The following is a 114,669-nucleotide window of genomic DNA, read 5'->3' on the forward strand; positions in this document are numbered from 1 at the left end:
TTCATCCGACCTGTTGCCCGATCGGTTCGAGGAAAGTTCGCGCAGACCTCTGGACGGCCGGGCCCGTGCAGCGCTATACATCGGATCACCGCCAAAGGTCCGATGTTCTATCGGCGTCAGTCATGTTACGCAGGGAGTCACTGTTGAGATTGCGCCCGACCGTCACCGAGATCGAGGTCCATGACGTCCGGTTCCCCACCTCGGAAGAGCTTGACGGCTCGGACGCCATGAACCCCGACCCCGACTACTCGGCGGCGTACGTCGTGCTGCGCACCGATGCGCAGGACGAGACCGGCGGCGCCCCGGCCGAGGGACATGGCTTCGTCTTCACGATCGGCCGTGGCAACGATGTCACCGCGGCCGCGATCCGCTCGCTGCGCCCCCATGTCGTGGGCCGCCCCGCCCCGCTGACCGCGGCCGACCTGGGCGCGCTCTACCGGGATCTGACACACGATTCGCAGCTGCGCTGGCTCGGCCCCGAGAAGGGGGTCATGCATATGGCGGCCGGCGCGGTGGTGAACGCCGCCTGGGACCTGGCCGCCCGGCAGGCGGGCAAGCCGCTGTGGCAGTTCCTCGCCGACATGCCGCCGGAGGACCTGGTCCAACTGGTCGACTTCCGCTACCTCTCCGACGCCCTCACCCCCGAGGAGGCGCTGGAGATCCTGCGCGCCGCCGAGCCGGGCCGCGCCGAGCGCGCCGCGCAACTGCGCGAGCGAGGGTATCCGGCCTACACCACCTCCCCGGGGTGGCTCGGCTACTCCGACGAGAAGATGATCAAGCTCGCCCAGGAGGCCGTCGCCGACGGCTTCGGCCAGATCAAGCTCAAGGTCGGCGGCGACCTCGACGAGGACCTGCGCCGGATGCGCCTGGCGCGCGAGGCCGTCGGCCCCGAGGTGCGGATCGCGGTCGACGCCAACCAGCGCTGGGACGTCGCCGAGGCGCTGCGCTGGATGCGCGCCCTCGCCCCGTACGAGCCGCACTGGATCGAGGAGCCCACCAGCCCCGACGACGTCCTCGGGCACGCCGCCATCCGCAGCGGACAGCCCGTCAAGGTCGCCACCGGCGAGCATGTCGCCAACCGCGTGGTGTTCAAGCAGCTGCTCCAGGCCGGCGCCGTCGACTTCGTGCAGATCGACGCGGCACGGGTGGCCGGCGTCAACGAGAACCTGGCGATCCTGTTGCTCGCCGCCAAGTACGGGGTGCCGGTCTGCCCGCACGCCGGCGGCGTGGGCCTGTGCGAACTCGTCCAGCACCTGGCCATGTTCGACTTCGTCGCGGTCTCGGGCAGCTGGGAGGACCGGGTCATCGAGTACGTCGACCACCTCCACGAACACTTCGCCGACCCGGTCGTCATCGAGCGCGGCCGCTACCGCGCCCCGGCCGAGCCCGGCTTCTCCGCCCGGATGCACCCCGAGTCCATCGCCGCCTACCGCTATCCCGACGGGCCCGAATGGCAGGCCCGGAACGCCGCACAACAGGAGGGAACCTCGTGAACCAGGCCCACCCGACCGGCGACTTCGAGGGCATGGCCGCGCTCGTCACCGGCGGCGCCTCCGGTATCGGCGCCGCGATCGCCGCCCGGCTGCGCGACGGCGGCGCGCGGGTCGCGGTGCTCGACCGCGACCCGGCCGGCGCCCCGGCCGGCACCCTCCCGGTGAAGGCCGACGTCACCTCCGACGAGGCGATACGCAACGGGGTCGCCGAGGCCGTCGCCGAGTTCGGCGTGCTGCACACCGTCGTCGGGAACGCCGGGATCGGCGCCATCGGCACCGTCGAGGACAACTCCGACGAGGAGTGGCTGCGGGTGCTGGACGTCAACGTCCTGGGCCTGGTCCGTACCGCCCGGGCCGCGCTGCCCCATCTGCGCGCCGCCGCGGCCGAGCGGCCCGGCAGCGTCTCCATCACCCACACCTGCTCGATCGCGGCCACCGCGGGGCTGCCGCAGCGCGCCGCCTACAGCGCCAGCAAGGGCGCCGTGCTCTCGCTGACCCTGGCCATGGCCGCCGACCATGTGCGCGACGGCATCCGCGTCAACTGCGTCAACCCCGGCACCGTCGACACCCCCTGGGTCGGCCGGCTGCTCGGCCAGGCCGCCGACCCGGCCGCCGAGCGCGCCGCCCTGGAGGCCCGGCAGCCGACCGGACGGCTGGTGTCCGCCGACGAGGTGGCCGCGGCCGTCGCGTATCTGGCGAGCCCCGCCGCCGCGGCCGTCACCGGCACCGCGCTGGCCGTCGACGGGGGGATGCAGGGCCTGCGCCTGCGCCCCGCCACGTAACCGGCCCACGGCCGGCAGCCCACAGTCACCGGCCCAACCGCCGCACAGCGCCACCGCAGTCGCACCACCCCACAGCCCCGGAGCACAGAGCCGCACCATTCGATCAAGGACGGGACTCGATGAGGAGACTCCGCACGACCGGCACCGTCGCCTGTGCCGTGCTGCTCGCCGCCGCCGCACTCGCGGGCTGCAACCGCGAGAGCAACGGCGCCGGCGGGGGCAAGGTCGGTATCGACATGCCGCGCACGGACACGGACTTCTGGAACTCCTACCAGCAGTACCTCGAGAAGGGCATCGACGACGGCACGGTCAACGCGCTGCCGCTGTCCAACTCCCAGAACGACATCGCCAAGCTCGTCGCCAACGTCCAGGCCTTCACCGACCAGGGCGCCAAGGCGATCATCATGGCCCCGCAGGACACCGGCGCGATCTCCTCCACCCTCGACCAGCTGAAGGAGAAGAAGATCCCCGTCGTCAGCGTGGACACCCGCCCCGACGCGGGCGAGGTCTACATGGTCGTACGGGCCGACAACCGCGCCTACGGCACCAAGGCCTGCGAGTACCTGGGCAAGCAGCTGGGCGGCAAGGGCCGGGTCGCCGAACTCCAGGGCGATCTGAGCTCCATCAACGGCCGTGACCGGTCCGAGGCGTTCGCGTCGTGCATGAAGGACAAGTTCCCCGGCATCACGGTGCACGAGCTGCCCACCGACTGGAAGGGCGACGTCGCCTCCGCCAAGCTCCAGAGCCTGCTGGCCCAGCACAAGGACGTCGACGGCATCTACATGCAGGCCGGCGGCGCCTTCCTCCAGCCCACACTCGCGCTGCTCGAGCAGAAGAAGCTGCTCAAGCCCGCCGGTTCGGACGGGCACATCACGATCATCTCCAACGACGGCATCCCGGAGGAGCTGGACGCGATCCGCTCCGGGAAGATCGACGCCACCCTCTCCCAGCCCGCCGACCTCTACGCCAAGTACGCGCTGGAGTACGCCAAGGCGGCTCTGGACGGCAAGACGTTCAAACCCGGCAAGACCGACCACGGCTCCGAGATCGTCAAGATCAAGAACGGTCTGGAGGACCAGCTTCCGGCGCCGCTGGTCACCAAGGAGAACGTCGACGACAAGGCGCTGTGGGCCAACCAGCTCGAGAAGAAGTAGCCATGGCCGCCGCAGACCAGCCCGCCGCCACCGGGGCCGAGCCCACCGCCGTACGGGCGGAGCGCATCGTCAAACGGTTCGGGCCGACCCTGGCCCTGGACCGCGCGCAGCTGTCCGTACGGCCCGGGGAGGCCCATGCGCTGGTCGGGCGCAACGGCGCGGGCAAGTCCACGCTGGTGTCCGTGCTCACCGGCATGGAGCGCCCGGACGAGGGCACCGTCACCTTCTCCGACGAGCCCGCCCCCGGCTACGGCGACACCGCCGCCTGGCAGCGCAAGGTGGCCTGCGTCTACCAGAAGTCCATGGTGGTGCCCGATCTGACGGTCGCCGAGAACCTCTACCTGGGCCGCTTCCAGGGCACCGCGCGGATCCGCTGGCGCGCGCTGCGCGAGGACGCCCGCGCCCTGCTGGCCGAGTACGGGGTGGACGTCGACCCGCAGACCCGCGCCAAGGACCTCACCGTCGAGCAGGGGCAGTTCGTCGAGATCGCCAGGGCGCTGTCCTTCGGCGCCCGCCTGATCATCCTCGACGAGCCCACCGCCCAGCTCGACGCGGGCGGCATCGACCGGCTCTTCACCAAGCTGCTGGAGCTGCGCCGCCAGGGCGTGGCCTTCCTGTTCATCTCGCACCACCTCCAGGAGGTCTACGAGCTCTGCGACACCGTCACCGTCTTCCGTGACGCCCGGCACGTGGTGACCGCCCCGGTCGCCGAACTGCCCAAGGACGAGCTGGTCGCGGCGATGACCGGGGACGCCGAGGCCGGGCCGCCCGAGCGGGCGCGCGGAGCCGTGCCCGCGCCCCGCCCGGGCCGGGAGACCGGCCCGGGGGCGGAGCCGGTGCTGCGCACCGAAGGGCTCGCCCGCGCGGGCGAGTTCGACCCGCTGGACCTGGTGGTGCGGCCGGGCGAGGTGGTGGGCCTGGCCGGGGCCACGGCCAGCGGCAACACCGCGGTCGGCGAGACCCTCGTCGGGCTGCGCAAGCCGGACGGCGGGCGGGTGGCGGTGCGCGGCCGCGCCGTACGCCCCGGAAGCGTGCCGCACGCCATCGACGCGGGCATCGGCTACGTACCCGAGGACCGGCACCGCCAGGGCCTGGTCCTGGGCCGCAGCGTCGCCGAGAACGCCACGCTGACCGTGGCCGACCAGCTCGGGCCCTTCGGGACGGTGCTGCCCTCCCGGACCCGGGCCTTCGCCCAGCGCATGATCACCTCGCTCGACATCAAGACCTCGGGCCCCGGACAGCCCGTCTCCGGCCTCTCCGGCGGCAATCAGCAGAAGGTGGTCATCGCGCGGGCGCTCGCCCGCGAGCCGAGCGTCCTGGTGGCCATCCGCCCGACCGCCGGGGTGGACGTGAAGTCCAAGGACTCTCTGCTGGGCGTCGTACGGGAGGTGGCGGCGGCCGGCAGCGGCGCCGTGATCGTCTCCGACGAGCTGGACGACCTGCGGGTGTGCGACCGCGTGCTGGCGTTCTTCCACGGGCGGGTCGTCGCCGAGTTCGGCAGCGACTGGAGCGACCACGGGCTGGTCGCCGCGATGGAGGGGATGGCCGACCGGGAAACCGCGGCGTCCGCGGCGGTCGAAGCGGGGCACGGCGCGGAACAGGCAAGGGAAAACGCCGGAATTGAGGGGAAAGAGGGAAGCCAGTCATGACCGATACCGCACGGCAGCGCCCCGCCGAGGTGGTGGCGGCCGGCGACCCGGCGACGGCGGGACGGGCGCGGCCGAAGATCGACATCGCCCGCTGGCGGGATCTCTCCCTGGTCCCGGTGATCTTCGTCCTGGGCGTGATCGGCTTCATCGTCTCGCCCGCCTTCCTCACCCAGGACAATCTGATCGGCGTCGTCCAGCAATCCACCGAGCTGGGGCTGCTGGTGCTGGGCGAGGCGCTGATCCTGATCTGCGGGCGGATGGACCTCTCCCTGGAGTCCACCATCGCCGTCGCCCCCGTGATCGCCCTGTGGCTGGTGCTGCCCGCCCACGGCGCCCGGTTCGAGGGCCTGGGCCTGCTGCCCACCTGGACCGCGATCCCGCTGTGCCTGGCCGTCGGCGCCGCGATCGGGGCGGCCAACGGCTTCCTCATCCTCAAGCTCCGCGTCAACGGGTTCATCGCCACGCTCGGCATGCTCACCATGCTGCGCGGCCTCCAGGTGGGCGTCGCCGAGGGCCAGTCGATCATCAACGTCCCCGAGTCCTTCCGCTACCTGGGCAAGGCGAGCTGGATGGGCGCCCCCGCCGCCGTGTGGATCTGCCTGGGGCTGTACGCGGTCGGCGGCCTGGCGCTGGCCTATCTGCGCCACGGGCGCGCGCTGTACGCCATCGGCGGCAACCCGGAGGCCGCGCGCGCCGCCGGGATCCGGGTCGACCGGATCACCTGGATCGTGCTGTCCGTCGGCGGGCTGCTCGCCGCCTTCGCCGGCATCCTCTACACCGGCCACTACGGCTCGGTGGCGGCCACCCAGGGCAACGGCTGGATCTTCCAGGTGTTCGCCGCCGCGGTCATCGGAGGCATCAGCCTCAAGGGCGGGCGCGGCACGCTCTTCGGCGCGCTCACGGGTGTGCTTACGCTTCAGTTGGTGGTCAATGTGATGACGCTCGGCGGCGTTCCGCCGCTGTGGAACCAGTTCATCAACGGCTCGATCATCATCGTCGCGCTCATCATCTCCCGCTATGCCAGCGGCGAGAAGCAGGACTGACCGACAGCATGACCGGCGAGAAAGGCGAGTGACCCATGGCGCAGCCACCCGAGGGGCCGCGCGAGCTCAGACGCACGGGCGTACACGTACCGGCGCTCGGGCTCGGCTGCGCGACCCTGGGCAATCTGTACACCGCCATGCCCGACGAGCGCGCCCTGGCCACCGTCCAGGCCGCCTTCGAGGCCGGGTGCACCTATATGGACACCGCGCCGCACTACGGGGTCGGCCTCTCCGAGGAGCGCCTCGGGCGCGCGCTGGCGGGCCGCGACCGCGCCTCGTACACCCTCTCCACCAAGGTGGGGCGCGCCCTGCGGCCGCGCAGACCCGGGGAGCCGGTCGACGCCCAGGGGTTCGTGGCGACCCCGGACCGCGTCCGCGAGTGGGATCTGACCCGGGACGGGATCCGCGCCACCCTGGAGTCCTCCCTGGACCGCCTCGGCCTGGAGAGCGTCGACATCGTCTACCTCCACGATGTGGAAAACCACATCCCCGAGGTCTATGAGACCGCCTTCCCGGCCCTGGCCGAACTCCGCGACCAGAAGCGCGTACGCGCCATCGGCTTCGGCATGAACCACAGCGATGTGCTCGCCCGGTTCGTGGCCGACCTCGACGTCGACGTCGTGCTGTGCGCCGGCCGCTGGACCCTCCTGGAGCGCACCGCCCACGACGACCTGCTGCCCGTGTGCGAGCGGCGCGGCACCTCCGTGGTCGTCGGTGGCGTCTACAACTCCGGCCTGCTCGCCGACCCCGGCCCGAACGCGCACTACAACTACCAGCAGGCGCCCGCCGACATCCTGGAGCGCGCCCGGCGCCTGGCCGCGGTCTGCGCCGAGTTCGGCGTGCCGCTGCGGGCGGCGGCCCTGCGCTTCCCCTTCGGCCACCCGGCCGTGGCCGCGGCGGTCGTCGGCTGCGCCTCGCCGGAAGAAGTGCGCGACAACGCCGAGATGTTCGGATACGACATCCCGGACGAGCTGTGGCCGGCCCTGGTGGACCGCGGCCTGCTCGACGAGGACCTCCCCCTGCCGACGACGACCGCCCGCTGACGCCCCACTGCCTACCCGGAGGAGCGCACTCCCGTGCCGCGCATCGACGCCCACCACCATCTGTGGGACCTGGCCCGCCGCGACCAGCCCTGGATGGACGGCCCCTGGGCCGACCCGATCCACCGTACGTTCACCCTCGAGGACCTGGAGCCGCACCTCGGGGCGAACGGCGTCGACGCCACGGTCGTGGTGCAGTCCAGCTCCTCCCACGACGAGACGGTCGAACTCCTCGCCGTGGCCCACGCCTCGGCCCGCGTCGCGGGCGTCGTCGGCTGGGCCGATCTCACCGACCCCGCCCTGCCCGACGTCCTCGCGGCCCTGCGCGCCGCGCCCGGCGGGGACCGCCTGGTCGGCCTGCGCCACCAGGTGCAGGACGAGCCGGACCGGCACTGGCTGGCCCGCCCCGACGTCCGCCGCGGACTCACCCACCTCGCGGACGCGGACCTCGCCTACGACCTGCTGATCACCCCGCGCGAACTGCCCGCCGCCATCGACGCCGTCCGCGATCTGCCCGGCCTGCGCTTCGTCCTCGACCACGCGGCCAAGCCGCCCGTCGCGAGCGGCGCCCGCGACCCCTGGGACGGGGAACTGGCCGCGCTGGCGGCGCTGCCGAACGTCGTCTGCAAGCTCTCCGGTCTGGTGACCGAGGCCGCATGGGACTCCTGGCTCCCGGAGCACGTGCTGCCCTACGCGGAGCATGTGCTCGACACTTTCGGCCCCGACCGGGTGCTCTTCGGCTCCGACTGGCCCGTATGCACCCTCGCCGCGACCTACGACCAGGTGGTCGACCTGGCCGACCGCGCCACGCGGCGCCTCACGGAGGCGGAGCGGGCGGCGGTCTTCGGCACCTCGGCGACCCGCGCGTACGGCCTCGGCGCGTAGCGCCTGCGGCGGGCTTGCTCCCCTCCCCGCCCCTTCCCGCAGCATCGATATGCGGCTCCGCCGCGTGGGGGGCTCTGCCCACGGACCCCGGTCCTCAGTCGCCGGACGGGCTAGCCAGCCCGTCCGGCGACTGAGGACACGCCCGAAGGGCGTCCGGGGTCTGGGGGCTTGCCCCCAGGTTCGGGAAGGGGCGGGTAGGGGACAAGGCCCGCCGCAGGCGCGGGGCCCGGCCCGGCGGGCCGGGACTCACAGCGTGGACCGCAGCCACTGCTCCACGCTCGCGACATGCACCGTCGCCCAGGACCGCGCCGCCTCCACATCCCGATCCCGCAGCGCCCCCAAAATCGCCCGATGCTCATGCAGCGTGCGGCTGACCGCGTCCTCCTGGGTCAGCCCGCGCCAGACCCGGGCGCGCGTCGTCGGCCCGGACAGCCCGTCCAGCAGCGAGCACAGCACCGAGTTCCCGGAGGCCTGGACGATGCCCCGGTGGAAGTCCAGGTCGCATGCGACCAGTTCCTCCACCGAGGGCTCCGGCCCGAGCGCGTCCAGCTGCGCGCCCAGCGCGTCCAGCGTGGCGTCGCTGATCCGGGTGCAGGCCAGCGCCGTGGCCGCGGGCTCCAGGATGCGGCGGACCGCGAGGAACTCCAGCACGGTGTCGTCGCGGTGGAAGTCGACGACGAAGCTCAGCGCCTCCAGCAGCAACTGCGGGTCCAGGCTGGTGACATAGGTCCCGTCGCCCTGGCGCACGTCCAGGATGCGGATCAGCGACAGGGCGCGCACCGCCTCGCGCAGCGAGTTGCGGGACAGGCCGAGCTCGGCGGCGAGTTCGCTCTCCTTCGGGAGCCGGTCACCCGGGCGCAGCGCACCCGAGACGATCATGCCCTTGATCTTTTCGATCGCCTCGTCGGTGACCGCCATGATGGACCTCCCCGGTTCAGACATCCGATGTCTGCCCCCATTATGGCGCCTTCCGTCGCCCGCCCGCCGCTCACCCGAAGCGTTCGATACGGATGCGGTTCACCGGCTGTCCGCCGTCGACCAGGATCCGGGAGGCGTGTTCGGCGAAGCCGTTGCCGCCGCACACATACGCCTCCCAGTCCGCCGCCTGCTCGCCGCCCCGAAGATACGGGGACACATGGGCGGCGGACAGCCGCCCGGCGGTGCGGGTCAGTACGGCCGTGGTCTCCGCGCCGTACTCGTCGGCGTAGAGCAGGTCCTCGCGGGTACGGGCGCTGACGATCAGCCGCAGCGGCACACTCAGCCCACGGCGCCGGTGGTGGCGCACCATCGCCATCAGCGGCACCACCCCCGTGCCCGCGCCCAGCAGCAGCGCGGGCCGGTCGCCGGGCCAGGCGAAGAAGCCGCCGAGCGGGCCGCGCACCTCCACCGTGTCGCCGGGGCGGGCGGTGGTGTGCAGATGGCCGGACACCTCGCCGCCCGCCACATGGCCGACGGTGAGCTCGATGAAGCCCTCGTCCTCGGGCGGGGAGGCCACCGAGTAGTGGCGCGTCGCGGTGTAGCCGTCCGGCGCGGTCAGCCGCACCATGTAGTGCTGGCCCGGCGCATGCGGCGTCCAGTGGGACAGCGCGAGCCGGAAGGTGGTGGCGCGCGGGGTCTCCCGGCGGATCGCGGCGATGCGCGCGGGCTGCCAGCGGGCGGCGGCGCGGTTGCTGGGCACGATCCGGCCCGGGACCGCGAACGCGGTGTCGGGCACGAAGGGCGGGGGCACGGCGGGGGCGTCAGTCACCGGCGTAGCGCTCCTCCCGCCACGGGTTGCCGCGCCGGTGGTAGCCGTTCTGCTCCCAGAAGCCGGGCTCGTCGTGGTCGAGCAGCCTCAGCCCGGCGATCCACTTGGCGCTCTTCCAGAAGTACAGGTGCGGCACCAGCAGCCGGGCCGGGCCGCCGTGCTCGGGGGCCAGCGGCCGCCCGTCGTACTCGAAGGCGATCCAGGCCCGGCCGCCGGTCAGATCCGCCAGCTCCAGGTCGGTGGTGTAGCCGGTGTGCGAGTAGGCGATCGCGTGGGTGGCGCCGGCCGTGGGCCCCGCCTGCGCGAGGAGGTCGTCCAGACTGACCCCGGCGAACCGCACCCCGAACTTGGACCAGCCGGTCACACAGTGGATGTCGCCGCGGTACTCCGCGCGCGGCAGCTCCCGCAGCTCCTCGTGGCCCCAGGTGCGGGGCCGGGCCACCAGGCCGTCGATGCGGAAGGTCCAGTCGGCGGCGGCCAGCCGGGGCGTGACCTCGGAGGCGAGTACGGGGAAGGCGTCGCCCGCGTCGTACTGCCCGGGAGGCAGCCGCGGATCGGGGCCGGCGGTACGGGGGCGGCCGGTGAAGCCGCGGGTGGTGCTCATGACGCAAGGAGGCTAGCACCGGCCCGGGCCCGCCGCCCGGGCGTCTCGAAGTGTGGTTCGCGCAGCTCATGTACGGTGGCGCCACCCCCACACCACCCCTCCCGTACGTCCAGGAGCGTCACCCGTGAGCCAGGAACTGCGCGCCGTCGAGTGGGCCGAAGACGGCCTGTGGCTGATCGACCAGACCGCCTTGCCGGACCGGCTGGAGCGGCTCCGCGTCGACGACGTGGACGCCCTGGTGGACGCCATCCAGCGGCTGGTCGTGCGCGGCGCCCCGGCCATCGGCGCCGCCGGGGCGTACGGCGTGGTGGTGGCGCAGCGGCAGGCCGAGCGCGAGGGCTGGGACCGTACGGCGCTCCTGGCCGCCGTCTCGCGCATCCGCGAGGCCCGGCCCACCGCCGTGAACCTGGCCGTCTGCGTGGACCGGGTGCTGCCGCTGCTCGACCGGGGGAGGGACGCGGCGCTGACCGAGGCGCACGCCGTGCTGCGCGAGGACCAGCTGGCCAACCGCGCCATGGGCGCGTACGGCGCCGACTGGCTGGTGAAGCGGCTGGCCGCGGACCGGCCGCTGCGCCTGCTGACGCACTGCAACACCGGCGCCCTGGCCACCGCGGGCTGGGGCACCGCGCTCGGCGTGGTCCGGGAGCTGCACGCGCGCGGCCTGGTGGAGGTGGTGTACGCGGACGAGACCCGCCCGCTGCTCCAGGGGTCCCGGCTCACCGCCTGGGAGCTGGCCCACGAGGGCATCCCGCACTACGTCCAGGCCGACGGCGCGGCCGCGGGCACGATCCTGCGCGGGGAGGTGGACGCGGCCCTCGTGGGCGCGGACCGCATCGCCGCCAACGGGGACACCGCCAACAAGGTCGGCACCGTCGGCATCGCCCTGGCCTGCGCCGACGCGGGCATCCCGTTCCTGGTCGCGGCCCCGACGACCACCGTCGACCTGGCCACCGGCAGCGGCACGGACATCCACATCGAGCTGCGCGGCGAGCGGGAGGTCCTGGAGTGGGGCGGGGTGCGCACCGCCCCGGCGGCCTCGCGCGGCCACAACCCGGCCTTCGACGTCACCCCCGGACGGCTGGTCACCGCGCTGGTCACCGAGCGCGGTGTGCTGGAGGTGGCGGCGGGGCAACTGCCGGGCGAGCACCTGACCTGACGCCGAGCGGACCGGCGCCCCCTGCCGGGGGGACGCCGGTCCGCCGACGATCACATGGTGCCCGGACGCGCTGTACGCGATCAGAAGGTGAACGGACCCGGCGACTGAGCCGAGGTGGCGGTGCAGTTCACCGTGATGAGGCCGAAGATCACCAGCTTCAGCGACTTGGCCTCGAGGACGTCACCGGTGGCGACCGTGCCCTTGAGCGGGCCGGTGGTCACATCGGACCCGGTCGGAATGGCCGGGTTGGAGCTGCCGGTGAAGGTGGTGGTTCCGGAGCCGTTCTTCGACAGGGTCAGCGTCGAGTTGACCGAGCCGGCCGGAACATCGATCGGCGCCTTGATGGCGGCCGAGGACAGGGTGATGGTCGCGGACGTCCCGCTCTGCGTGGCCGTGAGCGTGGCCAGGCCGGAGCCATAGGTCCCGCAGTCGGCCGTCAGGGTCGCGGTGGTCGGGGTGACCGCGGTGGCGGTCGGCGCCAGTGCGAGCGCGCCCATGGCCATGCCCGCTGCTCCCAGTGCCGTGCCGATCCCGAGTTTCATGCGTCTCATGGGACTGCCTTCCGGTGTGGGGGAGGTGCCTGCCAGCCGCGTCCTTGGTGGAGCGGCGCACACGAGGCGCGGCGGGATCCCGGCGCGCCCGAGGGCGCGTCGCTGCGTACGTGTGCGCGGTGCGGGGGGTGAGATCGCGCGGGGCTGCGGCTCGGGCCTCGCACAGACCGCCACCGGCCCTGACTGACCGTCAGGCGGGGCGCTGTTATTGATGCGCGCGCCACCGAAGAACGCAAGAGCGATTCACTGATTTTTTACTGGCGAGTCAGTTCGCCGGGCCGGAGCGCGCGCGGCGCGCCCCGGCCCGAGCGCGGCGCCGGGCTACCGCCCGCCCGCCAGCTCCAGTTCCAGCAGCCACTCCACGACCTCCGTGTGGTGGCGCGCCTGCCGCGGATCCGCGCCCCATACGTACAGCCCGTGTCCGGCGACCACCACCGCCGGCATCCGCGGGTCGCGGGCCTCCTCCAGGCGGTCGCCGAGGACCCGCATGTCCTGGCTGTTGGCGATCACCGGCAGGGTGATCTCCTCGCCCTCCGCCGGGTGGCCCACGCCCTTGAGCATCTCCAGGTCCTTGAACACCAGCCCGCCGGGGTGGCGGCGGCCCAGGGCCACCGAGGCGACGGTGTGCACATGGACCACCGCGCCCGCACCCGTCAGCCGGGCCACACGGGCATGCAGCTCGGCCTCGGCCGAGGGCCTGCCCGGCGCGCGGCCGTCCGGCAGCGGCACCGCCGCGCCCGCCGCGTCCACCAGGACCACATCGGAGGGGGCCAGCTCGCCCTTGTCCCGGCCGCTCGCGGTGACGGCGAGGCGCAGCGGGTCGCGCGAGAGCACCATCGACAGATTGCCGGAGGTGCCGCGCATCCAGCCGAACGACGCGAAGCGCGCCGCCTCGGCCGCCAGCACGGCTCCGGCCCGCTCCAGGTCCTGGTCCGGTCCCTGCTCCAGGTCCGCGGTCTCCGTCACGGGGTGCTCCTTGTGAGAGTGATCTCGTCGAGGCCCGCGGCCTCGGGGTGGTCGCCGACGCCCTGCTCGAAGTACGGCTCGCCGGGGCGCCGTACGCCGACGGTGCGCCAGCCCGCCGCGCGGGCCGCGTCCAGCTCGCCCGGGCGGTCGGAGAGGAAGAGGGTGCCCGCCGGGTCGGTGCCGATGGCCGCGGTGATCGCGGCATAGGACCCGGGGGACTGCTTGGGGCCCGCGTTCTCCGTGTCGTAGAACCCGTCGAGCAGGGGGATCAGATCCCCCTCGGGCGTGTGGCCGAACCATGCGCGCTGCGCGGCCACCGACCCGGAGGAGTAGATGTGCAGCCGCAGCCCCGCCGCCTGCCAGTGGCGCAGCGCCGGGATGGTGTCGGGGTAGAAGTGCGAGACCAGCTCGCCGCGCGCGAACCCCTCCGACCAGATGATGCCCTGAAGCGTCTTCAGCGGCGTGGCCTTGCGGTCCTCGTCCAGCCACGACCCCAGGATCCGCTCGATCCGGGCGGCGTCGGCCTCCGGCTCGCCCGCCGCCGCGCGGACCTGCTCCGCCGCCCGTCGCACCGCCGGCTCCTGCGCCCGCTCGGCCAGCAGCGCGCCGAACCGCTCGCGCGAGTACGGGTAGAGCACCTCGACGACGAACCCGGTGGCGCTGGTGGTGCCCTCGATGTCGAGCACCACCGACTCGACGCCGGCGAAGGAGACGGCAGGGCTCACGCGGCGGTCCGCCCGGCCTTCAGCGCGTCGAAGTCGGGGAAGCGCAGGGCGATCTCGCTGCCGGTGAAGTTGCCGATCCAGCCGTCCTCCTCGTGGAAGAAGCGGATGGCGGTGAAGGACGGGGAGACGCCCATGTCGAACCAGTGGGTGGTGCCGCGCGGCACCCCGAGGAGGTCGCCCGCCTCGCACAGCACGGCGTGCACCTCGCCGCCCACGTGCAGATAGAAGACGCCCGCGCCCGCGACGAAGAAGCGGACCTCGTCGTCATCGTCGTGGGTGTGCTCCCTGAGGAACTTCTCGCGCGCCGCCCTGGCCTTCGCGGGCCACTCGGCGTCGTCGCCGGGGTGCAGGGCGACCACGTCGACGGTGGCGAAGGACTCCTCCCCGACCAGCTTGTCGATCTCGGCGCGGTACGCGGCGAAGACGGTGTCGCTGTCGGCGTCCTGGGGCACGTCCTCGCGGACGGGCCACCGCTCGTAGCGCACACCGATCGGGGCGAGCGCCGCGGCGATCTCGGCGGGGTCCTCGGTGCGGCGCACCACGGTGTCCGGGCCGGACTCCGGCCAGGTGGTCAGAAGGGTCATCAAGGACTCCAAGCCGGAAGAGGGGAGGGGTTGAAGCCGGATAGTAACCCGGGGCCGACATATCGCGAGGTGTGAGGAAGAACGCGTCTCAGGACGTGAGAAGGAACGCCCTGACCTTTGACGTATGGCTGAAACCGTTCTCATGATGTGGTCATGAAGACGCTGCTGCTCGTTCGGCGGCTGTACGTGGATCTCCATCGGACGACTACGGCCAGCTGTAGCTGACCCTTGCCGCCGTAGTCCTTCCCGTCCCACAACCCGGCACCCCCGTGCCGCCGCATCACCCGGAGATCCCCATGTCCCGCTCCAGACTGCCCCTCGCCGCGGCCTCCCTCGTCTCGCTCACCGCCCTGGTCGCCACCGGCTGCTCCCAGTCCTCCTCAGCCTCGGACACCGGACCCTCCGGGGACACCCCCGCCTCGGCGAAGGCCGCGACCGGCAAGAAGCCCGCGCCCTTCGACCAGGGGAAGGTCAAGGTCGCCCTGGTCCGGCAGAGCGGCGCGGGCGACTACTTCGAGCAGTGGGGCAACGGCGCCAAGGCGCAGGCCAAGGCGCTCGGCATCGACCTCACCGTCTACGACGCCCAGGCGGACAACGCCAAGCAGGCCACCGACCTGTCGGCCGCGATCAACTCCGGGGCTAAGGCGATCATCGTCGACCACGGCTTCCCCTCGACCATCCAGCCGGAGATCGACAAGGCGGTCAAGAAGGGCATCAAGGTCGTCGTCTACGACGTCGAGACCAAGAACCCCGAGGTCATCTCCACCAAGCAGGACGACGCCAGCATGGCCAACGCCGTCCTGGACGTGATGACCAAGGAGCTCGGCAAGAAGGCCGAGGTCGGCTACGTCAACGTCGCCGGATACGCCGCGCTCGACAAGCGCGACAGCGTCTGGAAGAAGCGACTCACCGACAACGGCTGGAAGCAGGCGTTCAAGGTCGGCAAGGTCACTGACTCCACCGCCACCGACAACGTCCCGCTGGTCAGCGCCGCCCTCACCCAGCACTCCGGCGTCGCGGGCATCTTCGCCCCGTACGACGAGCTGGCCAAGGGCACCGTCCTCGCGGTCCAGAACAAGAAGCTGGCGGGCAAGGTCAAGGTGTTCGGCGCCGATGTCTCCAACGCCGACATCCAGGTCATCACCGCCAAGAACAGCCCCTGGGCCGCCACGGCGGGCACCGACCCGTCCGCCGTCGGCGCCGCCGTGGTCCGCACCACCGCCCTGGAACTCGCCGGTCAGCTGACGACCAAGTCGGTCGAGTTCCCGGCCGTCGCGATCACCCGCGACTTCCTGGTGAGCAAGAAGATCCAGAACCTGAACCAGCTGCGCACCGCGCTCCCCGCCCTCAACCTCAGCAAGGTCAGCACGGCGGACTGGATCCCCAATGTCGCCCACTGAGCCGACGGCCGACGCCGACGCCGACGCCGACTCCGGAGACGGCTCCGCGGCCGGGGACGGCCCCGCGCCGGGCGCCCGCGCGGAGGTGCCCGCGGTCTCGCTGCGCGAGGTCAGCATGGCCTTCGGCGGCAAGCCCGTACTCACCTCGGTGTCCCTGGACATCACTCCCGGCAGCGTGGTCGCGCTGCTGGGAGCCAACGGGGCGGGCAAGTCCACCCTGATCAAGGTGCTCTCCGGGGTGCACGCGGGACACGGCGGCCGGGTGCTCGTCGGCGGCGAGCCCGCCGCCCTGCCCTCGCCCGCCGCCGCGCACGCCCTGGGCATCCGCACCGTGCACCAGCGGATCGGCGAGGGCGTGGTGCCCGGCCTGTCCGTCGCCGAGAACCTGGTCTTCGAGGAGCTGGCCCAGCGCGGCGGCAACCCCTTCCTGGGCACCCGTCAGGTCCTCGCCCGCGCCCGCGAGATCCAGGACACCCTCGGCCTCGGCTGGTCCACGGACCTGCTGCGCCGCGACGTCGCCGAGCTCGGCATCTCCGACCAGCAGCTGCTGATCCTCGCCCGCGCCCTGTCCACCCGCCCCCGGCTGCTGATCCTCGACGAGCCGACCTCGGCCCTGTCCTCGGCCGAGGCGACGCGGCTGTTCGCGATCGTGGAGCGGCTGCGGGCCGAGGGGATCGCGGTGCTCTATGTGTCCCACCGGCTCGGCGAGATCGACTCCCTCGCCGACCGGCTGGTCGTTCTGCGAGACGGCCGTCTCACCGAAGACCTCTCGCGGCCCTTCGACTGGGACCGCGCGCTGCGCGCCATGCTCGCCCAGCCGCAGGCCGCGACCACCGCCCGGCCGGCCGACGGCCGGCGCGGCGGGGCCGTCGCGCTCTCGCTGCGCGGCGTACCGCTGCTGCCCGGCCGGCTGCCCCAGGACCTCGATCTGCGCGAGGGCGAGGTCACCGGCGTCGTGGGGCTCCTCGGGGCGGGCAAGACCGAGCTGGCGCGCGGGGTGTTCGGCGCCGAGCCGTTCCGCGTGGGGGAGCTGGAACTGGACGGCGAGCCGTACCGGCCGCGCCGCCCCGCCGACGCCATCCGCCGCGGCGTCCACCTGGTGCCCGAGGACCGGCACGCGGACGCGCTGATCCCCGGCTGGTCCGTGGCGCGCAACATCTCACTGCCCTTCCTGTCCTCCCTCTCCCTCGCCGGACTGGTCCGGGGCGGCCAGGAGGCCGAGCTGGGCCGCCGCACCATCGCCGAACTCGGCGTCGTGGCCCGCGACGAGACCAGCCCCGTCGAGGAGCTCTCCGGCGGAAATCAGCAGAAGGTCGTGGTCGGGCGCTGGCTCGCCGAGCGCCCCCGCGTCCTGATACTGGACGAGCCGTTCCGAGGCGTGGACATCGGCGCCCGCCGCGACATCGGCCGCCGCGCCCGCGCCCTGGCCGCCGACGGTTCGGCCGTCGTCGTGCTCAGCGCCGACGTGGATGAGGTCCTGGAGGTCGCCGACCGCGTCGTCGTCCTCGCCGACGGGGAGATCCGCCTCGACGCGTACGGCGCCGACGCCGAGCGCGACCAGGTCATCCAGGCCATCTCGGCATCCGTGTGACGCCGCACCGGGGCACCCCGCGCGGCACCACCACAGACCAGCACCACAAGCAGCACGAGACGAAGGAAGAAGCAGGCCCTGCGATGACCCTCACCCCTTCCACCGCCCCACCGGTGACGGCCGGGAAGACGGCCGCGGCGGGCGCCGGTCAGCGCGTCCAGGGCGCCGTCATCAAATACGGCTTCATCTTCGTCACTGTCGCCCTCTTCGCGTTCTTCTCGCTCACCGAGCCCACCTTCCGCGACTCGGCGACGCTCCTGGACACCCTCCGCTATGTCTCCGTCGCCGCCATCCTCGGCCTCGGCGTCACCCTCACCATGGCCGTCGGCGGAATGGACATGTCGGTGGGGGCGGTGGCCGGACTCGGCGTGACCGTCGCCGCCAAGACGATGGTCGTCTACAACCAGGTCGGCACGGTCGCGGTGATCGCGGTGATCGTGGCGGGCGCGCTCGCCGGACTCGTCAACGCCTTGCTGATCGTGGTCCTCAAGGTCCCCGACATGCTGGCCACCCTCGGCACCATGTTCGTCATCCAGGGCCTGAAACTGATCCTCGTCGACGGCCAGTCGATCTCGCCCGGCATGACCCTGGACGACGGCACCACCGCGCCCGGCAAGTTCACCGAGGGCTTTCTGTCCATCGACCGGGGCACCGTCGCCGGGGTGCCCGTCTCGGTGGTCATCTTCGCCGGACTCACCCTCGTCGCCTGGGTCTTCCTCTCCCGCACCCGCTGGGGCCGGGTGCTGTACGCGATCGGGTCGAACCCGGAGGCGACCCGGCTCGCCGGCGTCCGCGTCGGCGCCTACCGCGCCCTCGCCTACGTCCTGTCGGGCGTCCTCGCCTCCATCGGCGGACTGATCCTGGCCTCCAGGATCGGCCAGGGCGATGTCTCCGCCGGCACCTCCCAGCTGCTGGAGGCGGTCGCCGTGGCGCTGGTCGGCACCTCCGTGCTCGGCCGCGGCAAGCCCAACGTCTGGGGGACCGCGCTCGGTGCCGTCCTCATCGGCGTCATCACCACCGGCCTGACCATCAAGGGCCTGCCGTACTACACACAGGACGTGGTCGAGGGCGCGGTGCTGATCCTCGCCCTGGTCTTCAGCTTCACACTGTCCCGAGGAAACCGCCGATGACGCACCCGCCGCACCCCGACACCCCGCCCGCCTACCGGGTCCTGGAGCCCGAGGACATCCCCGGCTATCTGCGGGGCCTGGGCCACTGGAACGGCGACGCCATCGAGGTCCACGAGGTCTCCGACGGCAACATGAACCGGGTGTTCATCGCCCGCACCCCCGACGGCACCCGCAGCCTCGCCGTCAAGCAGGCGCTGCCCTGGGTCCGCGTCGCCGGCCCCTCCTGGCCCATGAGCCCCGCCCGCGCCGACGCCGAGGCCCGCGCCTACCGGCAGGTCGCCGCCGTCGCCCCGGACACCATCCCGGCCATCCACGGCTACGACGCCGGCAACTACGCCCTCACCATGGAGGACATGTCCGATCTGCGGGTGCTGCGGACCCACCTCAACGAGGGCGGGGACTACGGCGAGGTGTCCCGCCACATCGGTGCCTTCGTCGCCGCGCTCTCCTTCGCCACCAGCGACTTCGGCATGGCCTCCGCCACCCGCAAGGAGCTGATCGCCACCTCGGTCAGCCCCGAGCTATGCAAGATCACCGAGGATGTGGTGCTCAGCGAGCCCTATCTCGACCACGAGCACAACCACTGGCACGACAGCCTCGACGACCTCGCCGCCGCCTTCCGCGCCGACCCCGCACTTCGCACCGAGGTCGCGGCCCTGCGGCATGTCTTCATGACCAGCGCCCAGGCGCTGCTGCACGGCGATCTGCACACCGGCAGCGTCATGGTGGGCACCCGTCAGGGCGCCGACGTGGTCCGGGTCTTCGACCCGGAGTTCTCCTTCGTCGGCCCGATCGGCTTCGACCTCGGCCTGTACTGGGGCAACGTCCTCGTCTCCGAGCTGCGCGCCCGGGCGCTCGGCACCCCGGGCGACCACGCCGACCAGCTCGCCCTCAGCTGGGACGCCTTCGAGGCGGAGCTGCGCCGGCTGTGGCCGACCCGGGTCGACACCTTCTTCGACGACGCCTACCTGGACCGCTTTCTGCGCCAGGTGTGGTCGGAGAGCCTGGGCTTCGCCGGTACGGAGATCATCCGCCGCGTCATCGGCTTCGCCCACCTCACCGACCTGACCACCCTGCCCGACCCCGGCCCCGCCTCCCGCCGCGCCCTGCTGCTCGGCCGCGAGCTCATCCTGGGCCGCGACCGCCTCCCGGACGCCGCCGGCGTCCGGGCGCTGGCCGAGCGGGTCGGCACTGCGCCGTAGCGGCCACCGGGGGACGCGGCGAAGGGGAGGCTCCGCAGCGGAGCCTCCCCTTCGGGCCTTATGGGGCCCGGGCCTTATAGGGCCTGTCAGGCCGCGCGGCGGTCCAGCAGCTCCTGGACCCGCGCCCGCACCTCCTCCGTGTCCAGCCCACGGATCGTCAACGTGGTGCGGCGGCGCAGCACATCGTCCGCGGTCTCCGCCCACTCGTGGTCACGGGCGTAGACGACCTGCGCCCAGATCTCCGGGGCGTCCGGGTGGATCCGCTCGCCGAGCGCCGGGTCCTCGTCGGCCAGCCGGGCGATGTCGAAGGAGAGCGAACCGTAGTGCGTCGCCAAGTGGCGCGCGGTGTCCCCGGCCATCCGCGGGCCGGGGGTGCCGCCGTCCACCAGCAGCCGGTGCGCGACCGCGTGCGGGCTGGCCAGGCCCGGCAGCGGCATGTGCTTGGGCAGCCGCGATATGGGCTCCATGTCCTCCGCCAGCGGGTGCCCCGGCAGCTGCGCGAGCTTGTTCATCACGGTGCGGCCTATGTGGCGGAAGGTGGTCCACTTGCCGCCCGCGATGGAGAGCATGCCGCCGCGGCCCTCGGTGACCACGGTCTCCCGCTTGGCCTTGGCGGTGTCCCCGGGGCCGCCGGGCAGCACCCGCAGCCCGGCGAACGAGTAGGTGATCAGGTCGCGGGACAGCTGCTGGTCCCGGATGGAGAAGGCGGCCTCGTCGAGGATCTGGGCGATGTCCTTCTCGTTCACCCGCACCTCGGCCGGGTCGCCCTCGTACGCCTCGTCGGTGGTGCCGAGCAGCAGCATGTCCTCCCAGGGGAGGGCGAAGGTGATGCGGTACTTGTCGATCGGCGTGGCCAGCGCGGCCCGCCACGGGGAGGTGCGCCCCAGCACCAGGTGCGCGCCCTTGGAGAGCCGGATGGACGGGGCCGCGTTCGGGTCCTCCATCGCGCGCAGGTGGTCCACCCACGGGCCCGTGGCGTTCAGCACCAGGCGGGCGTTCACCCCGAACTCGGTGCCGTCCAGGCGGTCCTTGAGCTCCGCTCCGGTGACGCGGCCGTCGGTCGTCCGCAGCCCCACCACCTCGGCGTGGTTGAGCACGGTCGCACCCGCCTCGACCGCCGCCCGCACCGTCATCAGGGCCATGCGGCTGTCGTTCATCTGGCCGTCGCCGTAGACCGCGACCGCCTTGAGGCCGTCGGTGCGCAGCTCGGGGACGTCCCGCACGGCCTTGTCGGGGCTGATGACATGGCCGACGCCGTCCCGGAAGGCGGAGAGCGCCGAGTAGGCGAACACGCCCGCGCCGAGCTTGGCCGCGCCGTGCGGGCCGCCCTTGTAGACCGGCAGATAGAAGGTGAGCGGGTTCGCCAGGTGGGGGGCGACGCTGCGGGAGACCGCGCGTCGCTCGAAGTGGTTCTCGGCGACCAGCTTGACCGCGCCGGTCTGGAGATAGCGCAGCCCGCCGTGGAGCAGCTTGGAGGAGGCCGAGGAGGTGGCGCCGGCGAAGTCGCCGGCGTCCACCATGGCCACCCGCAGTCCCGACTGCGCCGCGTGCCAGGCAGTGGTGATGCCCAGGATGCCGCCGCCGATCACCAGGAGGTCGTGCGTTGCCCTGGTCAGCCTCTCCCGGGTCTCGGCGCGGCTCGGCAGGGGGTGCCTCCCAGCGGCGGCTGGAAGGGAACCGGCAGCCGGGTGCGTCCCGAGTGCCGGGGCGCTCTGCGGGGTGGTCATTGCTTACTCCTCGTCTTCGATCCAGCCCATGGTCCGCTGCACGGCCTTGAGCCAGTTCTTGTACTCGCGGTCGCGGACTTCCGCGTCCATGCGGGGGGTCCACTCGGCGGCGCGGCGCCAGTTGGCGCGCAGCGCGTCGGTGTCCGGCCAGAAGCCGACGGCGAGACCGGCGGCGTAGGCGGCGCCGAGGCAGGTGGTCTCGGCGACCATCGGCCGCACCACGGGTGCGTCCAGGACGTCGGAGAGCGTCTGCATCAGCAGGTTGTTGGAGGTCATGCCGCCGTCGACCTTGAGCGCGGTGAGTTCGACGCCGGAGTCCTTGGTCATCGCGTCGACGATCTCGCGGGTCTGCCAGGCGGTGGCCTCGAGCACGGCGCGGGCGATGTGCGCCTTGGTGACATAGCGGGTCAGACCCGCGATGACGCCACGCGCGTCGTCACGCCAGTAGGGGGCGAACAGACCGGAGAAGGCGGGCACGAAGTAGGCGCCGCCGTTGTCCTCGACCGAGCTGGCCAGGGTCTCGATCTCGGCCGCGCTGTTGATCAGCCCCATCTGGTCGCGCATCCACTGCACCAGCGAGCCGGTGACGGCGATCGAGCCCTCGAGGGCGTAGACCGGCTTCTGGTCGCCGATGCGGTAGCCGACGGTGGTCAGCAGGCCGTTGTACGAGTTGACCGGCTTGGCGCCGGTGTTCATCAGCAGGAACGTTCCGGTGCCATAGGTCGACTTGGCCTCGCCCTCGGAGAAACAGGTCTGGCCGAAGAGGGCGGCCTGCTGGTCACCGAGCGCCGAGGCCACCGGCACGCCCGCCAGGACGCCCTCGGCGGTGGTCCCGTACACCTCGGCGGAGGAGCGGATCTCGGGCAGCACGGCCGCCGGGATCTCCATCGAGGACAGGATGCGCTCGTCCCAGTCGAGGGTCTGGAGGTTCATCAGCAGGGTGCGCGAGGCGTTGGTGACGTCGGTGACGTGCACGCCCCCGTCGGTGCCGCCGGTGAGGTTCCAGATCACCCAGGAGTCCATGGTGCCGAAGAGGATCTCGCCGGCCTCCGCGCGCTCGCGCAGCCCCTCGACGTTGTCGAGCAGCCAGCGGATCTTCGGGCCCGCGAAGTACGAGGCGAGCGGCAGGCCGGTCTCCCGGCGGAACCGGTCCTGGCCGACGTTGCGGCCGAGCTCCCTGCACAGGGCGTCGGTGCGGGTGTCCTGCCAGACGATGGCGTTGTGCACCGGCTCGCCGGTGTTCTTGTCCCACAGCAGCGTGGTCTCACGCTGGTTGGTGATGCCGATCGCCTTCACATCGGCGGAGGTGATGCCGGCCTTGCTGATGGCCCCGTCGACGACTTCCCGGACGTTCTCCCAGATCTCGGTCGCGTTGTGTTCGACCCAGCCGGGCTTGGGGAAGATCTGCTCGTGCTCCTTCTGATCGACCGAGACGATGCGGCCGTCCCGGTCGAAGACGATGCAACGGCTCGAGGTGGTGCCCTGGTCGATCGCTGCGATAAACGGGCCGGTGGAGTGGGTGTCGGTCATGGTGTGCGGCTCTCCTGCGCGTCAAGAGGGGGTGGGGTTTGAGAGTGGGGCTAGGCGAAGGCGATCTCGTAGATGCCGCCGGCGATGGCGCCGCCGATGAGCGGGCCGACGACGGGGATCCAGGCGTAGCCCCAGTCCGAGCCGCCCTTGTTGGGCAGCGGCAGGAGGGCGTGGGCGATGCGGGGCCCGAGGTCACGGGCGGGGTTGATGGCGTAGCCGGTCGGACCGCCGAGCGAGAGGCCGATGCCGACGACGACCAGCGAGGTGATCAGGACGCCGATGACGCCCAGGCCGTGGCCGTCCCCGTTCAGACCCTGGGTGAGGATGGCCAGCACCAGCACGGTCGTGGCGATGATCTCGGTGGCCAGGTTCTGCACCGTGTTGCGGATCTCGGGGCCGGTGGAGAAGACGCCGAGCACCGGGCCGGCGTCGGTCTTCGCCTGGGCCGCGGCCTTGGCCGTGTCCTGGGCGCCCGGGCCGCCGACGATCTCGCGGTCGGTCAGATGCGCCTGGAAGTGGCCCATGTAGGCGACCCACACCAAGGTGGCCCCGATGATGGCGCCGGTCATCTGACCGAGCACATAGATCGGCACATCGCTCCACTCCGTGCCGCCCTCGATCGCGAGGCCCAGCGTCACGGCGGGGTTCAGATGTGCCCCGGACAGGGGGGCCGAGATATACGCGCCGGTCAGCACGGCGAAACCCCACCCGAAGGTGATGGCCAGCCACCCCGCGCCGAACGCCTTGGAGCGCTTCAAGACAACGCCGGCGACGACACCACCGCCGAGCAGGATGAGAACGGCGGTACCGATGGTCTCGCCGATGAAGATGTCGGAGCTGGACACCCGCGACTCCTTTGTCCTTCGTCCAGATGGACACCGGGAAGCGCTGCACCACGGGGGTCAACCGGTGGCCCGCGCCCCTCGGTGAGGGGCTGGTCGGCCCGCGGCGAGTTACACCCTAGCGAATATTGTCGTCAGATGTTCGACAATGCCGACCGACGAACGGCAGTTTTCTGCACGGTGAAGGCTGAGGTCAAGGGTCGTGTGACTGAAAACTCGTACCGGGGTGAACGGGCGTGAACCGGCTGATACCGAGCGGTAACTCTCAGAAGCGGCTGGCGCCCAGATCGCGCGAGACGGCCCGCGCGCAGTCCCGTACCGCGGCGACCAGATCGGAGCGCAGCTCGCCCTCCTTGCAGACCCGCTCCACCGCGCCCGCGACGCCCACCGCGCCCACCGGCATCCGCCGCCGGTTGTGGATCGGGGCGGCGATCGACGCGACGCCCTCCCAGGTCTCCTCCACGTCCGAGCCCCAGCCGCGCGCCCGGGTCAGGTCCAGGACGGACTCGAAGCCGGTCATGGAGGTCACCGTGCGGGGGGTGAACGCCTCGCGCTCGGCCTCGACCGCCTCGCTGTGCGCCACCGGGTCGTACGCGGACAGCACCTTGCCCAGGGCCGTGGAGTGCAGCGGCTGCATCGCGCCGACCTCCAGCACCTGGCGGCTGTCGTCGGGGCGGAACACGTGGTGGACGATGAGCACGCCCTGCTGGTGCAGCACGCCCAGATACACGCTCTCCCCGCTGGAGCGGGCCAGGTCGTCGGTCCACACCAGGGCGCGGGCGCGCAGCTCGTGCACGTCCAGATAGCTGTTGCCCAGACGCAGCAGCTCGGCGCCGAGCTGATAGCGGCCCGACGCCTCGTCCTGCTCGACGAAGCCCTCCTGCTGGAGCGTGCGCAGGATGCCGTGCGCGGTGCCCTTGGCCAGCCCCAGCGAGGAGGCGATGTCGGACAGGCCCAGACGGCGCTCGCCCCCGGCGAGCAGCCGTAGCATCGCGGCAGCTCGCTCGAGCGACTGGATGGTCCGTGCCATCGCGCACCCCTCCTGACACTACGGTTCGACAATGCTGAACACTATCGGTCCATGTCGACCCCGCGGTACAGCGGGGAAAGGGTAAACGATCAAAAGGTGCCCCGTGGACGGCACCCCCTCGGCCCCTCACAAGATGTCCCGCCAGATGGAACAGCCCGCGCCGGAAGCCCCCCGGCGGCTACGCTGGCCTGGTGCGCCCTCCGGGAGGAGGGCGCAAAGCCGACAGCCGTCGCACCTCAGGGAGCTCACCCATGGCCTCGCACACGCCCACCTCCATCCCCACCGACTCCGCCGCCCGAGTCGGCGCCCTCCGCGAGGCCCTCGCCACCCGGGTGGTGGTCGCGGACGGCGCGATGGGCACCATGCTCCAGGCCCAGGACCCCACCCTCGAGGACTTCCAGCAGCTCGAGGGGTGCAACGAGATCCTCAACGTCACCCGCCCCGACATCGTCCGTTCGGTCCACTCGGCCTACTTCGAGGCCGGCGTCGACTGCGTGGAGACCAACACCTTCGGCGCAAACCACTCGGCGCTGGGCGAATACGAGATCTCGGACCGGGTGTACGAGCTGTCCGAAGCGGGCGCCCGGGTCGCCCGCGAGGTCGCCGACGGCTTCGCGGCCGACGGCCGCCCCCGCTGGGTGCTCGGCTCGATCGGCCCCGGCACCAAGCTGCCGACGCTGGGCCACGCCCCGTACACCGTGCTGCGCGACGCCTACCAGCGGAACGCCGAGGGCCTGATCGCCGGCGGCGCGGACGCCCTGCTGGTGGAGACCACCCAGGACCTGCTCCAGACCAAGGCGTCGGTCCTCGGCGCCCGCCGCGCCCTGGACGCCCTGGGCACCCACGTCCCGGTGATCTGCTCGGTGACGGTGGAGACCACCGGCACCATGCTGCTCGGCTCGGAGATCGGCGCGGCGCTCACCGCGCTGGAGCCGCTGGGCATCGACATGATCGGCCTGAACTGCGCGACCGGCCCGGCCGAGATGAGCGAGCACCTGCGCTATCTGGCCCGCCACTCCCGTATCCCGCTGTCCTGCATGCCGAACGCCGGCCTGCCGGTGCTGGGCAAGGACGGGGCGCACTACCCGCTCACCCCGGCCGAGCTGGCCGACGCCCAGGAGACGTTCGTGCGCGAGTACGGGCTGTCGCTGGTCGGCGGCTGCTGTGGCACCACGCCCGAGCATCTGCGCCAGGTCGTGGAGCGGGTCCGCGAGCTGACCCCCACCGAGCGCACGCCCCGCCCCGAGCCCGGCGCCGCCTCCCTCTACCAGACGGTGCCGTTCCGCCAGGACACCTCGTACCTGGCGATCGGCGAGCGGACCAACGCCAACGGCTCCAAGAAGTTCCGCGAGGCCATGCTGGAGGGCCGCTGGGACGACTGTGTGGAGATGGCCCGGGAGCAGATCCGCGAAGGCGCCCATCTCCTCGACCTGTGTGTGGACTACGTCGGCCGGGACGGCGTCGCCGACATGGAGGAGCTGGCCGGCCGCTTCGCCACCGCCTCCACCCTGCCCCTCGTGCTGGACTCCACCGAGGTCGACGTCATCCGCGCGGGCCTGGAGAAGCTGGGCGGCCGCGCGGTCATCAACTCCGTCAACTACGAGGACGGCGACGGCCCCGAGTCACGCTTCGCCAAGGTCACCCGTCTGGCCCAGGAGCACGGCGCCGCGCTGATCGCGCTCACCATCGACGAGGAGGGCCAGGCCCGCACCCCGGAGAAGAAGGTCGAGATCGCCGAGCGGCTGATCGCCGACCTGACCGGCAACTGGGGCATCCACGAGGCGGACATCCTCATCGACACCCTGACCTTCACCATCTGCACCGGCCAGGAGGAGTCCCGCAAGGACGGCATCGCCACCATCGAGGCGATCCGCGAGCTCAAGCGCCGCCACCCGGATGTGCAGACCACGCTGGGCCTGTCCAACATCTCCTTCGGCCTCAACCCCGCCGCCCGCATCCTGCTCAACTCCGTCTTCCTCGACGAGTGCGTCAAGGCGGGCCTCGACTCGGCGATCGTGCACGCGAGCAAGATTCTTCCGATCGCGCGCTTCGACGAGGAGCAGGTCACCACCGCCCTCGACCTGATCTACGACCGCCGCTCCGAGGGCTACGACCCGCTCCAGAAGCTGATGGCGCTGTTCGAGGGCGCCACCGCCAAGTCCCTGAAGGCCGGCAAGGCCGAGGAGCTGGCCGCCCTGCCGCTGGAGGAGCGCCTCAAGCGCCGCATCATCGACGGCGAGCGCAACGGCCTGGAGGCCGACCTGGACGAGGCCCTCCAGGAGCGGCCCGCCCTGGACATCGTCAACGAGACCCTGCTGGACGGCATGAAGGTCGTCGGCGACCTCTTCGGCTCCGGGCAGATGCAGCTGCCGTTCGTCCTCCAGTCCGCCGAGGTGATGAAGGCGGCGGTGGCGCACCTGGAGCCGCACATGGAGAAGGCCGAGGACGGCGAGGACGCGGGCAAGGGCACCATCGTGCTCGCCACGGTCCGCGGCGACGTCCATGACATCGGCAAGAACCTCGTCGACATCATCCTGTCCAACAACGGCTACAACGTGGTCAACCTGGGCATCAAGCAGCCGGTCTCGGCGATCCTGGACGCCGCCCAGGAGCACCGCGCCGATGTGATCGGCATGTCCGGGCTGCTGGTGAAGTCCACGGTGATCATGAAGGAGAACCTGGAGGAGCTCAACCAGCGCAAGCTCGCGGCCGAGTACCCCGTCATCCTCGGCGGGGCGGCGCTGACCCGGGCGTATGTCGAGCAGGACCTGCACGAGATCTACGAGGGCGAGGTCCGCTACGCCCGCGACGCCTTCGAGGGCCTGCGGCTGATGGACGCCCTGGTCGCCGTCAAGCGGGGCGTGCCGGGCGCGTCCCTGCCCGAGCTCAAGCAGCGCCGCGTGGCCAAGCGCGCGGCGGCGGTGGAGGTGGCGGAGCCCGAGCAGGGGCCGGTGCGCTCCGATGTGGCCACCGACAACCCGGTGCCCACCCCGCCCTTCTGGGGCAGCCGCGTGGTCAAGGGCATCCAGCAGGCGGACTACGCGTCCTGGCTGGACGAGGGCGCGCTGTTCAAGGGCCAGTGGGGCCTCAAGCAGGCCCGTACCGGCGACGGGCCGAGCTACGAGGAGCTGGCCGAGACCGAGGGGCGGCCGCGGCTGCGCGGCTGGCTCGACAAGCTGCACACCGAGAACCTGCTGGAGGCGGCCGTCGTCTACGGCTACTACCGGTGTGTGTCCAAGGGCGACGACCTGGTGCTGCTGCACGACGACGGCAGCGAGCTGACCCGCTTCACCTTCCCGCGCCAGCGGCGCGGCCGCCGCCTGTGCCTGGCGGACTTCTTCCGCCCGGAGGAGTCCGGCGAGACCGATGTGGTCGGGCTCCAGGTCGTCACCGTCGGATCGAAGATCGGCGAGGCCACCGCCGAGCTGTTCGCCGCCGACTCCTACCGCGACTACCTGGAGCTCCACGGGCTGTCCGTCCAGCTGGCGGAGGCGCTCGCCGAATACTGGCACGCACGGGTGCGCGCCGAGCTGGGCTTCGCGTCCGAGGACCCCGAGGACGTCACGGACATGTTCGACCTCAAGTACCGGGGCGCGCGCTTCTCGCTGGGCTACGGCGCCTGCCCGGACCTGGAGGACCGGGCGAAGATCGCCGACCTGCTGCGCCCGGAGCGGATCGGGGTCAAGCTCTCCGAGGAGTTCCAGCTGCACCCCGAGCAGTCCACCGACGCGATCGTCATCCACCACCCCGAGGCCAAGTACTTCAACGCGCGGTAACGCGCCCGGCGCGCTCCGCGACGCCCGCCGGGAAGCCGCCGGGCGTCGCGGAGCGCGCCGACGTACACTGGTCGATCCGGTAGAGGCCGGTCGTCTTCCGAATCGCGGAAACCGCGGATGACGACCGGCCTTCCTGCCCCTCGCCCGGAGGTGATCGGATGACCAGCAGCATCCCCGCCGTCGACACCCGTACGGCCGAAGGCTCCGCCCTGCAAGCCGTTCTGCTCGACATGGACGGCACCCTGGTGGACACCGAGGGCATCTGGTGGGACACGGAGGTCTCCATCTTCGCCGAGCTCGGCCACGCACTCGCCGAGGAGTACCGGCAGATCGTCGTGGGCGGGCCCATGACCCGCAGCGCCTCCTTCCTGATCGAGGCCACCGGCGCGGACATCGCGCTCGCCGAGCTGACCGGGCTGCTGAACAGCCGCTTCACCGAGCTGATCGACGGCACCGTGCCGCTGCTCCCGGGCGCCCGCCGGCTGCTCACCGAGCTGGCCGCGCACCAGGTGCCCACCGCGCTGGTCTCGGCCTCCCACCGGCGCGTGATGGAGTCCGTGCTGCGGTCGATCGGCCCGGAGCACTTCACGCTCACCGTCGCGGGCGACGACATCGGCCGGACCAAGCCGCACCCCGACCCGTATCTGCACGCCGCCGCGGGGCTGGGCGCGGACCCGGCGCGCTGTGTGGTGGTGGAGGACACGGTGACCGGGGTGACGGCGGCCGAGGCGGCGGGGTGCCGGGTGGTGGCCGTGCCGTCGCTGGTGCCGATCGAGCCCGCGGTGGGGCGCACGGTCGTCGGCTCGCTGGAAGAAGTCGACGTGCCATTTCTGCGCACTCTGATCACAGCAATGCGCTGAACGCGCACTGAGCGTATTTCCGTAAAGGGCGGGCCGGAAGCGGGTCGGGAGCGGGGCCGGAAGCTGGGTCGGGAAACTGAAAGCGCCAATTCCGCTTGCCCTCGCGAGGCCCTCCATAGACGTGATGTTTCTCACCATGCGGACCGTCGACAGGGCGCGCGCGCTCTGCTGCCGGTCCTCTCTGGGGCGATTTGCGTGGACCTATGTGTCCGGATTGATCACATCTCATGTGAAACATGACGGCGTCCGGATATCGGTGAACCGTTACACGTTATCGGGGCGTGATATTGCCTCAACTTCGTTGTGTTCCAGTAGGGCTGGCACCGCGGACTAATCTCTTCGGCGAGTAGTTGATCGATCCCAGGGAGACTCCCGAGAATGAATCGCAAGTCGCTGGTGCTGCCGGCCCTGGCGGGCCTCCTGACCTCCTCGCTCGCCGCGTGCGGCGGTGACGAGGGCGCAGGCTCGGACGGCGGCGCGATCATCGTGGGGAGCACCGACCGCATCGAGGCGTCGAAGGTGGGGAACGCGCCGCTGGACCCCGCCCAGGCATATGACTTCGCCTCCTGGAGCGTGCTGCACAGCACCTTCCAGACGCTGATGAGACTGCCCCGCTCCGGGACCGACCCCATACCCGACGCCGCCGAGCAGTGCGGCTTCCGGGACCGGCAGAGCGAGCAGTACTGGTGCAAGCTGCGCAAGGGGCTGAAGTTCTCCAACGGCCACGATCTGACCTCCGCCGATGTGAAGTTCTCCCTGGAGCGGGTGTTGCGGATCAAGGACCAGACCGGGGTGTGGTCCCTGCTCTCCAACGTGGACAAGGTGGAGACCCCCAACGACCGCGAGATCGTCATCCACCTCTCCAGCCCGGACGCGACCTTCCCCTCCAAGCTCACCACGCCGGCCGCCGCGATCCTCGACAGCGAGGTCTACCGCAAGGACGCGGTGCTCAAGGGCTTCGACATGGTGGGCTCCGGCCCGTACACCGCGAAGACCGAGGTGCGGAACAACCGGCTGACGAAGGTGGTCTTCACCAAGAACTCCGAGTACAAGGGAGACGTCGAACCGCGCAGCGACAAGGTCGAGATGCGCTTCTTCGACGACGCCAAGACCATGGAGGAGGCGCTGACCAAGGGCGATATCGACGTCGTCAACCGCGGCTTCTCGCCCGAGCAGATCGAGCGGCTGGACACCGGCGAGGTCAAGGGCGTCCGGCTCCAGGAGACCTCCGGCCAGGGCATCCGCTACCTCGTCTTCGACACCACGGCCCCGGCGGTGAAGAACAGGGCCGTGCGCCAGGCCATCGCCCACATCGTGGACCGCCAGGCGCTGGTGCGCGATGTGTACAAGCGCACCGCCGAGCCGCTGTACTCGATGGTCCCCAACAACATCTCCTCGCACACCAACTCGTTCCACAACGAGTACGGCGACCCGGACGTCACCGCCGCGCGCACACTGCTCCAGCAGGCCGGCGTGGAGACCCCGGTGGACCTGACGCTGACGTACACCACGGACCACTACGGCCCGGAGACGGCCCAGGAGTTCAAGAAGCTCCAGTCGCAGCTCAACTCCAGCGGCCTGTTCTCGGTGCGGATCGAGGGCTTCAAGTGGACCGAGTTCCGCCCGGCCGCCTCCAAGCGGGAGTACTCCGCCTACGGCATGGGCTGGCTCCCGGACTTCCCGGACCCGGACACCTACATCGCGCCGTTCCTCACCAAGGACAACTTCCTCAACTCGCCGTACCACAACAAGACCGTCCAGGACGATCTGATCCCCAAGACCCGGCAGGAGTCCCAGCGGGCCCTCGCGGTCAAGGACCTCCAGAAGATCCAGGACATCATCGCGGACGATGTTCCGTATCTGCCGCTGTGGCAGGGCAACCAGTACGTGGCCGCCCGCGACGGGATCGTGGGAACCGAGTACCTGCTCGACTCCTCGACCATGCTCCAGCTGTGGGAGATCGGCCGCACCACCGGGGACTGAGCCCGGCGGCGACAAGCAGTGACAAGGGCCGTACCCCGTGCCGCCAGGAGGCGGAGGGATACGGCCCTTGTCGCGTGCGCCGATAGCCGCGCGCCGATCTGCGCGGGCGCGCCCGGTGCGAAAGCGCGAGCAGAGGCGCTCGCGCGCTACTGCGCGCCGGGCCGCACCAGCCCGCTCTCATACGCATAGACCGCGGCCTGCACCCGGTCCCGCAGCCCCAGCTTCGTCAGCACATGCCCCACATGGGTCTTCACCGTCGTCTCACTGACGAACAGATCCGCCGCGATCTCCGCGTTGGACAGCCCCTTGGCGACCAGCTTCAGGACCTCCACCTCGCGCTCGGTGAGGGTGTGCAGGGTGTCCGGCACCGGCTCCTCGCCGGACGGCAGATGCCCCGCGTACTTGTCGAGCAGCCGCCGCGTGATGCTCGGCGCCAGCATCGCCTCGCCCGCCGCCACCACACGGATCGCCTGCACCAGCTCATGGGCCGGCGCGTCCTTCAGCAGAAAGCCGCTGGCCCCCGCGCGCAGCGCCTCCACCACATACTCGTCCAGATCGAAGGTGGTCAGCACCAGCACCTTGGCCGGACCGTCCCGGCCCGGGCCGGTGATCTGCCGGGTCGCCTCCACCCCGTCCATCCGCGGCATGCGGATGTCCATCAGCACCACGTCCGGCTGGAGCGCCCGCACCTGGTCCAGGGCCTGTAGTCCGTCTCCCGCCTCGCCGACGACCGCCAGATCCTGCTCGGCCTCGAGAATCATCCGGAAGCCGGTGCGCAGCAGCGGCTGGTCGTCGACCAGTAGGACGCGGATCGCCACGGGATCTCCTTCGGTGGACCGCTAGACCTGCCCCATTCTGCCGGACTGCGCGGGGACGATGGCCAGCGGATAAGGCGGGGGAGTCCCACCGAATTCCGGGCAATGCGCCTGGTGGTCGCACCATCCGCACAGCTTCGTCCGGCGCGGCAGGAAGACGCCGCCGGCCATCGCCTGCGCGATCGCCTCCCACAGGGCCCGCACCTTGCGCTCCACGGCCAGCAGATCGGACTCCTGCGGGTCGTACGTCAGCACATCACCGCTGCCCAGGTAGACCAGCTGGAGCCGGCGCGGCACCGCCCCCCGCAGCCGCCACAGCACCAGGGCGTAGAACTTCATCTGGAACAGCGCGTCCGCCGCGTACTGCGGGGCGGGCGCCTTGCCGGTCTTGTAGTCGACGATCCGCACCTCGCCACTCGGAGCGACGTCGACCCGGTCGATATAGCCGCGCAGCGTCAGCCCGGAGTCCAGCCGCGTCTCCACGTACAGCTCCCGCTCGGCGGGCTCCAGGCGCGTCGGGTCCTCCAGCGAGAACCACTGCTCGACCAGCCGCTCGGCATCCGCGAGCCATCGCTCCAGCCGCTCCGGGTCCTCCGTGCCGTCCTCCGCACGGAACAGCTCTCCCAGCTCCGGCCGGGCCTTCAGCAGCCGCTCCCACTCACCAGGCACCAACGCGCGGGCGCGCGGGGCGGTGCGCTCCACGGCCGGGGAATCGAATAGGCGCTCGAGCACCGCATGCACCACCGTGCCGCGGGTCGCGGCGGCGCTCGGCTTCTCCGGCAGTTTGTCGATCACCCGGAAGCGGTAGAGCAACGGACACTGCATGAAGTCCGCCGCGCGCGATGGCGACAACGACGGCGCGGACCGTGACAAGCTGCGCGCGGACGGCGGCACAGCGGACGGCCGCTCGGACTCCGGCGTCCGATCGGCCCGCTCGGCCTTCCCGGTGGAGGTTCCCATGGCGCAGACCCTACGGCCCGCCACCGACAGCCGGACGCATACCATCGACGTCCGAGGTCCTCGCACTGCATGATCGTGGGGACCATACCGAAGAAGCGGTGCGAACGACGCATCCGACGAGGGGACACCGTGGACAACAGCGGGCAGCGGCAGTCCGACAGCGGGGGATCGGACGGTACGACCGAGCCCGAGGGCGAAAAGCCGCAGCGCCCCCGTGAGGCGGGCGGCGGCTTCCTGATGGGCCGGCCGTTCGGTGTGCCCGTGTACGTCTCGCCCAGCTGGTTTCTGGTCGCCGCGCTCATCACCTGGGTCTTCGGCGGCCAGCTGGAGCGGGTGCTGCCCGAGCTGGGCGCCGCCCGCTACATCGTCTCGCTGTTCTTCGCGGTGGCCTTCTACGCCTCCGTGCTGGTCCACGAGCTCGCCCACACCATCGCGGCGCTGCGCTTCAAGCTCCCGGTGCGCCGGATCCAGCTCCAGTTCTTCGGCGGAGTCTCGGAGATCGAGAAGGAGTCCGAGACGCCCGGCCGCGAGTTCGTCCTGGCCTTCGTCGGCCCGCTGCTCTCCCTGATCCTCTCCGGCCTGTTCTACCTCGGCATGCTGGTCGTGGAGCCGGGCACGGTCCCCGGGGTGCTGCTCGCCGGGCTGATGATCTCCAACCTCATCGTGGCCATCTTCAACCTGCTGCCCGGCCTGCCCCTGGACGGCGGCCGCATGCTGCGCGCCGTCGTCTGGAAGATCAGCGGCAAGCCCATGACGGGCACGATCGCCGCCGCCTGGACCGGCCGGGCGCTCGCCGTCGCGGTCCTGGTGGGCCTGCCGCTGGCCACCCAGGCCGGCGGGCTCGGGGACGAGTCCGAGGGCTTCGGCAGCGTCGACTCGCTCACCGACGCGCTGCTCGCCGCCATACTGGCCGCAATCATCTGGACCGGCGCCGGAAACAGCCTGCGCATGGCCCGGCTGCGTGAACGCCTCCCGGACCTGCGGGCCCGCGCCCTCACCCGGCGTGCCGTGCCAGTCGCCGCCGACACCCCCCTCTCGGAGGCGCTGCGCCGCGCCAATGAGGCGGGGGCGCGAGCCCTCGTCGTGGTCGACGGCCAGGGCACGCCCACCGCCGTGGTCCGCGAGGCCGCCATCGTCGGGATCCCCGAGCACCGCCGCCCCTGGGTCGCGGTCAGCGGCCTGGCCCAGGACCTCAAGGACGGCATGCGGGTCTCCGCCGAGCTCACGGGCGAAGAACTGCTGGACACCCTGCGTGCCACCCCCGCCACCGAATACCTGGTGGTCGAGGAGACCGGGGAGATCTACGGCGTCCTGTCGACGGCCGACGTCGAGCGCGCCTTCGTGGCCGCCATGGCAAGAACACCCTCCTGACACCCACCGGGCGCTGAGGCTTGCCGGACCGCGGTCAGCGCGTCCCCGCAGGCCCGGTAGGCTGGCCACATGTCCGAACCGACCGGTGCCGCCCGCCGTCGCGGGCCCTTCCAGGTCGGGGACCAGGTCCAGCTCACCGATCCCAAGGGACGCCACTACACGTTCACGCTCGAGGCCGGGAAGAACTTCCACACCCACAAGGGTTCCTTCCCCCACGACGAGCTGATCGGCGCCCCCGAGGGAACCGTCGTGCGCACCACGGGAAACGTCGCGTACCTCGCGCTGCGCCCCCTGCTCCCCGACTATGTCCTGTCCATGCCACGCGGTGCCGCCGTGGTCTACCCCAAGGACGCGGGGCAGATCCTGGCGATGGCCGACATCTTCCCCGGCGCGCGCGTCGTCGAGGCGGGCGTCGGCTCGGGGTCGCTCAGCACCTTCCTGCTGCGCGCCATCGGCGACCAGGGCATGCTGCACTCCTACGAGCGCCGGGCCGACTTCGCCGAGATCGCCAAGCAGAACGTGGAGCGCTACTTCGGCTCCCCGCACCCCGCCTGGCAGCTCACCGTCGGCGACCTCCAGGACAACCTCTCCGACACCGACGTCGACCGCGTCATCCTGGACATGCTGGCCCCCTGGGAGTGCCTGGGGCCCGTCTCCAAGGCGCTCGTCCCCGGCGGCATCCTGTGCGCCTACGTCGCCACCACCACCCAGCTGGCCCGCACCGTCGAGGCCATCCGCGAGCACGGCACCTTCAACGAGCCCGCGGCCTGGGAAACCATGGTCCGCACCTGGCACGTCGAGGGGCTCGCGGTGCGCCCCGACCATCGGATGATCGGGCACACCGGCTTCCTGCTCACCGCCCGCCGCCTCGCCGACGGCGTGGAGCCCCCGCTGCGCCGCCGCAGGCCCGCCAAGGGCGCCTACGGCGAGGACTACGCGGGCTGGGGCAGCGGCGGGTCGGCCGGGGGCGCGGAGACCCCCGCGAACGGCTCCGCCGACCGAGGCTGACCCGGACCCGTACCGGCGCCCCGCGCCAACACCTGTACGCGGCCACCGACTTCCCCTGGAATTCCGCGGGGGAGGCGGTGGCCGCGCCGTGTGAGATGTGGCACGATGCGGGGCACCCCCTGACGCCACCGCTCTCACAGGAGTCACGCCGCGTGCAGCCCCTGGGCCCGGACCTCCCGCACACCCACCCCCGGCCGGTGCACTGGCTCGCGACAGCGACCGCCCTCGCCGCCGTCGTCGCCGGGGCGGCGGTGTTCCAGCCCTCCGACGCCAAGGCCACGACCGACACCCCCACGACAGCGGCCGCACCGGGCGCGGGCACCCCCGGCGCCCCGGGCGTCAAGGCCCCGGACCCCACCACCGCGGACTACCCGGTGGACTGCGGCCCGGAGACGGTGGACGTCACGGACCGCGCCTCGGGGGATCTCGACGGTGACGGCCGGCCCGAGACCGTGGCCGTGGTGCGCTGCCACTCCGCGACGGGCACCCCGCCCAGCGGCATGTATGTGCTGGCCCAGCCGGATGGCAAGGGGAAGGGTGAGGCGGGGCGGCCGAGGATCGTGGCCACCTTCCTCGACCCCAAGGAACGCATGAGCGTCACGGATTTCGCGCTGCGCGGAACCAAGGTTTCGGCCACTCTGCTCGGATACTCCTCGCAGCAGGTGCCGCGCTGCTGCCCGGACCTCCAGCGCAAGGTCAACTGGCAGTGGGAGGACGGCAAGTTCGTACTCAAGGCGCTGCCGGTCGCCGGCAGTGTCTGACCCGTCACGCCACGTACCGCGCCGGCCCGGCGCGCCGTCAGTCGGCGTCCGGGCCGTACACCTCGACCTGGTCGGATACCCGCCGTACATGGATGCAGTCGCCGGGACACTCCTTGGCGGAGTCCGCGACATCCTTGAGCAGGGGCAGCGGCACCCGTGTCGTCGCCCCCTTGTCCTGCAACAATTCGTCGTCGGCGCTCTTGACGTAAGCTAGACCGTCGATGTCGAGTTCGAAGATCTCGGGTGCGTACTGGGCACAGATGCCGTCGCCCGTGCACAGATCCTGATCGATCCAGACTTCAAGATCACCGAGCTCCTCGTTCCGCACCGTCACGATCTGCCGTCCCCTAATACATGTTTCAACATTGACTAAATAGCGCCAGCCTTGGCGGGTGTTGACCATCTCGACGATACAACCGGTCGCTTTCCGATGTTGTTGGGTGGGTATTCACCTGGCGTGAGGGAGTGCGCAAGGGTGAAGATCGGACACACGCCGACCGGGTTTGTGATCTAGGGGTTTCAACCCGCACCGGCCCAGGTAGGGTCAGGAAGCGTCCAGCTCCCCTTGGAGGAGGTGAGGACCGTGGCAGCCCACGACGACGACATCAACCGCGGCATCCGGCCGGGGCGGGGGTCTGATGACCCAGCCGGCCAGGTTGCCTATCTCGAGCAGGAAATCGCCGTCCTGCGACGTAAGCTCGCCGACTCTCCGCGGCACACGAGGATTCTCGAAGAGCGGATCGTCGAGTTGCAGACCAACCTGGCGGGCGTGTCCGCACAGAACGAGCGGCTCGCCAACACGCTCCGTGAGGCCCGCGACCAGATCGTGGCCCTCAAAGAGGAGGTCGACCGGCTCGCGCAGCCCCCGGCCGGCTTCGGAGTGTTCCTACAGGCCAACGAGGACGGCACGGCCGACATCTTCACCGGAGGCCGGAAACTCCGGGTGAACGTCAGCCCGAGCGTCGACCTCGAGGACCTCAGGCGCGGCCAGGAGGTCATGCTCAACGAGGCGCTCAACGTGGTCGAGGCCATGGAGTACGAGCGCGCCGGGGACATCGTCACCCTCAAGGAGGTCCTTGAGGACGGCGAGCGCGCCCTGGTGATCGGGCACACCGACGAGGAGCGCGTGGTGCGGCTCGCCGAGCCGCTGCTGGCCACCACCATCCGCTCCGGTGACGCCCTGCTGCTCGAGCCCCGCTCCGGCTACGTCTACGAGGTCGTGCCCAAGAGCGAGGTCGAAGAGCTCGTCCTCGAAGAGGTCCCGGACATCGACTACACCAAGATCGGCGGCCTGGGCAACCAGATCGAGCTGATCAGGGACGCGGTCGAGCTCCCGTACCTCTACCCCGACCTGTTCAAGGAGCACGAACTGCGGCCGCCCAAGGGTGTGCTGCTGTACGGCCCGCCCGGCTGCGGCAAGACCCTGATCGCCAAGGCCGTGGCCAACTCCCTTGCCAAGAAGGTCGCCGAGGTGACCGGGAAGTCCGCGGGGAAGAGCTTCTTCCTCAACATCAAGGGCCCCGAGCTGCTGAACAAGTACGTCGGCGAGACGGAGCGGCACATCCGGCTCGTCTTCCAGCGGGCGCGGGAGAAGGCCAGCGAGGGCACGCCGGTCATCGTCTTCTTCGACGAGATGGACTCCCTCTTCCGGACCCGCGGCTCCGGCGTCAGCTCGGACGTGGAGAACACCATCGTCCCCCAGCTGCTCTCCGAGATCGACGGTGTCGAGGGCCTGGAAAATGTGATCGTCATCGGCGCCTCCAACCGCGAGGACATGATCGACCCCGCGATCCTGCGCCCCGGCCGCCTCGATGTGAAGATCAAGATCGAGCGTCCGGACGCCGAGGCCGCCAAGGACATCTTCTCGAAGTACCTGACACAGACCCTGCCCATCCACTCGGACGACCTCGCCGAGCACGGCGGCTCCCCGAAGGCAGCGGTCGGCGGCATGATCCAGTCGGTCGTCGAGCAGATGTACACCGAGTCCGAGGAGAACCGCTTCCTCGAGGTCACCTACGCCAACGGCGACAAGGAAGTCCTCTACTTCAAGGACTTCAACTCCGGCGCCATGATCCAGAACATCGTGGACCGGGCCAAGAAGATGGCCATCAAGGACTTCCTCGACCACAACCAGAAGGGCCTCCGCGTCTCCCACCTGCTCGCCGCCTGCGTGGACGAGTTCAAGGAGAACGAGGACCTGCCGAACACCACGAACCCCGACGACTGGGCCCGCATCTCCGGCAAGAAGGGCGAGCGGATCGTCTACATCCGCACCCTGGTCACCGGAAAGCAGGGCGCGGACACGGGACGCTCCATCGACACGGTGGCGAACACCGGTCAGTACCTGTAACACCGCTGTCCGGCTGCGGATGTCCTGGACGGGGCATCCGCAGCCGGATGCGCTTTTCGGACCGCGAATTCGGACGCGTATGACGGACCTGTCAGCACAGCGAGCGGGCACCTACGAGCCGGACCGGAGCAATGACTGAAATGATCGCCTCAGAGCCGCGTGGCGGTTCTAGGCTCTGCGGTACCGCGGCAGCGCGGTGCGGGGGATCGGGGGCCGCGCACGGACCGGAAGCACCGCGGTACTTGAGCGCCGACCCCGCCCAGGGGCGGCGCCGGGCAAGGAGGGCCGCATGACCGTACGGCGAGTAATGGGGATCGAGACGGAGTACGGGATCTCCGTCCCGGGCCACCCGAACGCCAATGCCATGCTCACCTCATCCCAGGTCGTCAACGCGTACGCCGCGGCGATGCACCGGGCGCGCCGCGCCCGCTGGGACTTCGAGGAGGAGAACCCGCTGCGGGACGCCCGCGGCTTCGACCTCGCGCGCGAGTCCGCCGACGCCAGCCAGCTCACGGACGAGGACATCGGCCTGGCCAATGTCATCCTCACCAACGGCGCGCGGCTCTACGTCGACCACGCACACCCCGAGTACTCCGCCCCCGAGGTGACCAACCCCAGGGACGCGGTGCTCTGGGACAAGGCCGGCGAGCGCATCATGGCCGAGGCCGCCCTGCGCGCCGGCCAGCTGCCCGGAGCCCAGCCGATCCTCCTCTACAAGAACAACACCGACAACAAGGGCGCCTCCTACGGCACGCACGAGAACTACCTGATGAAGCGGGAGACCGCCTTCTCGGACATCGTGCGCCACCTGACCCCCTTCTTCGTCTCCCGGCAGGTCGTCACCGGCGCCGGCCGCGTCGGCCTGGGCCAGGACGGCCACGAACACGGCTTCCAGATCAGTCAGCGGGCCGACTACTTCGAGGTCGAGGTGGGCCTCGAGACCACCCTCAAGCGCCCCATCATCAACACCCGCGACGAGCCGCACGCCGACGCCGAGAAATACCGGCGGCTGCATGTGATCATCGGCGACGCCAACCTCTCCGAGATCTCGACCTACCTCAAACTCGGCACCACCTCCCTGGTGCTCTCGATGATCGAGGACGGCTTCATCGCCGTGGACCTCGCCGTGGACCAGCCCGTGCGCACCCTGCACCAGGTCTCCCACGACCCGACGCTGCGCCGCCTGGTCACGCTGCGCAGCGGCCGCACACTCACCGCGGTCCAGCTCCAGATGGAGTACTTCGAGCTGGCCCGCAAGTACGTCGAGGACCGCTTCGGCGCGGACGCCGACGACCAGACCCGGGATGTGCTCACCCGCTGGGAGGACGTCCTGAACCGCCTGGAGCGGGATCCGATGAGCCTGTCCGGCGAGCTGGACTGGGTCGCCAAGCGCGAACTCATGGAGGGCTACCGGCGCCGTGACGGCCTGGAGTGGGACGCGGCCCGGCTGCACCTGGTGGACCTCCAGTACGCCGACGTGCGCGCCGAGAAGGGCCTGTACAACCGTCTGGTGGCCCGCGGCAAGATGAAGCGACTGCTGGACGAGTCCGATGTGTCCCGGGCCCGCAGCAAGCCGCCGGAGGACACCAGGGCCTACTTCCGTGGCCGCTGTCTGGAGCAGTACGCCGACGACGTGGCCGCGGCCTCCTGGGACTCGGTGATCTTCGACCTGCCGGGCCGTGACTCCCTGCAACGGGTCCCCACCCTGGAGCCGCTGCGCGGCACCAGGAACCACGTCAAGGAGCTGCTGGACCGCTGCCGCACGGCCGAAGACCTGGTCCGGGTGCTCTCGGGGGGCTGAAATGGGCCGCGGCCGGGAATCATCGTGATGGCCTCGGAGCGTTGTAACAACTGCGAGGCCGATGTCGGACCCGGCTTGTAGGGTCTGATCTTGACCGATCCAATCAAGCTGGGGCGAAAAGAGCGGGGTGAGGGATATGGCGACAAAGGACACCGGCGGCGGACAGCAGAAGGCGTCGCGCACGACCGAGGAGGTCGAGGAGCAGGCGCAGGACGCGCAGGCGGCCGAAGACCTCAAGGAACGGCACGAGAAGCTGTCGGATGACGTGGACGACGTTCTGGACGAGATCGACGATGTACTCGAGGCTAACGCCGAGGACTTCGTTCGAAGCTTCGTTCAGAAAGGCGGCGAGTAGCCTTCGAATCGAAGGCAAGGGGGAGCTGGGGTTGGCAAGCGAAGAGACTGTGAAGCGCTGCTCGCGGTGTAAGCAACACAAGCCGCGAGCAGCGTTCGCGCGGAACAAGTCGATACTTGACGGCTTACAGGCCTACTGCCGGGAGTGTGCGGCCGCCTACCACCAGCAGCGGCAGCTAGCCAAGGGGCGCAACATCCGCCCTAGGGTGGATGTGCCCAGCGGACACAAGTACTGCCGTATCTGCGGTGAGATCAAGCGGCACAACGAGTGGCATCGCAACGCCGCTGCGTCTGACGGCTTGGCAACCCTCTGCAAGGCGTGCAAGGCGATAAAGGGGCGAGCAGGACATCTGAAGCGCCAGTACGGCATCACCGAAGCCGAGCGTGACGAGATGGTCGCCTCTCAGATGGGGCTTTGCGTGATCTGTCTGAAGGCTCCGGCTGCACATGTGGATCACTGCCACAAGACGGGTAAGGTCCGTGGCGTACTGTGCTTTAACTGCAACTCGGCCATCGGCAAGTTGGGAGACGATCCCGACATTGGTCGTCGAGCTGTCGCCTACCTGGAAGGAATCGCGTGGAAGCCAACACTCGTAGCACCGGGCGTCTACCAGCTGCCTTCCTGACGCCTGGTTCCTCGTCCTTCATGGACTTCCTCGGTGCCCACTCGCCCGAGCTGCTCCCGGGGAACCGTCCGCTCCCCCCGGTGCAGGGCGCGATCGAGGCCCCCCACGGCACGACGATCGTCGCGGCCACCTTCCCCGGCGGGGTGGTGCTCGCCGGCGACCGCCGCGCGACGATGGGCAACCTCATCTCCCAGCGCGACGTCGAGAAGGTCTTCCCCGCCGACGAGTACTCGGCCGTCGGCATCGCGGGCACGCTCGGCTTCGCCGTGGAGATGGTCAAGCTCTTCCAGCTGGAGCTGGAGCACTTCGAGAAGGTCGAAGGCACCATCCTCTCCCTGGAGGGCAAGGCAAACCGGCTGTCGACCATGATCCGCGGCAATCTCGGCATGGCCATGCAGGGCCTGGCCGTCGTCCCCGTCTTCGCGGGCTGGGACGTCGACCGCCAGAAGGGCCGCATCTTCTCCTACGACGTGACCGGCGGGCGCTCCGAGGAGTTCGGCTTCGCCGCCACCGGTTCCGGCTCGCTGTTCGCCCGTGGCGCGCTCAAGAAGCTGTACCGCGAGGACCTGACCGAATCCCAGACGGCCACCGCCGTCGTCCAGGCGCTGTACGACGCCGCCGACGAGGACTCCGCGACCGGCGGTCCCGACCTCGCCCGGCGCATCTACCCCATCATCACGGTGATCACCGAGGACGGCTTCAAGAGGCTCGCCGAGGCGGAGGTGTCCGAGATCGCCCGTGCCATCCACGAGCGGCGGCTCGAGGAGCCGGACGGCCCGCGGGCCTCGCTGCTCTGAGGGACGGTCGACCCGGAATGCATTCGCCAATGACAGAAAGGGACGGATAGCCGGTGACTACGCCGTTCTATGTATCGCCTCAGCAGGCCATGGCCGACCGCGCCGAGTACGCCCGCAAGGGCATCGCGCGCGGCCGCAGCGTGGTCGTGTTGCAGTATGCCGACGGCATCCTGTTCGTCGCGGAGAACCCGTCCCGCGCGCTGCACAAGGTCAGTGAGATCTACGACCGGATCGCCTTCGCGGCGGTCGGGAAGTACAACGAGTTCGAGAATCTGCGCATCGGTGGTGTCCGCTACGCCGATCTGCGCGGTTACACCTACGACCGCGACGATGTGACCGCCCGCGGCCTCGCCAATGTCTACGCCCAGACCCTCGGCACCATCTTCTCCAGCGCGGCGGAGAAGCCTTATGAGGTCGAGCTGATCGTCGCCGAGGTCGGGGACGGCCCCGAGGACGACCAGATCTACCGGCTGCCGCACGACGGTTCCATTGTCGACGAGCACGGCTCGGTCGCGGTGGGCGGTAACGCCGACCAGATCAGCAGCTACCTCGACCAGCGCCACCAGGACGGCATGACCCTGGCCGAGGCGCTCAAGCTGGCTGTCGAGTCCCTCGCCCGGGACAGCAACGGCGGAGAGCGCAGTCTCACCGCCGAGCAGCTCGAGGTCGCGGTGCTGGACCGGACGCGGCCCCAGCAGCGGAAGTTCAAGCGGGTGATGGGCGGTCAGCTGGCCCGCCTCCTGGGGGCGGAGAGCGCCGCCGCAGAGTCGGATTCGGAGTCCGAGTCCCCGGCCGAGGACACCTCCGAGACCGAGGACTGACCTCACCACCTCACAACGCGCGGCGCGCCCTGGCCCCGGCCGGGGCGCGCCGCGCGTTTTTGTCTCCGCGCCCGCTGCGCGGGAGGGCATCCGTCGCCGGACGGGGCCTAGCGCGGCGGCGGGCCGCTGGACCCCCGGGGGACGAGCTCGACCGGCAGTGTCGTGTCGCCGTGCGCCGTCTCGCCGTCCAGCACCGCCATCAGCGCCCGCATCCCGGCTGCGCCGACCGCCTCGGCGGGCAGTCGTACCGTGGTCAGTTCCGGGTCGACCGCTGTGGCCAGTGCCAGGTCGTCGAAGCCGGTGACGGAGACGTCGTCCGGTACTCGCAGTCCGAGCCGGCGGGCGGCCTTGCAGGCGCCCGCCGCCAGGATGTCGTCGTCGCATACGAGCGCCGTGGGGCGGGGGCCGGGCCGGGTGAGTGCCCGTTCGGCCGCGCGCTGCCCCTCGTCGACCGTCAGCGGGGCGGTCTCGGTGTGCACGGTGGCGCCCGGGACCGTGCCCATCGTGGCTGTCAGGGCCCGCGCGCGTACCCGGAAGGTCCAGGTGTCCACGCCGGCCGCCACATGGGCGATGCGGCGGTGTCCAAGGCCCAGGAGGTGTTCCGCGGTCTGGCGCATCCCGTCGGCGATGTCGAGGTTGACGGTGGCCGCGGCGACTTTGTCGTCGGGTGCGCTGTCGAGCATCACCAGCGGTAGCCCGCCGCCGCGTACCGCGGCCAGCGCGTCGGCCGCCATCGAGGAGGCGATCACGCCGTCGAGCGAGGCGCGGGCGGAGTCGAAGGGGTCGCGTGCCGGGCCGACCCCTTCCGGTGACGGGTAGAGCACCACGCCGAAGCCGCCTTCGGCGGCCACGCGTGCCGCGCCGGTGTAGACGCGGGCGAAGAATTCCGTGGTCAGTGCGGGGACGACGAGCAGCGCGGTCCTGGTCCGGCCGAGGCGGAGGCTGCGCGCCGCGAGGTTCGGGCGGTATCCGAGTTCGCGCGCGGCGGTGCGTACGGCTTCCACGGTGCGCGGTGAGACCCGCCCTGTCCACTTGTCGCCCAGGACCAGCGACACGGTCGCCTGCGACACACCGGCGTGGCGTGCCACATCCCGGCTGGTTGCTCGCGCCCCCGGTCCGCCGGGAGCGCGCGCTCCCGGCGTGCGGTCTCCTTGCACGCTCGCCACTTCGCCCTCCCCTCGTCGTGGTCATCTCGGTCGCCCACCGTGAGGTGGACCCGGGTCGCCAGCCATGATACGTATAACGGCGGACGTTATACGTAAAACTTCACCCGGACGCGCCCGGGGGAGAACAGGAAACGAAGGGGCAGAGCATGGCGGCTGGCTACGGGGATCTGCTGCGCACCAAGCACGCGACCCGGCTTCTCGTCGGCACGCTCGTCGGCCGGCTGCCGAATGCCACCGCCGCCCTCGCCGTCGTGCTCTTCACCCGCGCCGAGGGCGGCAGCTACGCCCTGGCGGGCGCGCTCTCCGCCGTCTACGGCGTGGGCAACGCCCTGGGGCAGCCGCTGCTCGGCCGGGCCGTTGACCGCCACGGACAGCCGCGGGTGATGCTGCCCGCGGCCGTGCTCTCCGCGCTCGCCATGGCCGTGTTCGCCGTGGTCGGGCTCGACCCGCTGCCCGTCGCGTACGCCGCGATGCTCGCCGCGGGTCTGTTCACCCCGCCCCTGGAGGGCGGGCTGCGGGCGCTGTGGCCCGGGGTGCTCGGCCGGGAGGACCGGGTGCACGCGGCGTACGCCCTGGACGCCGTCGCGCAGGAGGTGATCTTCTCCGTCGGTCCGCTGCTGGTGACCGCCCTGGTCGCCTTCTGGTCGGAGGCGGCCGCGCTGCTGGTCATCAACGCCATCGGGGTCGCGGGCGCGCTGTCGGTCGTGCTGTCGCCGCCCTCCCGGCGCTGGCGCTCGGCCCCGCGCGAGGCGCACTGGCTGGGCGCGCTGCGCTCGCGGGGCCTGCTGGTGCTCCTCGGCACCTTCTTCTTCGTGGGTGTCGCCCTCGGTTCGATCGGTGTGGCGGCCGTCGGATACGCGGACGAGCACGGCGGCGGGATGGTGTCCAGCTATCTGCTCTCCGCGCTCGGGGTCGGCGCGCTGGTCGGCGGCCTGGCGTACGGCGCCCGGCCCTGGGCCGGCCCGCCGGAGCGGCGGCTGCGGGTCCTGGTGGCCGCTCTGGCGCTCGGCTACCTGCCGCTGGTCCTGGTGCCCGGGGTGGTCGCGATGACGGCGCTGGCGGGCCTGTCAGGTGTCTTCCTGGCCCCCGCGCTCGCCTGTGTCTTCGTGGTCGTCGACCGGCACGCCCCGCGCGGTACCGTCACCGAGGCGTTCTCCTGGCTGGTGACCACGTTCGTGGTCGGCAACGCCGCGGGAACGGCCGCCGCGGGGCCGGTGATGGAGCTCGGCGGGGTCGCGGCGGGCTTCGCGGTGCCGGGGGCGGCCGGGCTGGTGGCCCTGGTCGTGCTGCTGGCCACGGCGCGCTTCCTCACCGGCGCGCCGGGCGGGGCACCGGGCGACCCGGATGTGTCTCGGGCGGAAAATGATCGCAACCGTGCCGTCGAACCCGGTTTCAGAGCAGGCCGTCAGGCGTAATGTTCAGGCATGGACCGCCGCATTTTCGGGCTGGAGAACGAGTACGGCGTCACGTGCACTTTCAGGGGACAGCGCCGGTTGTCTCCTGACGAAGTGGCGCGCTACCTCTTCCGCCGTGTCGTCTCCTGGGGCCGCAGCAGCAATGTCTTCCTGCGCAACGGCGCCCGCCTCTATCTCGACGTGGGTTCGCACCCGGAATACGCAACTCCCGAGTGCGACAACGTGACCGAGCTGGTCACCCACGACAAGGCAGGCGAGCGCATTCTCGAAGGTCTGCTCGTGGACGCCGAGCGCCGCCTGCACGAGGAGGGAATCGCGGGCGACGTCTATCTCTTCAAGAACAACACCGACTCCGCCGGGAACTCGTACGGCTGCCACGAGAACTATCTGGTGGCCCGGCATGGTGAGTTCTCCCGTCTCGCCGACATTCTCATCCCGTTCCTGGTGACCCGGCAGCTGCTGTGCGGGGCGGGCAAGGTGCTACAGACGCCGCGCGGCGCGGTCTACTGCGTCAGCCAGCGTGCCGAGCACATCTGGGAGGGCGTCAGCTCCGCGACCACGCGCTCCCGGCCGATCATCAACACCCGTGACGAGCCGCACGCCGACGCCGAGCGTTACCGCCGGCTGCATGTCATCGTGGGCGACTCCAACATGTCCGAGACGACCATGCTGCTCAAGGTCGGCGCCACCGACCTGGTGCTGCGCATGATCGAGGCGGGCACGGTGATGCGTGATCTGACGCTGGAGAACCCCATCCGGGCCATCCGCGAGGTCAGCCACGACATCACCGGGCAGCGCAAGGTGCGCCTGGCCAGCGGGCGTGAGGCGTCGGCCCTCGAAGTGCAGCAGGAGTACTACGAAAAGGCGCTCGACTTCTGCGAGCGGCGGGGCATCCGCACGGGCACCGTCGAGCGCGTCCTGGAACTGTGGGGCCGCACGCTGGAGGCGATCCGCACCGAGGAGCTCGACCGGATCGACACCGAGATCGACTGGGTGATGAAATACCGGCTGATCGAGCGGTACCGGGCCAAGAACAACATCACCATGTCGCATCCGCGGATCGCCCAGATAGACCTCGCCTACCACGACATCCACCGCCGCCGGGGGCTGTACTACCTTCTGGAGAAGCGCGGTCAGGCGGCCCGGGTGTGCAACGACTTGAAGATTTTCGAAGGCAAGTCGGTGCCCCCGCAGACGACCCGCGCACGGCTGCGCGGCGACTTCATCCGCCGTGCCCAGGAACAGCGCCGCGACTTCACCGTCGACTGGGTGCACCTCAAACTCAATGATCAGGCGCAGCGCACGGTGCTGTGCAAGGACCCGTTCCGCTCGGTGGACGACCGGGTGGAGAAGCTCATCGCCGGAATGTGACCGCGGCGCCCGGACGGCCCATGTCCGGCGCGGGGCCCCGTACGTTTCGCGTACGGGGCCCGCGGCACGTCGTAGAGTGGCGCGCGTTGCCCCCCGCAGGCTCTACCGACGAGGACTTCCGTGCGCCGACGCTCCGTACTTCTTGCCGTGCCCGCAGGCCTGCTCACCGCCGCGGGCTGCGGCAGTGAGAAAGCAGGATCCGAGAAGTCCTCCAAGACCTCGCCCTCGCCGGAGGCCGGCAGCCCTTCGGCGGAGCCGACGGGCAAGATTGTGAGCGGGCCGGTGCCGGCCATCACGGGTGGCACGAAGTTCGGCGAGAAGCCCGAGGTCGCGAAGGGCTCGGGGCAGCCGTCCTCGTCGCTGGCGGTCAAGACGGTCATCAAGGGCGACGGGGCCAAGGTGGCCAAGGGTGACTACCTCCAGGTGGACTATCTCGGTCAGATCTGGAACACCGCGAAGGTCTTCGACAACTCCTACGACCGGGGGAAGCCGGCCGTCTTCCAGATCGGCGTCGGCCAGGTCATCCCGGGCTGGGACCAGGGGCTGGTGGACAAGAAGGTCGGCAGCCGTGTGGAGCTGGCCATTCCGCCGGCCTTGGGATACGGCAAGCAGGGCCAGCCGCAGGCCGGGATCAAGGGCACCGACACCATGGTGTTTGTCGTCGACATCGTGAACGCCTTCAACGGCAAGAGTTCGGCCAAGGGCCGCGTGGTGGCGCAGACCAACGCCGACCTGCCCAAGGTGGGCACTGAGACCGACGGCAAGGCGCCCGCCATCGAGGTCCCGAAGAAGGCCGCGCCGAAGAAGCTCGTCTCGGCCTATGTCATCGAGGGCGACGGGCCGAAGGTGAAGGCCACTGACACCGTGCTCGTCCAGTACAAGGGCGTGCTGTGGGACGGCGGCAAGGAGTTCGACTCCACGTACAAGAAGGGCCAGCTGGCGCAGTTCTCGCTTCAGCAGGTCGTCCAGGGCTGGGCGGAGGGGCTGACCGGCAAGAAGGCCGGCAGCCGTGTGCTGATCGTCATCCCGCCGGACCTCGGCTACGGGAAGAAGGCCCAGCAGGGCATCCCGGCCAACTCCACGCTGGTCTTCTCGGTCGACATCCTGGCGGTTCTGTAAGACTGGGCAGGTTGCCCACCACGTAAGAGGAGCAATTTCGTGAGCATCGACAAGCCCGAGGTCGACTTCCCGGGCGGCGAGCCGCCGAAGGACCTGGAGATCAAGGACATCTGGGAGGGCGACGGTCCCGTCGCCAAGGCCGGAGCCACCGTCAAGGTCCACTACGTCGGCGTCGCCTTCAGCACCGGCGAGGAGTTCGACGCGAGCTGGAACCGCGGCACCCCGCTGGAGTTCCAGCTCGGGGCCGGCCAGGTCATTTCCGGCTGGGACCAGGGTCTCCAGGGCATGAAGGTCGGCGGCCGCCGCCAGCTGACCATTCCGCCGCACCGGGCCTACGGGGACCGTGGCGCCGGCGGCGGCAAGATCAAGCCGGGTGAGACGCTGATCTTCGTGTGCGACCTGGTCGCTGTCTGAGGTCTGCCTCGTCGACGGCCGGAGGGTGAGCCTCCGGGCCGTGGCCGAAGCGTCCGTCGAGGGCCCCTGCCGCCCGGCAGGGGCCCTCGGCTTTTGTCCCGCGTCCCCGTAGCGGTACGGTCACGGTCGTAAGGTCACGAGGAAAGGGCGTCGATGGCGATTGCCAAGGCTGAGCGGCTGATGAACCTGGCGCTGTGCCTGCTGGGGACCCGGCGCCCGTTGACCAAGCGTGAACTGCGGGAGTCCATAGAGGCATACATCGAGGCTTCCGCGGCTTCGGCGACTTCGGCTTCCGCGTCGGCGGCCGGCGCGGGCTCCGGCTCCGGCGGGAGCGACGATGCCTTCAACCGCATGTTCGAGCGGGACAAGGACGATCTGCGCGAGTTGGGCCTGGTCATCGAGACCGTGGAGAGCGTCGACGGCGAGATCGGCTACCTGGCCCGCCGCGACAGCAACCGCCTCCCCCCGATCACCCTGGACGCCGAGGAGGCCGCGGCCCTAGGCCTGGCCGCGAAGGTCTGGCAGCAGGCCCGGCTCGCGGGCGCCGCCAGCGGCGCGCTCCAGAAGCTGCGTGCCGCCGGGATGCCGCTGGCCGAGGACCCGTACGACACCCAGCCGGCCGGCGCCCTGGAGCCGCGGATCCCGGTGCACGAGGCGGCCTTCGAGCCTCTGATGGTCGCCTGCCGTGACCGCCGCCCCGTCCTGTTCGACTATCGCAAGGCGAACGCCGCCCAGCCCGGGCAGCGCCAGGTGGAGCCGTGGGCTCTGGAGTGCTGGCGCGGCCACTGGTATCTGGCGGGATGGGACCGCGAACGGGCGGCCGAGCGCGTCTTCCGGCTCTCCAGGATCACCGGCAAGGTGCGTCTGCGGGCCGGCGCGTACACCGCCGAGGTGCCCGATCATGTCACCGTGCGCGAGACGGTGGAGCGCTGGTCGGGGGAGACCGCCACCGGCACCGCCCGGATCAGACTGCGCTCCGGCCACGGTTACCCGCTGCGGGCCAGGGCGCTGCGGACCAGCCCGCTGGGCGACGGCTGGGACGAGCTGGAGATCCCGTACGGACACGGGCTCGACGCCTGGCTGGTGGAGTTCGGCCCGGACGTGGTCGTGCTGGCGCCCGATGAGCTGCGGGCCGATGTCGTCGAGCGGCTGCGCGCCGTCGCCAAGGGCTGAGGGGGGCCGCAACGCATGGCCGGAAACGCGATTGACCAGACCCGCCGGATGCTGTCGCTGGTGACGTATCTGCGCGAGCGCCCCGGCGCCCGTGTGGCCGATGTCGCCCGCGCCTTCGGTATCAGCGAGGACGAGCTGATCTCGGACCTGGATGTGCTGCCGCTGTGCGGCACCAGCTTCCGCGGCGGCGACCTGCTGGACATCGACACCGACGGCGAGTGCATCTGGTGGCACAACCCGGACGATGTCGCCGAGCCGCTGCGGCTCGCCGCCGACGAGGCCACCGCGCTGCTGGTCGCCGCCCGCGCCGTCGCCACGCTCCCCGGGCTGCGCGAGGGCGACCGGGACGCGCTGCTGCGCGCCACGGCCAAGCTGGAGGCCGCGGCCGGTGAGGCGGCAGGTGCCAGTTCCCGACTGTCGGTCACCTTCGAGTCCGAGGGCGGGGTGTTCGCCGACGTCGACCGTGCCATCGCCGAGCGTCGCCGCCTGTGGCTGCGCTACTACTCGCCCGCGCGGGACGAGCTCACCGAGCGCGAGGTGGACCCGATCCGGCTGTTCGCCGTCGGCCACACCTATATGGAGGCGTGGTGCCGGCTCTCCGAGGCGCGGCGCACCTTCCGTCTTGACCGGGTCGCGGAGATCAAGCTGCTCGACGCGCCCGCCGACCCGCCGCCGATCGAGCTGCGCGATCTGTCGGACCTGTCGGCCGGGCTGGTGCAAACCGGTGCCGAGGACCCCGAGGTGGTCGTCGAGGTCGGCCCCGGCGGGCGCTGGGTCGCCGAGTACTACCCGCACGACAGCGCGGAGGAGCTGCCCGACGGCGGCCTCAGGATCACGCTGCGCACCCCCGACCCCGGCTCGCTGCGCCGCCTGGCGCTGCGGCTGGGCAGGGACGGCAGGATCGTCTCGCCGCAGGGGCTGGCGGACAGCGCGCGGGACGCGGCGCAGCGGGCGCTCGCGGCCTATGGTGAGTGAAGGGACACGCACAGTGACCGCTGGGGGGAATCCCACCTCGGTGATCTTCAAGGCAGCCTGTCCGGACTGCCGCGGCCGATTCGAACTGGCGGCCACCGCCCTGCGGCTGGCGATCGGGGGGAGTGACCGCACCACGTTCTACTCCTTCACCTGCCCCGACTGCGGGTCGGCGGTGCGCAAACCGGCGGGGGAGCGGATCGTGGAGCTGCTCACGGGCGGCGGGGTGAGAACCCTGCGGCTGCACTCCAAGGTCTGAGCCCACAGGGCTTGGGCGCGCCCCGACGGGTGGAGTTCGAAGCCGAGGGGTGAGGATCGGCGGCCCGGGCCCCCGATAGGCTCTGGTCCATGTTCTGGCCGATGCTCGCCCTCGCTCTCGCCTTCACCGGGATCGCCGTTCTCGCCGTGCTCGCCGTACGGGTCTTCGTCGAAGTGCGCGGGCTGGCGCGGCAGGTGGGGGAGAGCTCGCGGCAGATCACCCGGGCCGCCGAGGACCTGGAGCGGGCCACGGCCCCGCTCGGCGGCCAGGTGGACGCGCTGCGCCGGGGGCCGCACACCGGGCTTTCGTCGGACCCGGCGGCCGACTGAAGCCAGGGACTGACGGACAGGTCGGCGGGGTAGGCTGCTTGGCGCAGTCGTGACCGCGGCGGTGTGGTCGCAATAGGGAGTATGCACGGGGATTGCCCAGGGTTTACCCCAGCGGGTTACGATCGCTGCCAGCACTAGCACGCCAGTCCGATACCCAAACGGCAGGCATGAAAGTTACGCCGCCCCGGCGAGAAGGTAGTCGCACATGCTCGGCAATCTCAGGCCCACCGAGATCATTCTCATTCTCGTTGTCATCCTGCTGCTCTTCGGTGCCAAGAAGCTTCCGGACATGGCTCGGTCCCTCGGCAAGTCGGCCCGCATCCTCAAGAGCGAGGCCAAGGCCATGAAGAAGGACGACGAAGCGGCGAAGACCACCGAGGCCGCCCAGGCGGCGCCTGCCGACCCGGCCGCGCAGCAGCCCGCGCCGCGGACCATCCAGGCGGCTCCCGGCGATGTGACCAGCTCCCGCCCGGTCACCGAGCCGAACCGCACCGCCCAGGGCTGACGGAGCCGACGCAAGCCGAGAGTGCCGCCGTGGCTCGCTGAGCCGACGACGGCCTTCGCACGAGACGAGGACGTGGGTTGCTCAAGTCTGCCCGCAAACAGCAGAGGGATCCCGAGGGGCGGATGCCGCTCGCGGAGCATCTGCGAGAGCTGCGCAACCGACTGCTGAAGGCGGTCGTCGCGATCATCGTGGTCACGGTCGTCGCGCTGATCTACTACAAGCAGATCGCGGAGTTCCTGACCGGACCGGTGATCGACAGCGTCGGCTGCAAGAAGGGCGAGGGCATCGGCGGCGGGCATCCCGAGCCCTGTGCGCAGATCACCGCCAACGGCCTTCTCGCCCCCTTCACGATCATGCTGAAGGTGGGCCTGATGACGGGCGTCGTCGTCTCCAGCCCGATCTGGCTCTATCAGCTCTGGGCGTTCCTCGCGCCCGGCCTGCACAACCACGAGAAGAAGTACGCGCTCGGCTTCGTGGCCGCCGGTGTGCCGCTGTTCCTGGCCGGCGCCTGGCTCGCGTACGCCGTGCTGCCGACCACCGCCGGGGCGCTGGTCGGCCTCACCCCCTCGGACTGGGACAACCTGTTCCCCGCGGACGAGTTCTTCGACATCGTCACGCGCATGGTGATCGTCTTCGGCCTCGCCTTCGAACTCCCGCTCCTGCTGGTGCTGCTGAACTTCGGCGGGGTGATCACCGGTCGGCGGATGCTGGGCTGGTGGCGGGGCATGGTCGTCGGCATCACCGTCTTCGCCGCGGTCGCCACCCCCACCGGCGACCCGCTGACCATGTCGCTGCTCGCGGCGCCCATCGTGGTGCTGTACTTCGGCGCCACCGGCATCTGCCTCTTCAACGACCGCCGGCGCCGGCGCGGCAACCCGGACGCGGGGCTCGACGACGACGAGGCCTCCGACCTCGACCTGACTCCCGCGCCCGTCGGCGACGTCGAGCCGGTGTCCCGCCCCGACGATCCGGAGGACCCGGGCCCGACCCGGCGGAACGGCTACGACGACGTCACCTGACCCGAGTCGGCCGGGCCGGTGACCTGAACCGGCCCGGCCGATAGGGTCCGCGCGTGACCTGCGACATCACCCTCTTCGTCAACCCGACGGCGGGCCGCGGGCGCGGCGCCCGCGCCGCCCGGCCCGCGGCCCGGGCCCTGCGGGACGCCGGATTCGGCGTCCGGACCGTGGTGGGCGCCGACGCCGCCGAGGCCCTGGGGCGGGCCCGTGAGGCGGTGGCCGGCGGCACCGGGGCGCTGGTGGCCGTCGGGGGCGACGGCATGGTCTCGCTCGCCCTCCAGGCGGTCGCCGGGACCGGCACCCCGCTCGGGGTGATCGCCGTCGGTGGCGGCGACGACTTCGCCCGGGCCACCGGGCTGCCGATACACGACCCGGTGGCCGCGGCCCGCTCCATCGCCGCCTCGCTCAAGGGCGACGGCGGCCGCGCGGTCGACCTGGGGCGGGCGGGAGACGTCTGGTTCGGCACCGTCCTCGCCTCCGGGTTCGACTCCCGGGTCAACGAGCGCGGCAACCGGATGCGCCGGCCGAGCGGCCGGCTCCGCTACGACCTGGCCATGCTCGCCGAGCTGGCTGCCCTGCGGCCCGTCCGCTACCGGATGAGCCTGGACGGCGGGCCGGAGCGGGAGGTGGAGGCCACCTTGATAGCCGTCGGCAACGCCGCCTCGTACGGCGGTGGCATGCGGATCTGCGCGGACGCGGTCCTCGACGACGGGCTCTTCGACATCACGGTCGTCGGCCCGTGCAGCCGCACCACGCTGCTGACGGTCTTCCCGCGCGTCTACCGCGGCACCCACCTCGGCCACCGGGTGGTCACCAGCCACCGGGCCGCCTCGGTGTCCCTGGCCGCCGAGGGCCTGACCGCGTACGCGGACGGGGAGCGGCTGGGACCGCTGCCGCTCACCGCCGCCACCGTGCCCGGCGCCCTGCGCCTGCTGGGAGCGCCGGGGCGGCTCGCGGGCCCCTGATCCCGGCCGCGTCCCCCGCTCCGTCCCGAGGGGCGAGAAAGATCGCGTGCGTTGTCGGAGGCGGCCGGTAGTCTCGTACGTACGATGACCGACGAGCTGACTCCCGCCGAGCGCTACACCGCGGCCCGTCTGCGGGCGGCCGAGGAGGCCACCGCGCTGGCCCCCTTCCGCGAGATGTACGACTTCGAACTGGACCCGTTCCAGATCGAGGCGTGCAAGGCCCTGGAGACCGGGAAGGGCGTGCTGGTCGCCGCCCCCACCGGCTCGGGCAAGACCATCGTGGGCGAGTTCGCCGTCCACCTGGCACTCACCCAGGGCCGCAAGTGTTTCTACACCACGCCCATCAAGGCGCTGTCGAACCAGAAGTACACCGACCTCGTCAAGCGCTACGGCGCCGACCGGGTCGGTCTGCTCACCGGTGACAACAGCATCAACTCCGACGCCCCGGTGGTCGTGATGACCACCGAGGTGCTGCGCAACATGCTGTACGCGGGCTCCCAGTCGCTGCTGGGGCTCGGCTATGTGGTGATGGACGAAGTCCACTACCTCTCCGACCGGTTCCGCGGCGCCGTCTGGGAAGAGGTCATCATCCACCTCCCCGACTCGGTGACGCTGGTGTCCCTGTCCGCGACCGTCTCCAACGCGGAGGAGTTCGGCGACTGGCTCGACACCGTCCGCGGCGACACCGAGGTGATCGTCTCCGAGCACCGCCCCGTCCCGCTGTGGCAGCACGTGCTGGCCGGGCGGCGGATGTACGACCTCTTCGAGGAGAAGAGCACACCGGGGGACGGCCAGAGCGGCCGCCGGGAGGTCAACCCCGACCTGGTCCGGGTGGCCCGCATGGAGAGCACCCGGCCGAGCTTCGGCCGCGACAAGCGCCGCGGCCGGAACAACATGCGCGAGGCCGACCGCGAGCGCGAGCGCCGTCAGCGCAGCCGGATCTGGACCCCCGGCAGGCCCGAGGTCATCGAGCGGCTCGACGCCGAGGGGCTGCTGCCCGCGATCACCTTCATCTTCAGCCGGGCCGGCTGCGAGGCGGCCGTACAGCAGTGCCTGTACGCCGGGTTGCGGCTCAACGACGAGGCGGCGCGCGCCCGGGTGCGCTCCCTGGTCGAGGAGCGCACGGCCGGCATTCCCGACGAAGACCTGCATGTGCTGGGCTACTTCGAGTGGCTGGAAGGCCTGGAGCGGGGCATCGCCGCCCACCACGCCGGAATGCTGCCGACGTTCAAGGAGGTGGTGGAGGAGCTGTTCGTCCGCGGGCTGGTCAAGGCGGTGTTCGCCACCGAGACCCTGGCGCTCGGCATCAACATGCCCGCGCGTTCCGTGGTGTTGGAGAAGCTCGTCAAGTGGAACGGCGAGCAGCACGCCGACATCACCCCCGGCGAGTACACCCAGCTGACCGGCCGGGCGGGCCGGCGCGGCATCGACGTCGAGGGCCACGCCGTGGTGCTGTGGCAGCGCGCGATGGACCCGGGCGCCCTCGCCGGCCTGGCCGGCACGCGCACGTACCCGCTGCGCTCGTCCTTCAAGCCCTCGTACAACATGGCGGTCAATCTGGTCTCGCAGTTCGGGCGACACCGCTCCCGCGAGCTGCTGGAGACCTCCTTCGCGCAGTTCCAGGCCGACAAGGCGGTCGTCGGCATCTCCCGGCAGGTGCAGCGCAACGAGGAGGGCCTGCGCGGCTACCGCGCCTCCATGACCTGCCACCTCGGCGACTTCGACGAGTACGCGCTGCTGCGCCGCGAGTTGAAGGACCGCGAGACCGAGCTGGCCCGGCAGGGCGTGGCGCAGCGGCGCGCGGCCGCGGCGGACGCGCTGGAGAAGCTCCGCCCCGGCGATGTCATCCACGTCCCGACCGGGAAGTACGCCGGGCTCGCGCTGGTGCTCGACCCCGGGCTGCCGGCCGGGCGTACGGGCGGCCACCGCGGCCTGGAGTACCACGACGGGCCGCGCCCGCTCGTGCTCACCGCCGAGCGCCAGGTCAAGCGGCTGGCCGCGATCGACTTCCCGGTGCCGGTGGAGCCGCTGGAGCGGATGCGGATCCCCAAGTCCTTCAATCCGCGCAGCCCGCAGTCCCGCCGGGACCTGGCGTCCGCGCTGCGCAGCAAGGCGGGCCACCACGATGTGCACCGCCATCGCAAGCAGCGCTCGGCCGCGGCGGACGACACCGAGATCGCCCGGCTGCGCGCCGCCATCCGGGCCCACCCCTGCCACGGCTGCGACGAGCGCGAGGACCACGCCCGCTGGGCCGAGCGGTACCACCGGCTGCTGCGCGACACCCGCCAGTTGGAGCGGCGCATCGAGGGGCGCACGAACACCATCGCGCGCACCTTCGACCGGATCTGCGCCCTGCTGAGCGAGCTGGGCTATCTCAGCGGCGAGGAGGTCACCGACGACGGCAAGCGGCTCGCCCGGCTCTATGGCGAGCTGGACCTGCTCGCCAGCGAGTGTCTGCGCGACGGCGTCTGGGAGGGGCTGAAGCCCGAGGAGCTCGCGGCCTGCGCCTCGGCGCTGGTCTACGAGGCGCGGGCGGCGGACGACGCGCTGCCGCCCAAGCTGCCCGCGGGCCGGGTCAAGGAGGCGCTGGGCGAGATGGTCCGGATCTGGGGCCGGCTGGACGCCCTGGAGGACGACCACAAGATCAAGCAGGCGGAGGGGGTCGGTCAGCGCGAGCCCGACCTGGGCTTCGCCTGGGCCGCGTACCGCTGGGCCTCCGGACACGGGCTGGACGAGTTGCTGCGCGAGATCGAGATGCCGGCGGGCGACTTCGTGCGCTGGTGCAAGCAGGTGATCGATGTGCTGGGCCAGATCGCCGTGGCCGCCCCGCCGGACGGCACGGTGGCGCGCAGCGCCCGCCGGGCGGTCGACGGGCTGCTGCGCGGCGTGGTGGCGTACTCCTCGGTGGGCTGACTCCACCGCGCGGCGTTCTTCACGGGCCGGGTCCGGCCGGGGCGAGTTCCCGGCCGGACCCGGCCCGTTTCGTATGCCGCTTCCCGCTGTCCGTGCGTGGCCGTGGAGTCGGCGCAATCGCGATACATCGCGGTTGACGCCTCTGCCGAGTCGCGATATGTTCGGCGACGGATATACGGGGGCGAGGTGATGACGGTGTCGGCGAAGCGGCGCAAGCTGAGCAACCCCTTGGCGCTCGCGGTGATGGCGCTCCTGAGCGAGCGGCCGATGCATCCGTACGAGATCGCGCAGGTGCTCCGGCGACGGGGCAAGGAACACAGCATCAAGATCAACTACGGGTCGCTCTACACCGTCGTCCAGAACCTGGAGAAGCACGGCTTCGTCGAGGTCGCCGGTACCCAGCGGCAGGGGCTCCGCCCCGAGCGCACGGTGTACGGACTGACCGAGGACGGCCGCCGCGAACTGCACGAGTGGCTGGCGGAGCTGGTGTCCGTCCCCGCCCGGGAGTACCCCGCCTTCTCGGCCGCGCTCTCGCTGATCCTGGTGCTGCCCATCGACGAGGCCGATCGGCTGCTGCGGCAGCGGGCCGAGACGCTGGAGGCCCGGGCCGAGGCCCTCGACGGCTCGATCGACGCGCTGGAAAAGGACCTGCCGAGGGTGTTCCTGCTGGAGACGGAGTACGAACTGCACATGATCCGCGCCGAGATGGAGTGGGTCCGGTCCCTGCGCGCGGAGCTCGCGGCGGGCAGCCTCACCGGAGCGGCCGCATGGCGGACGCTGAGCCGGACCGGCGAGATGCCGGCGGAATGGGTCGAGATAGAGGAGAGAACCAACCCGGAGAAGTGAAACCGGAGCAGTGAAGAAGGCCCCGGCGCGCGCTGCGCCAACAGCGCACGCCAGGGCCCTGACCCCGGACCGGACCTGCGGCGATGGCAGGCCAGGCGATCGAGGTGCGGCACACCCAGGATAGCCCGGCTCTCCACCCGCGGATCGGTACGGCGGATTTCGCACGCGACGAATCGACGTCGTACGACAGATCAGAGTGGAGACACGCCGCCATGGCGCCAACAACCGGGGGACGCACCCCGCATCACACGCGCACCCGCGCGCTCGCAGTGGAAACCGACCAACTGGTCAAGACCTACCCCGGCGGGGTGAAGGCCCTGGACGGCATGGAGCTGGCCGTCGAGGCGGGCATCGTCTTCGGCCTGCTCGGACCCAACGGGGCCGGGAAGTCCACCACCGTCAAGATCCTCACCACCCTGGCCCGCCCCGACGCGGGCACCGCGGCGGTCGCCGGACACGATGTGCTCCGCCACCCCGGCCGGGTGCGCGCCGCCATCGGCGTCGTGGCCCAGAAGTCCGGCGCCGACCCGGTGGCCACCGGGCGGGAGAACCTGCTGCTCCAGGGGAGGCTGTACGGGCTGCGGGGCACCGCCGCCGCCCGCCGCGCCGACGAACTCCTGGACCGCTTCGACCTCGCCGACGCCGCGAACCGCCCGGTCAAGGGCTACTCCGGCGGCATGCGCCGCAGGCTCGACGTCGCGCTCGGGCTCGTACACCGCCCCGAGGTGCTCTTCCTCGACGAGCCCACGACCGGGCTCGACCCCGAGGCCCGCGCCGCCATGTGGGACGAGATCGCCCGGCTCGCGGGCGAGGAGGGGCTGACGATCCTGCTCACCACGCACTACCTCGAAGAGGCCGACCGCCTCGCCGAGCGCATCGCCATCGTCGACCGCGGCCGGGTCGTGGTCGAGGGCACCCCGGACGAGCTCAAGGGCGAACTCCGCGGCGACGCCGTCCACCTGGAGCTGCGCGAGACCGTCGCGGACGGCGCCGAGCCCCCGCTGCGCGACGCGCTCACCGCGCTGCCGGGCGTGCACGAGGCGGCCGTGGACGGACGGCGGGTCAGCGTCCGCGCCGACGACGGCGCCGCCGCCGTGCCCACGCTGCTGGCCGCCCTGGAGCGGTCGGGCGCCGCCGTGGCGACCGCGACCGTCGCCCGCCCCTCCCTCGACGACGTCTATCTGCGCTACGCGGGCCGCAGCTTCACCGAGGCGGAGGCCGCGGCCGGGGCGCCCGTGCCGGCCGGTGCCGCCGGAGGTGCCCGATGAGCGCGGCCCTCGCCCAGACCTGGTACATGACGCAGCGCCAGCTGATGGCCTACTGGCGCCAGCCCGTCTTTCTGCTGATCAATCTGGTCCAGCCGGTCATCTGGCTGTTCCTCTTCGGCTCCCTCTTCCGCAAGGTCACCGACCTCGGCGGCTTCGGCACCGGCTCGTACCTGGACTACCTGGTCCCGGGCATCGTGGTGATGAGCGCCCTGTCCTCCAACATGTGGGCGGGCATGGGAACCCTGGAGGAGATCGAGCGGGGCACCCTCAACCGCTTCCTGACCACGCCGGTCTCCCGCGGCGCGCTGATGAACGGCAATGTGGTCTCCCAGGGACTCAGCACCGCCGTGCAGTCCGTCATCATCGTGGCGCTCGGCAAGCTCGGCGGCGCCGACTACCCGGGCGGCATCACCGGGACGGCCCTGCTGATCGTGGCGTCCGTGCTGCTCGGCACGGTCTTCGGCGCGCTCTCCAACGCCCTGGGCATGCTGGTCCGGGAGCGGGAGTCGATCATCGGCATCAACACCTTCCTGCTGCTGCCGCTGACCTTCCTCTCCGAGGCCTTCATGGCGCCCTCCCTGATGCCGGGGTGGATGCGGCACATCGCCGACTTCAACCCGGTCAACTGGGCGCTGGTGGCAGGCCGTTCGGCCATGGCGGGCGACCCGGACTGGGGTGATGTGGCGAGCCGCGGCGGGGCGCTGCTGGCGCTCGCGCTGGCCGCGGTCTGGCTGTCGACCCGCACCTTCCGGTCGTACCAGCGGTCGGTCTGACCGCAGCCGTGCGCGCGGCGGCCCCGGCGGTGGCACTCCACCGCCGGGGCCGCCCGGCGCTCGTCGTCCCGGTAGGTCGTCCGGCTCCGGGGCTCAGGCCGCCGCGGCGCCGGTGGCTCCCGCGGCGTCCGCGGCGCCTTCTTCCGCCTCTATCCGCTGGTTCCACTCCCGCTTCGACGCCTGCCAGCCGTCCTCGTCATGGCCGCGGCGCCAGTAGCCGGAGATCGACAGCCACTCGCGCGGGATCTCCCGCTCGATCCGCAGATAGCGGCGGACCTCCTTCACGAATCCCGCCTCGCCGTGGACGAACGCGTGCAGCCGGCCGGACGGGAAGTCCAGCGCGCGGACGGCCGCCACCAGCGACTCACCGCCCCGCCCGCCGCCCCGGTGCAGCCAGCTGACCCGCGCCCCGTCCGGCACGCTCAGCTTGAGCTCCTCCTCCGGCCCGGCCACCTCGATCAGGGCGTGCACCAGCGCGCCCGCCGGCCCGTCGGCGAGCCGCTCCAGCGCGACGGCGATCGCGGGCAGCGCGCTCTCGTCGCCCACGAGCAGATGCCAGTCGGCCTCCGGGCTCGGCGCGTACGCCCCGCCGGGGCCGAGGAAGAGGACCTCCTCGCCCGGCTCGGCGCGCGCGGCCCACGGCCCGGCCAGGCCCTCGTCCCCGTGGATCACAAAGTCCAGGGTCAGCTCCTGGGCCGCGGGGTCCCAGGCGCGCACGGTGTACGTACGGGTGCGCGGCCACTGGTCGCGCGGGAACTCGGCGCGGACCCGCGCCAGGTCGAACGGCTCGGGGTAAGTGACGCCCTCGGCCGGGAAGAGCAGCTTGACGTAGTGGTCGGTGCACTCGCCGGCGGCGAAGCCGGCCAGGCTGCCGCCGCTCAGCACCACCCGCGTCATGTGGGGCGTCAGCCGCTCGGTGCGGGCCACCCGCGCCCGGTTGAGCTGCGGGGTCTTGCGGGCAGGACGCTCTGCCACGGCCACCTCCCTGATCCACAAACGAGTTAGGGTGACCTAACCTAACACCTCACCCTTCAAGAGTGGAGAGCAGCCGGCGCAGCGATCCGCCGAGCCCCCACCGCTCCGCCAGCGCCTCCAGCGCCCGCTCGTCCCGCGGCGCCCGCGGCAGCGCCGGGTCGAAGGCCGGCAGCGGGACGTCCGAGGCCACCCGCACCACCTTCGGCGCGACCGCCACGTACTCCCGCGCCTCCGCCAGCCGCCTGCGCTGCGCCGGGGTGATCTTGGACGCGGGGTCGGCGGCCGCGGCCATGATCCCGGCCAGGTCGCCGTATGCGGCGAGGAGCTTGGCCGCGGTCTTCTCGCCGATCCCCGGGACGCCCGGCAGCCCGTCGCTGGTGTCGCCGCGCAGCAGCGCCAGATCCGCGTACCCCGCGCCGCCCACGCCGTACTTCTCGCGCAGCGCCGCCTCGTCGAAGACCTGGAGCGTGCCCACCCCCTTGACCGGGTAGAGCACCCGCGCCGCGCGCCCGTCGTCGACGAGCTGGAACAGATCCCGGTCGCCGGTGACGATGTCGACCGGGCCCGTCGCCCGGCCCGCGAGCGTGCCGATGACGTCGTCGGCCTCGTAGCCCGCGGCGCCCACCCGGGCGATCCCCACCGCGTCCAGCACCTCGTCGATCACCGGGACCTGCGGCGAGAGGGTGTCGGGCACCTCCTCCTGGTCCACCCCGCCCCCCTCCGGGGCCTCCTCGGCCACCCGGTGCGCCTTGTACGAGGGGATCAGGTCGACCCGCCACTGCGGGCGCCAGTCGAAGTCCATGCAGGCCACGAGGTCGTCGGGGTGGTGGTCCTGGACCAGCCGGGCGATGAAGTCGAGCAGCCCGCGCACGGCGTTCACCGGGGTGCCGTCGGGGGCCCGGACGGAGTCCGGCACCCCGAAAAAGGCGCGAAAGTACAGGGACGAGGTGTCGAGGAGCATCAGGCGTCGGGTCACGCCTCGATGATGCCGCACCCCACCGACACTCCCACCCCGGATATGTGACGTGGGTCACCGATTGGTTTACGCCAAACGGTTCAGGGCAGGCGCGCTGCCGGAGCGGACCCGTTAGGTAAGGAAACTATTGCAACGGGCAAGCGGTCAGATGCCGCCCGCTCCACGACCTGTCCGCGGGGGTGGCGGGTCGTTCTTGGTACGACCCCGAGAGGTATATGTGTCCAGGCTGCAAGCCGAGCACCTGTTCAAGGTGTTCGGCAGACGACCCGATGAGGCGGTGGCGAAGCTCGAGGGCGGAACGGACCGTGACGAGCTGCGTGCGAACGGCACGACCGCGGCGGTCATCGACGCGTCCTTCGCTGTCGAGGCGGGCCAGATATTCGTCGTCATGGGTCTGTCCGGATCCGGCAAGTCCACGCTGCTGCGCATGCTCAACGGACTGCTGGAGCCGACCGCCGGACGCGTCCTCTACGACGACCAGGACCTGACGGCCCTGGCCCCGCGCGAGCTCCGCGAGGTGCGCTCTCACAAGATCAGCATGGTCTTCCAGCACTTCGCCCTCTTCCCGCACCGCAGCGTCCTGGAGAACGCCGCGTACGGCCTGGAGGTGCAGGGCATCGCGCGCGCCGAGCGCGAGCGGCGCGCCGCCGAGGCGCTCGGCCTCGTCGGCCTCGCCGGCTGGGAGAAGTCCTGGCCCGACGAGCTCTCCGGCGGTATGCAGCAGCGCGTGGGCCTGGCCCGCGCCCTGGCCACCGACGCCGACCTGCTGCTGATGGACGAGTCCTTCAGCGCGCTCGACCCGCTGATCCGCCGCGATATGCAGGACCAGCTGCTGGAGCTCCAGAAGCGGCTGAAGAAGACCATCATCTTCATCACCCACGACCTCAACGAGGCCATGCGCCTCGGCGACCGCATCGCCGTCATGCGCGACGGCCGGATCGTCCAGATCGGCACAGCCGAGGACATCCTGGTCACCCCGGCCAACGACTATGTCGCCTCCTTCACCCAGGATGTCGACCGCGCCCGGGTGCTCACCGCCGGCGCGATCATGGCCGACCCCGAGGAGGCGCTGGGCACCACGACCCCGGACGGCGCGGTGCTGCGCACCGAGAGCGACGTCCTGGAGGCCGCCCCGGCGATCGTCACCCCGGACACCCCGATCGTCGAGCTGTTCACCCCCTGCTCGCGCAGCGGTGTCGCGGTCGCGGTGACCGACGAGGACGACGGCTCGCTCATCGGCGTCGTCCCCCGCGCCCGGCTGCTCGCCGTGCTCGGCGAGCCGGAGAGCGGACCGGACGACACCGGGACGGACGGGGCGACCGACGCCGGTGACGCGCCGAAGATCCTGGCCGCCGGGGTGTCGAAGTCTTCCGGCTCCCCCGAGGCCCCCGAGGGCAAGGTGATCGCCGGTGCCTAGGCTCGAACTCGGAAGCTGGATCCAGTCCGGCGTCGACTTCCTCCGCGACAACTTCGCCTGGCTCTTCGACTTCATCGCCAAGGTCGTCCAGGGGATGTACGACGGCGTGCACGATGTGCTCGCCGCCCCCGCCCCCCTGCTCCTCGCGGGCATCCTCGCGGTGCTCGCCTGGTGGCTGCGCGGCCTGGTGCCCGCCGTCCTCGCCTTCGCCGGCTTCGCGCTCATCGACTCGATCCAGCAGTGGGACGAGGCGATGGAGACGCTGTCGCTGGTGCTGGTCGCCGGTGTGATCACGGTCGTGCTCGCGGTACCGCTGGGCATCTGGGCCTCGCGCAACCGCGCGGTGAGCGCCGTGCTCCGTCCGGTGCTGGACTTCATGCAGACGATGCCCGCCTTCGTCTACCTCATCCCCGGCATCTTCTTCTTCGGTGTCGGCGTGGTCCCGGGCATCATCGCGACCATCGTCTTCTCCATGCCGCCGGGCGTACGGATGACCGAGCTGGGCATCCGCCAGGTCGACGCGGAGCTCGTCGAGGCCGCCGAGGCCTTCGGCACCACCCCGCGCCGCACCCTGCTCCGGGTGCAGCTGCCGCTCGCCCTGCCCACGATCATGGCGGGCGTCAACCAGGCCATCATGCTCGCGCTGTCCATGGTCGTCATCGCGGGCATGGTCGGCGGCGGCGGCCTCGGCTCCTCCGTCTTCGAGGCGATCAGCTCGGTCGACGTGGCCCTCGGCTTCGAGGGTGGCATCGCGGTGGTCATCCTCGCCATGTATCTGGACCGGATGACGGGCGCCCTCAACCAGCGCGTCTCGCCGCTCGGCCGGCGGGCCCTGGCCAAGCAGGCCGCAAACGCCGTGGGCGGCCTGAAGGTGCTCCAGTGGCGCCCCGCGACCTCGGTCGCGATGGTCGGCGTTGTCGTCCTCGCGCTCGTCGCGGGCGGGCTGAACATCTTCGGCGGCGACGACAGCGGCCAGAAGGTCACCGCCGACATCGGCAAGGGCCGCACGGTCAAGCTCGGCTACATCAACTGGGACGAGGGCGTCGCCTCCACTTACCTGTGGAAGGAAATCCTGGAGCAGCGAGGTTTCAAGCCGCAGCTTCAGACGTATGACATCGGCACGCTGTTCACCGGCATGGCCGCCGGTGACGTGGACATGCAGACCGACGCCTGGCTGCCCGCCACCCACGCCTCGTACTGGAAGCAGTACAAGGATCAGCTGGAGGACCTCGGCACCTGGTACGACAAGACCTCCCTGGAGGTCGCGGTGCCCTCGTACGTCAAGGGCGTCAAGACCCTGGATGACCTCAAGGGCAAGGCCGGCACCTTCAAGGGCAAGATCATCGGCATTGAGCCGGGCGCCGGCGAGATGAAGATCATGAAGAACGATGTCCTCCCGGGCTACGACCTGAACGGCGAGTACACGCTGGTCAAGGCCTCCACCAACGCCATGCTCTCCCAGCTGGAGCGCTCCTACGCCAAGAAGGAGCCGGTGGCGGTCACCCTGTGGTCCCCGCACTGGGCGTACAGCAAGTACAAGCTCACCAAGCTCGCGGACCCCAAGGGCGCCTTCGGCAAGGGCGACGGCATCCACGCCATCGGGCGCAAGGGCTTCTCCCAGAAGGAGCCGCAGATCGCCCAGTGGATGAAGGACTTCAAGCTCTCCGAGAAGCAGCTCACGAGCCTCGAGGCGGCCATCCGGGACGCGGGCAAGGGCAAGCAGCAGGACGGCGTACGCGCCTGGCTGAAGAAGAACCCCGGCGTCGTCGACAAGCTCGCCCCCGCGGGCGACACCGGCGCCGCCAAGAAGGGCAAGCAGGCCGGCGCCGCGCCGCAGATCGGCTACTTCCCCTGGGACGAGGACGTCGCCACCACCTACCTGTGGAAGAACGTCCTGGAGAAGCGCGGCTACAAGCCGTCGATCAAGCAGTACGACGTGGGCTCCATGTTCACCGGCATGAGCGCCGGGCAGATCGACGTCGAATTCGACGGCTGGCTGCCGATCGCCCAGAAGCAGTACTGGGACCGGTACAAGAAGGACCTCGTCGACATCGGGGCGTGGTACGACAAGACCTCGCTCGAGATCGCGGTGCCCTCGTACGTCAAGGACGTCAAGTCCCTGGCGGACCTCAAGGGCAAGTCCGGGATGTTCAAGGGCAAGATCATCGGCATAGAGCCGGGCACCGGCGAGATGCAGCTGCTCAAGAGCAAGGTGCTCAAGGAGTACGGCCTGGACAAGGAGTACGAGGTCACCAACAACGCCTCCCCGGCCATGCTCGCCCAGCTTCAGCGCTCGTACGCCAAGAAGGAGCCCGTCGCCGTCGTGCTGTGGACCCCGCACTGGGCGTACAGCAAGTACCAGCTGACCAAGCTGGCCGACCCGAAGCAGGCGTTCGGGGCCAACAACGAGATCCGCTCGCTGGGCCACAAGTCCTTCCCGAAGAAGTACCCCGAGTTCTACGGGTGGCTGAAGAACTGGCACATGACCGAGCAGGAGCTGGCGAGCCTGGAGCAGGCCGTTCAGGACGCCGGCAAGGGCAACACCGAGCAGGGCGTCCAGAAGTGGATCGACGCCAACCCCGGCATCGTCGACAAGATGGCCCCGGTGAGCTCCTGACAGCCCACCGGCAGCAGCCGGAAGCATTAACCGCCGCCGCGGCCGGAGCGCTTCGCTCCGGCCGCGGCGGCGGTCTTTCGGACGGCGCACAGGCGGGCCCCTACGCGCCGGAGCGCACCCCGAGGACCCCGCCCGTACGCGCCCTCACCCCTCCGCGTCGCAGCAGGTGTCCCGCCGCAGCAGCCGCCCCACTTCCAGCCAGTGCTCGGCCGACTTCCCGTGCCGCGCCCGGCCTCCCTCCGGGAAGGCCCGGACGAGGTCGTCCCGCTCGTACGGCACCCCGCCGCGCAGCACCGACACCGTGCGCACCAGGGAGTCGAAGTCGGTGAAGGGATCGCCGTCCACGACCGTCAGGTCCGCCAGCTTCCCCACCTCCAGGGTGCCGAGGTCCCGGTCCGCGCCGAACGCCCGCGCGGGCAGCAGGGTCGCGGTGCGCAGCGCCTCCGCGGCCGAGAGCCCGTACCGGTGCAGCGCCCGCAGCCCCAGGTGCAGATGGAGTCCGACCGCCACCAGCGGCGCGTCCGTGCCCAGGGCGACGAGACCGCCTCCGGCGAGGATCTGCCGGTAGACGCCGATCTCGGTGCGGAGGGTGGCGAGCTGGGTTGCGGTGGGCGGGGTCCCGGCGAGCTGCCGCACCATGGCGGTGTCCCACGGCGGCATGAGCCGGGTGACCCGCTCGTCCTCGGCCAGCGAGGGGTCGGCCCCCACCAGCGGCGAGGCGGTGAACGGCGTGGCGATCAGCCGGAAGTCCGTGGCGGTGTATATCTCCGTCACGTCCTGGAAGGACCGCCCGGTCGCCGTCGTGGCGTGCCCGTACTCCAGGCGCTGCGTGGCCTGGAGATGGGTGGTCAGATCCTGCCCGAGCTGCACGCCGGGCGAGCACAGATGGCTGCCGCTGCGCACCCCGAGCCGGTCGTGGGCGAACCGGGCGGCCTCTTCCATGATCCAGCCGGGCGCTCGCACGTACGTCTTGACGAAGTCCCAGTCGAGCGCCGCGCCGCGCTCCAGCGAGCGGCGCAGCCCCTCCCGGGTGCGGTGCGCCCGGCCCATGCTGTACGCGACGCGCGGCCCGTCCAGCAGCTCCCCGGTCGCCAGCAGCCGGGGCCCGGCCAGCGCGCCCGCCGCGATGGCCTCGCGCAGCCGCGCCTGCTCGTACGCGAAGCCGCCGAGGGAGACGGCGGTGGTGATGCCGTAGGCGAGCTGGAGCATGGTCTGCCGGGCACCGTAGGTGTACTGCCAGGGATGCGTATGGGCATCCCAGAGACCGGGCAGGACGGTGCGGCCGGAGGCGTCCACGCGGCGCTTCGCCGGCCGCCCGGCACGGTGCGGCTCGACGGCGGTGACGCGCCCGCCGCGCACCACGATGTCGACGTCCTCGCGGACCGTGGAGTCGTCCCCGGTGCCGTCCCAGAACCTCCCGGCGTGGACGACGGTGTCGGCGGGGCGCGGGCGCCGGTGGTCGAGCGGGACACGCACGGTACGGGCCGTGCCGGCGGCCACGTCCAGCAGCCGCAGCTTGCCCGCGGACAGGTACAGGATGGAGCGCGAATCGCCCGACCAGGAGGGGTGGTCGGCGCTCTCCTCGGTCAGCCGGCGCGGCTCGCCGTCCGGGGTGCCGTCGGGCCGTACGGGCAGCAGCCACAGGGCGGACTCGGCGATCACGGCGAGATGGCGGCCGTCGGGGGACCATACGGGGCCGGAGTCATAGCGGTCGGAGAGCGAGGTGTGCGGCGCCAGGGCGTACAGCCTGGCCGCGCCGCTGCCCGCGTCCACCACCCGGATGAGGTTGTAGCCCTCGCGGAACCGCTGGTTCAGCCGGTTGCGGTCGCAATAGGCGACAAAGCGACCATCGGGCGACCAGCTCGGTCTGCCGGGCAGCCCGCCGCCGCCGAGCGGCGCGGCCAGCGTGCGCTCGGTGCCCGTGGCCAGATCCCGCACGACCAGGTTTCCCGACATGTCGACACAGGCGAGGCGGTCGCCCGCGGGGGACAACGCGGGGTGCACCCGGCCCCCGGAGGCCAGCTCGGTCTCCTCGCCGGTGGCCAGCTCCCGGCGGCGTACGGCGAGCAGCCCGTCGCGGTCGTCCGCGTAGACCAGCGCCCGCCCGTCGGGCGTCCATGTCGGCGCCAGCAGATAGCGGGTGGGCGAGGCACGCACGATCCGGCGCGGCGGGCGGCCGCCGGCGGTGTCCGCGACCCACAGGGAGTTCAGCGCGGCGAAGGCCACCTTGCGCCCGTCGGGGGACAGCGCGGGCAGATGCACCCCGCGCACCGGCCGCGCCCCGCCGCCGCTGTCGAAGTCGTACCGCTTGACCCGATAGCGCGGCCGGTCGACGGACATGGCGGCCTCGAACGGTATCTCCTCGCCCGCGCCGGGAGCCTCGGGCCGCACCAGCCGGAACCGCCCGCCCACGGTGAGCAGCAGCTCCTCGTCGGCGGTCCAGCGCGGCGGCACCGGCTGCACATCGCCGGCCACCGGCACGGCCACGCCGTCCACGACCAGCGTGCACGAGGCGTCGGGCGCGGGGGTGGTGCGCAGATAGGCCAGGGCGCCGCCGGGGGACACCGAGGGCGCGAGCAACTGGACGCCGGCGGCCGTCTCGGTGTGCTCCACCGCCACCGGCCCGGTGCCGTCGGCGCGCACCGAGGCCACCGTACGGGCGTCCAGCGCGGTCCCGGCGAGCCGTCCGCGCACGAAGATCACCTGCTCCCCGTCGGGGGACCAGGCGGGGTCGAAGTCCTCCCAGGCGCCGTCCTGAAGCGGCCCGTCCTGGCCCGGCACCCCGGTCAGCCGGGTGAGCTCCCCGGACGCCACCTCCAGCACCCACACCCGGTACGGGCTGCCCGCCACCGGATCGCCGCCGCGCTCGGAGGCGAACGCGATCCGCGTACCGTCCGGCGACCAGGCCGGGCCCCGGTCGTCCCAGGGCCCGTCCGTGCGCTGACGCACATCCGAGCCGTCCGGGCGCAGCGTCCACAGATGGAAGCCACCACCCCGGTACGCGCAGACGGCCAGCAGCTTCCCGTCGGGGGAGAACACGGGCCGGGTCGGCTCCAGATCCGGCGGGGTGAGGGCGGTGGCGGCGCCGCCCTTCCGGGGGAGGGACCACAGCACGTTCTGAACCTCGGCGACCAGGCGGTCGCCGGAGGGGGAGAGCGTCGCGGCGCCGTTGGTGGCCCCGGTGAACGACAAGGTGAGCGCGGCCTGCCGCCCCTGGGCGACAGCGGCCTGCGCGGGCAGCCCGGCCGCCGCCCCGGCCACGGCGGCGGTGCCCGCGGCGGCCTGTAGGAACCGGCGACGGGAGAGGGGCTCGGCTGTGACGGGAGTGTCTGCGGTGTCCAACGGTCCTCCTGGAACACGAGAGTTGTGCAGAGCAGGAGTAAGCAGTGGTGCGTGCAGCGCTTGATCGTTTCACAGCCCAACGGCCCCGGGTCAACACTCGTGACTCAAGGCGCCAACGCTTGAGGCACACAGGTGCGAGGCAAGAGAAGAGAACGATCGCCTGGCACAGGAACCGCCTGGCGCGGGAGAGGAGACGACATGCCGAGGGACGGCGTGACCCACCGCAGCGACCACCTCCCCACCCCGGACGGCGTACGTCTGGCCACCTACACCTGGCTCCCGGAGACCGGCAGCCCGCGCGCGATCGTCCAGATCGCCCATGGCGCCGCGGAACACGCACAGCGCTACGACCGCTTCGCCCGCCATCTGTGCACCCACGGCTACGCCGTGGTCGCCTCGGACCACCGCGGCCACGGCGCGACCGCCGCCTCCACGGGCGGCCTCGGCGTCGCGGGCGAGCAGGGCGACGCCTGGCGCGCCATCGTCACCGACCTGCGGGCCGTCGGCGACCGCGCCCGCAGGGAGCTCCCCGGGGCACCACTGTTCCTGCTGGGCCACAGCATGGGCTCGATGCTCGCCCGCGACTGCGCCCAGGAGTACGGCGACGACCTGTCCGGCCTGATCCTCTCCGGCACCTTCCGCTCACTGCCCGCGACCGACACCGACGCGGCCATCACCCGCCTCGAGGCCGAAATCGCCGCAGTCGGCCGCACCGCCCCGTCCGGCTTCACCCCCCAGCTCTTCGCCTCCTTCAACGACCCCTACGAATCCCGCACCGGCTACGAATGGCTCTCCCGCGACCCCGCCGAGGTCGCCGCCTACGCGGCGGACGAGCGATGCGGCTTCGCCTTCAGTGCGGGTCTGTCCCTCGACTGGGTCCGCGCCGTCCGCAAGATCAACAACCCCCGCAACCAGGCCCGCACCCCGACCCGGCTGCCGGTCCACATCGCCGTGGGCACCGAGGACCCGTGCAACCAGCGGATGACGCTGGTCCATGAACTACTCGAGGACTTCCGCTACCTCGGCACCCACGACCTCACCTGGAAGGGCTACCCCGGCGCCCGCCACGAGATCCTCAACGAGACCAACCGCGACGAGGTCCAGCAAGACCTGCTGACCTGGCTGACCACCCACACCTGACCCCACCCGCCCGCCCCCACCCAAACGAACGAGCAACCGGACCACGGACGCCCTGCCACCCTCCATCAACCGAGCGTAACCAGCGCGCCCGCCCCGCCTCGCCTGACCCCGCTGAAAGGTGGCAGCGACCACCCCCTGAAGTGCGGTATTGTTCTCTTGCGCGACCGGCCAGGGCAAAGCCCAAGCCGGACAAGCACCGGGACGTGGCGCAGTTTGGTAGCGCACTTGACTGGGGGTCAAGGGGTCGCAGGTTCAAATCCTGTCGTCCCGACCAGCATCATCGCAGGTCGGAGGCCGTTTCCGCGGGTAGCGGAGGCGGCCTTAACCATGTCCGGGCTGGGAGCAAGTGGGAGCCCTCTGGGAGCCCTCGTGCTCCCAACTCGCAGACGTGTCAACGGTGCCCGATTCGTCCGTCACCCGATCAGGTAGACCTACAGCGCAGTACCGCGCCCCCACGCGCCGTCGTCAACCACAGGCCCCCGAGATCACCCGATCGATTCGGATGCTCTCTGCATCGAGAGGTATAAGAACCCCTTGTCGGCTCTCGACCCCCTTTCGAGGTGGGAGCACGATCTCGTGCTCCCCATGCGACAGGGGGGAAGCTGTGGGCTGAGGGCCTCGGTCGGTGTGTTTCCGCAGGCAGCCGTTGCTCGGGTGTCCCGGCCGCAAGGTGCCTGCCGTGTCAAGGCGAGGTAATGCCCCTTGGCGTTCGCCGGCAGATGGGGCACTCCCAGGGCGTGAGCGCCCTATCGGGCTCTGTAGCGCCGTAGCGAGACAGTCGGCAGGTGCGTTGGGGCGCAGAAATAGTGTGCCAAGCGACTGCTGGACTGGCCGCGAAGGGGTCTCCGAAAGGGGGGAGGCAAGGCTCCAGCCCGGTCGTCCTTGGGATGGAAGGTCAGCGGGATGGCCGGGCCGTGCCTGGAGGGTGGTGCGCGAAGTGACGAGCTGCTGGCCAGGGTATTGCGATAAATCTGGTGTTGCGGTTACACGGTGACGGTGGGTTGGGCCTCTCAACTTGTGCCGGGTCGTGGTGGCCCGGCCTTTCGTGAGGGGAACTGGATGGATACGGCAACCGTGGTCCTGGCCATTGTCTCGATTGTCTCTGGCAAGGTTTGTCTGCTGGTTGGCCTGTGGCTGCGTCTGCGCTGGCGTACCCGTGAAGGGTGTCATTACTGCCGTACGGCGGCTGACCTGGGGCTTTGCGATGGCCCGAATATGGGCATGATCTCTGATCGTGGGTCTGCGACTGCTCTACCTGATCTTCTGCCGACTGCTGGGCTGCCTCCTCTTGCTGAGCCGATCGACCGCCGCGAACAACGCTGAGATCCTCACGCTTCGCCATGAGGTCGCTGCTGCGCCGACAGATCGAGCGCCCGCGGCTCTCATGGGCCGATCGTGCCGTGCTCTCCGCTCTCGCACGGCACCTGCCATCCGCCTTCCGCCGCCACCGGCTGGTCACCCCGGGCACACTGCTGACCTGGCATCGCCGTCTGGTGCGCTGGAAGTGGCACCAAGCGCCGGTCAGGCCCGGTCGGCCACCGTTGCCGGAAGAGACGGTCGCGCTCATTCAGCGCCTGGCAAGGGAGAATCCGACCTGGGGGTATGTCAGGATCCAGGGTGAGCTGCGTCGGCTTGGTCATCGGGTTGCCGCCGCTACGGTCCGGCGCGTTCTGCGCCGCTCCGGTCTACCGCCCGCGCCGCAGCGAGCATCCCAGCAGACCTGGCGCTCGTTCCTCCGCGCTCAGGCCCACACGCTGCTCGCCTGCGACTTCATGCATGTGGAGACCGTCTTCCTCAGACGTCTCTACGTCTTCTTCGTCATAGAGATCGCCACCCGGCGCGTCCATGTCCTGGGCGTCACCGCCCACCCCACCGGCGCGTGGGTCACCCAACTCGCCCGCAACCTGCTCATGGACCTCGAGGACAGGGCTGGGTGCTTCCGGTTCCTCATCCGCGACCGGGACAGCAAGTTCACCACCGCATTCGACACCGTCTTCGCCGGCAATGGCATAGCCGTCATCCCGACGCCGCCGCAAAGCCCCCGGTTTAACGCGTTCGCCGAACGATGGATACGCACAGCCCGCGCAGAGTGCACCGACCGCCTCCTCATCACCGGCGAACGACACCTCAGTGCTGTCCTCACCACGTACGCCGAGCACTACAACACCGGACGGGCCCACCGCAGCCTCGATCTACGTGCCCCGGACGACCACCCGAGCGTCGTCCCCCTGCCTGCTGCCGTAGTCCGACGGCGGCAGCTACTCGGCGGCCTGCTCAACGAGTACCACACCACGCCACCCCAACGACTTCTCCATCCACAAGAAACGCCCAGCTCAGCGGCCTGATCGGGATATTGACACCCTTCAGGGGCGGGTGACCTGACCAGTGCGGAGCGCGAAGAGCTCAGGCGACTGCGCAGGCAGAACGTCGAGCAGCAGAAGACGATCGAGATCCTGAAAAAAGCCGCGGCCTTCTTCGCTCAGGACAGCGGCCGGTGAACGAGGTCTACCGGTTCATCGCTGCGGAGAAGGCCACGTATCCGGTGACCCTGCTGTGCCGTGTCCTGGGCGTAGTCCGTTCCTCTTTTTATGCCTGGCTGGAGGCTGAGGAGGCCCGAGAGGAACGCGTGCGCGCGGATGAGGCCCTGGCCCACGAGATCATGGTGATCCACCTGGCCTCGAAGGGTGCCTACGGTGTCCCGCGCGTGCACGCCGCGCTGCGGCGGCTGGGCTGGCCGGTCAACCGCAAGCGGGTGGAGCGGATCATGCGCGAACGCCAGATCACCGGTGTCACGCGCCGAAGACGCCGCTCGTTGACCCGCCCCGGCCAGCAGGCCCGGCCGGCCCCAGACCTGATCGGCCGTGATTTCACTGCCGCCCGGCCAGGAACACGGCTGGTCGAGGACATCACATACCTGCCCACGCGTGAGGGCTGGCTGTACCTCGCCTGCTGGCTGGACCTGGCCACCCGCGAGGTCGTCGGCTACGCGATGGCCGATCACCATCGCGCCGAGCTGGTGGTCGACGCTCTGCGGATGGCCCACGGCCGGGGCAACCTGGAACCCGGCTGCATCACCCACAGCGACCGCGGAAGCGAATACACCTCGGCTGAATTCCGTGCCGAGATAAGCGCGTTGGGTCTTCGCCAGAGCACCGGCCGGACAGGTTCCTGCTTTGACAACGCTGCCGCCGAGAGCTTCTGGGCTGTACTCAAGGAAGAGATCGGTACCCGGATCTGGCCCGACCGGGCCACCGCCCGCGCCGAGGCCTTCGCCTTCATCGAGACCTTCTATAACCGGCGCCGACTACGCAAGCACCCTCTCTTCGGGTATCTCACACCCCACGAGACGCTACAGCGGTTCCGCAACGACCAAGTACTCGCAGCATAGAAGAAGAGTGTCCGGGATCACGGGGAAACTTCACTTCTCCAGCGTGCACTGGTGGAAGATGCGTGGCATTGGGAGACGTATCAACGGCCGACCTCAGCTGAGACGCTACGGAAGCGACTGCACGTCGGGGCGGCCAGGTCCCGGATGCTGGTGGCGGCGGTGCGTTCGACGAGGACCGATCATCTGGCGGTCGAGACATCATCTGGCGGGGTCGACCGTTCGATCGCTCAGGCTTACCGCCAGGTCGACGGTGCAGGCGAGGAAGGCCTGGCGGATGAGTGATCCTTCCACACGGTGCTGTGCGAGGAGATCTTCTTGATGCCTTCTGTCGATCCGCGGGCGTCTGGGCGGTGGCCTGGTCGCCGCCCGCGTCTGGGACATTCCGGCAGCGGGCGGCACGGTGCTCCAGAAGTGGCCGACCATCGCTCCGGAGTTAGCCGTGCACGTTGCCGCGTTCGCGTTCGACGCGGCAAGCGGGCAGCTGGACCTGCGCCCGGACTCCTCCGCCTGCGGGGTCCAGGCCCGGCTGAGCGCGGTGCACGCTGGTTGCGGCCGCCAACAAGGCGGTGGGCCAGGACGTGGTCCGCACGATCCGATTCTTGCCGCCCGGCCCGGCCACGCCTGCCCCCGTCGGCACCGTGGCCGCGCCGCGGGCGGCGGGTGCGGACGGCGTCGACGCTTCGGTGCGCGCGCGTGAGGCCGCCTCGCCGGGGTACCGCCGCAGGCTGGCCTGAGCAGCGGATTTGACTGGGCGTCCGAGTACGGCCCCAACTCATCCGGGAAGTCTTTGGACTGCGGTGCCCGGTGATACAGGTTCACTGCAGAGTGCCGTAGTGACGATCACGTCCGATAAGTACTTACTGAATCGAATTTGCCATAGTGTCACACGAATAAGCCAATTACGTCGAATACATATTCGGTAGAAGCTTGTGTTCTCCATACCCTTCACCCCGGCACGGCCCACCGGGGGCTGAGACGCGGGGCGAGCGGCAGGGGACAGTGGCGTGGTCCGGCGCGGAACGCGTCCGGGGCACGGCGGCTCCCTGGCCCTCCCGGCAGCAGTCGGCACCGCGCACGCCAGGAAGCGGAGAAGGAGATGACTGTGCCCTTAAGACGGTTGGTGCGCATACGGGCTGGAGGGCTGGCCGCGCTGGCGGCGGCCTTCCTGTTCGTCGTCACCGAGGTGGCGTGGGCGGCTGTCACCGACAACATGTATCCGACGTACAACGCATCGCGCCCCTGCAGAGACGATCCTGACGGCGGTGATGGGATTCTCTCCTGCCAGACAGACAACCGCGAGGTCTACTACTACATGGACAGCGGCGGCACCTACGAACTGGAGTCCCCGGACCGGACGATCGTCTCTGACATGCTCCGGGACGATTACGCACCGACCGACCTGGCGCGCCACTATGACTCGTCGCCGACGTTTAGCGGAGATGCCGAGACCGACATCATCTACCAGGAGGGATCCACCAACATCGGCTCCAGTTCCGATGGTGTCACCTGGTGCAATGACGCTGTCGACGCCCGCCGCTGCGATCAGCAGTACATCCGCATCCGCGGCAACGGTTACTACACCCCGGGTCTGTCATGCCACGAGACGGGACACGCCGTCGGGCTGACTCATGGTCAGCAGGCCGACCCGAAGCTCAACCAAACCGACTCCCGTCTCGGCTGCTTGCAGACGCCTGTCTCGTACGGCACCGGGCTGGGCGCCAATAATCGGGAGAACATCAATGGCGCGTACTGAGACGCCCGGGAGTGGCCGCATGCGACGCAGCACCCGCCGTACGCTCCTCGGTATGGCCATGGCTGTAGCTCTGGGCGTAGGCCTGACGGCCTGCGGCCACAGCCAGGCCTCGGGAAACGCCGGGGACATCGTCCTTGGGCAGGGCGCTGATCACCTGCCGAACCAGACGGCCTCCGACTGGGTGACATACGCCGACCACGTCGTGGTCGTCTCGGCCACCGGCGAGAGAGAGATCGCCCCTGCTGCGCAGGAAGTGGAGCGCGGAGAGGGGACAGTCGGTCGCACGGTCACCCTGTCGGTCGACAAGGTGCTGTGGTCCCGGTCCGACGCTCGTCGCCCGGCGCCGGATGTCTGGGAGTACAGCGCCATGGGTTGGCAGTTCCTGGACGGAGACACCGAGAAACGTACGAAGATGGCGCTGGTCGACCAGCCCCGGGTCGAGCTGGGGCACCGCTATGTCATGGCGATCACCTGGGAAGAGGCCGCATGTTCCCCCGGTGACGCCGCGGAACCCGCTCAGTGGCGTGGGCTCGGCGAGGGCTCAGAGCTGCCATTCGACGGAGGTGTCATCGGCCAGGGCGAGTTGGAAGGACGTCCCCGCACGGCCGCACAGGCACGCAGCACACGGGAGGCCGGGGATGACGCCGGGCTGGAGGACCAGCTGGCCGGCCGCGGCGAGGAGGCACTGATCCAAGCACTGGAAGCGGCTCAGCCACGCGAGCCGGAAGCCTTCGGCCCTACACGGCCGCGCCTCAACTGCGACTGATTTGACGATCCCGATGCGGTAGCTCGGTCAGTGGTCTGTCCCGCGCCCCGGCGCAGGACAGACCACTGACCGGAAGCACCCCTCCTCACGGCTGAACGTTCCCACGTGCTCCTCCGTCGTAGGAGGGACAAGACGCCCGCCACAACAGGGACAAGGAGGGACGGCCCATGACCCAACGCCGCCGCACGGCACGCCGCACCCGGCGGCACGCGGACACCGCCCACGCCCACGAGCCAGACGGGCACACGCCCGGCTCGCAGACGCTCGATGGGACCGACATAGACGTGGCACGTGTGCGCGCGATCCTGACACTGGGCGGCGTGCCGTGGGGCGACCTCGACGACGGCGTGCAAGAGGTGCGGCTCAAGCTGCTGGAACAACACGCCGATCGCAGCCGTGCCGTCATCCGCGACGCATCCGCGTGGAGCAGCGTCGTCGCCGCCCGCGTCGCTGTCGACTGGCACCGGGCCGGTGCCCGCGACGACGGGCTTCGTGCCCGCCTCGCTGCCCGCTGGGTGCGGCAGCCCGCCGCCGAACACACCCAAGAGGACCGCACCCTGGCCCTCGCGGTAGCGGACGGACTCGGCACCCTGCCCCGCCACCAGCGCCAAGTACTGACACTGCGCTACTACATCGACCTGCCGGTGCGCGACATCGCACAACTGCTCGGCATCCCCGAAGGGACTGTCAAGAGCCGCCTGCACACGGCCGTGGCCGCACTGCGCACCCGGCTCCACGAAACGGAGGTGATCCACGATGACCGAACCGACCGAAACTGAGGAGACCCGGCTGCGGCGGGCGCTCACACTGATTGGTGAAGAAGCCGGGCGCCCCGATCCCGTCACGGCCCCCACGCCGCCCCGTACGGCCACTCCGGCTCACCCGCCGCGACGACGGCGGCGCATCCGGGCGGTGCTCGCCGTGGCAGCGACCGCCTGCGCCGCCGCCATCGCCACGACGGTTGCCGTAACCGTCGGCGGCGACTCCGGGACCGAACCCGACACCACAGGCCGGGGACAGACCTTCCCGGAGGCCCTGGCCTGCGCGACCAATATCGTGGAGGGGGACCTCACCTCAGTTCGCCCAGCCGGTCACGATCGCGTACGGGTGACCATGTCCGTGGACCGGTGGTTCAAGCCCGGCAAGGGACCCACCACGACACAGTTCGACCTTGCCGATCCCACCGTCGCGGACCCAGCCGAGGCATACGCCGTCGGCGAACACCTCCTCCTGTTCGTCCCTCGGCGGGAAGGCCAGATCGCTGACGTCTATCAAGGCAAGGAGGTACGCGCGATGCGCGAGCGGATCACCCGCACCCTGCCAGAAGCCGCCCACACCACCTGCCCCCCAGAATTCCGCTGAGGGACGCAGGACAGAGATAGAGGCTGCGGCGATACCGGTGAAGGCCTTTAGCCCGTAGCGACGGTGCGGGCGGCGGCAATTGGTGAGCCAGGACAGAGATGCGCTCAATCACTCAGGGGTGCCGGCTGCGTCGGCCGGATGTCTCGACACCACGGCGGGCGACACGCGGCACAATCTGTGACGCAAGTGACCGCGCGGTGCCCGGCCTGCGGGTGGGGGCACCGCGTCGCTTTCGGTGTCAGCACATTTTGTAGTCGTACCGGCTGCTGCTTTACGAGCAGGGGTCGACCTTGGTGCCGCTCGCCCTTCGCAGGGTGGCGGTGTCGGAGACGTTGTTCCACACATAGGCGCGGCGATTCTGGTACTTCGTGGAGGTGGTGTCGGCTCCGCGGCCGGTCCGAGGTGTAGCGGTGGTTGCTGGCGTCCGAGACGGTCCAGCCCTTGAGGCTGACGCCGCGCGAGGTGCTGTTCTTCACCTGCACGTACTCGGCGTTCAAGCTTGTGTTGGAGCGGGTGTCCGAGCCGGGCGAGTCGTAGTAGATCTTGTAGATGCGCAGCAAGCCAGCGGCCTGCTCCTGGACAAGCGCGGCTACGGACGCCGCGCGGGCCTCGGCCGTCTGCTGAAGCTCCTCGCTCACACTTCTCCCCACCGCGTCAATTGTCCCGCACCGGCAGCGCGCGGACGGCCTCGATCGTCTCCACCGGCCGCGCACTGATGCGGGAAGCCGGCCTCGCCGGCATCAGCCCCCGCCGCACCGGCAAGGGCTTCACCCGCCGTGACCCGGACGCTGACCTTGCCCCGGACCTGGTGCGGCGCGACTTCACCGCGAGCGAGCCGGACCGGCTGTGGGTCACCGACCTGACCATGGTCTCCACGCTGGAAGGACCGCTGTGGCTCTCGGCGATCAGGGACGCGTTCTCCCGCCGGGTGGTCGCCTGGGAGACCTCCGCCCGCGCGGACGCCGACCTGGTCCTGACCACGCTGGAGTACGCGCTCGCGTCCCGTGAGGTCGAGCCCGGCACGCTCATTCACCATGCGGACCACGGCTGTCAGTACACGTCCATCAAGCTCACAACACGCCTGGTGCGGGCAGGAATTAAGGCATCCATGGGATCGGTGGGCGACTCCTACGACAACGCGCTGGCCGAGAACCTGTGGATGCTGATCAAGACCGAGTGCGTCCGCGGCCGGGTGTTCGCCACCCGGGCCGAGGCGAACCTCGCGCTCTTCGAGTACATCGACGGGTTCTACAACCCCCGCCGCATCCAGAAACGACTCGGCTACCTCAGCCCCATCGAGTTCGAGGAGAAGCACTACGCCAACCAGGCAGCGGCCGAACCAGTGAACCTGAGACCCCGTAAACCCGCCCTGACCAGCTAGTCAGCACCTCCCACACAGCGGGGGAAGCTCAGCGGGGAGAGTCCGGTGGAGGACTGGCATGCGGCCCGGGACGGCATCCCGCAGTGCGAGATGATGCGCCTGAATGCTGCTGCTACTCGCGCTGTGCGTGATCGTCTGAGTGCTGAAGCATGGGGGAAACATCGCCCGGAGAATGCTCAAGCGCCGAGCGAAGCTGCGAACTCGATCTTCGCGTCGCTGTATCAAGTGTTGGCCGATCCGCAGCGCGTTCTTCCGGATGGCCGCGTTCTGCGCGACTTGGCGCCCGGCTCCGAGAAGTGGAAGGAGTTCGAACGGCACGTCTTCGTGAACTGCCGCCGGTGGGCTGTTTTAGAGTCCGCATACGGCCCGCGGTCTGTGCTGGTGCTTCTGGCCTGTCATGCCGTTGGACGCGTCAGGAGGTGGTGGCTTCGGCCGGACTGGCCAGCGCGCGTACAGGAGTTCCTCCGGCGACTGGACGTTCCTGAGGCTTGGGAGGAGGACCCGGATATAGCTGACTACATTCGGCGGCAGCCGCCTCCTGATGCTGCTTGCCGCGATGCCTTGCGTCGGCAGTTGCTGGATGGGCCGGACCGGTTCAGTGCCGCTGCTGCCAGTTACTGCCTGCGAGCTGGGCTTGGGCTGCTGACGCCTTGGGACTATGGGTGGCGCGGTTACTGCCGACGCGATATACCGACTGCCCGTCTCGCTCTCGTCGTGCCTCCGGGCGTTCCGGGCGTCACACCGGCAGAAAGAGATTGCTGAGGGCTGTCGGTCCACCGGTGCGGACGGCGGCGGTGCGGAGGAGACCGACGTGTGAAGACGACGGATCTGGCGGCACTGTGTCCAAAAAGGCGCGGAATCTCGGTCTTTTGGTGTGCGGGGGACACAGCGACCGAGGAGCGCGGATGCCGATTCTGGACCTGGACAAGATCACCGCAGGGCTGGCCAAGACCTGGGACGGGTTCCTGCGCGACTGGGACCGCTCACTGCGCGCGGGGAACTATCCGGAGACCACTCGCTACAACTACCTATTGGCTGCGGCCCAGCTGGCCCGATACCTGGGTGACATCGGGCCGGGCGGAGAAGAGGCAGCGCAGGACCCGGCCGAAATCACGAAATCGCACATCGAGGCATTCCAGGCCTGGATGATCAGGAGCCGGTCAGCGTCGACTGCGTTGAACAAGCACAAGGCTCTGCAACAGTTCTTCAAGTGGCTGGCATTCGACGAGGAGGAGATTAGCCGTTCGCCGATGGAACATGTCAAACAACCCAGGACCGCCCAGAAGCTCATCCCGATCATTCAAGACGACGACACATCCAGGATATTGGATACCTGCAAGGGGAACTCCTTCCTGCAGCTGCGTGACGAGGCGATCATCCGGCTGCTCTGCAATACCGGCGCACGCCTGTCCGAGGTCGCCTACCTCCAGGTAGAAGACATCGATCAGAACACCGACTCTGTCCGCTATCACGGGAAGGGCAGCAAAGACCGTCGCGTGCGCTTCGGCCACCGGACTGCTCGGGCGATCAGCCGCTACCTGCGGGCTCGTGCCAGGCACAATGGAGCGACGCTGCCGGAACTGTGGCTGGCCGACCGCGGTGGTCGGCCACTGGCATCCAATGGCATCAAGATCATGATCAGGCGACGTGGACAGGCTGCCGGATTGACCGGTGTCCATGCCCACCGCTGGCGACACACCTTCGCCCATGGGTGGAAACGTGCTGGCGGCGACAGCGGAGACCTGATGCTGCTTCTGGGATGGACCTCCGACGATATGCCCCGCCGCTACGGTGCCAGCGCAGCAGCGGAACGAGCCCAGGAGACCCACCTCAGGATGGGAATCGGCGACCATGTCTGAGCGCTCTCGAGGCAGAGTGCGCAAGCCGGGGCTGACCGCTCAGCAGCGGAGTTACCGGGCGAGGGCGGCGGCTCATGCATCTTGGGCGAACACCAGCGACCGAGCCGCTCGCACTGCGCCGGGAACGGCGGCCTTTCTTGAACGATTCGAACGCCAGGTAGATCCTGAAAGTGTCCTTCCGCTCGAGACCCGTCGTCAGATGGCTATGCACGCCCGAATGGCTTACATGCTGCGGCTCGCGAAGCGTTCCGCTGAAGCTCGTCGCCGAAGGCGAAGTGAGTAAGTGTCTCGGAGATGGCGACGACCGGATCATCTGTGGTGGTCCGGTGGGTGTGACTGTCGGGCAGGTCGTCCCAGTGGCGCTCGTCGACGACCCGGGCGGCCGCAGCCGACCGCCCGCGGGTGGACAGCCAGCCAGGGGGTTGCTGTCCGGGCGTGGGATGGTGGCCTGCAGGGTGACGGTGGCTGCCGAGGCGCGGATCTCGACGAGCTGGTGGCGGTGGACAGGTGGGCACCGAGTAGAGGTTGGTCCTTGGGCGCTTCCGCAGCCGTGGTCGGCGTCGTCACCGACGCCGGGGAGGCCGCCGCGCTGCGCCTGCGGCTGATCTTCGGGCCGCTGGCCGACCGCACCGGCCGCTTCTGGACCCTGACCATCACCGGCGAGCGCCTCAGCTCCTGACCGTTACTGAGATTCCGGGCGTGATGTCGGGAGGCTGCATGGGCTCTGAACCGCGGTTCTTTCTGATCGTCCGGCGACAACACGCAGAGATCATGAGTAGTGCCTGACTCCGAGTGCGCGCTCAGCGGTGTGCGTGCCCAGTCCGCACCGCCCGTGGGGACGGGGCCGGTGCGGTGAACGACCCGGCCGCGGACTCCCTGGCGCCACAGGAGACCGCGGCTGGGTCTCCCCTCCGACCCATCGCCTTCGCCACCTCTCCTACTTCCCGCACATGGAGCCCACCATGGCCGCTGTACTCATCGCCGACCACCAGGCACTACAGCGGCTCGGCCACGTGCGCTCGTGAATCCCACCCGGCCCTGATCGCGGCCGGAGAGGCGAAGGCCAGCCCCGAGACGCTCTGCACAGCCGTCGAACTACGGCCCGGTGTTGTCCTCATGAGCATCCGCCTGCCGGTACCGACGGCATCGAGATCACCGCTGGATCGTGGCGTGCAGCAGCCGTCACCTGTCCCGCTCCTGACGACGTACGAGGGAAGAGTCACGTCCACACCCGCCTGCACGCCGGCGTCGGAGGTCTTATGCGGTGGCCTTGGGGCTGTGCCGGGCGCCCACCGGCGCCGGGGAATCAGCGAGGACAGCTGCCGCGAACCACAGTCGATCTGCTGGCTCGTACTGCACCGGTCCCGACAGTTGCCTGCGCAGCACCGCGTTCTCGTGCCGCCGTACCCACAGTTTCGCTTCCTTGGATGCGTCCCGCCGCAGCAGCAACGCCGGGACCGCGAGCAGTTTCCGAGCCACCTGGTACACCAGAGAAACGATCGCCCGGCCAGGGTTCCAGCAGACCGTGATGGCGCGCCAGACCACCTCCGAGCAGCAGCGATGAGTTTCCGAACGGCACAGGATACGCACAGCCCGTACCGAGTGCACCGACCGGCTCCTCATCACCGGCGAACGACACCTGCGCACGGTCCTCACCACCTACGCCGAGCACTACAACGCCGGACGATCCCACCGCAACCTCGGCCTACGAGCACCCGACGACGACCCGAACGTCATCCCCCTGCCCGCTGCCACGGTCAGGCGCCGCCAGGTACTTGGCGGACTGCTCAACGAGTACCACACCATTCCACCCCGGCTGCCTCACCATCCACAGGAAACGACCAGCTCAGCAGCCTGATTGGAATATTGACACCCTTCAGGGTGGAGTGGGTGCGGGCGCGCCCGCCTGCCCGCAGCAGGCCCCGCTTGCTGCACTGCGCGAGGATGGCGTTCAGGATCTGCTGTTCCAGACCGTGGGCGATCAGCCGGTCACGGAACTCGCTGAGCACCGAGAAATCGAACCCGGAGTCGGCGAGTTGGAGGCCGAGGGCGTATTTCCAGTCGATCCGGCCGCGCACCGCATCAGCGGCCTGCCGGTCGGTCAGCCGCTCTGCATACTGCCCCACGCTGACCAGCGCCGGCATCCCCGGAGACACGGACGGACCACCCCGATGCGCGAACGCCGCCACGAACCGCTCGCTTTCAAACACCGTCCCGAACTCGTCCCTGATCCGCATGGCCAGGCAGCCGCGCGGGAACGCAGCACGGTCCTCGGAGAACCGCGCCACCGTCGTCGGCTGGGGCTTCACCGCCTTCGCACTCGCAGGTGTGTCGTCCATGATCTTCGTCGGCCTCGCCGCGGTGCGCGGCAGCACCGATTATTCGGTCAGCGTGCCGTCCAGCCGCCGTCCACGTACAACTCGGAGCCTGTGACGAAGCTCGCGTCCTGGGAGGCGAGGAACGCGACCGCGCCCGCGACCTCTTCCGGCCTGCCGAGCCGCCTCATGGGGGTGCCCTCGACCATCGCGGTGTGGCGGGGCGTGCCCCGCCACAGCTCGCGGGAGAGGGGTGTCTCGATGAAACCGGGGTGGATCGAGTTGACCCGGACGCCGCGCGTGGCCCAGTGCAGGGCGGCGTTCTTCGTCATCAGCCGGACCGCGCCCTTCGCCGCGTGGTAGGAGAACTGGCTTCCGAAGCCGCCGACCGTGCCGAATATCGACGCGATGTTGACGATCGAGCCGCCACCGGAGCGTTCGATCGCGGGTCCACCGTGCTTCATGCCGAGCCAGACACCGCCTTGGGTCACCGCGATGACCTTGTCCCACGACTCCTGGGTCTCCGTCTCCACCGTGCGCATCTCGGCGATACCCGCGTTGTTGACGAGCGCCGACAGGCCACCCCAGGCGGAGACCACGCGCTCGACCGCGCCGCGCCACGCCTCCTCGTCACTCACGTCCAGCGCGAGGCCCAGTGCCCGCGCTCCACCGGCCGTCAGCTCTGCCGCCAGTCGGTCGCAGCGCCCGGCGTCCACGTCGGTCACCACGACCGTGGCACCCTCGGCGGCCAGCCGGCGCGAGACGGCGGCGCCAATGCCGCCGGTCGCTCCGGTGACCAGGGCGATCTGTCCGGACAGTCGGTCTCGCACAGGCTTCCCTGCGTTCGGTGTGTCAGTGGTCATGGCAGCAACTCCAACCCCGAGCCCAGCAGCGCGGGCACCGCGGAGCCGACCCGCTCGAATCCGGTTCCGACCGTCTGTCCCGCGCGGTAGCGGGCGTGGATGCCCTCCGCGATGACGGCGAGCTTGAAACAGGCCATCGCCTGGTAGTAAGGCAGGAGGCCGATGTCCCGGCCGGACTTCTCGGCGTATCGCTCGGCCAGCTCGGGGCCCGAGGGAAATCCGGGGTTGGCCGTCGGGACGTGGCGCGCCCCGAGGACCGGTTCGCAGGTCCGATCCCAGTACATGAGCAGCATCCCGAGGTCGGCCAGAGGATCGCCGAGCGTGGCCATTTCCCAGTCGACGACCGCGGCGATCCGCCCGAAGTCGCCGGGCGCCAGGATGGTGTTGTCCAGGCGGTAGTCGCCGTGCACGATGGCCGGGGCGCCGCTCTCGGGCAGGGCGCGGGCCAGTCTGCCGTGCAGTTCGTCGAGGTCGGGCAGGGGCCGCGTGGCGACGTTGTCCCACTGCCCGCGCCATCGCCGCACCTGGCGTTCCAGATAGCCGTCGGGGCGGCCGAACTCGCCGAGCCCGACGGCGGCGGCGTCCACGGAGTGCAGCGTGACCAGGGCGTCCACCAGCGCGTCGGCGGCGCGCCGTGCGTCGTCGGGCGGCAGTGCGGCTGCCTTGTCGCCGTCGCGCAGCACCGTGCCCTCCACGAAGCCGACGACGCAGAACGGGGCCCCGATCACCTCCGGGTCCGTGCACGACAGCACGGCCCGGGCGACCGGCACCCCGGTGCCGCCGAGCGCGGCGACGACGCGGTGTTCGCGGTCCATGTCGTGCGCGGTCGGTGTCAGCACCCCCAACGGCGGTCGGCGCAGCACCCACCGGCGTGTCCCGTCGGTCACCTCGTAGGTGAGATTGGAGCGACCGCCGTGCAGGGGCGTCACCTTCAACGGATGCGCGCACTCGGGTACGTGGCGTTCGAAATAGCGCCGCAGCGCGGCCACGTCGACTCCGGCCGCCGGCGTCTCGGCGGTGGTCACCGAATGGCCCTCCGCTCCCGCGCTGCCCGCACCGCGCGCTTGGCGATGGCCCAGCGGTGGGTCTCCGAGGGACCGTCGTAGATACGGAACGGACGCACCTCCCGGTACAGCCGCGACAGCGGGGTGTCCCCTGAGATGCCGAGCGCACCGCAGATCTGCACGGCCCGGTCGACCACCCGGTTCACCGCCTCGGAGACATAGGTCTTGGCGATCGAGGTGTGCTGGGCGGCCGGGCGGCCCTGGTCCAGTTCCCAGCAGGCCCGCCACAGCACTGCCCGGCTGGTCTCGATGTCGATCTCGGAGTCGGCCAACAGCTGCTGCACCATGCCCAGTTCGGCCAGCGGCTTGCCGAAGGCCGAACGGTCCGCCGCGCGCTCCAGGGCGATGTCCTGCGCTCGTCGAGCCACTCCGAGCCAGCGCATGCAGTGGGTCATGCGCGCGGGCCCCAGGCGTACCTGGGCATACGCGAATCCCTGGTCCACCTCGCCCAGCACGGCGGTGTCCTCGACCTCGCAGCCCTCGAAGACGATCTCGCTGTGCCCGCCGAAGAGCCCCTGGTCCAGAGTGTCGATATTCCGGACGATCTTCATGCCGGGGTTGTCGGCGTCGACGAGGAACATCGTCGCGCCGCCCGAGTCGCCGGGGCCGCCGCGGGTGCGGGCCATGCAGATGGCGAAGGCCGCCCCGTCGGCGCCGCTGATGAACCACTTGCGGCCGTCGATCCGCCAGCCGTCGTCGGTCTTCGTCGCGGTCGTGGTGAGCGCACGCGGGTCGGAGCCGGCGCCCGGCGCCGGCTCGGTCATCGCGAAGCACGAGCGCACCTCACCGGCAGCCAGCGGGCGCAGGTACCGCTCCTTCTGCTGCTCCGTGGCCACTGCCGCGAGCAGATGGGCATTGCCCTCGTCGGGCGCCGCGCAGTTGAGTGCGAGAGGTCCCAGAAGCGAGTACCCGGCCGCTTCGAACACCACTGCCTGTCCGCACAGGTCCAGCCCGAGTCCGCCCCACTCGGCGCCGACATGTGGCGCGAACACCCCCGCCTCGCGGGCCGCGGCCTGAAGGCGGCGGCGCAGCGGCTCGGGTCCGGCATGGACATCGCCGTCGCACGCCTGCTCCTCGGGTATCACCACATCCCGTACGAACTCGCTGGTGCGCCGCGCGATCTCCGCGACCCTCTCGTCGATCTCGAACCCGATGGACACCTTCACTCCCGAGCTTGGCTACTGGGCATTAGCCATCTCACGGGCAGAAGGGCGGGCGTGTCAAGGGAGCGGGCTATAGTGAACAGCTTGGCAAGGCGGAACAGGCTAACCGGCGATAGCTTCAGGAGTCCGTATGAGCTCAGCCCAAGGCGGGGCGTACGAGCGGCCGCATCGGCCGGCGCGGCCGGAGGCCACGCCCGCGGCCGATCGCCGTTCGGCCATCCGGCAGGCCGCGCTGCGGCTGTTCGCCGCGCAGGGCTACCGGTCCACCACCATGACCGATATCGGAGCCGCCATCGGCATCCGCGGCCCGAGTCTCTACAAACACGTGGCCTCCAAGCATGAGTTGCTGGCCGAGATCATGATCGGCACGATGGAGCAGCTCATCGCCGACAACATCGCGGCCGTTGCCGGCACGGACGACGTGCGGGAGCAGCTTCGCCGCTCCGTGGAGGCGCATATCCGCTACCACGCCCGCCACCGTCTGGAGGCGTTCGTCGGCAACCGCGAGATCGGCAGCCTGGAACAGCCCGCCCAGGGCCGGGTCCTCGACCGCCGCAGCGACTACGAGCGCCGCTTCCGTGAACTCATCGAGCGGGGTGCCGCCGAGGGTGCCTTCCGTGTGCAGTCGGCCAGGATCGCCTCATACTCGATCCTCGACATGGGGATCGGCGTCGCCAGCTGGTTTCACGAGGGTGGCGAGTTCACCGTCGATCAACTCGCCTACCAGTACGGCGACATCGCGCTCCGCGTCGTGGGCGCGCGACCGCGCGGCGGCTCGCCAGAACCCCTGTGTGAGTAAACCGAATCCAATTCAAATCCTCAAGAGGTAGGCCCCGCTTTCGGCCGCGCGCACGTTATCCCACCGGCTATCTGTCGCGTGCCCCGAGGAAACCCTTGCTCAAAGGCTAGCTGTACTGAGTTCAGTTCTGTACCGTCCCGGGCGTCGGCAGGGTTACAGGACCGTGCCGTCGGAAGGAGGGCCGGATCGTGAGCACCACACAGCAGCCCGCCCCGCCGGGGGCGGAGTCGGCGCCGTACGCTCCGCGTACAGTGCGCCGCGCGATGCTCGCCGGAAGCATCGGCACCCTGATCGAGTACTACGACTTCAGCGTCTACGGCTATCTCGCCGTGGCGATCGCTCCGCAGTTCTTCCCCAGCGACGATCCGGCGGCCTCGACGCTGGCGGCGCTTGCCGTGTTCGCCACCGGCCTCGTGGTACGACCGGTCGGCGGTGTCTTCTTCGGGTGGATCGGCGACCGATGGGGGCGTCGCAAAGCGCTGGTCTCCTCCGTGCTGTGCATGGGAGTGGCCAGCAGCATCACGGGACTGCTGCCGACCTACAGCCAGATCGGCGTGGTCGCCGCGGTGCTCCTGTTCCTCACCCGGCTGGTGCAGGGCGTCTCCTCGGGGGGCGAGTCGGTCGGCGCCTACACCTACATCTACGAGTCGGCGCCGCCCCGGCGCAGGGCCTTCCTCGGTGCCGTCACGCCCATCGGGTCCAACCTCGGGTTCATGTTCGCGGCCGCCACGGCCGGGGCGATCTCCGCCCTCACCACCAAGGAACAGATGGCCGACTGGGGGTGGCGGCTGCCGTTCCTGATGGCCGTGCCACTCACCCTGGTCTGTCTGTGGGCCCGGCTGCGGATCGAGGACACCCCGGAATTCGAGGAGGCCGCACGGCGTGCCGACATCCCGGCGGCTCCGATCCGGGAGGTCCTGTCCACCCACCGCGTCGCGCTGCTCCAGTCCATCGGCCTGGCCATGGCGCAGGGCGGCGCCATCTTCCTGGGGCTGACGTACATCGGCATCTACCTGTCCACCAACCTGGGTTACGACCCCACGCTGGTGTTCTGGCTGAGCGCCGGTGTCGTGCTCGTCACCGTGCTGCTCATGGTGCCGGCCGGCTGGCTCGCCGCCCGGTTCGGGTGCCGTCGTGTCCTGATGGGCGGGCTGCTGGGTTTCCTGGTGACCGCCTACCCCGCGATGATGCTCATGGGCCAACACAGCCTGGCCCTGGCCGGCCTGGCCTATCTGCTCCTGATGCTGAGCAGCGCGTTCGTACAGGTCCCGGCGGCCAGTCTGTGGCCGCATCTGTTCGAACGCCGGGTCCGCTACACCGGCATGGCGATCGGGTACAACATCGGCACCGTGCTCGCGGGCGGTACGGCTCCGTATATCGCGGCCTTCCTGGTCGAGCGGACCGGGAACCTGCTCTCCCCGGCGTTCTTCGTCATGGCGGTCTGCCTGATCGGGATCGGTGTCCTGTTCACCGTCCGCACGGATGTGCAGGGCGCTGACCGCGGTGACCGCCGGTCACCGCATCGCGCTAACCCCCTGTCGTAGGGGAGTGGCCGCCGTGGCCGATGGTCTGGCCGCCGTCGACGAGGAACTCTCCGCCCGTGGTGTAAGAGGCGTCATCACTGGCGAGAAAGAGCACCATGCGGGTGACCTCCTCGGGCTCCCCGATGCGGGGCACCGGCTGATGGGCGAAGAGTCCGGGTGAGGCGTTCTCACCCATGGGCGTACGGATGACGCCCGGGTGTACGGAGTTGATGCGCACCCCGGTGCCCGCCAGGTCCAGTGCGGCGGCCTTGGTCATCCCTCGCACCCCCCACTTGCTCGCCACATAGCCGATGCCGCCGGCGAAACCCACGAGCCCGGCGGCCGAGGAGACGTTGACGACCGCCCCGTGGCCGCGGTCGCGCATGCCGGGGAGGACGGTGTGCATGCCGAGGAAGGCACCCACCAGGTTGACGTCGAGGATCCGGCGGAAGTGCTCGGGCGACTGCTCCACCACGCCGCCGAAGTGAATGATCCCGGCGTTGTTCACCAGGACGTCCACGGGGCCGAAGGTGTCCTCGACTGTGCGGACGACGGATTGCCACTGCGCTTCGTCGGTGACGTCGAGGTGGCAGTACCGCGTGTGGGGGAGCTCATCGGCCAGGGCCTCTCCCTCGTCGTCCAGCAGATCGCAGACGGCGACCCGGGCGCCTTCGGCGGCCAGGCCGCGTACATGCGAGGCGCCCATGCCCCGGGCCCCGCCGGTGACGATCGCGACCTTGTTGTCGAAGCGCATCGCGGGTTTCCCTTCCGTGTCCATGAGTCAACGTCGCCAAGCCGTCTGTGCGTATGGTCAGTCGGGGACGAGCACGGTCCGGCCCCGCACCTGGCCCCGCCGAAGCCTGCCGATCGCTTCCGGTGCCGCGGACAGCGGGAACCGTTCCGATTCGACGTGGAGGGCTCCCGAGCGTGCCAGCGTGACGACCTCGGCGAGCTCGGGGCGGGTTCCCCAGAAGGGCAGCGAGAGCCGGAAGCCGGGCGGGAGAACGCCCGGTTTGGAGACCGTCAGGCAGCCGCCTCCGCTTCCGACGAAGGCGAGTTCACCGCCGGGGCGCAGGACGCCGGTCGCGAGTTCCAGGGTCTTTGCGGTGCCGACGAAGTCGAGCACGGCGTCGGCTCCCGCGTCACCGGTCCGTGCCCTCAGCACGCGGGCGGTGTCCGGCCGCATCAGAGTGCCGAAGTCCGCGCCGGAGCGGTCCGCGAGAGCCAGGGCATCCTCCCGGACATCGACCGCCAGTACGCGGCTCGTGGTGGTCGCGCGGAGGATCTGGACAGCCAGGTGACCGAGCCCGCCGACACCGATGACGACAGTGGAGGTGCCCTCACGGAGTGCGTGCCGGAGCCCGGCCACGGCGTGGTAGGACGTCAGACCCGCATCGGAGAGCGGGGCCGCCTGATCGGCCGGCAGGTCGCCGATCGGCACCAGATGGCGGGCGGACGGGACGAGGAGGTACTCGGCCATTCCGCCGTCCCGGCCGAGTCCGGCCCCATGCCATGTGAGGGTGTCACGCCGGTCGCAGTAGTTGTCCCGGCCCGTGGCGCAACGGTCGCAGGCGCCGCAGCCCCACGGTCCGTAGAGCACCACGCGTTCACCGACCGCCACCCCGTCGGCGTCGGGACCCAGGGCCGCGGCCCGCCCGGCGACCTCGTGGCCGAGGGTGAACGGCAGACGGTAGGGGAGCGCCCCAGGGGCCCCGTCGATGACGTGCAGGTCGGAACGGCACAGCCCGGCGGCTTCCACCTGCACCAGTACCTCGGTGCCACGGGGCATGGGCCGCTCGACTTCGGCCGGTGCCGGGGGCTCGCCCCACGCCGTCAGCCTCAGTGCCCTCATCTTCACCGTCCCAGGTCTCGTCGGTCCCGCGGCCGTCACGGTAACAGAGGTGAAGTTGGTTCAGGGATCCATGCGGAGACCTTGCCCGCGCGGAGCTCGGTGTCTACGGTCATGAATTGAGTTCAATTCTCAGATGCTCAATTCTCAGATGCCGCCCCGTCGTACGAGCACGATGGAGACCCCATGCACCGTCGCCACCCCGAGATCGACCCTCAGCTGCTGTCCGAATCGGACGAACAGCGGCAACTGCGTACCGTCCTGCGGGACCTCTTCACCGAGGCGAGCGGCGCCGAGGACGTACGCAAGCATCTGGCCACCGCGCGCGGATACGACGAAGCGCTCTGGGCGCGGCTCGCGGGCGAGATCGGGGTCCATGGGCTGGCCGTTCCGGAGGAGTACGGCGGGTCGGGTTTCACCTTCGCCGAACTGGCCGTGGCCCTGGAGGAATCCGGGCGCGCCCTGTACTGCGCGCCGCTGCTGCCCACGGTGGTCCTGGCCGCACACGCCCTGCTGTACAGCGCTGACCGTACGGCATGCGAGCGCTATCTGCCCCGGATCGCGGACGGCACGCTCACCGCGACCGTGGCCGGGTTCGGAGCCGACGAGCCCGGTGTCGCCGCGGAACAGGAAGGCAAGGGCTGGGTGCTGCGTGGGCGGGCGGATTTCGTGCTCGACGGCGCCGGCGCGGATCTCATCGTGGTGCGGGCCGGAACACCCGCCGGACCTCGGCTGTTCGCCTGCGAACCCACCTCCGGCGCCTGTCGGCGGACTCCGCGCCGTGTCCTGGACGAGACACGGCGCCAGGCGCTGGTGGAGTTCCGAGGCGCCCCGGCCACCGCCGTGGGCACGGCGGAGGGGGCGGAGGACACGGTCTCGGCGACTCTGGACGCCGGGCGGGCCGCACTGGCGGCCGAACAGGTCGGCGGCAGCGGGCACGCGCTGGACGCCACGGTCGAATTCGCCGCACAGCGCCACCAGTTCGGGCGCCCCATCGGCTCCTTCCAGGCCGTCAAGCACCGGCTGGCCGACGTGCTGGTCGCGCTGGAAGCGGCGCGCTCGGCGTCCGCGTACGCGACTGCCTGCGCCGCGGTCGCCTCGCCCCAGCTGCCGGTGGCCGCCTGCGCCGCCGCCGTGGTCTGCTCCGAGACCTTCCGGCTGGCGACGGCCGAGTACGTCCAACTGCACGGCGGTATCGGCTTCACCTGGGAGCACCCGGCCCATCTGTACCTGCGTCGCGCACGCGTCGGCGAAGTGCTGTTCGGCACGGCGGACCGGCACCGGGTCCGCCTCGCCGGACTCATCGGTCTCGCCACCCGGGCTGCCGTCTGAACGGCGGCGGCCGCCCGCCGGACCGTCGGTGCGGAGGGGGTCATCCGTCGTACACGTAGAACCCCCGGCCGCTCTTGCGGCCCAGATGTCCCGCGGCGACCATGCGCCGCAGCAGCGGGGGAGCGGCGTACAGCGGCTCCTTGAATTCCTCGTACATCGACTCGGCGACGGCCTGGGCCGTGTCCAGGCCGATCAGGTCGAGCAGCCGCAGCGGACCCATCGGGTGGGCGCAGCCGAGTTCCATGCCGCTGTCGATGTCGTCCGCGCGCGCCATTCCGGACTCGACCATGCGGATCGCGGAGAGCAGGTACGGCACCAGCAGCGCGTTGACCACGAAGCCGGATCGGTCGGGCGCCTGGATGACCGTCCTGCCCAGCCGTTCGGCGGCGAACTCGCGGGTGCGGGCCAGGGTTTCGGCGCCGGTGGTGAGGGCGGGGACCACCTCGACCAGCTGCTGCACCGGTACGGGGTTGAAGAAGTGCAGCCCCACGACATGGGAGGCCCGGCCGGTGGCCACGGCGAGGTCGACGACGGGTATCGAGGACGTGTTGGTGGCGAGGACGGCCTCCGGGTCGGTGACCACCTTGTCCAGTCGGCGGAAGACCTCCAGCTTCACCTCCCGGTTCTCGGCGACGGCCTCGACGACGAACTGCCGGTCGGCCAGTTCGCCCAGGTCGTGGGTGAAGGAGAGCCGGGCCAGGGCCTGATCCCGGTCGGACTCGGTGAGCTTGCCGCGCCGCAGGCCGCGGTGGAGGGAGGCGGTGATGCGTGCGCGGCCGGCGGCGGCCAGCTCCGGGGTCGATTCGGCGACGGTCACATCGAGACCGCGCAGGGCGGCGACCTCGGCGATGCCGGAGCCCATGAGGCCGCAGCCGACGACACCGAGACGGGAAATGCGGGGCATGGAGGTCCTTCCTCAGCGATCTGGACGGCAGGGGGTGGCGGCGCGAGGCGCTCCGTCATATTGAACTGAAGTAGGTGGCCTCATCAAGAGCGAGTCTGAATCCGTGAGCCCGACTTGGTGAAGGGGTTGACAGGCGTCCCTTCGCGGTTCCAATGTTGTAGTGAATTCAGTTCAGTTTCAGGGGTGAGAGATGACAGTGGAAGACGAGATCCAGTTCGAGCGTGACGGCCACGTCGCCCGGGTGTGGCTCAACCGCCCATGGAAGAAGAACTGCGTCACCGTGCCGATCCTGGACCGGCTCGACGAGATCATCACCGAGGTGGACGAGGACCCCGGGCTGCGGGTCCTGGTGGTCCGCGGCCGCGGCGGCACCTTCTGCTCGGGCTTCGACCTCGACAGCCTGAAGGCCGACTACGTCGGCAAGTCGAACGCGATCGACGTCGCGGTGAAGTCCGCGAAGGTGTGTGACCGCCTGTACTCGATGAAGACCCCCTCGGTCGCGGTCCTGGAGGGCCACGTCACCGCCGGCGGCTTCGAGATCATGATCTCCTGCGACTTCGCCATCTCCGCGGACGACGCCAAGATCGGGGACTTCCACATCCGCCGCGCGCTGTTCGGCGGGGCCGGCCCGATCTACCGGGTGCCGCGCATGATCGGCATACGCAAGACCAAGGAGCTGATGCTGACCGGCAAGCTCCTCTCCGGCGTCGAGGCCGCCGAGTTCGGGCTCATCAACAAGTCGGCCCCGGCCGACAAGCTGGACGAGACGGTCGAGGACTTCATCGGCGACCTTGCTGACAAGAGCCCCTTCACGATGTGGCTCACGAAGATGACGATCGACCGCAGCCTGGATGCCGACACCCAGTCGCTGATGGTGATGGAGCACCTCGCCGTGGGCGTGGCGCTCAACTCCGAGGACGCGAACGAAGGCGTGTCGGCGTTCCTGGAGAAGCGCGAACCCAAGTGGCAGGGGCGCTGATCCGGATGGCCACGGATCCGCGGAGTCCGGCCGCCGGGCTCCAGGGCTCACGCTGCTCCGGCTGCTCGGTGGCGGTCTACCCCGCGGACGACGCGTGCCCGCGCTGCGGGGGGCCCGCCCGGCCGGCGGCCCTCCAGGGCACGGGCACGCTGTGGACCTGGACGGTGCAGCGGTACGCCCCCAAGTCGCCGCCCTACCGGGCCCCGGCCGGAGGCTTCGTGCCGTTCGCGCTCGGCTACGTCGAGCTGGCCGAGGGCGTGCGGGTGGCCGCCGTCCTCGACGTCGACGACTTCGAAGACCTCCGCATCGGCATGCCCCTCACCGTGACCGCGGGTGCCGGTGTCCCGAGGGCCAGGCCCACGACCCCGGGCGAGGAGGGTTCATGAGCAGCGACGTCCTGATCTGCGGCGCCGGGCGAACCCCGTTCGGCCGGTCCGAGGCGACCGGCCGGCAGCTGGCCGTCGGCGCGGTGAACGCGGCGCTGGCGGACGCCGGGATCGAGTGGTCGCGGGTGCGGGCCGCGTTCGGCGGCAGCGACAGCGCGGGCCTCGCCGACACCCTGGTGGCCCAACTCGGCCTGACCGGACTGCCGTTCGTCAACGTCAAGAACGGCTGTGCAACCGGCGGCAGCGCGCTGGTCTGTGCCGTGAACGCGATCCGCTCCGGCATGGCGGACGTCGTCCTGGCCGTCGGTTTCGACAAGCACCCGCGCGGCGCCTTCGACCCGAGGCCGGAGGACTGGGGCCTGGGACCGGAGTACGGCAGTGACGGGCTGATGGTGACCACCCAGTTCTTCGGCATGAAGATCCAGCGCTATATGCACGACCACGGGATCACGTCGCGGACCCTCGCCCTGGTCGCCGAGAAGGCGTACCGCAACGGCGGCCTGACCCCCGAGGCGTGGCGCCGCACACCGCTGTCCGCCGAGGAGATCCTCGACTCCGGCATGGTCAGCGATCCGCTGACCCGGTACATGTTCTGCTCCCCGGGAGCGGGTGCTGCCGCGCTGGTGCTCTGCTCGCCCGAGGCCGCCCGCACCATGGACGGCCCGCCGGTCACCCTGCGCTCGGCGGCCGTTCGCACCCGGCGCTTCGGCTCCTTCGAAGTGTTCAGTCCCTGGATTCCCTGGGGCGAGCCCACCAGTGTCAGCCGGGATGCCGCGGCCGCCGCCTTCGAAGAGGCGGGGATCGGCCCCGGTGACGTCGACGTCTGCCAGTTGCAGGACACCGAGAGCGGCGCCGAGGTCATGCACATGGCCGAGTGCGGGTTCTGCCAGGACGGCGAGCAGGAGCGGCTGGTCGCCTCCGGCGGCACCGGAATCGGTGGGACGCTGCCCGTCAACACCGACGGCGGCTGCATCGCCAACGGCGAACCCATCGGCGCCTCGGGACTGCGCCAGGTCTACGAAGTCGTCCAGCAACTGCGCGGACGGGCGGGCGAACGCCAGGTCCCCGGCGAACCCCGGGTCGGCTTCACCCATGTGTACGGCGCCCCCGGCGTGAGCGCCTGCACGGTGCTCTCCCGCTGAAACGTCCCGCCGATCGAAGGTGGAAGAAGAGATGAGCGGCATCCCGGGACCTGAGGAGTTCCGCGCCCAAGCCCGGCAGTGGCTCGCCGGCGTCGCCAGACCCCGCGCCGCTGACGGGGAGTGGGGCAGCGGCTCCGACTCCGTCGCCGTGTTCGAGAACTGGACCGAGGAGCAGGAGCGCGAGCACACCGCCCGTGTCCAGGAGTGGGAACGCACCCGCTACGACCAGGGGTGGTCCGCGCTCGACTGGGAGGAGACATACGGAGGGCGGGGTCTGCCCGCGTACTACGAGCAGCTCTACCGCGCCGAAGAGGCGGCCTTCGACGTGCCGCACCGCACCGAGATCTTCCCTGTGACGCAAGCGCTCGTCGCCCCCGCGGTCGGCATCTGGGGCACCGAGGAGCAGAAGCGGCGCTGGCTGCGGCCCATGCTGCGTACCGACGAGCTGGCCTGTCAGCTGTTCTCGGAGACCGAAGCCGGCTCCGACCTCGCCGCGGTGCGAACCAGAGCGGTGCGCGAGGGTGACGACTGGGTGCTGACCGGGCACAAGGTGTGGACCTCCGGAGCCCGCGTCGCGACCTGGGGCGTGGCGGTGTGCCGCACCGATCCGGAGGTACGCAAACACGCCGGCATCACCGTCTTCCTGGTCCGCATGGACGCGCCGGGCGTCACCGTACGGCCCATCCGGCAGATGACCGGCGGCACCAGCTTCAACGAGGTCTACCTCGACGGCGTGACGGTGCCCGACACCGACCGGCTCGGGCCGGTCGGCGAGGGCTGGCGGGTGACGCTCAGCGTGCTGGCCGCCGAGCGGCTCGACTCCGGCGGCCTCGGCCTGGACAACGCCGACCGGGCGCTGGAACTGGCCGGGCACCTGCCGCGCCTCCTCACCGGCAGCGAACAGCAGCGGGCCGCTGACCTTCACATCCGCACCCTCGTCCAGCGGCTCATCGGACTGCGGGTGACCGCGGCCCTCGTCGCCGGGCGCCAGCCCGGCGCGGAAGCCTCGGTCGGCAAGCTGTACGCCACCGAGACCATGCGCCGCACCAGCGACCTGGTGTCCGAGCTGCTGGGCCCGAGCCTCGTGGCGGACACGGGGGCATGGGGCAGCTACGCCTGGACGGAGCACCTGCTCGGCGCCCCCGGCTACAGCATCGCGGGCGGCACCGACGAGATCCAGCGCAACATCCTCGCCGAACGCGTACTCGGCCTGCCCAAGGAGCCCGTCCGATGAACACGGCCACCCAGGCACCGGAGCCGGCCGCCCGGGTCCGCGACCGGCTCGCGCGCCGCCACCCGGGTGCGTTGATCGGCGAGTTGACGGTGTTGCCGGGCGGCCACTCGGGGCTGACGTACTCGGTGGCGGCGGGGGGTGCCCGGTATGTCGTCAAGGCGGTGCCCCCGGGGCAACGGCCCGTAGGACGCAATGACGTACTGCGCCAGGCACGGGTGCTGCGAGCGCTGGCCGGGTCCGCGGTGCCGGTTCCGGGCGTCGTGGCCGTCGATGAGAGGCCACCCGCCTGGTTCGCCATGGACTTCGTCGCCGGGGAGGCCGTCGAGCCGGTACTCGACGAGAACGAGCTGCCCGCCGCGACGGCTCGGGCGCGGATGCTGGAGATCGCATCCGTCCTGCGGCGGCTGCACGACACCGATGCCGACACGCCCGGGCTCGCCGCGCCCGAACCGCTCGACCCCGTCGGCGAGCTGGAGCGCTGGAGCCGTACCCTGCACGCCGTCCCCGCCGAACTGCGCCCCGGTGGCCAGGAGCTGCTGGCACGCCTCGCCGACGACGTGCCCCGCGGCCTCCCGCCGGCGCTGCTGCACGGGGACTTCCGCCTCGGCAACGTGCTGTGTGCGGGCGAGCGCGCGGTGGCCGTCATCGACTGGGAGATCTGGAGCGTCGGCGACCCGCGTATCGACCTCGGCTGGTTCCTGCTCTTCGCCGACCACCACAACTTCCCCGAGCTGGGGCACGCCGTGCCCGGCCTGCCCGGCGAGGCCGAACTGCTGGACGCCTACCGTGACGACCGGCCCGCGCCGCCCGCGATGGACTGGTTCCGGGCGCTCGGCCGCATGAAGATGGCCGCGATCATGGGCCACAACCTGCGCCGGCACCGCGAGGGCAAGCACCACGACCCGGACCAGGAGCGCCTGCCGCCCACCATCGCCGCCATGATCCGCACGGCACGCGACATCCTCGGCTGATCCGGCCCCACCGAACAGGAGCAATCGTGGATTTCGGATTCTCGCCCCGGGCGAGTGAACTCCAGGGCCGCATGCGGTCGTTCATGGACAGCTATGTCTTTCCCGCGGAAGCGGTCTACGACCGGCAGCTCACCGAGGCGCATGACCCGCATGCCCTGCCGCCGGTGATGGCCGAGCTGAAGGAGAAGGCCCGCGCCGAGGGCCTGTGGAACCTCTTCATGGCGCACGGCGACTGGGGCGCGGGGCTCAGCAACCTGGAGTACGCGCCGCTCGCCGAGCTGGCGGGCCGCTCCGTCATCGGCCCCGAGGTGTTCAACTGCTCGGCGCCCGACACCGGCAACATGGAGTTGCTGGCGCTGTACGGTACGCCCGAGCAGCAGGAGCGCTGGCTGCGTCCCCTGCTCGAGGCGGAGATCCGCTCGTGCTTCGCCATGACCGAGCCGGAGGTCGCCAGCTCCGACGCCCGCAACATCCGCACCCGCATCACCCGCGACGGCGACGTCTACGTCGTCAACGGCCGCAAGTGGTACACCTCCGGGATCCTCGACCCCGACTGCAAGCTGATCATCCTGATGGGCAAGACCGACCCCAAGGCGCCCACCTACCGGCAGCAGAGCATGCTGCTCATCCCCCGGGACACCCCGGGCGTCACGGTTCTGCGCGACCTGCCGATGTTCGGCTACACCGACCGGCTCGGACACGGCGACGTGCTCTTCGACGACGTCCGCGTGCCGGTGGAGAACATCCTCGGCGGTGAGGGCGAGGGCTTCGCGCTCGCCCAGGGGCGGCTGGGTCCGGGGCGGATGCACTACGCGATGCGCGCCGTGGGCTTCGCCGAGCGCGCCCTGCGGCTGATGTGCGAGCGCGTCACCGAACGCGTCGCCTTCGGCGCGCCCCTCGCCGACCGGGGGGTGGTCCGGGAGTGGATCGCCCGCAGCCGCATCGAGATCGAGCAGGTGCGTCTCCTCGTCCTCAAGTCGGCCTGGCTGATGGACACCGTCGGCAACGCCGCCGCCCGCATGGAGGTCGCCGCGATCAAGGTCGCGGCGCTGGAGGTCGCGCACAAGGTGGTCGACCGCGCGGTGCAGGCGCACGGCGCGGCGGGGGTCAGCGACGACACCGTACTGGCCCGGCTGTACGCCATCACACGGGCGCTGCAAATCGCCGACGGCCCCGACGAAGTGCATCTGCGGACGGTGGCCCGCCAGGAACTCGCGAAGTACGACAAGACCCACACGAAGACGAGCACGAAGACCGACACGAAGACGGGGGCAGTGTGAGCGCCAACAGCCTCGACGGCAAGGTCGCCGTCATCACCGGCGGATCCCGCGGCATCGGCCTGGGCATCGCCACCGCCTACCGGGCGGCCGGCGCACATGTGGTGCTCGCGGCCCGTAAGCCGGCCGGACTGGCCGAGGCGTGCGAGGAGTTGCTGCGCGTCAAGGGCGACGGCGACGTTCACACGGTGGTGGCGAACGCCGGTGAACCGGAGCAGGCCGAGGCCTGCGTCGACGAGACCATGTCCCGCTTCGGCCGGGTCGACGTCCTCGTCAACAACGCGGCGACCAACCCGTACCACGGCGATCTGCTCGACCTGGACCTGCCGCGCGCGGAGAAGACCGTCCGCGTCAACCAGTACGGCATGATCTCCTGGACCCGGTACGCCTGGCGGGCCTGGATGGCCGAGCACGGGGGAGCGGTGGTCAACATCGCCTCCGTCGGCGGGCTCATCGTCGATCCGCATATCGGCTACTACAACGCCACCAAGGCCGCCATGCTGCACATGACCCGGCAGCTCGCCTACGAACTCGGGCCACGCGCCCGCGTCAACGCCATCGCCCCCGGACTGATCAAGACCGAACTGGCGCGGGCGGTGTGGGAGGTCCGCGAGCCGATCCTCACCGCCAAACTCCCGTTGCGGCGCCTCGGCACGGTGGAGGATGTGGCACAGGCGGCGCTGTTCCTGGCCTCCGACGCCTCCTCATGGATGACCGGCCAGACCCTGGTGCTCGACGGCGGTGCGACCGCTCTGCCGATCGGGGTGGATGGATGACCGCGCCACGACCCGCCGCGGAGCTGTTCTCGCTCCAGGGCAGGACGGCCCTGGTCACCGGCGCCTCCGCCGGGCTCGGCGCACGCTTCGCCGCCGTCCTCGCGCGGGCCGGCGCCACCGTGTTCGCCGCCGCCCGGCGAGTCGACCGGCTGACGGAACTCGCCGACGGAGGTGAGCGCATCCACCCCGTCGGCTGCGACGTCTCGCTCGCCGCCGACCGTACGCGGCTGGTCGAGACCGCGCGGGCCGCCACCGGCCGCGTCGACATCCTGGTCAACAACGCGGCCACCTCAGGCGAGACCCGCGCCGAGGACGAATCCCCGGGCGCCTTCGCGGATGTCCTCGGCGTCAACCTCACTGCGCCCTTCCACCTGGCACGTCTCGTGGCGGAGTCACCCGCTGGGGACCACGCGCCGAGCCGGAGCGTCATCAATGTCTCCTCCATCCTCGGCCTGGTCACCGCCGCCCCGCTCGGCGGCGCGAGCTACGCGGCGTCCAAGGCCGGACTGATCGGGCTGACCCGGGAGCTGGCCGGTCAGTGGGGCCCGGAGGGAACCCGGGTCAACGCGCTGGCCCCGGGCTGGTTCCGCACCGAGATGACCGCGGACCTCTTCGGCGACGAGCGCTCCAGCCGCTGGGTCGAGCGCAACACCCTGCTGCGGCGCGGCGGCGGAGCGCATGAACTCGACGGCGCGCTGCTGTTCCTCGCCTCGGACGCCTCCTCGTACTGCACCGGGCAGGTCCTGACCGTCGACGGCGGATGGACCGCGCGATGAGGGTCGGCATCGAGATCGACGACGGCGGCCTGGCCCGCGTCACCCTGCGCCGAGGTGAGGCGGGCAACGCCATCGACCTGGACATGGCGCGCGGACTGCTGGACGCGGCACGGACCTGCGCCGCCGAGGCCGTACGGGCCGTGCTGCTGACCGGGGAGGGGAAGTCCTTCTGCGTCGGCGGCGACCTCAGGGAGTTCTCCCGGCTCTCCGGCGAGGCACTGCGCCAGCACCTCACCGCGGTGACCGCCGCGCTCCACGACGCCCTGCGTACGTTCGCCGCGAGCGACGCGCCCGTGGTGGCCGCCGTACAGGGAGCCATCGCCGGTGCGGGCATCGGCCTGGCCGCGTCCGCCGATGTGACGCTCGCCGCCGCCGACGCCTCGTTCACCGCCGCCTACACCGGCATCGGTTACTCACCGGACGCCGGAGTCAGCTGGTTTCTGCCCCGTCTCATCGGCCCCAAGCGGGCCCTGGACCTGCTGCTGACCAACCGCCGCATCCCGGCGGCGGAGGCCGCGGACATCGGACTGGTGAGCCGGGTCGTCGCCACCGACCGGCTGGCCGCCGAGGCCGCGCGCACGGCCGAGGCCCTGCGGCGCGGACCCACCGCCGCTTTTGGCGCCACCCGCCGGCTCGTCGTCGCCGGGCTGACCGCGGACCTCGGTCCGCACCTGGACCGCGAGGCCCGTGCGATCGCCGCCGCGGCCGCCTCCGACGTGGGCCGTGAGGGTGTCGCCGCCTTCCTGGGCAAGCGGACGCCCGAGTTCACGCGCATCGCGCTCAAGCCCTGAACCCCTCCCCGAAACCCATGGAGCCACCATGTCCGAAGCGTTCATCGTCGGAGCCGTCCGTACCCCCGTGGGCCGCCGCAAGGGCGCCCTCAGCGGCGTGCACCCCGCCGACCTCGGCGCTCATGTGCTGCGCGCCCTGCTGGAGCGCACCGGCGCCGACCCGGGTGCCGTGGACGATGTGTACTTCGGGTGCGTCAGCCAGATCGGCGCGCAGACCGGCAACATCGCACGCACCGCCTGGCTGTCGGCGGGCCTGCCGCAGCACGTCCCCGGCACCACCATCGACCGCCAGTGCGGTTCCTCCCAGCAGGCCGTGCACTTCGCAGCCCAGGCGGTCGGCTCCGGAACCGCCGACCTGGTGGTCGCCGGCGGCGTGGAGGTGATGAGCCTGGTGCCCATCGCCGCCCCCATGACCGTCGGCGAACAGGTCGGTATGGGCAGCCCGTACGCGGGGAACGGCTGGCGCGAGCGCTTCGGGGATCAGGAGTTCTCACAGTTCCGCGGGGCCGAACTGATCGCCGAGAAATGGGGCATCTCCCGCGCGGACATGGAGGAGTTCGCGCTCACCAGCCACCAGCGGGCCCTGGCCGCCCAGGCCGGCGGCGCCTTCGACGACGAGATCACACCGGCCTTCGGGCTCACCGCCGATGAGGGCCCCCGCGCCGACACCACCCTGGAGAAGATGGCCGGCCTGAAGACCCTCACCGAGGACGGCCGGCTGACCGCCGCCGTTTCCAGCCAGATCTCCGACGGCGCCGCGGCCCTGCTGATCGCCTCCGAGGAGGCGGTGCGTCGGCACGGTCTGACCCCGCTGGCGCGCGTGCACACCATGGCCGTCGTCGGCTCCGATCCGATCCACATGCTGACCGGTCCGATCCCCGCCACCGAGAGGGTCCTGGAGAAGGCCGGGCTGTCGATCGACGACATCGACCTGGTCGAGATCAACGAGGCCTTCGCCTCGGTCGTCATCGCCTGGCAGAAGGAGATCGGCGCTCCCTTGGACCGCGTCAACGCCTTCGGCGGCGCCATCGCGCTCGGGCATCCGCTCGGCGCCACCGGGGCCCGGCTCATGACCACGCTCGTCCACCAGCTGCGCAGGACCGGCGGACGCCATGGCCTGCAGACGATGTGCGAGGGCGGCGGCATGGCGAACGCGATCGTCTTGGAGCGCCTTTGACCCGAGTCACCCCGAGCCGATTGGCAACCGAGTTCAGCTTGGGTCTACTCTCGGGTATCGACGAGGTGGGCGGCGGCCAGGAGACAGGACATGGCGACGAGGATCGTTGAACCGGAAGCGGGACCGAGGTCCAAGCGTGCCGCCATCCTGGCGGCCGCCGTCGACTGCTTCGGCGAGACGGGCTTCGAGGCCACCAAGTGGTCCAGCGTGGCGGAGCGGGTCGGCATCGGGCAGACGGCGCTGTATCACTACTTCGAGTCCAAGACCCACTGCCTGCTCACCATCATGCGGCTGGAACTCAAGCGCTCCCACGACAAGTTCGCGGAGACGACCGCGGACGTCACGGACCCGGTCGAGGCACTCCGGGCGGCCGTACGCGCGGCGTACGACGTATCCGACCACGAGGTCCTGCAGATGCGCATCCTGCACAACCACATGGACCTGCTCGCCGGCCCGCGCAAGTCCAAGCGGGAGGAGGCCGAGCGCGTCGAGGCCCGGAGGCTGGTCCAGCTCGTCGAGCGGGACTGGACGAACCTGCTGGTGCGGGGCATGTCCATGGGCGTGTTCCCGCTTCGGGACGCACAACTGCTGGGCGCGGGTGTGCTCGGTCTGATCGTCAGCGTCTGGCGGTGGTACCGGCCGTCGGGGCCGACGCCGCTGTCGGAGATCAGCGAACTGATCGAGGGTGCCTGTGTGCGGATGGTCGCCACCTGACGCTCTGAGCCCTGAGCCCTGATCCCTGGCCCCTGAGCCACCCTGCCGTTTCCAGCCCCCGGACCTCCGCCGGGGGCTTTGTGCTGCCCGGGTTCGAGGCCGCGCCGATGGCATGGGCGGTCGTGGTGCCGGTCGTGGTGCACGGACTCTTGTCAGCCGTGTTTCTCCGGGATTACCATCCAAACTGAATTGAACTTGACTCAGGTTGATCTGAGGCCCTGGCGAAAGGCCGCCAACTGAAAGGGCGCACTCATGGCGTTGCGCGCATATATGGCCGGCATGGACAGCCGCCATCCGGAACGGACGCTGGACCTGCTGGAACCCGACTTCCGATTCCTCATCGCCCTGCCGGGCCGTGAGGTCACCGGCACGTCCAGGGAGGACTTCGCCGCGTACATCGCCGGCCGCAATCCCGTGGACCGGGCGCACGAGATCCTGCGCCACAGCCGGGACGGCGACGTCGAGACCGTGTACGGAGTGGTGACGGAGGGCGGACGGTACACCGGCTCCTTCCTCTCGGCCGCGGTGATCTCGCCCGGCGGGCTGCTGGCGCGCTACCAGTCCTTCTTCACCACGTCGTTCGAGCTGGTCGACTGGGCCCGGCCGGACGACAGGAGCCGGGCATGACGGACACCCCGACCGCGGCCCCCTTCCTCACCGCGTGGTTCGAGATCCTCGACGGCGATGAGCCTTCCCGGATCCTCGACCTGATCAGCGACGACTTCTCGCTGTCCATCCTGTTCTCGACCGGCGACGGCAACGCCACCGACTTCGCCGGGGACCGCGCCGCCCTGGTGGGCTACCTCGAACAGCGTGAGAGGGGCACCCGCACCCACCATCTGCTGTCGGCAACCACGCTCGGCCAGGACGAGCTCTTCCTGGGCGAGGTACGGCGCGCCGGTGTCCCCGAGGCCAGCTTCGTCGCCGCCGGGCGGGTGAACGGCGAAGGACGGCTGGAGCGCCTGCTGATCGGGCGCTCGTCCGAGATCCGCTTCACCTGACCGAAGGTCCGTCGGACCGATCGCCCACATTCCCTCGACCCCGTGCGGAGCACTGTCATGTACAACCTTGTCCTGCTGGCGGCCCGGCCCCCGGAGTGGACGCACGAGCGGTTCATCGCGTGGTGGCGTGGCGACCACGCGGAGCTGACCTGTCGCCTGCCCGGGCTGCGTGCCTGGCGGCACACCGAGATCGATGCCGCTCTGGAGCCGCGCTCCGAAGGCTGGGACGGGATCTCCGTGCTCGGCTTCGACTCCCCTGAGGACCTGAAGAAGGCCCTCGCGAGCCCCGAGTGGGCCGATGCCGTCGCCCAGGTCGGCGACATGAAGGGCCGCCGCATCGCGGTCATGGGGCACGAGGCGGAGATGTTCACCGCCTGAGGCCGCCCGACACGGAGTTCGGCACAGCGCAGCGAGGGGCAGGATGCGACAGGTAGTGCGGGAGTTCCAGCAGAGGGCGGACGAAGCCGACTTCGTCGCCGTGATCGACGACTTCGGCAGCCATACGGCCCGGCAGCTGCTCGACGAGGCCACGCGGCTGGCCGGAGCGCTCTCCGCCGGTACGGCCGACGGAGCGGTCGGCACCGTTCTGGTCCAGGCGGACAACTCATGGCGCACCGTGGCCGCCACCCTTGCCGTGGGCCTGGCGGGCGGGGATGGCGGGGTCATCGCGCTGATCAACCGGCACACCACCGCTGCCGAGTCCGCTGCCGCCTGGGAGGACATCCGCCCGGACGCCGTCGTCGCCGAGGCCTCGGTGATGGACGAGTGGGCGGTGCGGACACGGCTGCCCGGCCCGGCGCGGACGGTGCTCGACGGCTGGACGTGCCTGTCCACACCCCACAGGCGTGAGGTGTCGCGGTGGTCGGGTGGCGTCCTGATCGGCCTGACCTCCGGGTCGACCGGGCGGGCCAAAGGCGTCGTACAGTCCGAGCGGGCCCTGCGCTATGCCGCCACGACCACCATCACCGTCAACGGCCTGTCGCCGGGCGACGCCGTTGCCGCGATCGTGCCGCTGTCGTCGACGGCGGCGTACTGCTTCGGGGTCTACCTCTCCCTCCTGCTGCGCGGGCCGCTCGTCATGACGGGGAAGTGGGACAGGGCGGTCGCACTGCGGCGGATGGCCGACACCGGCGTCAGATGGACCATGTGCGTACCGACCATGGCGCTGCAGATGGGCGCGGAGGCGGCCGGCTCCGGCATCCTCCGGGGCGTCCGGTCGATCACTGTCGGCGGCGGGCCGATGGACCGCGGAGCCCTGGCCCGCGCCGAGCGGTCCCTGGGCACGAAGATCCTCCGTGTCTTCGGCATGTCCGAGTGTCTGGGCCACACCTCGCCGAGCCCCGACGACGCCGAGGAGATCCGGCTCGGCAGAGACGGCCGCCCCTTTCCGGGGACGGACCTGCACGCGCTCACCCCCGACGGTCAGGTGGCCGGCACCGGTCTGACCGGCCGGGCACATGTGCGCGGCCCTTCCCTCTTCCTCGGCTATGCCCGTGACGGGAAGGCCGATCCGCCGGTGCTGACCGAGGACGGCTATCTGTCCACCGGCGACCTGCTGATGGCCCACGAGGACGGCACCGTCACCATCATGGGCCGCGAGAAGGACATCATCATCCGAGGTGGCCGCAACATCGACATCACCGAGATAGAGCGCGCGGTCGCCGGCCACCCGCGGGTGGCCAGGGTCTGTGTCACGCCGGTCCCCGACGATGTCCTCGGCGAACGCGTGGCGCTGCTCGTCGTCACCGAAGACGGCGGCGGTATCGACCTGGCCGAGGTGACCGGCCACCTGGAGAGCGCCGGTCTGTCCAGGACCAAGTGGCCGGAGTACGTGTACGGCATCGAGGAGCTGCCCCAGACGAAGGTCGGCAAGCTCGACCGGGGCGGGGCCCGGGACCTTGCCGTCAGGCTGCATGCCCGTGGGGCCGACCGGCCCTGACGAGTCAGCGCATGCGCGGGCGGTGCCGCCAGGCATGTCACCCGGCGTGACCCAGGCCGGCACACCAACGAGGAGGATCATGACAACGCGGTTCGGCCAAGGCCCGTGGGCGGCTTCCGGAATCCAGACGGTACAGCCCGGGGTGCACCGCGTGCCCCTGCCGCTTCCGGGTGACGGCCTGCACGCCGTCAACGTCTACCTCCTGGAAGACCTGGCCGACGACGGCCGCATCGTCATGATCGACGGCGGCTGGGCGATCCCCGAGGCGCGCAAGGCGCTCGAGGAGGCCCTGGGCGCCATCGACCGTGACCCCCTCGACATCAGCCACATCCTGGTCACCCACATCCACCGCGACCACTACACGCATGCGGTGGAACTGCGCCGGTCGCTGGGCTCGCGCGTCTACCTCGGCGCGGGGGAACGCCCGGGCCTGGAGATGCTCGACCGACTGCGCAGCGACCAGCCCGTCGGCTCACTGCGGACCCTGCGTGCGGCGGGAGCCGGGGAGCTCGCCGACCGTATCGAGGCGATGGACCACGGCGGCTACGACCCAAGGGTGTGGGAGGCCCCCGATCGCTGGCTCGGCGCCGGGACCCTCCGCTTCGGCCACCGCGAGCTGCGTGTCGTACCCACTCCCGGACACACCAAGGGCCATGTGGTCTTCCTGGACGAGCAGCGGGGGCTGCTGTTCTCCGGGGATCACGTCCTGCCGCACATCACCCCGTCCATCGGCTTCGAACTGGCCGAGCCCGGTGGCCGTCCGCTCGCCGACTATCTGAACTCGCTGCGGCTGATGACCCGCTACGCCGACGCCCGCCTGCTGCCCGCGCACGGACCGGTGGCCGACAGCGCCCACACCCGGGTCGCCGAGCTGCTTGTGCACCACGACGAACGGCTGGCCAGGAGTCTGGCGGCGCTGGGCGAGGACACGCTCGACGCCCACGAGGTGGCGCACAAGCTCGCATGGACGCGCCGCGCAGTGCCGTTCGGCGAGCTGAGTGCCTTCAACCAGATGCTCGCCGTCAATGAGACGGCCGCGCACCTGGATGTTCTGGTGCTGCGGGGGCGGGCGACGGTGGCGTTCGCCGGCGGAGTCAACCAGTACACGCGCGTACGGTGACCGTACGGGCGCAGCCAAGCGCGGGTGGTGCCGCGGGTCGGGCGCCTGCTCCGGGGCTCCGAGGTGCTCGGGAGCTGAACCCCTCCCGGAGGTCCATCCTCACCGCAGCCCGGCTGTCCTCTCACCGCGCCGAGTCGAAGCGTGAATCCGTGATGCCGCTGCTTCAGGAGACGCGCGGAAGGACACGTGCCGCGAACTGCCGGACGGCATCCAGCACGCCCATGCCTTGGTGCGCCACTCCGGGCACGATATCGAGTGTGACGTCGATGCCCAGCTCGGTGTAGTTATCACGCAGGGCGGTGATGCGCTCCACACGGGTGTGGCCGACGGCGTCGGCGCCGTCCATCCAGTTGGAGTCGCCCGGGTTGTTGATTTCCCAGGTCTCGGTGTCCTCCGCTCCGACCACCATGTGCACCGGCACCTTGCGGATCTCCTCCAGCCGGACGGGGGTGCCGAAGCGCTCCTCGAAGCCCGCCGTGCCCAGCCACCATTCGCGGTCGGGATCGATCAGCGTGACTCGGCCCGGGGCGCCGATGGACACTGCGCAGAGCCGGTCGGGGTGCAGATACAGAAAGCGGTGCGCGAACTGGCCACCGCCCGAGAAGCCCTGCAGCAGAAAGCGCTCGGTGTCGATGGTGAACCGTTCCCCGGCCTCGGCCACGATCGCGAGCAGCACCTCGTCGTACCGGATGCCGCGGTACTCGATGAACTTGAAGTTGTGCAGGTCGTCCGGGTCCCCGATGCCCGCCGGGAACAGCGGGGCGAGCACGGCGCAGCCGTGTGCTTCAGAAAACTCGGCCATCGCGTCCCGGTACTGGGCCGCGGTGCGTCCGGTGCCGTGCTGGATCACCATCAGGGGCAGCGGTGTGCTGGTGGTCTCGTGCACGGACGGGATGTGCAGACAGTATGAGAACCGCTGGTCGTGCTGCGACGCGAACACGGTGGTGGAGCCGGTGCGGTAGAACGCCTTGGTGGTCTTGACGCGGGGGGTCACGTATCGCTTCCTTCTGCCGTTGCGGGTCTCCGCAACGATCAGCAACGGCCGCATACGGACTCAAGATGATTGCCGCACGAGCGTCAATAGTTGTCGATCCGCCGTCCTCCCGTGGCAGCATCCGACAGTCAGCGATGCAGCGCGGCGAGCAGATCGACGCCCAGATTGCGCACAGCCTCCTCGTCCAGCTGGTAGTGCACCCGCGCGCCCTGCCGGTGGGTGTGCACCATTCCGGCTTCCCGGAGCTTGCGCAGATGGCGTGACATCTGCGGGGGAGTCATCTCGAACTGGGTGGCCAGCTCGGTCGTCGTCATCGACTGCCGCAGCAGCGCGCGGCACAGCCGGATACGCAGCGGCTCGTCCAGTGCGCGCAGTCCGCGCACCACCGTATCCAGGGCGGGCTGCTCCGCGCCCGCCCCGTCGCGCACCGGGTACTGCACCACGACCGGATATCCGGGGTAGTGCTTGACGGCCAGGTGCGGGTTGATGTGCAGCGAAGGCACCAGCAGGCAGGGGGTCTCGGCGAGGCTGGCGCGCGCGTTGTACAGCTTGTCGAAGACCACTCTGGGCGGGTCCTGCTCCAGTCGGGCCGTGGGGAATCCGGCCAGGACCCGGGCGCCGTACCGGGCCTGTTCATGGGAGCGGACCCGCGCGTCAGCTTCCAGGATGCCGCGCAGCCGGGTCCATTCCGCTTCGAAGACCTCCTCGGCCACGGCGGACAAGAAGGCGGTGAGGGCGTCGCGGAATCCGGACGGATCGGCCAGCAGGCGCACGCCCAAGGCGAACCGGCGCTCGGAGAGCTGCCGCACTCGGGCCAGGAACCCCTCCGGCGAGCGGGTGCCCTGTCTGGCGCCGGACCACGGGCCATGGCTGTTCTTGCCGACGAGGGCCTGCTCGGTCATCTCCGTGAACGTCTTCTCATCCAGCCGCGTCACCTCCGCCAATTCCTCCTCCAGGTCACGCTCCGGGCCCGCGGTGAGCGGCAGCAGGTAGCGGGCGCGGAACGCGCCCCACAGCGGCGCCCACCGCGCGGCCCGCTCGAGCAGCCGCTCGTCCGCGCCCTGCAGCACCGCGCCCACCCAGCGCCGACTGGCCGGATGGTGGCGTGGGCCGTCCAGTGCGTGCAGACACGCGCACAGCTCGGCGAGCGGGGAAAGTCGGGTGCTGATGCGGAACTCCGGGGCGGGCCCCAGTTCGATCACGACGGGCATTCGGGCAGCGTCGGTCATTGACGCCTTTGAGTCAATCGTCTTGTGGGTGCCGGACGAGGCCGCGAAGCTCCGAGCCTCGTTCCCCTTCTCACTCCCCGCTCACCTGTCCTCCGTCCTCCGCCCCCTCCGTCCTCCGCCCCCCTCGGTCCCCCGTCCCCTCTCGGCAACGGAGCATCCCTCATGCCCCCACTTCTCAGAAGCGGCCCACGCCTGGCTCTGGTCGTCACCATGGCGGCCACCGTGAGCACCGCCTGCACCATCGGTTCCCTGGACGATTCGGGTACGGCCGTCGGCTATCCCTCACGCGGTCTGTCGATCCTGGCCCCCGGCAGCGTCGGCGGCGGCTGGGACGCCCGGGCGCGCGGTATGAGCTCCGCGCTCACCTCCTGCAAGATCATCGACGAGGACGTCACGGTCACCAACGCCCCTGGCGCGGGCGGCACGATCGGGCTCGCCCGGATGGCAGGGCGCGGTGGCGATCCGTACCAGCTGATGACCATGGACACCGTCACCATGACCGGTGGCGCCATCCAGAACCACTCCCCGGTGAAGCTGTCCTCGCTCACTCCCGTGGCAGGGCTGACGGTGAGCACGAGCGCGATCGTGGTGCCGGCCAAGTCGCCGTTCCGTGACCTCGCCTCGGTGCTGGCCGCCATGCGGAAGGACCCCAAGGGGACCTCGTGGGTGGGCGGCTCGCTGGGCGGCCCGGACCACATCAGGGTGGCATCCTTCGCCAAGGCCGAGGGCGTCCCGGCGAACAAGGTCACCTATGTGCCCACCGGTGGCGGCGGGGAAGTCCTCAACCTGCTGCTGAGCGGGGCCTCGAAGGTCGGCCTGTCCACGCTGACGGAGGTCCGTCCCCAGATCGAGGCCGGAAAGCTGCGAGTCCTCGCGGTCACCGGCGACGCCGCCCCCAAGGGCATCGACGCTCCGACGCTCGCCGAACTCGGCTACGCGGACGAGAGCGTGGAGACCGTCGGCGGGATCATGGCCCCGCCGGGGATCAACGACGACGAGCAGCAGGCGATCGTATCGCTGGTGAACCGGATGCGGCAGACCTCGTGCTGGAAGCGGACGTTGGAGCAGAACGACTGGAAGGGTGTATGGGTGCCGGGGAACAAGTTCGGTGCTCTGATCGAGAAGCAGCAGCGCCAGGTCGGCCAGGCCCTCAAGGCAGTGGGGCTCGGATCATGAGCGCGCGGAACCCGGCGGGCGGGCCGGAGTCGGCCGGCGGTGCGCCCGAGGTATCCGATGCGACCCGGCAGGGGACCGGAACGGGTGACCTTGTCGGGACCGGCGAGCGGCCGTGGGGGCCGAGGATTGCCGCGCTTCTCTTCCTCGCGGCCGGCGTGGCCGTGCTGGGCTGGGCCTTCGCCATCCCGAAGGCGGGCATCGAGCAGGACGTGGGCCCCCGGGCGTTCCCCTTGCTGGTCGGTGCGGGGCTGTGCGTATCGGCCGTGGTCGCCGTCGTCCAGGCCTTCCGCGACACCGACCCCGCGCAGACCGAGCAGGCGCGCGAGGAGGCCAGGCTGACCGAGTGGCGCCCGGTCGCGGCCCTGCTCGCGCTGCTGGTCTGCTATCTGTTCGCGCTGGAGCCGTGCGGCTACTGGCAGTCGACCGCCGTGCTCTTCACCCTGGTCGCGCGGGTGCTCGGCAGCCGCCGGACCCTGCGCGACGCCCTGATCGGCCTGGTGCTGGCCCTGGCCGTGTACTTCCTCTTCGACCGTCTGCTGGGCATACATCTGCCGCCCGGCATCGTCCGATTGGCATTCTGACATGGGTGTGCTCAACGACCTCGGCGGCGGTTTCGCCAACGCGTTCAGCCCGATGCACCTGCTGCTGGCGTTCGCGGGCTGCACGCTCGGCTCGCTGGTCGGCGTGCTGCCCGGCCTGGGCCCCGCCACCACGGTGGCGCTGCTGCTCCCGCTCACCTTCGTCTTCGACCCCACCGGAGCGCTGGTGCTGTTCGCCGGGATCTACTACGGCGGCATGTACGGAGGCTCCACCACGGCCATTCTGCTGAACGTGCCCGGGGAGACGGCGTCGGTCCCCACGACCCTGGAGGGCCATCCGATGGCCAAATCCGGGCGGGCCGGGGCCGCGCTCGCGACGGCCGCCATCGGCTCGTTCGTGGCCGGCACCATCTCCACCGTCGCCATCACCTTCATCGGCCCGGGCATGGCCCAGATCGCCGAGAAGATCCAGCCGGCCGAGTACTTCGCCGTGATGGTGCTGGCCTTCGCCACGGTCACCGCGGTCGTCGCCGACGCCCCGGCACGCGGGCTGTGCAGCCTCTTCCTCGGCCTTGCCATCGGGCTCGTCGGCATCGACAGCCTCACCGGTCAGGCGCGCTACACCTTCGGGGTGCCGGAACTGTACGACGGGATCCAGATCGTGGCCGTCGCCGTGGGCCTCTTCGCGATCGGGGAGGCCCTGTACACCGCGGCCAGGATGCGGCGGGAGCCCGAGCAGGAGATGCTCCCGCTGGGCGGCAAGATCGGTATGAGCCCCGAGGACTGGCGGCGGTCCTGGAAGCCATGGCTGCGGGGCACGGCGATCGGCCTGCCGATCGGCGCGCTGCCCGCGGGCGGTGCGGAGATCCCCACTTTCCTCAGCTACAACCTCGAACGGCGGCTGTCCCGGCACAAGAAGCAGTTCGGCAAGGGCGCCATTGAGGGGGTGGCCGGTCCCGAGGCCGCCAACAACGCCGCGTTCTCCGGGGTGCTGATGCCGCTGCTGACACTGGGCATCCCCACCTCCGCAACGGCCGGCGTGCTGCTGATCGCGTTCCAGATGTACAACGTCCAGCCGGGCCCGCAACTGTTCGACACCCAGCCGGGGCTGGTCTGGACGCTGATCGCCAGCCTCTACATCGGCAATTTCATGCTGCTCCTGCTCAACCTGCCGCTGATCCCGCTGTGGGTGAAGCTCCTGCGGCTGCCCCGTCCGCTGCTCACCGCGGGCATCCTGGTCTTCGCCGCACTGGGCGTGTACGCGCTCTCGCAGAACGCGGTCGACCTCGGGATCGCGGTGCTCTTCGGAGTCCTGGGCTTTGGAATGCGGCGCACCGGATATCCCGTCGCCCCACTGATCCTCGGAGCGGTGCTGGGCCCGATGGCGGAGACTCAGTTCCGCCGCACACTGGTCTTCAGCGAGGGGGACTGGACGGTGCTCCTGACCCGCCCGCTCTCTGCGGCGATCCTCTGCCTGGCAGCGGTTGCCCTGGTCGGCCCGATGGTCGCGCGCAGGCTACGGCGCCGACCGGTGTCGTCTTCCTGAAGGCGGCACCGGACGACCGGTGACATGTGGCCGGCGCCGGGAGACAGTGAACACGATCCCTCCGCGCAGTTCATACGGACTGCGCGGAGGGATCTTCATGTCGCCGTCGGCCCTGGTCGGCTATGCGTGCGCTTCGGCGGCCTCGGTGACAAAACGAGGGAGTTCCGTGGTCACGAAATCCAGCAGCGGCTCGATGTGCGGCGGCGGATGACCGGCCTGCGCGAAGGGCACACGCTCGCGTACCAGCTCGAACAGCGCCCCGGTGCCGGCACCGAGTGGGGTGCGGCCACGGAGTTCTGCGGCTTGTGCCGCGACAAGGAGCTCCATCGCGGCTATCGAGCGGCACAGCCCCACCAGTTCGGCGGCACGCCGTCCGCCGAGTGCCGCCATGCTCGCCCAGTCCATGTTTCCGTTCGAGTGGCTGGAACTGGAGAGTTCACCGACAAGCGGAACCGTGAGCAGCCGCGCCTCAGAGGTGATCGATTTATGGAACAGAGCGACTCCGTTGAAACCCGTCGCGCCGACCCCGTCCTCTTCGACAAGACCGGCCGAAAGGCCCGACCAGAATGAGTCCGTCATCTTCGCAAGTCGCTCAGTCGAACTGGTCACCACGGGTGAGAAGGCCAGTCTGGCGAAATCGAGCGCCATGGTGAGTGCCACCATGTCGAAATTGGCGGCCGCCACCAGACGGTTCTCGTGCTGCGACACCACCGGATTACATTGCGCCGCATTGAGCTCGATGGCGACTTGCCCCCTGGCGTGCGCAAGACTGTCTGCCGCGGCGCCGTGTATGAGAGGAATCGAGCGAAAGCAGAGCGGGTCCTGCAGATGACGCGGTCCGCCCTGCTGCCACAGATAGCTTCCCTCCAGATATGCCCGGACGCGCCGACCGTGTGTCTGGAGTCCGGAAAACGGGCGCGAGGTGAGCGCCGCCTCCGTCACGATCGACGGGTTGGCCGCATATCCCTCCATGCTCAGCGCGCTCACCAAGGTGAACGAATCCAGAAGCGCGATCAGGTCGGCGAGCGCCAGAGCGCCCAGTGCTGTGGAAAACGCACTGGAATTGACCAGCGCCAGGCCCTCTCCCGGCATGAGATCCATGTCCTCGAACAGCCCCAGCGCCAGGTCTGACATCGATGACATGTCGCTTTGCCCCATGGAACCCCGGAGGTGCACCGCGACGGTTCGACGGCTGTTGAGCGCATCGACGAGAACGCGAGCAAGCTCGGGCCGAACCCCCGGGGAACCGCTTGCCATGGCATTGAGCAGAATCACCATGGTGGCTCGTACGGTGTCCTCACCCGCGAGCGGGCCATGGCCGACATGGTGCGTCCGCAGTATACGACGGTTGAATTCCGCGAGATGTCGATGCTGAAGTTCAAGACCGGTCTTGGCGCCCACACTGGTGGTCAATCCGTAAACGCGGTCGCCCCGCTTTACGGAATCGTCCACGATTCGCCTCGTGCACCGCATCAGCTCCTCGACCGAAGGTCCCAACTCGACAGGTGCGTGGTGACGCGCCACCGCCACCACATCCTCGATGGTCAGTTGGCTACCAGATATCTCCACAGCGAGCAGCATGACAGCCCTTCAGAAGCTACCGGAATCAGTGCATTCAATCTACATGGAGAAATGTGAAGCGACGCCCGTTTGTCCAGGACTCGCACTCGTGCAGCGCTTCATGGGCGAGTTAATCCGCGGTATCAGAACGCCGGTGGTGACGACCTTGAGAACAGCATCGGTCATCAGCAGGGTGTCGGTGCGGCCGTAGCGGCGTACCCGCGTGGTGCGTCAGGTGGCGGTGGCCGCAAGGTCAGCCGGGGTTCCCAGCCGTGTGAGGGCCGGAAACGGTGTCACCCTATGCGACCTGCTCGTATTCGTGGATGAGGCCACCGAGCCGATCATGCCGGGAGGCTGCTGCGCTGTCGCTGGCTGACCGCGGTTCAGGGGCGATGCCACGTGAGTCGGGCACACTGGCCGGGGTCGGGTCCGCCGTTCTGTCTCCAACCTGTGTTGTTCCTAGAATGGCCGGGTGGAGGACATTGACGCGATCGCGGCGCTGCAGGATCCGGTGCGGCGTCGCCTGTACGAGTACGTGGCGGCGCAGGGCCGCGAGGTCGGGCGCAACGAGGCCGCCGAGGCGGCCGGGGTTGCGCGCACGCTCGCTGCGCACCATCTGGACAGGCTGGCCGAGGTCGGGCTGCTGGAGAGCGGCAGCCGCCGTCTGTCGGGCCGCTCGGGGCCGGGGGCGGGCCGTCCTGCCAAGGTGTACACGCGGGCGCGGGCGGAGCTGTCGGTGTCGCTGCCCGCCCGCGACTACCGCACTGCCGCCGTGCTGCTCGCTGAGGCGGCCGAGCAGGCCGGGCTGGATGCCGGGCTGTGTGCGGCGGCGCGCCGCCGGGGTGAGGTCCTGCGTGGCTCGGCGGCGCCCTGCGGCGGTCTTGAGGAGGCCATGGAGATGCTGGCCGCCCGCGGTTACGAACCACACCTGGA

The 114,669-nt window shown here is 70.6% G+C and carries 102 protein-coding genes, 1 tRNA gene and 3 pseudogenes; 76 read left to right on the forward strand and 30 right to left on the reverse strand.

Annotation, left to right across the window (positions count from 1 at the left end; genetic code table 11):
* Positions 1–149 precede the first annotated feature (149 nt).
* The 7 genes from ACH4S9_RS13885 (at position 150) to ACH4S9_RS13915 (ending at position 8,046) form a co-directional block, all read left to right on the forward strand.
* Positions 150–1,493 (forward strand): L-fuconate dehydratase, encoded by a 1,344-nt coding sequence (locus ACH4S9_RS13885; RefSeq protein WP_311725340.1) that lies wholly within the window; start codon positions 150–152, stop codon positions 1,491–1,493.
* Positions 1,494–1,525: 32 nt separating this feature from the next.
* Positions 1,526–2,275 (forward strand): SDR family oxidoreductase, encoded by a 750-nt coding sequence (locus ACH4S9_RS13890; RefSeq protein WP_311725341.1) that lies wholly within the window; start codon positions 1,526–1,528, stop codon positions 2,273–2,275.
* Positions 2,276–2,394: 119 nt separating this feature from the next.
* Positions 2,395–3,429 carry a sugar ABC transporter substrate-binding protein gene (locus ACH4S9_RS13895; protein ID WP_311725269.1) on the forward strand — a complete coding sequence of 345 codons (1,035 nt, stop codon included), beginning with the start codon at positions 2,395–2,397 and terminating at the stop codon, positions 3,427–3,429.
* 2 nt (positions 3,430–3,431) lie between these two features.
* Complete coding sequence (locus tag ACH4S9_RS13900) at positions 3,432–5,078, forward strand: sugar ABC transporter ATP-binding protein (RefSeq protein WP_385350688.1); 1,647 nt, start codon at positions 3,432–3,434, stop codon at positions 5,076–5,078.
* Positions 5,075–6,121: an ABC transporter permease gene (locus ACH4S9_RS13905; protein ID WP_361191263.1), complete on the forward strand. Its 1,047-nt coding sequence runs from the start codon at positions 5,075–5,077 to the stop codon at positions 6,119–6,121. The genes ACH4S9_RS13900 and ACH4S9_RS13905 overlap by 4 nt, the downstream gene beginning before the upstream one ends.
* 35 nt (positions 6,122–6,156) lie before the next feature.
* Entirely contained in the window at positions 6,157–7,164 is a 1,008-nt protein-coding gene (locus ACH4S9_RS13910; protein ID WP_385350692.1) for an aldo/keto reductase, read from the forward strand.
* A 33-nt stretch (positions 7,165–7,197) separates the two neighbouring features.
* Positions 7,198–8,046 (forward strand): amidohydrolase family protein, encoded by an 849-nt coding sequence (locus ACH4S9_RS13915; RefSeq protein ID WP_398371908.1) that lies wholly within the window; start codon positions 7,198–7,200, stop codon positions 8,044–8,046.
* Between the two features lie 246 nt (positions 8,047–8,292).
* Here the strand turns inward: ACH4S9_RS13915 and ACH4S9_RS13920 are convergent, their stop codons facing one another.
* The 3 genes from ACH4S9_RS13920 to ACH4S9_RS13930 form a co-directional block, all read right to left on the reverse strand.
* Complete coding sequence (locus ACH4S9_RS13920) at positions 8,293–8,964, reverse strand: FadR/GntR family transcriptional regulator (protein ID WP_311725274.1); 672 nt, start codon at positions 8,962–8,964, stop codon at positions 8,293–8,295.
* Between the two features lie 70 nt (positions 8,965–9,034).
* Positions 9,035–9,793 carry a ferredoxin reductase gene (locus tag ACH4S9_RS13925; RefSeq protein ID WP_398371911.1) on the reverse strand — a complete coding sequence of 253 codons (759 nt, stop codon included), beginning with the start codon at positions 9,791–9,793 and terminating at the stop codon, positions 9,035–9,037.
* Positions 9,786–10,397 carry a sulfite oxidase-like oxidoreductase gene (locus tag ACH4S9_RS13930; RefSeq protein WP_385351177.1) on the reverse strand — a complete coding sequence of 204 codons (612 nt, stop codon included), beginning with the start codon at positions 10,395–10,397 and terminating at the stop codon, positions 9,786–9,788. The genes ACH4S9_RS13925 and ACH4S9_RS13930 overlap by 8 nt, the downstream gene beginning before the upstream one ends.
* 124 nt (positions 10,398–10,521) lie before the next feature.
* Between ACH4S9_RS13930 and mtnA the strand changes: the two genes are divergently transcribed.
* Positions 10,522–11,553 (forward strand): S-methyl-5-thioribose-1-phosphate isomerase, encoded by a 1,032-nt coding sequence (gene mtnA / locus ACH4S9_RS13935; protein ID WP_361193866.1) that lies wholly within the window; start codon positions 10,522–10,524, stop codon positions 11,551–11,553.
* Between the two features lie 80 nt (positions 11,554–11,633).
* Here mtnA and ACH4S9_RS13940 read toward each other — a convergent pair whose 3' ends face one another.
* The 4 genes from ACH4S9_RS13940 to ACH4S9_RS13955 all read right to left on the reverse strand — a co-directional run bounded on the left by ACH4S9_RS13940 (position 11,634) and on the right by ACH4S9_RS13955 (position 14,379).
* Positions 11,634–12,104: a hypothetical protein gene (locus tag ACH4S9_RS13940; RefSeq protein WP_311725277.1), complete on the reverse strand. Its 471-nt coding sequence runs from the start codon at positions 12,102–12,104 to the stop codon at positions 11,634–11,636.
* A gap of 321 nt (positions 12,105–12,425) precedes the next feature.
* Positions 12,426–13,070, reverse strand: a complete 645-nt coding sequence (gene mtnB, locus ACH4S9_RS13945) for a methylthioribulose 1-phosphate dehydratase (protein WP_311725278.1) — start codon at positions 13,068–13,070, stop codon at positions 12,426–12,428.
* Positions 13,067–13,795 carry an acireductone synthase gene (gene mtnC / locus ACH4S9_RS13950; RefSeq protein WP_398371914.1) on the reverse strand — a complete coding sequence of 243 codons (729 nt, stop codon included), beginning with the start codon at positions 13,793–13,795 and terminating at the stop codon, positions 13,067–13,069. The genes mtnB and mtnC overlap by 4 nt, the downstream gene beginning before the upstream one ends.
* On the reverse strand, positions 13,792–14,379 hold the full coding sequence (locus tag ACH4S9_RS13955) for an acireductone dioxygenase (protein WP_385351188.1): 588 nt from the start codon (positions 14,377–14,379) through the stop codon (positions 13,792–13,794). Before ACH4S9_RS13955 ends, mtnC begins: the two co-directional genes overlap by 4 nt.
* Before the next feature lie 296 nt (positions 14,380–14,675).
* Between ACH4S9_RS13955 and ACH4S9_RS13960 the strand changes: the two genes are divergently transcribed.
* From ACH4S9_RS13960 to mtnK, 4 genes are all read left to right on the forward strand, one after another.
* Positions 14,676–15,779: a substrate-binding domain-containing protein gene (locus ACH4S9_RS13960; protein WP_385351191.1), complete on the forward strand. Its 1,104-nt coding sequence runs from the start codon at positions 14,676–14,678 to the stop codon at positions 15,777–15,779.
* A 115-nt stretch (positions 15,780–15,894) separates the two neighbouring features.
* Positions 15,895–17,370, forward strand: coding sequence for a sugar ABC transporter ATP-binding protein (locus ACH4S9_RS13965; protein WP_398372968.1), 1,476 nt, complete (start codon positions 15,895–15,897; stop codon positions 17,368–17,370).
* Positions 17,371–17,453: 83 nt separating this feature from the next.
* The gene (locus ACH4S9_RS13970; protein ID WP_311725282.1) at positions 17,454–18,500 is read left to right on the forward strand and encodes an ABC transporter permease; all 1,047 of its coding nucleotides are present in this window, start codon (positions 17,454–17,456) and stop codon (positions 18,498–18,500) included.
* Positions 18,497–19,702 carry an S-methyl-5-thioribose kinase gene (gene mtnK, locus ACH4S9_RS13975; protein WP_398371918.1) on the forward strand — a complete coding sequence of 402 codons (1,206 nt, stop codon included), beginning with the start codon at positions 18,497–18,499 and terminating at the stop codon, positions 19,700–19,702. The genes ACH4S9_RS13970 and mtnK overlap by 4 nt, the downstream gene beginning before the upstream one ends.
* A gap of 86 nt (positions 19,703–19,788) precedes the next feature.
* Here the strand turns inward: mtnK and ACH4S9_RS13980 are convergent, their stop codons facing one another.
* The 4 genes from ACH4S9_RS13980 to ACH4S9_RS13995 form a co-directional block, all read right to left on the reverse strand.
* Positions 19,789–21,429, reverse strand: a complete 1,641-nt coding sequence (locus tag ACH4S9_RS13980) for a glycerol-3-phosphate dehydrogenase/oxidase (protein WP_358845558.1) — start codon at positions 21,427–21,429, stop codon at positions 19,789–19,791.
* Positions 21,430–21,432: 3 nt separating this feature from the next.
* Complete coding sequence (glpK, locus tag ACH4S9_RS13985; protein ID WP_311725285.1) at positions 21,433–22,959, reverse strand: glycerol kinase GlpK; 1,527 nt, start codon at positions 22,957–22,959, stop codon at positions 21,433–21,435.
* A 50-nt stretch (positions 22,960–23,009) separates the two neighbouring features.
* Positions 23,010–23,804 (reverse strand): MIP/aquaporin family protein, encoded by a 795-nt coding sequence (locus tag ACH4S9_RS13990; protein ID WP_311725286.1) that lies wholly within the window; start codon positions 23,802–23,804, stop codon positions 23,010–23,012.
* A gap of 262 nt (positions 23,805–24,066) precedes the next feature.
* Positions 24,067–24,831 carry an IclR family transcriptional regulator gene (locus ACH4S9_RS13995; protein ID WP_311725287.1) on the reverse strand — a complete coding sequence of 255 codons (765 nt, stop codon included), beginning with the start codon at positions 24,829–24,831 and terminating at the stop codon, positions 24,067–24,069.
* Between the two features lie 251 nt (positions 24,832–25,082).
* On the opposite strand from ACH4S9_RS13995, the gene metH reads away from it, so the two are divergent.
* From metH to ACH4S9_RS14010, 3 genes are all read left to right on the forward strand, one after another.
* Positions 25,083–28,607: a methionine synthase gene (gene metH / locus ACH4S9_RS14000; protein ID WP_398371922.1), complete on the forward strand. Its 3,525-nt coding sequence runs from the start codon at positions 25,083–25,085 to the stop codon at positions 28,605–28,607.
* Between the two features lie 158 nt (positions 28,608–28,765).
* The gene (locus ACH4S9_RS14005; RefSeq protein ID WP_352133369.1) at positions 28,766–29,467 is read left to right on the forward strand and encodes an HAD family phosphatase; all 702 of its coding nucleotides are present in this window, start codon (positions 28,766–28,768) and stop codon (positions 29,465–29,467) included.
* A 378-nt stretch (positions 29,468–29,845) separates the two neighbouring features.
* Complete coding sequence (locus tag ACH4S9_RS14010) at positions 29,846–31,450, forward strand: ABC transporter substrate-binding protein (protein WP_311725290.1); 1,605 nt, start codon at positions 29,846–29,848, stop codon at positions 31,448–31,450.
* A gap of 146 nt (positions 31,451–31,596) precedes the next feature.
* Here the strand turns inward: ACH4S9_RS14010 and ACH4S9_RS14015 are convergent, their stop codons facing one another.
* Entirely contained in the window at positions 31,597–32,268 is a 672-nt protein-coding gene (locus tag ACH4S9_RS14015; protein ID WP_014181038.1) for a response regulator transcription factor, read from the reverse strand.
* A 21-nt stretch (positions 32,269–32,289) separates the two neighbouring features.
* Positions 32,290–33,270, reverse strand: coding sequence for a RecB family exonuclease (locus ACH4S9_RS14020; protein WP_311725291.1), 981 nt, complete (start codon positions 33,268–33,270; stop codon positions 32,290–32,292).
* 84 nt (positions 33,271–33,354) lie between these two features.
* Between ACH4S9_RS14020 and ACH4S9_RS14025 the strand changes: the two genes are divergently transcribed.
* From ACH4S9_RS14025 to ACH4S9_RS14035, 3 genes are all read left to right on the forward strand, one after another.
* Positions 33,355–34,596, forward strand: coding sequence for a site-2 protease family protein (locus ACH4S9_RS14025; protein WP_311725292.1), 1,242 nt, complete (start codon positions 33,355–33,357; stop codon positions 34,594–34,596).
* A gap of 69 nt (positions 34,597–34,665) precedes the next feature.
* On the forward strand, positions 34,666–35,604 hold the full coding sequence (locus tag ACH4S9_RS14030; protein WP_311725293.1) for a tRNA (adenine-N1)-methyltransferase: 939 nt from the start codon (positions 34,666–34,668) through the stop codon (positions 35,602–35,604).
* A 152-nt stretch (positions 35,605–35,756) separates the two neighbouring features.
* Positions 35,757–36,365 carry a hypothetical protein gene (locus ACH4S9_RS14035; protein WP_398371926.1) on the forward strand — a complete coding sequence of 203 codons (609 nt, stop codon included), beginning with the start codon at positions 35,757–35,759 and terminating at the stop codon, positions 36,363–36,365.
* A gap of 37 nt (positions 36,366–36,402) precedes the next feature.
* On the opposite strand, the gene ACH4S9_RS14040 is transcribed toward ACH4S9_RS14035, so the two are convergent.
* Positions 36,403–36,693 carry a ferredoxin gene (locus ACH4S9_RS14040; RefSeq protein WP_311725344.1) on the reverse strand — a complete coding sequence of 97 codons (291 nt, stop codon included), beginning with the start codon at positions 36,691–36,693 and terminating at the stop codon, positions 36,403–36,405.
* A 255-nt stretch (positions 36,694–36,948) separates the two neighbouring features.
* Here ACH4S9_RS14040 and arc point away from each other — a divergent pair, with 255 nt between their 5' ends.
* The 6 genes from arc to prcA all read left to right on the forward strand — a co-directional run bounded on the left by arc (position 36,949) and on the right by prcA (position 43,114).
* Positions 36,949–38,715: a proteasome ATPase gene (gene arc / locus ACH4S9_RS14045; protein WP_311725295.1), complete on the forward strand. Its 1,767-nt coding sequence runs from the start codon at positions 36,949–36,951 to the stop codon at positions 38,713–38,715.
* A 289-nt stretch (positions 38,716–39,004) separates the two neighbouring features.
* Positions 39,005–40,516: a depupylase/deamidase Dop gene (gene dop / locus ACH4S9_RS14050; protein ID WP_352133376.1), complete on the forward strand. Its 1,512-nt coding sequence runs from the start codon at positions 39,005–39,007 to the stop codon at positions 40,514–40,516.
* 136 nt (positions 40,517–40,652) lie between these two features.
* A complete protein-coding gene (locus ACH4S9_RS14055) occupies positions 40,653–40,871 on the forward strand; it encodes a ubiquitin-like protein Pup (protein ID WP_311725296.1) in 219 nt (72 codons plus the stop codon).
* Between the two features lie 31 nt (positions 40,872–40,902).
* The gene (locus ACH4S9_RS14060; protein ID WP_398371929.1) at positions 40,903–41,496 is read left to right on the forward strand and encodes an endonuclease VII domain-containing protein; all 594 of its coding nucleotides are present in this window, start codon (positions 40,903–40,905) and stop codon (positions 41,494–41,496) included.
* On the forward strand, positions 41,448–42,293 hold the full coding sequence (gene prcB, locus ACH4S9_RS14065) for a proteasome subunit beta (RefSeq protein WP_398371931.1): 846 nt from the start codon (positions 41,448–41,450) through the stop codon (positions 42,291–42,293). Before ACH4S9_RS14060 ends, prcB begins: the two co-directional genes overlap by 49 nt.
* Before the next feature lie 53 nt (positions 42,294–42,346).
* Positions 42,347–43,114: a proteasome subunit alpha gene (prcA, locus tag ACH4S9_RS14070; protein ID WP_398371933.1), complete on the forward strand. Its 768-nt coding sequence runs from the start codon at positions 42,347–42,349 to the stop codon at positions 43,112–43,114.
* 107 nt (positions 43,115–43,221) lie between these two features.
* Here prcA and ACH4S9_RS14075 read toward each other — a convergent pair whose 3' ends face one another.
* Positions 43,222–44,202, reverse strand: coding sequence for a LacI family DNA-binding transcriptional regulator (locus tag ACH4S9_RS14075; RefSeq protein ID WP_398371935.1), 981 nt, complete (start codon positions 44,200–44,202; stop codon positions 43,222–43,224).
* Between the two features lie 224 nt (positions 44,203–44,426).
* Here ACH4S9_RS14075 and ACH4S9_RS14080 point away from each other — a divergent pair, with 224 nt between their 5' ends.
* The 15 genes from ACH4S9_RS14080 (at position 44,427) to ACH4S9_RS14150 (ending at position 59,621) form a co-directional block, all read left to right on the forward strand.
* A complete protein-coding gene (locus ACH4S9_RS14080; RefSeq protein WP_398371937.1) occupies positions 44,427–45,695 on the forward strand; it encodes an MFS transporter in 1,269 nt (422 codons plus the stop codon).
* A 9-nt stretch (positions 45,696–45,704) separates the two neighbouring features.
* On the forward strand, positions 45,705–47,066 hold the full coding sequence (pafA, locus tag ACH4S9_RS14085; RefSeq protein ID WP_311725302.1) for a Pup--protein ligase: 1,362 nt from the start codon (positions 45,705–45,707) through the stop codon (positions 47,064–47,066).
* A gap of 120 nt (positions 47,067–47,186) precedes the next feature.
* Positions 47,187–48,185, forward strand: a complete 999-nt coding sequence (locus ACH4S9_RS14090) for an FKBP-type peptidyl-prolyl cis-trans isomerase (protein WP_358845548.1) — start codon at positions 47,187–47,189, stop codon at positions 48,183–48,185.
* Positions 48,186–48,224: 39 nt separating this feature from the next.
* Positions 48,225–48,599, forward strand: a complete 375-nt coding sequence (locus tag ACH4S9_RS14095) for an FKBP-type peptidyl-prolyl cis-trans isomerase (protein WP_311725304.1) — start codon at positions 48,225–48,227, stop codon at positions 48,597–48,599.
* A 153-nt stretch (positions 48,600–48,752) separates the two neighbouring features.
* The gene (locus ACH4S9_RS14100; protein ID WP_311725305.1) at positions 48,753–49,772 is read left to right on the forward strand and encodes a WYL domain-containing protein; all 1,020 of its coding nucleotides are present in this window, start codon (positions 48,753–48,755) and stop codon (positions 49,770–49,772) included.
* 15 nt (positions 49,773–49,787) lie between these two features.
* Positions 49,788–50,747, forward strand: a complete 960-nt coding sequence (locus tag ACH4S9_RS14105; RefSeq protein ID WP_311725307.1) for a WYL domain-containing protein — start codon at positions 49,788–49,790, stop codon at positions 50,745–50,747.
* Complete coding sequence (locus ACH4S9_RS14110; RefSeq protein ID WP_311725308.1) at positions 50,737–51,003, forward strand: hypothetical protein; 267 nt, start codon at positions 50,737–50,739, stop codon at positions 51,001–51,003. The genes ACH4S9_RS14105 and ACH4S9_RS14110 overlap by 11 nt, the downstream gene beginning before the upstream one ends.
* Positions 51,004–51,092: 89 nt before the next feature.
* Positions 51,093–51,332 carry a hypothetical protein gene (locus tag ACH4S9_RS14115; protein WP_311725309.1) on the forward strand — a complete coding sequence of 80 codons (240 nt, stop codon included), beginning with the start codon at positions 51,093–51,095 and terminating at the stop codon, positions 51,330–51,332.
* A gap of 205 nt (positions 51,333–51,537) precedes the next feature.
* Positions 51,538–51,837, forward strand: a complete 300-nt coding sequence (gene tatA, locus ACH4S9_RS14120) for a Sec-independent protein translocase subunit TatA (RefSeq protein WP_311725310.1) — start codon at positions 51,538–51,540, stop codon at positions 51,835–51,837.
* 77 nt (positions 51,838–51,914) lie between these two features.
* Positions 51,915–52,856, forward strand: a complete 942-nt coding sequence (gene tatC / locus ACH4S9_RS14125; protein ID WP_311725311.1) for a twin-arginine translocase subunit TatC — start codon at positions 51,915–51,917, stop codon at positions 52,854–52,856.
* Between the two features lie 53 nt (positions 52,857–52,909).
* Positions 52,910–53,821: a diacylglycerol kinase gene (locus tag ACH4S9_RS14130; protein WP_398371943.1), complete on the forward strand. Its 912-nt coding sequence runs from the start codon at positions 52,910–52,912 to the stop codon at positions 53,819–53,821.
* Positions 53,822–53,905: 84 nt separating this feature from the next.
* Positions 53,906–56,734: a DEAD/DEAH box helicase gene (locus ACH4S9_RS14135; protein ID WP_398371945.1), complete on the forward strand. Its 2,829-nt coding sequence runs from the start codon at positions 53,906–53,908 to the stop codon at positions 56,732–56,734.
* Positions 56,735–56,923: 189 nt separating this feature from the next.
* Complete coding sequence (locus ACH4S9_RS14140; RefSeq protein ID WP_358845543.1) at positions 56,924–57,580, forward strand: PadR family transcriptional regulator; 657 nt, start codon at positions 56,924–56,926, stop codon at positions 57,578–57,580.
* A gap of 212 nt (positions 57,581–57,792) precedes the next feature.
* A complete protein-coding gene (locus ACH4S9_RS14145; RefSeq protein ID WP_352133391.1) occupies positions 57,793–58,848 on the forward strand; it encodes an ATP-binding cassette domain-containing protein in 1,056 nt (351 codons plus the stop codon).
* Entirely contained in the window at positions 58,845–59,621 is a 777-nt protein-coding gene (locus ACH4S9_RS14150) for an ABC transporter permease (RefSeq protein WP_385351794.1), read from the forward strand. The genes ACH4S9_RS14145 and ACH4S9_RS14150 overlap by 4 nt, the downstream gene beginning before the upstream one ends.
* A 93-nt stretch (positions 59,622–59,714) precedes the next feature.
* On the opposite strand, the gene ACH4S9_RS14155 is transcribed toward ACH4S9_RS14150, so the two are convergent.
* Together ACH4S9_RS14155 and ACH4S9_RS14160 are read right to left on the reverse strand one after the other, a co-directional pair.
* Entirely contained in the window at positions 59,715–60,596 is an 882-nt protein-coding gene (locus ACH4S9_RS14155; RefSeq protein WP_311725317.1) for a siderophore-interacting protein, read from the reverse strand.
* 49 nt (positions 60,597–60,645) lie between these two features.
* Positions 60,646–61,557 (reverse strand): 5'-3' exonuclease, encoded by a 912-nt coding sequence (locus tag ACH4S9_RS14160; RefSeq protein ID WP_358845565.1) that lies wholly within the window; start codon positions 61,555–61,557, stop codon positions 60,646–60,648.
* Positions 61,558–61,789: 232 nt separating this feature from the next.
* On the opposite strand from ACH4S9_RS14160, the gene ACH4S9_RS14165 reads away from it, so the two are divergent.
* On the forward strand, positions 61,790–62,989 hold the full coding sequence (locus ACH4S9_RS14165) for a glycine betaine/L-proline ABC transporter ATP-binding protein (RefSeq protein ID WP_385351863.1): 1,200 nt from the start codon (positions 61,790–61,792) through the stop codon (positions 62,987–62,989).
* Positions 62,982–65,606 (forward strand): ABC transporter permease/substrate binding protein, encoded by a 2,625-nt coding sequence (locus tag ACH4S9_RS14170; RefSeq protein ID WP_398371949.1) that lies wholly within the window; start codon positions 62,982–62,984, stop codon positions 65,604–65,606. The genes ACH4S9_RS14165 and ACH4S9_RS14170 overlap by 8 nt, the downstream gene beginning before the upstream one ends.
* Positions 65,607–65,750: 144 nt before the next feature.
* On the opposite strand, the gene ACH4S9_RS14175 is transcribed toward ACH4S9_RS14170, so the two are convergent.
* Positions 65,751–68,948 (reverse strand): amidohydrolase family protein, encoded by a 3,198-nt coding sequence (locus ACH4S9_RS14175; protein ID WP_398371951.1) that lies wholly within the window; start codon positions 68,946–68,948, stop codon positions 65,751–65,753.
* 198 nt (positions 68,949–69,146) lie between these two features.
* Between ACH4S9_RS14175 and ACH4S9_RS14180 the strand changes: the two genes are divergently transcribed.
* From ACH4S9_RS14180 to ACH4S9_RS14225, 10 genes and pseudogenes are all read left to right on the forward strand, one after another.
* The gene (locus tag ACH4S9_RS14180) at positions 69,147–70,088 is read left to right on the forward strand and encodes an alpha/beta hydrolase (protein WP_361189556.1); all 942 of its coding nucleotides are present in this window, start codon (positions 69,147–69,149) and stop codon (positions 70,086–70,088) included.
* Between the two features lie 197 nt (positions 70,089–70,285).
* Positions 70,286–70,362 (forward strand) — tRNA-Pro (locus ACH4S9_RS14185).
* Between the two features lie 785 nt (positions 70,363–71,147).
* Positions 71,148–71,411: a hypothetical protein gene (locus ACH4S9_RS14190; RefSeq protein WP_311729884.1), complete on the forward strand. Its 264-nt coding sequence runs from the start codon at positions 71,148–71,150 to the stop codon at positions 71,409–71,411.
* Positions 71,323–72,433 (forward strand): annotated as a pseudogene (locus ACH4S9_RS14195) (integrase core domain-containing protein). Before ACH4S9_RS14190 ends, ACH4S9_RS14195 begins: the two are co-directional and overlap by 89 nt.
* A 125-nt stretch (positions 72,434–72,558) precedes the next feature.
* Positions 72,559–73,476 (forward strand): annotated as a pseudogene (locus ACH4S9_RS14200) (IS3 family transposase); the annotation flags it as partial.
* A gap of 599 nt (positions 73,477–74,075) precedes the next feature.
* Positions 74,076–74,210, forward strand: a complete 135-nt coding sequence (locus ACH4S9_RS14205) for a hypothetical protein (protein WP_398371954.1) — start codon at positions 74,076–74,078, stop codon at positions 74,208–74,210.
* Positions 74,211–74,572: 362 nt separating this feature from the next.
* Entirely contained in the window at positions 74,573–75,229 is a 657-nt protein-coding gene (locus ACH4S9_RS14210; RefSeq protein ID WP_311729887.1) for a hypothetical protein, read from the forward strand.
* Positions 75,230–75,248: 19 nt separating this feature from the next.
* Positions 75,249–75,995, forward strand: a complete 747-nt coding sequence (locus ACH4S9_RS14215) for a hypothetical protein (RefSeq protein ID WP_311729888.1) — start codon at positions 75,249–75,251, stop codon at positions 75,993–75,995.
* 167 nt (positions 75,996–76,162) lie between these two features.
* Positions 76,163–76,774: a sigma-70 family RNA polymerase sigma factor gene (locus ACH4S9_RS14220; RefSeq protein WP_311729889.1), complete on the forward strand. Its 612-nt coding sequence runs from the start codon at positions 76,163–76,165 to the stop codon at positions 76,772–76,774.
* A complete protein-coding gene (locus ACH4S9_RS14225) occupies positions 76,752–77,357 on the forward strand; it encodes a hypothetical protein (protein WP_311729890.1) in 606 nt (201 codons plus the stop codon). Before ACH4S9_RS14220 ends, ACH4S9_RS14225 begins: the two co-directional genes overlap by 23 nt.
* Positions 77,358–77,628: 271 nt before the next feature.
* On the opposite strand, the pseudogene ACH4S9_RS14230 reads toward ACH4S9_RS14225, so the two are convergent.
* A pseudogene (locus ACH4S9_RS14230) lies at positions 77,629–77,917 on the reverse strand (lamin tail domain-containing protein).
* Between the two features lie 98 nt (positions 77,918–78,015).
* On the opposite strand from ACH4S9_RS14230, the gene ACH4S9_RS14235 reads away from it, so the two are divergent.
* From ACH4S9_RS14235 to ACH4S9_RS14245, 3 genes are all read left to right on the forward strand, one after another.
* Positions 78,016–78,738 (forward strand): IS3 family transposase, encoded by a 723-nt coding sequence (locus tag ACH4S9_RS14235; protein WP_311729891.1) that lies wholly within the window; start codon positions 78,016–78,018, stop codon positions 78,736–78,738.
* 905 nt (positions 78,739–79,643) lie between these two features.
* Entirely contained in the window at positions 79,644–80,597 is a 954-nt protein-coding gene (locus ACH4S9_RS14240; protein WP_311729892.1) for a tyrosine-type recombinase/integrase, read from the forward strand.
* Between the two features lie 532 nt (positions 80,598–81,129).
* A complete protein-coding gene (locus ACH4S9_RS14245; protein WP_311729893.1) occupies positions 81,130–81,276 on the forward strand; it encodes a hypothetical protein in 147 nt (48 codons plus the stop codon).
* Between the two features lie 578 nt (positions 81,277–81,854).
* Here the strand turns inward: ACH4S9_RS14245 and ACH4S9_RS14250 are convergent.
* From ACH4S9_RS14250 to ACH4S9_RS14270, 5 genes are all read right to left on the reverse strand, one after another.
* Entirely contained in the window at positions 81,855–82,085 is a 231-nt protein-coding gene (locus tag ACH4S9_RS14250) for a hypothetical protein (protein WP_385346469.1), read from the reverse strand.
* Between the two features lie 299 nt (positions 82,086–82,384).
* Complete coding sequence (locus ACH4S9_RS14255) at positions 82,385–82,972, reverse strand: transposase (protein WP_385346471.1); 588 nt, start codon at positions 82,970–82,972, stop codon at positions 82,385–82,387.
* Between the two features lie 11 nt (positions 82,973–82,983).
* Entirely contained in the window at positions 82,984–83,742 is a 759-nt protein-coding gene (locus ACH4S9_RS14260) for an SDR family NAD(P)-dependent oxidoreductase (RefSeq protein ID WP_398371961.1), read from the reverse strand.
* Positions 83,743–83,771: 29 nt separating this feature from the next.
* Complete coding sequence (locus ACH4S9_RS14265) at positions 83,772–84,800, reverse strand: phosphotransferase family protein (protein ID WP_398371963.1); 1,029 nt, start codon at positions 84,798–84,800, stop codon at positions 83,772–83,774.
* Positions 84,797–85,999, reverse strand: coding sequence for an acyl-CoA dehydrogenase family protein (locus ACH4S9_RS14270; protein WP_385346477.1), 1,203 nt, complete (start codon positions 85,997–85,999; stop codon positions 84,797–84,799). Before ACH4S9_RS14270 ends, ACH4S9_RS14265 begins: the two co-directional genes overlap by 4 nt.
* Before the next feature lie 133 nt (positions 86,000–86,132).
* Between ACH4S9_RS14270 and ACH4S9_RS14275 the strand changes: the two genes are divergently transcribed.
* Positions 86,133–86,801 carry a TetR/AcrR family transcriptional regulator gene (locus tag ACH4S9_RS14275; protein ID WP_385346479.1) on the forward strand — a complete coding sequence of 223 codons (669 nt, stop codon included), beginning with the start codon at positions 86,133–86,135 and terminating at the stop codon, positions 86,799–86,801.
* Between the two features lie 188 nt (positions 86,802–86,989).
* Positions 86,990–88,345 (forward strand): MFS transporter, encoded by a 1,356-nt coding sequence (locus tag ACH4S9_RS14280; protein WP_398371966.1) that lies wholly within the window; start codon positions 86,990–86,992, stop codon positions 88,343–88,345.
* Here ACH4S9_RS14280 and ACH4S9_RS14285 read toward each other — a convergent pair.
* Positions 88,329–89,078, reverse strand: coding sequence for an SDR family oxidoreductase (locus ACH4S9_RS14285; protein ID WP_398371968.1), 750 nt, complete (start codon positions 89,076–89,078; stop codon positions 88,329–88,331). The two genes, ACH4S9_RS14280 and ACH4S9_RS14285, sit on opposite strands and share 17 nt — an antisense overlap.
* A 57-nt stretch (positions 89,079–89,135) precedes the next feature.
* Positions 89,136–90,176: an NAD(P)-dependent alcohol dehydrogenase gene (locus tag ACH4S9_RS14290; RefSeq protein ID WP_385346485.1), complete on the reverse strand. Its 1,041-nt coding sequence runs from the start codon at positions 90,174–90,176 to the stop codon at positions 89,136–89,138.
* Positions 90,177–90,359: 183 nt separating this feature from the next.
* On the opposite strand from ACH4S9_RS14290, the gene ACH4S9_RS14295 reads away from it, so the two are divergent.
* Entirely contained in the window at positions 90,360–91,505 is a 1,146-nt protein-coding gene (locus tag ACH4S9_RS14295) for an acyl-CoA dehydrogenase family protein (protein WP_398371970.1), read from the forward strand.
* A gap of 40 nt (positions 91,506–91,545) precedes the next feature.
* Here the strand turns inward: ACH4S9_RS14295 and ACH4S9_RS14300 are convergent, their stop codons facing one another.
* Complete coding sequence (locus ACH4S9_RS14300; RefSeq protein ID WP_398371972.1) at positions 91,546–92,409, reverse strand: 3-hydroxybutyryl-CoA dehydrogenase; 864 nt, start codon at positions 92,407–92,409, stop codon at positions 91,546–91,548.
* A 190-nt stretch (positions 92,410–92,599) separates the two neighbouring features.
* On the opposite strand from ACH4S9_RS14300, the gene ACH4S9_RS14305 reads away from it, so the two are divergent.
* The 16 genes from ACH4S9_RS14305 to ACH4S9_RS14380 all read left to right on the forward strand — a co-directional run bounded on the left by ACH4S9_RS14305 (position 92,600) and on the right by ACH4S9_RS14380 (position 106,692).
* Positions 92,600–93,388, forward strand: a complete 789-nt coding sequence (locus ACH4S9_RS14305; RefSeq protein WP_043488367.1) for an enoyl-CoA hydratase/isomerase family protein — start codon at positions 92,600–92,602, stop codon at positions 93,386–93,388.
* A gap of 5 nt (positions 93,389–93,393) precedes the next feature.
* Positions 93,394–93,774 (forward strand): Zn-ribbon domain-containing OB-fold protein, encoded by a 381-nt coding sequence (locus ACH4S9_RS14310; RefSeq protein ID WP_043492845.1) that lies wholly within the window; start codon positions 93,394–93,396, stop codon positions 93,772–93,774.
* Entirely contained in the window at positions 93,771–94,916 is a 1,146-nt protein-coding gene (locus ACH4S9_RS14315; RefSeq protein WP_398371975.1) for a thiolase family protein, read from the forward strand. Before ACH4S9_RS14310 ends, ACH4S9_RS14315 begins: the two co-directional genes overlap by 4 nt.
* Positions 94,917–94,947: 31 nt before the next feature.
* Positions 94,948–96,150 (forward strand): acyl-CoA dehydrogenase family protein, encoded by a 1,203-nt coding sequence (locus ACH4S9_RS14320; protein WP_398371977.1) that lies wholly within the window; start codon positions 94,948–94,950, stop codon positions 96,148–96,150.
* Positions 96,147–97,121, forward strand: a complete 975-nt coding sequence (locus ACH4S9_RS14325; RefSeq protein ID WP_385346497.1) for a phosphotransferase family protein — start codon at positions 96,147–96,149, stop codon at positions 97,119–97,121. Before ACH4S9_RS14320 ends, ACH4S9_RS14325 begins: the two co-directional genes overlap by 4 nt.
* A 26-nt stretch (positions 97,122–97,147) precedes the next feature.
* Complete coding sequence (locus ACH4S9_RS14330) at positions 97,148–98,401, forward strand: acyl-CoA dehydrogenase family protein (protein WP_385346499.1); 1,254 nt, start codon at positions 97,148–97,150, stop codon at positions 98,399–98,401.
* Positions 98,398–99,174 (forward strand): SDR family oxidoreductase, encoded by a 777-nt coding sequence (locus ACH4S9_RS14335; RefSeq protein WP_014182406.1) that lies wholly within the window; start codon positions 98,398–98,400, stop codon positions 99,172–99,174. Before ACH4S9_RS14330 ends, ACH4S9_RS14335 begins: the two co-directional genes overlap by 4 nt.
* Positions 99,171–99,950: an SDR family NAD(P)-dependent oxidoreductase gene (locus tag ACH4S9_RS14340; RefSeq protein WP_398371981.1), complete on the forward strand. Its 780-nt coding sequence runs from the start codon at positions 99,171–99,173 to the stop codon at positions 99,948–99,950. Before ACH4S9_RS14335 ends, ACH4S9_RS14340 begins: the two co-directional genes overlap by 4 nt.
* Positions 99,947–100,741, forward strand: coding sequence for an enoyl-CoA hydratase/isomerase family protein (locus tag ACH4S9_RS14345; protein ID WP_385346503.1), 795 nt, complete (start codon positions 99,947–99,949; stop codon positions 100,739–100,741). Before ACH4S9_RS14340 ends, ACH4S9_RS14345 begins: the two co-directional genes overlap by 4 nt.
* Positions 100,742–100,769: 28 nt before the next feature.
* A complete protein-coding gene (locus ACH4S9_RS14350; RefSeq protein WP_385346505.1) occupies positions 100,770–101,918 on the forward strand; it encodes an acetyl-CoA C-acetyltransferase in 1,149 nt (382 codons plus the stop codon).
* 90 nt (positions 101,919–102,008) lie between these two features.
* Positions 102,009–102,632, forward strand: a complete 624-nt coding sequence (locus tag ACH4S9_RS14355) for a TetR/AcrR family transcriptional regulator (RefSeq protein WP_385346507.1) — start codon at positions 102,009–102,011, stop codon at positions 102,630–102,632.
* A gap of 252 nt (positions 102,633–102,884) precedes the next feature.
* The gene (locus ACH4S9_RS14360; protein WP_385346509.1) at positions 102,885–103,259 is read left to right on the forward strand and encodes a nuclear transport factor 2 family protein; all 375 of its coding nucleotides are present in this window, start codon (positions 102,885–102,887) and stop codon (positions 103,257–103,259) included.
* Positions 103,256–103,633 carry a hypothetical protein gene (locus ACH4S9_RS14365; RefSeq protein ID WP_358645246.1) on the forward strand — a complete coding sequence of 126 codons (378 nt, stop codon included), beginning with the start codon at positions 103,256–103,258 and terminating at the stop codon, positions 103,631–103,633. The genes ACH4S9_RS14360 and ACH4S9_RS14365 overlap by 4 nt, the downstream gene beginning before the upstream one ends.
* A gap of 57 nt (positions 103,634–103,690) precedes the next feature.
* Positions 103,691–104,011 carry an EthD family reductase gene (locus ACH4S9_RS14370; protein ID WP_358645245.1) on the forward strand — a complete coding sequence of 107 codons (321 nt, stop codon included), beginning with the start codon at positions 103,691–103,693 and terminating at the stop codon, positions 104,009–104,011.
* Between the two features lie 43 nt (positions 104,012–104,054).
* Positions 104,055–105,572 (forward strand): class I adenylate-forming enzyme family protein, encoded by a 1,518-nt coding sequence (locus tag ACH4S9_RS14375; RefSeq protein WP_385346512.1) that lies wholly within the window; start codon positions 104,055–104,057, stop codon positions 105,570–105,572.
* A gap of 79 nt (positions 105,573–105,651) precedes the next feature.
* Positions 105,652–106,692 (forward strand): MBL fold metallo-hydrolase, encoded by a 1,041-nt coding sequence (locus ACH4S9_RS14380; protein ID WP_398371985.1) that lies wholly within the window; start codon positions 105,652–105,654, stop codon positions 106,690–106,692.
* A 163-nt stretch (positions 106,693–106,855) separates the two neighbouring features.
* Here the strand turns inward: ACH4S9_RS14380 and ACH4S9_RS14385 are convergent, their stop codons facing one another.
* Together ACH4S9_RS14385 and ACH4S9_RS14390 are read right to left on the reverse strand one after the other, a co-directional pair.
* Positions 106,856–107,686, reverse strand: coding sequence for an alpha/beta hydrolase (locus ACH4S9_RS14385; protein WP_385346516.1), 831 nt, complete (start codon positions 107,684–107,686; stop codon positions 106,856–106,858).
* A 128-nt stretch (positions 107,687–107,814) separates the two neighbouring features.
* Positions 107,815–108,897 (reverse strand): DUF5937 family protein, encoded by a 1,083-nt coding sequence (locus ACH4S9_RS14390; protein WP_398371988.1) that lies wholly within the window; start codon positions 108,895–108,897, stop codon positions 107,815–107,817.
* Between the two features lie 180 nt (positions 108,898–109,077).
* On the opposite strand from ACH4S9_RS14390, the gene ACH4S9_RS14395 reads away from it, so the two are divergent.
* The 3 genes from ACH4S9_RS14395 to ACH4S9_RS14405 are packed head-to-tail and all read left to right on the forward strand — an operon-like array spanning position 109,078 to position 112,176.
* Entirely contained in the window at positions 109,078–110,091 is a 1,014-nt protein-coding gene (locus ACH4S9_RS14395) for a Bug family tripartite tricarboxylate transporter substrate binding protein (RefSeq protein WP_398371990.1), read from the forward strand.
* The gene (locus ACH4S9_RS14400; protein WP_398371992.1) at positions 110,088–110,672 is read left to right on the forward strand and encodes a tripartite tricarboxylate transporter TctB family protein; all 585 of its coding nucleotides are present in this window, start codon (positions 110,088–110,090) and stop codon (positions 110,670–110,672) included. The genes ACH4S9_RS14395 and ACH4S9_RS14400 overlap by 4 nt, the downstream gene beginning before the upstream one ends.
* Position 110,673: 1 nt before the next feature.
* The gene (locus ACH4S9_RS14405; RefSeq protein WP_398371994.1) at positions 110,674–112,176 is read left to right on the forward strand and encodes a tripartite tricarboxylate transporter permease; all 1,503 of its coding nucleotides are present in this window, start codon (positions 110,674–110,676) and stop codon (positions 112,174–112,176) included.
* A 120-nt stretch (positions 112,177–112,296) separates the two neighbouring features.
* Here ACH4S9_RS14405 and ACH4S9_RS14410 read toward each other — a convergent pair whose 3' ends face one another.
* On the reverse strand, positions 112,297–113,757 hold the full coding sequence (locus tag ACH4S9_RS14410; RefSeq protein WP_398371996.1) for an aromatic amino acid lyase: 1,461 nt from the start codon (positions 113,755–113,757) through the stop codon (positions 112,297–112,299).
* Positions 113,758–114,669: the final 912 nt, after the last annotated feature.

Source organism: Streptomyces sp. NPDC021225 (assembly GCF_044332865.1).
Lineage (GTDB): Bacteria > Actinomycetota > Actinomycetes > Streptomycetales > Streptomycetaceae > Streptomyces.

Bases quoted from the DNA above. Each gene is read 5' to 3' on its own strand.
- ACH4S9_RS13890 (WP_311725341.1), top strand. From the start codon at position 1,526: ATGGCCGCGCTCGTCACCGGCGGCGCCTCCGGTATCGGCGCCGCGATC.
- ACH4S9_RS13895 (WP_311725269.1), top strand. From the start codon at position 2,395: ATGAGGAGACTCCGCACGACCGGCACCGTCGCCTGTGCCGTGCTGCTC.
- ACH4S9_RS13900 (WP_385350688.1), top strand. From the start codon at position 3,432: ATGGCCGCCGCAGACCAGCCCGCCGCCACCGGGGCCGAGCCCACCGCC.
- ACH4S9_RS13905 (WP_361191263.1), top strand. From the start codon at position 5,075: ATGACCGATACCGCACGGCAGCGCCCCGCCGAGGTGGTGGCGGCCGGC.
- ACH4S9_RS13910 (WP_385350692.1), top strand. From the start codon at position 6,157: ATGGCGCAGCCACCCGAGGGGCCGCGCGAGCTCAGACGCACGGGCGTA.
- ACH4S9_RS13920 (WP_311725274.1), bottom strand. From the start codon at position 8,964: ATGGCGGTCACCGACGAGGCGATCGAAAAGATCAAGGGCATGATCGTC.
- ACH4S9_RS13930 (WP_385351177.1), bottom strand. From the start codon at position 10,397: ATGAGCACCACCCGCGGCTTCACCGGCCGCCCCCGTACCGCCGGCCCC.
- ACH4S9_RS13940 (WP_311725277.1), bottom strand. From the start codon at position 12,104: ATGAGACGCATGAAACTCGGGATCGGCACGGCACTGGGAGCAGCGGGC.
- ACH4S9_RS13955 (WP_385351188.1), bottom strand. From the start codon at position 14,379: ATGACCCTTCTGACCACCTGGCCGGAGTCCGGCCCGGACACCGTGGTG.
- ACH4S9_RS13960 (WP_385351191.1), top strand. From the start codon at position 14,676: ATGTCCCGCTCCAGACTGCCCCTCGCCGCGGCCTCCCTCGTCTCGCTC.
- ACH4S9_RS13965 (WP_398372968.1), top strand. From the start codon at position 15,895: ATGGCCTTCGGCGGCAAGCCCGTACTCACCTCGGTGTCCCTGGACATC.
- ACH4S9_RS13970 (WP_311725282.1), top strand. From the start codon at position 17,454: ATGACCCTCACCCCTTCCACCGCCCCACCGGTGACGGCCGGGAAGACG.
- mtnK (WP_398371918.1), top strand. From the start codon at position 18,497: ATGACGCACCCGCCGCACCCCGACACCCCGCCCGCCTACCGGGTCCTG.
- ACH4S9_RS13980 (WP_358845558.1), bottom strand. From the start codon at position 21,429: ATGACCACCCCGCAGAGCGCCCCGGCACTCGGGACGCACCCGGCTGCC.
- glpK (WP_311725285.1), bottom strand. From the start codon at position 22,959: ATGACCGACACCCACTCCACCGGCCCGTTTATCGCAGCGATCGACCAG.
- ACH4S9_RS13995 (WP_311725287.1), bottom strand. From the start codon at position 24,831: ATGGCACGGACCATCCAGTCGCTCGAGCGAGCTGCCGCGATGCTACGG.
- metH (WP_398371922.1), top strand. From the start codon at position 25,083: ATGGCCTCGCACACGCCCACCTCCATCCCCACCGACTCCGCCGCCCGA.
- ACH4S9_RS14005 (WP_352133369.1), top strand. From the start codon at position 28,766: ATGACCAGCAGCATCCCCGCCGTCGACACCCGTACGGCCGAAGGCTCC.
- ACH4S9_RS14010 (WP_311725290.1), top strand. From the start codon at position 29,846: ATGAATCGCAAGTCGCTGGTGCTGCCGGCCCTGGCGGGCCTCCTGACC.
- ACH4S9_RS14020 (WP_311725291.1), bottom strand. From the start codon at position 33,270: ATGGTATGCGTCCGGCTGTCGGTGGCGGGCCGTAGGGTCTGCGCCATG.
- ACH4S9_RS14030 (WP_311725293.1), top strand. From the start codon at position 34,666: ATGTCCGAACCGACCGGTGCCGCCCGCCGTCGCGGGCCCTTCCAGGTC.
- dop (WP_352133376.1), top strand. From the start codon at position 39,005: ATGACCGTACGGCGAGTAATGGGGATCGAGACGGAGTACGGGATCTCC.
- ACH4S9_RS14055 (WP_311725296.1), top strand. From the start codon at position 40,653: ATGGCGACAAAGGACACCGGCGGCGGACAGCAGAAGGCGTCGCGCACG.
- ACH4S9_RS14080 (WP_398371937.1), top strand. From the start codon at position 44,427: ATGGCGGCTGGCTACGGGGATCTGCTGCGCACCAAGCACGCGACCCGG.
- pafA (WP_311725302.1), top strand. From the start codon at position 45,705: ATGGACCGCCGCATTTTCGGGCTGGAGAACGAGTACGGCGTCACGTGC.
- ACH4S9_RS14100 (WP_311725305.1), top strand. From the start codon at position 48,753: ATGGCGATTGCCAAGGCTGAGCGGCTGATGAACCTGGCGCTGTGCCTG.
- ACH4S9_RS14105 (WP_311725307.1), top strand. From the start codon at position 49,788: ATGGCCGGAAACGCGATTGACCAGACCCGCCGGATGCTGTCGCTGGTG.
- ACH4S9_RS14110 (WP_311725308.1), top strand. From the start codon at position 50,737: ATGGTGAGTGAAGGGACACGCACAGTGACCGCTGGGGGGAATCCCACC.
- ACH4S9_RS14115 (WP_311725309.1), top strand. From the start codon at position 51,093: ATGTTCTGGCCGATGCTCGCCCTCGCTCTCGCCTTCACCGGGATCGCC.
- tatA (WP_311725310.1), top strand. From the start codon at position 51,538: ATGCTCGGCAATCTCAGGCCCACCGAGATCATTCTCATTCTCGTTGTC.
- ACH4S9_RS14135 (WP_398371945.1), top strand. From the start codon at position 53,906: ATGACCGACGAGCTGACTCCCGCCGAGCGCTACACCGCGGCCCGTCTG.
- ACH4S9_RS14140 (WP_358845543.1), top strand. From the start codon at position 56,924: ATGACGGTGTCGGCGAAGCGGCGCAAGCTGAGCAACCCCTTGGCGCTC.
- ACH4S9_RS14145 (WP_352133391.1), top strand. From the start codon at position 57,793: ATGGCGCCAACAACCGGGGGACGCACCCCGCATCACACGCGCACCCGC.
- ACH4S9_RS14150 (WP_385351794.1), top strand. From the start codon at position 58,845: ATGAGCGCGGCCCTCGCCCAGACCTGGTACATGACGCAGCGCCAGCTG.
- ACH4S9_RS14160 (WP_358845565.1), bottom strand. From the start codon at position 61,557: ATGCTCCTCGACACCTCGTCCCTGTACTTTCGCGCCTTTTTCGGGGTG.
- ACH4S9_RS14180 (WP_361189556.1), top strand. From the start codon at position 69,147: ATGCCGAGGGACGGCGTGACCCACCGCAGCGACCACCTCCCCACCCCG.
- ACH4S9_RS14190 (WP_311729884.1), top strand. From the start codon at position 71,148: ATGGATACGGCAACCGTGGTCCTGGCCATTGTCTCGATTGTCTCTGGC.
- ACH4S9_RS14210 (WP_311729887.1), top strand. From the start codon at position 74,573: ATGACTGTGCCCTTAAGACGGTTGGTGCGCATACGGGCTGGAGGGCTG.
- ACH4S9_RS14215 (WP_311729888.1), top strand. From the start codon at position 75,249: ATGCGACGCAGCACCCGCCGTACGCTCCTCGGTATGGCCATGGCTGTA.
- ACH4S9_RS14220 (WP_311729889.1), top strand. From the start codon at position 76,163: ATGACCCAACGCCGCCGCACGGCACGCCGCACCCGGCGGCACGCGGAC.
- ACH4S9_RS14225 (WP_311729890.1), top strand. From the start codon at position 76,752: ATGACCGAACCGACCGAAACTGAGGAGACCCGGCTGCGGCGGGCGCTC.
- ACH4S9_RS14240 (WP_311729892.1), top strand. From the start codon at position 79,644: ATGCCGATTCTGGACCTGGACAAGATCACCGCAGGGCTGGCCAAGACC.
- ACH4S9_RS14275 (WP_385346479.1), top strand. From the start codon at position 86,133: ATGAGCTCAGCCCAAGGCGGGGCGTACGAGCGGCCGCATCGGCCGGCG.
- ACH4S9_RS14285 (WP_398371968.1), bottom strand. From the start codon at position 89,078: ATGCGCTTCGACAACAAGGTCGCGATCGTCACCGGCGGGGCCCGGGGC.
- ACH4S9_RS14290 (WP_385346485.1), bottom strand. From the start codon at position 90,176: ATGAGGGCACTGAGGCTGACGGCGTGGGGCGAGCCCCCGGCACCGGCC.
- ACH4S9_RS14295 (WP_398371970.1), top strand. From the start codon at position 90,360: ATGCACCGTCGCCACCCCGAGATCGACCCTCAGCTGCTGTCCGAATCG.
- ACH4S9_RS14300 (WP_398371972.1), bottom strand. From the start codon at position 92,409: ATGCCCCGCATTTCCCGTCTCGGTGTCGTCGGCTGCGGCCTCATGGGC.
- ACH4S9_RS14305 (WP_043488367.1), top strand. From the start codon at position 92,600: ATGACAGTGGAAGACGAGATCCAGTTCGAGCGTGACGGCCACGTCGCC.
- ACH4S9_RS14310 (WP_043492845.1), top strand. From the start codon at position 93,394: ATGGCCACGGATCCGCGGAGTCCGGCCGCCGGGCTCCAGGGCTCACGC.
- ACH4S9_RS14315 (WP_398371975.1), top strand. From the start codon at position 93,771: ATGAGCAGCGACGTCCTGATCTGCGGCGCCGGGCGAACCCCGTTCGGC.
- ACH4S9_RS14320 (WP_398371977.1), top strand. From the start codon at position 94,948: ATGAGCGGCATCCCGGGACCTGAGGAGTTCCGCGCCCAAGCCCGGCAG.
- ACH4S9_RS14325 (WP_385346497.1), top strand. From the start codon at position 96,147: ATGAACACGGCCACCCAGGCACCGGAGCCGGCCGCCCGGGTCCGCGAC.
- ACH4S9_RS14340 (WP_398371981.1), top strand. From the start codon at position 99,171: ATGACCGCGCCACGACCCGCCGCGGAGCTGTTCTCGCTCCAGGGCAGG.
- ACH4S9_RS14345 (WP_385346503.1), top strand. From the start codon at position 99,947: ATGAGGGTCGGCATCGAGATCGACGACGGCGGCCTGGCCCGCGTCACC.
- ACH4S9_RS14350 (WP_385346505.1), top strand. From the start codon at position 100,770: ATGTCCGAAGCGTTCATCGTCGGAGCCGTCCGTACCCCCGTGGGCCGC.
- ACH4S9_RS14355 (WP_385346507.1), top strand. From the start codon at position 102,009: ATGGCGACGAGGATCGTTGAACCGGAAGCGGGACCGAGGTCCAAGCGT.
- ACH4S9_RS14360 (WP_385346509.1), top strand. From the start codon at position 102,885: ATGGCGTTGCGCGCATATATGGCCGGCATGGACAGCCGCCATCCGGAA.
- ACH4S9_RS14365 (WP_358645246.1), top strand. From the start codon at position 103,256: ATGACGGACACCCCGACCGCGGCCCCCTTCCTCACCGCGTGGTTCGAG.
- ACH4S9_RS14370 (WP_358645245.1), top strand. From the start codon at position 103,691: ATGTACAACCTTGTCCTGCTGGCGGCCCGGCCCCCGGAGTGGACGCAC.
- ACH4S9_RS14375 (WP_385346512.1), top strand. From the start codon at position 104,055: ATGCGACAGGTAGTGCGGGAGTTCCAGCAGAGGGCGGACGAAGCCGAC.
- ACH4S9_RS14380 (WP_398371985.1), top strand. From the start codon at position 105,652: ATGACAACGCGGTTCGGCCAAGGCCCGTGGGCGGCTTCCGGAATCCAG.
- ACH4S9_RS14390 (WP_398371988.1), bottom strand. From the start codon at position 108,897: ATGCCCGTCGTGATCGAACTGGGGCCCGCCCCGGAGTTCCGCATCAGC.
- ACH4S9_RS14395 (WP_398371990.1), top strand. From the start codon at position 109,078: ATGCCCCCACTTCTCAGAAGCGGCCCACGCCTGGCTCTGGTCGTCACC.
- ACH4S9_RS14400 (WP_398371992.1), top strand. From the start codon at position 110,088: ATGAGCGCGCGGAACCCGGCGGGCGGGCCGGAGTCGGCCGGCGGTGCG.
- ACH4S9_RS14405 (WP_398371994.1), top strand. From the start codon at position 110,674: ATGGGTGTGCTCAACGACCTCGGCGGCGGTTTCGCCAACGCGTTCAGC.
- ACH4S9_RS14410 (WP_398371996.1), bottom strand. From the start codon at position 113,757: ATGCTGCTCGCTGTGGAGATATCTGGTAGCCAACTGACCATCGAGGAT.